Raw genomic sequence first — 88,860 nt, forward strand, 5'->3', positions numbered from 1 at the left:
GTCCAATTCAACAGATCGCGATATTGCAGGATTCTTCTGGAAGGACGATACATTGCTTTACTTAAAGGATAATGGTGGTGATGAAAACTACCATATTTATTCCACAACCTTTAATGGTGCAAAAGAACAGGATTTAACGCCGTATCCTAACGTAACAGTAGGGATACTAAGTGGACTTCAAGGCGTGAAAGATGAAATTCTTATTATGATGAATAAAGAGGATGCAACTGTTTTTGATGTATATAAGCTAAATATTAAGACGGGTGAAACAACGCATGTTGCTAAAAATCCTGGAAATATTACAAGCTGGTTAGCGGATCGTAATGGAGAAGTGCGTGTTGCTGTAGCCTCTGATGGTGTAGTAGGAACGATTCTTTATCGTGATTCTGAAAAAGATGAATTTAAACCATTTATTGAAATAGAAGCAGGCGATGAAGTCATGCCATTAGCTTTCTCAAAAGATAACCAATTTATTTATGCTATATCTAACAAAGGCAGAGATAAAATAGAGGCTGTGAAGTATGATTTAGAAGGTAATGAAGAAGTAATTATGTCCAATGAAGAGGTTGATGTTGCAGGCATATTATATAATGCTGAGCAAGATAAAGTATTATATGGTGCATATATTACGGATAAGCCTCATTATCAGTTCTTTGATGAAAATTTTGAACAGCTCTTCCGTAAAATTCAAAACAAGCTTGGTGTTCATGAGAGTGAATTAGGTATCAATGATTACAATAAAGAAATGACAAAATTTATTGTAAGTGTTTCAAGTGATACAGTCTATGGAAAGTACTATTACTATGACTCAACAACCGATGAGCTAACAGAGCTAGCAACATTAAGCCCTTGGCTAAATTCTGAGGAATTGGCTGAGATGCATCCGATTTCGTATAAGAGTCGAGATGGCTTAACAATCAATGGCTATTTAACATTGCCGAAAAATAAAGAAGCTAAAGATTTACCATTAATTGTTAATCCACATGGTGGACCATGGGCTCGTGATATGTGGGGCTTTAATCCAGAGGTGCAGCTATTAGCAAATCGTGGCTATGCTGTGCTACAAGTGAATTTCCGTTCTTCAACTGGCTATGGCAAGGAATTCCTACAGGCTGGGAATAAGCAATGGGGTTTAAAAATTCAGGATGATATTACAGATGGCGTACAATGGGTAATTGACCAAGGTATTGCAGACCCTGAGCGTATTGGTATTTATGGTGCATCCTTTGGTGGCTATGCAACATTAGCTGGTATTACGTATACACCAGATTTATATGCCGCAGCAGTGGATTACGTTGGTGTATCGAATATCTTTACACTACTAGATACAATTCCACCATATTGGGAAACAATGCGTAATATGTTTTATGAGCGCGTAGGTCATCCAGAGGAAGATAAGGAATTATTAACAGCAGTATCACCTGTTTTCCATGCGGATCAAATTAAAACGCCATTATTTGTTGCACAAGGCGCAAATGACCCACGTGTGAATAAAGCAGAATCCGATCAAATTGTGGAAGCTTTACGTGCTAGAGGTGTAGATGTAGAGTATATGTTAAAAGATAATGAAGGACATGGCTTTGCAAATGAAGAAAACAGAATTGAATTTTACAATGCCATGGTAAAATTCCTTGATACACATTTAAAATAATTTAAAAACAAGGCATTGCTGTGTCGTTTATTCGCACACAATGCCTTGCCTTTTATAATAGAGGTCGCATATTTTTGTAGCGGCTTTTATTGCGCTCTAATAATGACAGACAATAGGCTAACTCGTTAATCCCCCCTTCAATCAGATGTTCCTCCACTTGAGAAATACTTAAGCGAATAAGATGATCCTGCTGGTAGGCTGGTAAAAACATTCTAGAGGCATCGTCCATCCATATATTTTTTTCATGTAATAAATGGACAACCTGCTTAGCGCTGATATGGTCTGGCAGCATAATCGAAAGATAAAAGCCAGAAGTAGGCTTTGTAAAATGGATATGGTTAGGTAGCAATGCTTCACAAGCTGTCTGTAGGGCATTCATTTTTCTGCTATATAGCTCTTTTATTGTTTTAATATGACTATCAAACATACCGCTTTTTAAATAAATATCTAATGCTCCCTGTGAAAGCACGGAGCTATTAAAGTCGGCACTGAATTTATAGCGTGAAAAATCATGAATCATTAAAGCTGGAAGTACAACTGCACCTACTCGTAAGCCTGGCAAAAATACTTTTGAAAAGCTTTTAATATAAATCACTCGACCAGAAGGATTAAAAGAGAATAATGGGTCTGCTTTCATGTTTGGATCTAAATCACCTAAAAAATCATCCTCCACAATATACACATCATATTTTTCTGCAAGCTCTACAATGCGTTTTTTCTCCTCATTTGTATAACTATGACCAAGCGGATTTTGAAATCTCGGTACAATATAGAAAAATTTTATATCATTGTTGCGAAAAATATATTCAAGCTGCTCTAAATCAATGCCCTCCATTGTTAAATCAATACCAAGCGTAGTAACTTGCTGAAGACGAACGGCTTCAATAAAGCCAAAATAGGTAGGCTGCTCAACGAGTATATTATGTTTGCCGTTTGGAAAGGGCATTGACGCTAATAAATGGAGTGCCTGTTGAGAGCCTGATACAATAAAAAGTCGCTCTGGACTTGTAAAGACCTGTAAGCTTTGCAAATACTTTGCTAATTGAACACGAAGAGCATAAAGCCCTTGTTGATCGTTGTAACTAAATAATTCTTCCTTATAGATGTCAATGGCTTGGTTCATGCAGTGCTGAAATTCTATATATGGCATAATACGTTTATCTGGCCCAGCAGACAAAAAATCAATGATTTGTTGTGGTGCACTTGGCTGTGTAGCCTGATGAACAACATAGTAGCCACTTTTAGGGACAGAAAAAATAATATGCTCCTTTTCTAGCTCATTATAGGCTCGTAGTACTGTATTTTTACTGCACGAAAATTGCTGAGATAATTGTCTTACGGATGGCAGCTTGCTACCTGTAGTAAGTATGCCCTTTGTGAGCTGTGCTTTAATGTCCTTAATAATTTCTAAATATTTAGTCTGCAATACAAGCTCTCTCCTTTATCTGTACCAGGACAGTTGATAGAAAATTCTATTTATTTTCGATATAGCTCCTTTTACTATTGAGTATACCAGGGACAGATGGCATGAAAAATAGGAGGTTTGGAATAATGCAGAAACAAAAAACAGAAAAAGTGGGATTACTGTTAGGGTTATTAGGGGTTATTTGCTTTAGTTTAACTTTGCCAGCAACAAGTGTAGCTGTACCATATTTTGGGGCAACTATCGTAGGCTTAGGAAGAGTTGTCATAGCGGCAATTATTGTGGCGATTGTTTTACTGATAAGAAAGGAAAAGCTACCTACTGCTCGTCAATTTAAAAGCTTATTGCTTGTATCCTTTGGGGCAGTGTTAGGATTTCCATTATTGACCTCGTGGGCAATGATAAGCTTACCGGTTTCTCATGGCGCTGTAGAATTAGCGCTTTTACCTTTGGCAACAGCAGGCTTTGCTATAATAAGAGCAGGAGAGAAGCCTTCCTTAAAGTTTTGGCTTTCAAGTATTGCTGGTGCGATAGCAGTTATCATTTATGCGGTTTATCTTGGGCTAGGGCAATTACATATAGCGGATTTAGCGTTATTAGCAGCAGTGGTAATATTAGGGCTTAGCTATGCAGAGGGCGGGCAATTGGCGAAGGAATTAGGAAGCTGGCAAGTTATTGCTTGGGCTATTTTAATTGCTGCACCATTTTTTATAATTCCAGTTGTTTTAAATTTCACAGCAGTGATGTTACATGCTCCTGTAACAGCATGGCTAAGCTTGCTCTATTTAGCTGTTGTCAGTCAATTTTTAGCATATGTAGCATGGTATAGCGGCATGGCATTAGGTGGCATTGCAAGAGTAAGTCAAATTCAATATTTACAGCCATTTCTAATGATTCTTTTTGCTACATTATTTTTACATGAATCTATCACTTGGTTTACGATTATTGTAGCCATCATTGTGGTGATAACAGTAATCATTGGCAAAAATGCAGTGATTACAAAAAAGTAGTCTAGTGCTCAATACGTAAAGAAGGCAGCTTTTCCTTTATGCTGTAAAACCTGATTAGCCATTTCGCTTTATAATAGAAGAAGGGGGTGCTAGCAATGCTGGTGAAGTTTTTTAGTCGGGCAAATTGTCCGCTATGTGTAGACGGTTTACGCACATTAAAGCTTGTACAGGAGGATATACCATTCGATATTGAGATCATTGATATTGAAGCAGATGATCATATACATGAAAAATATATGCTGATGATTCCTGTAGTTGAAAAGGGTGGTCAAATTATTCAGTATGGCAACTTAGATTATGCTACATTAATGGAACATTTCAGTGAAAGATAACTTGTTAATTTGGCACGGTTATTCGCTATAAGCTATACAATTCACAAATTGTTCAATGAAAGCGTTTTGAATTTGAACAGTTTGTGAAGACCTTCACATTGGGCTTCCTTTTCTAAAAAATCGGCGTAGAATAGGAATCAAGCAAGAAGTTGTTATAAAACAGTCGGTGAAAATTATTATAGATTTTGGAAGTTGTTATATTACAAAAACAATGTTGAAGGGAGATTTTACAATGTGGGTTATTACAGTATTTGAGAAGCAGGATGTTCGTATTTTTGAATTTGCAAATAAAGGTGAAGCAACAAAAGCGTTAGAAGGATTTAAGAAAAACGCAATTTTATCTTTTACAAAATAAGAATGTATAAGCCTCGTAGCGATGACCAACGTTACGGGGCTTTTTTCTTTGGATACTACTTGCTCTTTTACATAAAGCATATTATAATAGCTATATAAGTGGGACATAATTTTAAACGGTGGGACTAAAAACAACCCACTGTTATAAAAGGGAGTAGATAAATATGTTAACTGTTCCTGAGGCACAGCAAAGACTACTTCCTGAAATGTATCCGCTTCTGCAATCTAGATACCGAATTTTACAAACCGTTCAGCTTATGCAACCCATCGGACGACGCACACTTGCGGATTCATTAAAAATGACAGAGCGAGAAATACGCAAAGAAACAGATATTTTACGTGAACAAGGGTTATTAGATTCACAAAAATCGGGTATGGTATGTACAGATGATGGTGAGATTGTAATTGAAAAGTTAAGAGCAATTGTTTATGAATGGTCAGGTCTGACACAGCTTGCTAAACAGCTTGAGGCTCATTTTGGCATACAGCGTGTAGTTGTTGTGCCAGGTGATTATAATGCAGACGATACGATATTGACCTTGCTTGGTAAAGAAGCGGCATTGCAATTTATGTCAACAGCTTTTAAAGGGCAAGTAGTAGCCGTCACAGGTGGAAAATCAGTGGCATCTCTTGCACAATTTTTACACCCATTAGAAAAAACAAAAGATATGACATTTGTTGCTGCACGTGGAGGCATCGGACATGAAATGCAAATGCAAGCAAATACACTTGTTGCAACATTTGCTATGCAGATGGAGGCGCAGTATCGCACCTTATTTTTACCTGAGTATTTAAGTGAGCAAGCTTATCAAGCAATGCTAACAGAGCCGATGATAACAGAAATGATGGCATTTTATGAGCAGGCAGACTGTGTGATTCATGGGATTGGCTCCGCAGAGGAGATGGCGATTCGCCGTAATTCTTCTCCTGAAGATTTACGAATTTTAGTGGAGAAGGGTGCTGTCAGTGAGGCTTTTGGCTATTATTTTAATGCCAAAGGAGAGGTCGTGCATCGTATACGTACAATTGGCATTCAGCTTGAGCAGGTGAAAAAAAGTCAGCAGGTTATTGCAGTAGCAGCAGGAAAACAAAAGGTCAATGCTATGCTTTCATATTTTAAGGTAGCACCAAAGCAAACAATATTTATCACAGATGAGGCAGCTGCAAAAGCTATTGCTGCTCGTTTATCATCTAGTGAAAATAATGATTTTGAATAACTTATATAAACATAGGTCACTCGACTTCAAAAAGTGCTACAGCGCTTTTTGAATGAGCATAAATTTAATGTTTCTATTTTTTAGAAACATACATTACACATTATTGGAGGAATTAACAATGGCATTAAAATTAGCGATTAATGGATTTGGACGTATTGGACGCTTAGTATTTCGTGAGGCAATGGAGCATGATGAAATTGAAGTAGTAGCTGTCAACGATTTAACAGATGCTGGTCAACTTGCACATCTATTGAAATATGATTCAGTCCACGGTATCTATGATGCTGAAGTCAATGCAGATGAAGATTCTTTCGTAGTAAATGGCAAGCGCGTAAAAGTATATGCTGAAAAAGATCCAGCACAACTACCTTGGGGTGAACTAGACGTAGATGTAGTGCTTGAATGTACTGGTCGTTTCCGTTCAATGGAAGAAGTAGGCAAACATGTTGAAGCAGGTGCTAAAAAAGCGATTCTTTCTGCACCAGCTAAAGGCGCAATGCCTACATTTGTAATGGGTGTAAACCATACAGACTACAACCCAGCAACTGATGATGTGATTTCAAATGCTTCTTGTACAACAAACTGTCTTGCACCAGTAGCAAAAGTATTAGATGAAAAATTTGGCATTGAGCGTGGTATGATGACAACAATTCACTCTTATACAAATGACCAACGAATCCTAGACTTCCCACACTCAGACCCACGTCGTGCACGTGCTGGTGCGGTATCTATGATTCCAACAACAACAGGTGCAGCTGTAGCTGTTTCAAAAGTATTACCACAATTAAAAGGTAAATTAGATGGCTTCTCTATGCGTGTCCCAACACCTAACGTTTCATGTGTAGACTTAGTTGTAGAGCTAAAAGCAGATGTATCGAAGGAAACGATTAATGCAGCATTAAAAGAAGCTTCTGAAAATGAATTAAAAGGTATTCTTGGCTACAATGAGCTACCGTTAGTATCAATTGATTACAATGGTAACCATCACTCATCAACTGTAGATGGTCTTTCTACAATGGTATTAGAAAATAAAATGGTAAAAGTTCTTGCTTGGTATGATAATGAAATTGGTTACTCTACTCGCTTAATGGACTTAGCTTTATACATTGCAGAGCAAGGTTTCAACAATAAATAAGCATCACATTTGAACAATTTACGTAATAAGTGTGACACAATACTACTTTTATAGACAAAAAGTATAGCCTTTATAATATCTAATCGATATAATATACAAGGGTAAAGGGAGTAAGGGAATTTACCCTTACTCCCTTTTTAGTAATTACAAGACATCGTACGTAACTTTTGCTACTATAAGAGCAAGTATAAGGGTTCATAATCAAAAATTGGAGATAAGCAACACCTCTAGACGATGTACCAAAATACCTTGATGAAATACTAACAAGCTTTGAAGGGAGTTTCTTCATGTTAAATAAGAAGACAATGACAGATATTGATGTAAAAGGTAAACGTGTTTTTGTGCGTGTAGATTTTAATGTACCAATGGCAGATGGTGCTATTACAGATGAAACACGTATTCGTGCAGCTATTCCAACAATCGAATATTTAGTAGAGCAAGGTGCTAAAGTTATTTTAGCTTCACACTTAGGTCGTCCGAAAGGTGAAGTAAAAGAGGATATGCGTTTAACAGCAGTTGGTATTCGCCTAGCTGAGTTAATTGGCAAGCCTGTGACAAAGCTGGATGAGTCGATTGGAGAAAAGGTAGAGCAAGCTGTTGCCACTATGCAAAATGGCGATATTGTGTTGCTTGAAAACGTGCGCTTCCACGCAGGTGAGGAGAAAAATGACCCAGCATTAGCGCAGCAATTTGCACAGCTAGCTGATATTTATGTCAACGATGCTTTTGGTGCAGCTCATCGTGCACATGCTTCTACTGAAGGAATCGCTAAACATATTCCAGCAGTATCTGGATTCCTAATGCAAAAGGAATTAGATGTACTTGGCAAAGCATTGTCAAACCCTGAGCGTCCATTTACGGCTATTATTGGTGGCGCCAAAGTAAAAGATAAAATTGGTGTTATTGAAAGTCTGTTAGAAAAAGTAGATCACTTAATTATTGGTGGTGGCCTATCTTATACGTTCATTAAGGCACAGGGCTATGATATTGGTAAATCTTTATTAGAGGAAGATAAAATCGAGCTAGCTAAATCCTTTATTGATAAAGCAAAAGCAAAAGGCGTGCAATTACATATGCCAATTGATGCTGTTGTAGCAAATGAATTTTCGCAAGATGCTGAAACACAAGTTGTTGATATTGATGCAATTCCAGCTGATTGGATGGGACTTGATATTGGACCCAAAACAGCAGCTCGCTATGCGGACATTATTCAAAACTCCAAGTTAATTATTTGGAATGGACCAATGGGTGTCTTTGAAATGGATAAATTTGCAAGTGGTACAAAAACAGTTGCTGATGCAATGGCAGCAACTGCAGGCTATACAGTAATCGGTGGTGGTGATTCAGCCGCTGCTGTTGAAAAATTTGCAGTAGCAGATAAAATGGATCACATTTCTACAGGTGGCGGTGCTTCCCTAGAATTAATGGAAGGCAAAGAGCTTCCAGGGATTGTAGCACTAAACGATAAATAAGCTAATCGGAGGCAAAATGATGCGTAAACCAATTATTGCAGGTAACTGGAAAATGTTTAAAACATTTGAAGAGGCTATTCAGTTTGTAGATGCAGTACAGGATAAACTTCCTTCTAATGATAAAGTGGACGCTGTTGTTTGCGCACCAGCTCTTTACCTACCTACACTTGTGCAAGTTGCTAGTGAGTCAGAGCTAGCGATTGGTGCACAAACAATGCATTATGAAAATGAGGGTGCTTTTACTGGTGAAATTAGCCCAACACAGCTTGCAAGTGTAGCAGTGGACTATGTTATTTTAGGGCATTCAGAACGCCGTGAATACTACAATGAAACAGATGATGCTATTAATAAAAAGGTAGCAGCAGCACTTGCACATAATATCGTACCGATTATTTGCTGTGGTGAAACGCTAGAGGAACGTGAAGCAGGCACAACAGAGCAAAAGGTTGCGGGTCAAATTAAAGCGGCACTTGCTGGATTTGAAGCACAGCAGGTAGAGCATATGGTCATTGCCTATGAACCAATTTGGGCAATTGGCACTGGTAAAACTGCTACGGCAGACGATGCCAATCAAGTATGTGGAGCGATTCGAGCAGTAATCGAAGAGCTATATAATGCTGAAACGGCGAATGCTGTGCGCATTCAATACGGCGGCAGTGTGAAGCCTGACAACATTCAGGAGCTTTTAACAAAAGAGCATATTGATGGTGCTCTAGTTGGTGGAGCAAGCTTACAACCAGAATCTTATTTAACATTATTGGAGGCGGCAGCAAATGCCTAAAAAGCCAGTAGCATTAATTATTTTAGATGGCTTTGCATTTCGAGATGAAACATTTGGAAATGCAGTAGCACAGGCGCATAAGCCAAATTTTGATCGATATTGGAATGAGTTCCCACATACAACATTAACAGCTGCGGGTGAGGCGGTTGGACTACCTGAAGGACAAATGGGTAATTCAGAGGTAGGACACTTAAATATCGGTGCCGGACGTATTGTTTATCAAAGCTTAACACGCTTAAATAAGTCGATTCGCGAAGGCGACTTCTTTACAAATCAAGCATTTTTAGACGCAATCGCACATGTTAAGGCACATCAATCAAAGCTGCATATTATGGGGCTGCTATCAGATGGTGGTGTTCATAGTCATTATGAGCATATGTTTGCACTGTTAAGGCTTGCTAAGCAGCAGGGCGTAGAGGATGTTTTTGTACATGGCTTCTTAGATGGTCGTGATGTTGGGCCAACAACAGCTATCGGCTATATAGAGGAAACAGAAAAACAAATGGCTGACATTGGTGTTGGTCAATTTGCGTCTATTCATGGGCGCTATTATGCAATGGATCGCGATAAACGCTGGGATCGCGTGGCACTTACGTATAATGTGCTTGTGGATGGTGTTGGGCAAACGGCAGATAGTGCTAAAAGCGGTGTAGCTGAATCGTATGAACGTGAAGCAACAGATGAATTTGTCATTCCATTTAGCATTCAAGAGCATGGTGAGCCAGTAGCAACGATTGGTGATAATGATGCAGTCATTTTCTTTAATTTCCGTCCTGATCGTGCGATACAGCTATCCACAGTGCTTACAAATCCACAATTTGATGGCTTTGTGTTATCAGCTAACCATCCAAAAAATCTAAAATTTGTATCCTTCACGCATTATAGTGATGAAGTCAATGCACAGGTTGCCTATGAAAATGACAACCTAAAAAATACAATTGGTGAAGTGTTAGCCACAAACGGTAAAACACAGCTACGCATTGCCGAAACAGAAAAATATCCACATGTAACATTCTTTATGAGTGGTGGTCGTGAGGATAAATTCCCAGGTGAAGAGCGTATTTTAATTGCCTCACCAAAGGTTGCCACATATGACTTAAAGCCTGAGATGTCTGCGTACGAGGTGACAGAAGCCTTGCTTGCAGAAATTGCGGCTGATAAATTCGATGGTATTATACTTAACTTTGCTAACCCTGATATGGTGGGGCATAGTGGTATGCTAGAGCCGACGATTAAAGCCATTGAAGCAGTCGATGAATGTTTAGGAAAAGTAGTAGATGCACTCCTTGCAAAAGGTGGCGCAGCTATTATTACAGCTGACCATGGTAACTCTGATGAAGTATTAACATTAGCAGGGGAGCCAATGACAGCTCATACAACAAATCCTGTACCAGTAATTGTGACAAAAGCAAATAGTATGTTAAGAAATGGTGGTATTTTAGCCGATTTGGCGCCAACCATGTTAGAATTATTACAGGTGTCACAGCCTATTGAAATGACAGGACAATCATTAATTGAGAAAGAGGAGAATTAATTATGCCATTTATTACACAAGTTTATGCGCGCGAAGTTTTAGACTCACGTGGGAATCCAACAGTAGAGGTTGAAGTATTTACAGAATCAGGCGCTTTTGGTCGCGCTATCGTACCATCAGGTGCATCAACAGGTGAATACGAAGCGGTAGAATTACGCGATGGTGACAAATCTCGTTACCTAGGCAAAGGTGTATTAAAAGCAGTTGAAAATGTCAATACAACGATTGCACAAGAACTAGAAGGAAATTACTCTGTTCTTGATCAAGTTGTTATTGACAAAGCTTTAATCGAGCTAGATGGCACAGAAAATAAAGGTAAGCTAGGTGCTAACGCAATTTTAGGTGTATCAATGGCAGTTGCACATGCTGCGGCAGATTATTTAGATGTACCTCTTTATCAATATCTTGGTGGGTTTAACTCTAAGCAATTACCAGTACCAATGATGAACATCTTAAATGGTGGCGCACATGCAGATAATAATGTAGATATCCAAGAATTTATGGTGATGCCTGTAGGTGCAGAATCTTTCCGCCATGCATTACGCATTGGTGCTGAAATTTTCCATAACTTAAAAGCTGTTCTAAAAGAAAAAGGCTATAATACAGCAGTTGGCGATGAAGGTGGTTTCGCACCAAACCTTGGCTCTAACGAAGAAGCAATCACAGTTATTTTAGAAGCAATTGAAAAAGCTGGCTATAAACCAGGCGAGGAAGTAAAACTTGCAATGGACGTAGCATCTTCTGAGCTATTCAATAAAGAAGATGGCAAATACCACTTAGATGGTGAAGGTGTTGTCAAAACATCTGAAGAAATGGTTGATTGGTATGAAGAATTAACAAATAAATACCCAATTATTTCAATTGAAGATGGCTTAGATGAAAATGACTGGGCTGGACATAAACTATTAACAGAGCGTATCGGTAGCCGCGTACAATTAGTAGGCGACGATCTATTTGTAACAAATACAAAAAAATTAGCAGCAGGTATTGAGCAGGGTGTAGGGAACTCTATCCTTATTAAAGTAAACCAAATCGGTACATTAACAGAAACATTTGAAGCAATTGAAATGGCGAAACGTGCTGGCTATACAGCTGTTATCTCTCACCGCTCTGGTGAATCAGAGGATGCAACAATTGCTGATATTGCAGTTGCAACAAATGCTGGACAAATTAAAACAGGTGCGCCATCTCGTACAGACCGTGTTGCAAAATACAACCAACTTCTTCGCATTGAAGATCAGCTTGGTGTAACAGCTGAGTACCTTGGTTTAAGCTCATTCTATAACTTGAAGTAATCATTTATTTGCATGAAAAATAGCTTGAACCTTGTCATATACGTCACTTTAGCAAGGTTTGAGCTATGTTATACACTTAAGTGAATTTAGCAATACAAGTGTATTGTTTCAACCTCTGATTTATAAGTGTGATAAACACTTGTAGATTGGGGGTTTTTCATGCTCATTAAAGATTTGTTGAAAGAATTTACATTCGAATTACAGATTAAAAATTATTCAAGCAGAACAACAAAAACTTATAAATACAATTCACTTCATTCAATATCTGAACGAGTTTCATAAGGTGAATGAAATTGAAGACGTTTCAACAGTTCCTGTAAAAAAATATATTCAACATCAATTAAATCTTGGTAAAAAGGCGACGTAACACTGTAATTAAATAGTTGAGGCTGTTTTATACATATTTGGTGGCAGAAGAGTATGTCACGTTCAACATCATGGCACGCACAAAATTGTTGAAAGAAGATAAAACTGTTATATCTACATTTACTGACCAAGAAATTGCGAAAATAATTGAAGCATACGATTTTAAAACGTATTTGAACGCACGAAACAAAGTAATTATCGCCATACAGCCATTAGATGTTCGGAATTAATAAATTTAGAGGTGGATTGGGTGCAAGATACGACATTGTAAATATTTGGTAAATTTGTTAAATGGCGATATGTGCCAATTAGTTTAATGCTTCGGAAATATATGATTCGTTACGAACGTATTTGTGAAGGATATTTGAGCAGTTTAGGCAGACCTGCTCACAATAACAATTATTTTTTAGCTCACAGTGGTAGACCGCTGACCACAGCCCAAATTGAAGTAATTGTACGAGAAGCAGGAGAAAAAGCAAAAGTACGACCAGATATTCGTTGTTCACCGCATACACTGCGTCATTATGCAATACAAGCAAATTTACGCAATGGACTGGATTTATGTAGTTGCTTGAGAATTGCTGGGCACGACAACATTCAAACGACCAACTTGGCAAAGGTAGTGAGGAACTGTCTACCTTTGAGGTTATATTGCAGTCATAAAGTTGAGTTTATGGCAAATTTGCCAGTAAGTATTATTGGAGAAAGTTCGGAACATTGCTCCGACACTTAAACGAAGCCATTATTGACTTGGTTAACATGGGATATACATTGTATATACCATTATCTACGAACAGTGTTCGTACTATAGTTTTTCATTGAACCTTGTTTCAATATTCTGTTATTATTATCCTAATTATATAATGATATAAATTACTATGAGGAGTTAATAACATGAAAAGAAAAACAAAGTCTGCAATTGTTATCATTGCAGTATTGGTCACTTTTGGAGGAATTTTTGGTTACTTCAAATTTACTGAACAAAAGGAGAAACCTACGCCAGAAAAAGCAACTGTAACTGTTGAGAATGATGGAGTAGCGCTTGAAGATAAAAAAATTACAAAAGAGGAATTGCTTTATCCTGACAATTTAGTAGAAAGCAAAGTAAACGAAATTATCCATAGCATGTCTCACCAAAAAGTTGAAGCTAGTGTAAAATGGGGTCATGAGCAAATAACGCAAGAAAAAATTGACCGATTGTTGGCTGTATGTAAAATGAACGATTATAAATTTAACGAACTTTACATTCCAATATTGGAAAGATGGTCGAAAGGTGATTTTTCTCATGCTGTAGAAGATCATAACGCAATTTGGGAGATGCAAGGTGGCGAAGATTCAAGAAATTCAGGGAGAGCAACTCGTTTAATGACTCCTGCTGAAGAGAAAGCTTATATTGAAAACAATTTAAAATTTGATTTATATGATGGCACTCATTAATGACACTATTTTTTTATTTGTCCGCTATTTTTCAATTTGTTATTATAATATTTATTACCAAAATTAACCAATTTCTAAGATGCAAAAAAATTATCGGTGGAGGTTCGTATGAACGAAGAAAAACGACTAACGGACAAAGAATTACATCATTTGAGCATTGCTTTAAATGCGAAGGCATATGGAATGAAAAATATCTACAAAAAGAGTTTGACGATTGGATTGATAAAACGAGAACACGATTTGAACCACACCATGGGGAACAAACGTAATGATAAATTCCAAGTTTTTGCATTTATTGAGACTCCTGAGTTCATCGCTGACTTAATAGAATTGACCACAAATAAATCACAAGATCAATAACATCACCAATCGTCACTGTTTAACCATAGTGACGATTTTTATTTTGGGTTAATATTCCCATTATTATGTTGAAAAAATGACAATGACGTATGCTGTATGTAAGGAAGTAAATACATATGATTATATATAAAACAGTTAAAGTACGAGAATTATATATTGAAAGCGCAATTGCTGAATTTGAAGCATTATTAAATGAGCAAGCAAATGATGGGTGAGAACTACATAGTTTAACTCCTCAAGTAGACAAAGATATTGTTTACAACAATGTTGCCATTTTCTCAAAAAAAGTAGAAGATAAATTACAGGCGTCCTTCCGAGGATGTTTTTATTTATCAATGATAAACAATCGTGAAAAGAAATCTGTTTTTAATTTTTCAGATAGTTGTTATAATGTGAATTAACACATACATGGATTGAATTATTAAAATTCGATAGTATGTGAACAATGCAATATCACAACTTTATAGTTCAGAGAAATGCTAATATATCAAGGTTCGTGCTCAGGTGCTCCATCACGTACAGACCGTATTGCAAAATACAACCAACTTCTTCGAATTAAAGATCAGCTTGGTGTAACAGCAGAATACCTTGGTTTACAATCGTTCTATAACCTTCGATAATAAATAATTGATGGAAATTGCCTCAAAGCTTTTGGGGCAATTTTTTATTAGGAAAATATTAACGTTTCCTTTATTTATTCGAGTATAATGAAAAAAAACAGAAGGAGATTGGCTATGGATATTATTCAATCATTAAAGGAAACTTTACCGATTTTTCATGAAATTTTTAACAAGGAAATAGCGTTAACTATCAATAGTGCGAAGGAAAGAAAGGTTCTCTTTGTATTAGAGGGAACAAAAGTGAAAACTCATTTACAGGTCGGCACAATTATTGAGGATACACCTGATTTCCGAAGTGTTACGAAAGGCGAAATTTTAAAACGGGATATTCCAAAAGAGTATTTTGGCGTTCCAATGCATACAGAGCTATATCCTGTTCGTGAAAATGGTAAAGTTGTTGCGGTCTTAAGCTTGCTCTTTCCAAACGATGCGCAGGAAAAAGTAGAAAGCTTTATGGACAACCTGCAAGCTACGATTCAAGAGCTACAATTAAAAGTACATACCATTGCGGCACATTCAGAAGAATTATCCGCAACAAGCGAAACCATTACTGAAAAATCTCGCCATGCCTTAGAAAACTCTTCACGCTCTAATGAGATTACAGATTTTATTAAAACCATTTCAAGACAAACGAACTTACTTGGCTTAAATGCCTCAATAGAAGCGGCTCGTGCAGGGCAATACGGAGCAGGGTTTAATATTGTTGCACAGGAGGTTCGCAAGCTTTCAAATGAAACAGCCACAGCGACAGAGCAAATTGAAACCTCTCTTAAAACTATTACAAGTAATGTACAGGCACTGATGGAAAGTATGGAGCAAATTGAATCAGCCTCCAATGAGCAGGCTGAGCTTGTCCAACAATTTAGTGAAGCGATTGAAACATTAAGTGAAATAAGTGGACAGATGGAACATTATATTAAAAACATATTACGTTAGATCAAAAAGAGGAACTCCGCTCAAAAATAAAGAGCAAGTGATCAAAAAAGCGTATCTGAACATCACATTTCAGATACGCCCTTATTTTTAGTTGATTGCTTGTAAAAGCTTTTTCGATACGTAAAACTCAGTGCCATTATAGACATTGATTGTGTCAAATGTCAGCGTTTTAGCCGTATTTGTGGAAGCTTGCTCATAGCTCATTGTATTTTTATTAACAGGAATTTTGACTGTAATATCTGCTTTTTGTGCAACAAATACTGGATTTTCTTTATCAGATAAATCGATTTTTGTTGTAAAGCCTTTTTCCGTTAAAGCCTTTGTTGCTGGTACATATAGCTCATTTGTTAATGTGTTTAAGTCAAAGTCCATAAATTGTGCCATAGCATGAGCTAAATCAGTGTTTTCTACTAGCCCTGTTATTTTAGAAGGTCCGAATGAATATAAGAACACATCATCGCCAGTATGTCCACCTGTTGTAAAGCCAATGTTTGCACGGTTTGCTAGCATTTTCACCATTGCATTGCCAAGGTTTTCAGCAGATTGTAATGTAGCTAGCTCGTCCTCTGTTAATGCATCTAATCCATAAAGTGCTGCCACTTCTACTAAATTAGAACGATCCTCTTTTAATTGGCTTAGTGCACCTTCAACAGTCATTTTAGCCTTTTTCAACGGATCAATATAGGCAGACACTGGGATGCTTGAATACGTTCCTGACGTGTTAGCGTTCCCCATTGTAATCCCGCTATTGCCATGGTCTGTTACAGCAATAACAAGTGTGTTGCCATCTTCCTTCGCAAAATCAACTGCTTCCTTGACAGCATCATCGAACGATAAAATATCACTAATCATACCAATTGTATCGTTGGCATGTGCTGCCCAGTCGACTTTGCTGCCTTCAACAAATAGGAAGAAGCCATCCTCATCCTTTTTCAGTGTATTAATGGCTTTACTTGTCATTTCAGCCAATGTCGGCTCAGAAGGTCTTGTTGTTGTACGGTCAAAGTCATAGGCAAGGTCGCTTGGTGCAAAGCTACCCCAAATTTTAGAAGCATTTGTATTTAATAATTCATCACGTGTTTGGACAAAATGATAGTTCTTTTGCTTTAATACATTTAGTAAGTTTTCGCCATCTTTACGAGCGTTTTTCACTGAGCCTAACTTAAACGAAGACGCCGAATCATCTAATTCACCAGGCACTAATGAATCGAAGCCACCACCTAAAACAACATCAATGTTTTGATAAACTTGTTGCTCAGCGATATTATCATATTGGCTTCTATTTGTCGCATGTGCTGAAAAACCTGCTGGCGTTGCATGCTGAATTTCGGAAGTAGAGATTAAGCCAGTTGCTTTCCCTTGCTGCTTCGCCCCTTCTAATACATTTGCAACAGGTCTAAAAGCATCCTCTTGTGCAATTTGCTCCAATCCAGGTGAATTCACTACGGACGGTAATACACCCACATATTTATCATTTGATTTATGGCCAGTTGCTAATGCTGTAGCAGCAGGCGCAGAGTCTGTAATCGCTGATTCTGCAGAGTATGTACGCACAGCACCTGATAAAATTTCATCCATTGCTAAGCCTTCACCTTTATACCAACGAGAAAGCGTTACAGCATTATTACTACTGCCATCCATTACAAGCATAATAACATTTGTTGGCTTCTCAACCTCAGCAGCCTGTGCCTCCTGCTGTGGAATGCTAACCGCGGTTAAAGTTACTGCACTTGCTAAAAACAATGAAGTCCATTTTTTTGTGTATTTCATGATTTTCCTCCTTTAAGTAAATTCATCTGTAAGTGTAAAGGAGGAATGTAAAGCTATCGTTAAAGCATTGTTAATAAAAGGTGGTAATATTGTAAACAAGCATACTACAATGCTTGTTGATGTATGGAGCCATCTAGCGTTTCATAGTATAAAATACCGCCATCAATATATAGGTTAAGCACTTCATCTTCGTATAAGATTTCCTCTGAACCATCCTCCACATTAATTTTTGTTAAATAACCAGCATTATCATAATCGCTGCAATAAAGCGCCGCATCCTCAACTGCTAAATAATAGCAGGCTGTTTCTGTAATCTGTCTGCGTTCATTTGTAGCTAAATCATATGCGTAAACCATGCTATCATTCATACTATTATAATAAATCACATTATCTACTGTATCGGCATACCACATATCGTGCATAAAGTCATAGGCATTGCTAGTAGCTGCAAAATAATTTTCAGTAGCCCATAAATGATCTTGACGAAGCTTGTCATCATTTACTAAAAAATATTCATAGGAAATTGTGTAAGGCTCATCAGGAGCGATGTCATTCCAAGTAGTATCAAGGTGATACCAATTGCTATCAACACTCACTAAATTCCAAGCATGTAGCTGATCTTCGCTATAGCCATAAACATATTTCGCATCAATATCAGATGCCAAAAGCAAACGATACGCAAGTAATGCATAAGCCTGACATACTGCAGTTTGCTCATTGATTAATTCAAAAACCATTTGCCCCTCAGTCGAGCCTTCTTCTGTATAAGTAGCCAGCTCTACAATATAATCATTAATAACTTTAACGCGCTCAAAATCGGTCATATTTTTTGTAATATGCTGCTTGGCAAAGGCTTCAACATATTGATCGACCTTTTGCTCCTTCTTTGCATCTGTTAAATAGTCAATAGATAGCTCGACTAGGTAGCCATTATTTGTTTCCCATGCTGTCCATTCATAGTCAAGAAAATAACCAGCTGTATATGGGTTCACAAAGGTAAGCAGGCCATTTAAGTCATTGAGCTGTACTTCAAAATCATCAAAATGAAGCTTTCCTGTATAATGAACTTCAAAGTGCTGTTCAAATTTTGCTACTTGCTTCTCTACTTTTTGAGTAAACTGCAATAAGGCAGGGTCATCTTTAAATAATGTAGTTGAAAATAAATCGGAGGGTGAAAAGGTGGCAGATAATGCTTTACTGTCGGGCTTTTTAGTATCCTCATTTGCCGTATCCTCCTCAAATGTTGCTGAGCCATCCTCTTCTGTCAACAGCACATTTAGTGCCTTTGAACATCCTGCTAGCGATATCAGCATACAGCAAATGAAAAACATAGCCATTATTTTTTTAGTCATCGTTTAAATCCTCCAAATAAATGTAATTATTTCCATTATAATTGGATTTTTGCAGGATTTATATCCACATTTAGTAGCAAAAATCGACAAGCAGCATTGTCTAAAGTGAAAAAATTCCTAAAGCTAGGTTTGTCATGGGAATTATTTTTTGTTATAATATAATTTGTTGTGATGTTTCAAAGTTCGGGAGGTGCAGTGAATGCATACAGTAGTGTTAGTTTCATTAGTAATCGTATCATTAGCATTGATTGTTGTTGTACTACTTCAATCTAGTAAAAGTGCAGGCTTATCAGGTGCCATCTCGGGTGGAGCTGAGCAACTATTTGGAAAGCAAAAAGCACGTGGTATGGATTTAATCCTTCACCGTGCCACAATTGTGTTAGCTATCATATTCTTTATTTTAGCAATCGCTATTACGAAAATCTAATAGTTGAAAATAGATCGCCTAACCGACTTGGTTGGGCGTTTTCTTTTATCCTGGTTCAGCAAATTCTTTTGGTATCGCAAGCGGCAGATGCTTTATGTACCGAAAGCATTAGCGACAGGTACAATTACGCTGGGGCGTAATTTATGAATGGAAAATTCTCTCTTGATTATCAATGAAAAGCCAAGTGCCATTTGCTCAAGTATAAATAAGATGGCTATACTGAGGATAGAGTGAATGATTGAGGATAAAGGGGTGCTTACAATGAAAAAATCACTATCACAGCCATTTTTCTTTCAAGCTGGACCACGTGCTGTTTTATTATTACATGGCTTTACAGGTAGCTCTGCAGATGTACGTATGCTTGGTAGGTTTTTAGAGAAAAAAGGGTATACTACATTAGCACCTCATTATAAAGGTCACGGTGTGGAACCAGAAGAGCTTATCACAACAGGGCCAGCAGATTGGTGGCAGGATGTCGTAGCCGCCTATCAACAGTTACAAGATGCTGGTTATGAGGAAATTGCCGTTGCGGGTTTATCATTAGGCGGCGTGATGGCATTAAATGTGGCATTAAATCATCCAGTAATAGGCATTGTAACAATGTGCGCTCCTATGACAATGCGGACAACGGATGTAATGTTTGAAGGTGTGCTAAAATACGCGAGAGATTACAAAAAATTTCAAGGTAAACAAGAGCAACAGATTGAAGAAGAGGTTGCGCTAATTGCAGAAAAAGGCATGCCATCATTACAGGAGCTACGCGAATTGATTGCGCGTACACGTCAAGAAATTGATATGATTTATGCGCCTATTTTAGTTGTGCAATCAACAAATGATGAAGTAATAGAAATAGAATCTGCCAATATTATATATAATCAAACGGAGTCACTTGAAAAGCATATCAAGTGGTATGAAAACTCCAAGCATGTTATTACATTAGACCAAGAAAAAGATCAATTACATGAAGATATTTATCACTTTTTAGAAGGCCTAAATTGGGCACAATAATTATAGAGGATTTTTGAATGAAGGAGGGAAATAATTATGAAAGATACATTACAAAGTCGATTACTCGATTTTTTTAGTCAAGAGGATTATCAGCCATTAACAGTTGGTGAAATCGAGGAAGAGTTTGGATTTGAGGATGCTGAGGAATTTAAGGAGCTTGTGAAAACACTTGTCCGCATGGAAGGGCAGGGCTTAGTTGTTCGTTCGCGCTCCAATCGCTATGGTCTACCAGAACGCATGAATTTACTAAGAGGTAAATTCATTGGTCATGCGAAGGGCTTTGGCTTTGTTACACCTGATATTGAGGGCATGGATGATGTATTTATTCCACCTCATGAAACAAATGGTGCGATTAATGGCGATATAGTGTTAATTCGTGTTTTAAAGGAATCGTTTGGGGATCGTCGTGAAGGAACTGTTACAAAGGTTGTAGAGCGTGGTCAAACAAGCTTTGTTGGTACATTCCAAGCAAATAGGGGCTTTGGCTTTGTTGTCTTGGACGATAAAAAGCTACCAATGGATATTTTTATTGCCAAGGGTGATACATTAGGAGCTGTCGATGGGCATAAGGTTGTCGTGGAGATTGCGACATGGCCTGAGGATTTAAAATCTGCTACAGGCTATATTACAAAAATTTTAGGGCATAAAAATGACCCTGGAGTAGATATTTTATCTATTTTATATAAGCACGATATTCCACCTGAGTTTCCAGATGAGGTCATTGCTGCTGCACAGCGAGTGCCAGATGAGATTACTGAGGCTGATTTAGTAGGTCGTCGTGATTTACGACATGAAACAATTGTAACGATTGATGGTGCAGATGCAAAGGACTTGGATGATGCAGTAACCGTAACAAAAAATGTAGATGGCACGTATAAGCTTGGCGTACATATTGCAGATGTTAGCTATTATGTTACGCAAGGCTCTGTCATTGATATTGAGGCATATGACCGTGCAACAAGTGTGTATTTAACAGACCGTGTCATTCCAATGATTCCACACCGTTTATCAAATGGTATTTGCTCATTAAATCCACAGGTTGACCGTTTAACATTATCCTGTGAAATGATCATTGATGCGAATGGCAATGTCATTGCCCATGAAATTTTCCAAAGTGTGATTAAAACAACAGAGCGTATGACCTATAGCGATGTGTATAAAATTTTAGAGGAGCAAGATGAAGAGCTAATTGAACGCTATCAGCCACTTGTGCCGATGTTTAAGCATATGGCAGAGCTATCCAAAATTTTACGCCATAAACGTGAAATGCGAGGAGCGATTGATTTTGACTTTAAAGAATCGAAGGTCATTGTCAATGAAGAAGGCTGGCCAGTGGATATTGAATTACGTGAACGCACAGTCGCAGAGAAATTAATTGAAGACTTTATGCTTGCTGCCAATGAAACAGTAGCGGAGCACTTCCACTGGATGAATGTACCGTTTCTATACCGTATTCACGAGGACCCGAAACCAGAAAAACTCCAGCGTTTCTTTGAATTTGTGACGAATTTCGGTATTTTAATTAAAGGTACAGGTAATACGGTGCATCCTAAGGCATTGCAGGATGTCTTAAAAGCAATTGAAGGCATGCCAGAGGAGCCTGTTATTTCAACAATGCTATTGCGCTCCATGCAGCAGGCAAAATATTACCCAGAAAGTCTTGGTCACTTTGGTCTATCAACGGATTTCTATACACATTTCACATCACCAATTCGTCGTTATCCAGATTTAATTGTGCATCGTTTAATTCGCACGTATTTAATTAATCAAGATACGTCGAGAGAAACACTTGCACAATGGAGTATGGCAATGGATGAAATTGCTGACCATACATCAGAGCGCGAGCGTCGTGCTGTAGATGCAGAGCGCGATACAGATGCGTTGAAAAAGGCACAATATATGTCCGATAAAATTGGTGAGGAATTTGAAGGTATTGTGTCATCCATTACAAACTTCGGTATTTTTGTAGAGCTACCAAATACGATTGAAGGGCTTGTTCATATTAGCAATATGACAGATGATTATTATCATTTTGATGACCGTCAAATGATTATGATTGGAGAGCGTACCAATCGTCAATTCCGCATTGGTGATGAGGTTACAGTTCGCGTTGCCAATGTTATTATTGAAGAGTCATCCATTGACTTTGAAATCGTTGGAATGGTAACTTCATATGGACGAACACGTAAAGCAGCACCAACTGTTATCCATGCACGTAAAAATTATAATGACCATAAGGATGGACGCACTAGTCGCAGAGGTAGTCGAAAAGAGGAAGAAAAGAGTGGCCGCAGCTCAAAACGTGGTGAGCGCCATGAAAGTGACCGTGACCCACGTGGACGTCGCAAAGATGGTTCAAGCCCAGGCACTAAAAAACGTGTCAAACAAAAGCAAAAATTTTATGAAGGCATTGCGAAAAAAAGCAAAAAGAAAAAATCTAAACGTAAATAAGCATAGGTGAAAGTAGCCATAGCAACTGGCACTTTCGCTTATACATAACCTTTTAAGTAGAGGGTGAATCAGATGGCAAAAGGTACTGGAAAAGTATTAGCACAAAATAAAAAAGCAAGTCATGACTACTTTATTGAGGACACAATCGAAGCGGGTATGGTGCTAACAGGCACAGAAATTAAATCCATTCGTGCAGGCAAAGTGCAGCTAAAAGACTCCTTTGTTCGTATCCGTAATGGCGAGGCATGGATTAGCAATATGCACATTAGCCCATTCGACCAAGGCAACCGTTTTAATCATGACCCACTGCGTGTCCGCAAGCTATTGCTTCATAAAAAGCAAATTGGCGAGCTAGTTGGGGCTGTAAAGCGTGATGGCTACACAATTGTCCCACTAAAAATGTATATTAAGGACGGCTATGCCAAGCTATTAATCGGTGTCGGCAAAGGGAAAAAGGACTACGACAAACGCGATGATATGCGTAAAAAAGAAGCAAAACGTGAAATGGAACGCGCCTTTAAGGAGCGTCACCGTTAATAAGGTCAATGAGAAAGCAAGTATCAAGCTTTCTCATTGGCCTTTTTCTGCTTTTTTGGTCTAATAACACAAAAAAATTAAAATATACGACGCTTTTTTATCTTACTAGACATATGTTTAGAAAATTCAAACTACTAAAATGGTAGTACATAAATAACTATAGCTGAGGTGAGTCCTATTAATAACATTGCAATCGAGAAAATTACAGAAATTATTGGTGAAAAATATGTTAAAAGCTCCACTGCACAGCTTTTAGCCTATTCATATGATGCAACAGCCAACTTTCAGCGTTTACCAGAGCTTGTGATTTCCCCACAAAGCACGGAGGAGATCACAGAGGTATTAAAAATATGTAATAACTATAACGTGCCGATTATTCCACGAGGCTCAGGGACTAATCTTGCAGCAGGAACAGTGCCTTATGATGGTGGTGTTGTTATTTTATTTAATCGAATGAATCAAATTTTAAATTTCGATAAAGAAAATTTAACGATTACAGTGCAGCCCGGTATTATTTCGGAAAATCTTTGCCAATTTGTTGAAGCACATGGCTTATTTTACCCACCTGATCCAAGCTCCATGAAAATATCAACAATTGGGGGCAATGTTAGTGAAAACTCAGGTGGTTTACGTGGTTTAAAATATGGTGTTACAAAAGATTATGTCAAAGGTCTACAGGTTGTGCTACCGAATGGAGATATTTTAGAAACAGGTGGTAAGCTCGCCAAGGATGTAGCAGGCTATGATTTAACATCATTATTTGTTGGCGCAGAGGGAACATTAGGTGTTGTGACAGCGATTACACTAAAGCTTATCCCATTGCCATCCTATAAAATGACCAGCATTGCATACTTTCAATCATTAGAGGATGCAGCGCGCACGGTTTCTAATATTATTGCAAGCAAAATTATTCCTGTGACATTAGAGTTTCTTGATAAGAAAACAATTATTGCTGTTGAGCAATTTATGAAAATCGGTCTTTCAACAGATGTGGAGGCAATGCTATTGCTTGAGCAAGATGGAGAGAAGCATCAAGTTGAGCAGGATATTCATGAAATGGTAAGAATCGCTAAGGAGCATGGCGCTCTCTTTACACAAATTGCACAGGATGAACAGGAGGCGGAGCAAATTAAAACAGCAAGGCGTGTTGCCCTATCAGCCTTAGCCAAATTAAAGCCGACTGTTATTTTAGAAGATGCAACAGTGCCACGCTCAGAGCTTGCAAAAATGGTCAAGAAAATCAATGATATTTCCGAAAAGCATCGTGTGAATATTGCTACATTTGGTCATGCAGGTGATGGTAATCTGCATCCTACTTGTCTAACAGACTTGCGGGACGAGGAGGAGATGCACCGTGTAGAGGTGGCATTTGAGGAAATTTTTGAAGCGGCATTGGAGTTAGGTGGCACAATTACAGGTGAGCATGGTGTAGGTGAAATGAAAGCGCCTTATTTAGAATGGAAAATTGGCTCTGTTGGCATTGCTGTCATGAAAAATATTAAGCAAGCATTTGATCCAAACAATATTATGAATCCTGGCAAACTATTCGCAAAAGAAACAAAGAAAAGGGTGGTGGTACATGGTGGTAACTAGCGTACAGCAACAAATGCAACAATCTTTCCAAACACATGTTGATGAAAATTTATTGCTTGACTGTATGAGATGTGGTTTTTGTTTATCAAGCTGTCCAACATATCTTCATATGGAGCAGGATGAGGCACAATCGCCAAGAGGGCGCATTGCTTTAATGAAGGCGGTGCGTGATGGACTTGTACCATTTGATGCCTCTATTGAACACTCATTTGATTTATGTCTTGGCTGTCGTGCGTGTGAACCAGCATGTCCAGCAGGGGTACAGTATGGAGCTTTAATTGAGCAAACTCGTGAAGCTGTACAGGAGGTAAAGCGATCATCCTTTGTTGAAAAAACAACGCGCAATATTGTATTTGATCGACTTTTTGTGGAGCAAAAAAATATGGAGCGTGCAGTCAGCCTATTGCATCTTTATCAAAAAACAGGATTGCAAAAGGTAGTTCGAAAAATTGGTTTTTTAAATTTATTCCCAAAGCATTTAAAAACAATGGAGGCATCCTTGCCAGCAGTTGCCAAAAAGGTACAGCCATTAAAGCAGGCAAAGAGCGCTACAATGAAGGTAGCTTTTTTCACAGGCTGCTTAATGGATACGCTTTATAGGGAAACAAATGATAAAACAGTATCGTTGCTACGCATGCTTGGTGTTGAGGTTGTTATTCCCGATCAACAAAGCTGCTGTGGTGCTTTGCATGGACATAGTGGTGAGCTGAAGCGTGGCAAGCAAAATCTAATTCATAATGTCGAGTTATTCGATTCAGATGATTATACCTATATTGTCAATAATGCAGGTGGCTGTGGTGCTTTTTTAAAGGAATATGAAAAGCATCTATCTAGTGATAAGCGCTATCATGAAAAAGCGATTCGATTTTCTGAGAAAACGATTGATATTTCCAGTTTACTTGTTAAGGCTGGCTTGTTGGAGTATTTAGCGACATTGCCACAGCAAGTCAAGAAAACCGTTGTGACCTATCAGGATTCCTGCCATTTACGCAATGTCAATAAAGTATTTAATGAGCCAAGAATGATTTTACAAGCATTACCAAATGTTCAGTTTAAGGAGCTACCAAGTGCTAATACATGCTGTGGATCAGCAGGTATTTATAATTTACTGCAACCTGCATTAGCAGGAGAGATTTTAACTACAAAAATGACAACGATTAAGGCACTAGAGCCAGCAGTTGTTGTGACAGCCAATCCAGGATGTTTACTGCAAATTCAAGCAGGTATTCATAAGGAACAATTGGGGAGTAGTATACAAGCCGCACATATTGTTGATTTTCTCTACAATAGCATAGCAAACTATAGTAAAATATCTTAAATATACTAAATTTTCAGTATAATAAGGATGTTAGACTTCTATGGGGGTGGCATAATGTTTGATTTACAAATTATTGGAACAAAAATTGTAAGGGAGCTTGGTGAGCTAATTGATCAAAAAGTTGTTGTAATTGATCATAATGGCTTTATTATCGCTAGCACAGATATGTCTAGGATGAACCAATTTCATGAGGGTGCGTTACTTGCCATGAAAAGCAAAGAGGTTATGCATATGACAAAGGAGCTATCAGCGCAATTAAAAGGTGTACTGGAAGGAATGGTGATGCCCTTAATTATTGAGGATACGCCAATTGGTGTTATTGGCGTTACTGGACAGCCTGAGGAAATTGAAAAATACGGAAAACTTGTGCAAAAAATTACACAGTTTTTTGTTGAGGATTTTTTAATGCACCGTAAAAAAGAGCGAGAAACAAAAATGTTTGAGCTATTTTTACTGGATTTATTAAATGGACAGGTTCATCAAGCACTATTGGAGCAACGAGCAGAAATGTTAAATATTGATACAGCACTTTACAATCGCGTTATTATTATTCAATTGAATAGGCGAATTGATGAAAAGGGGGTGGATTATTTGCGTGCAATTCAAATAATCCATCCTCAATTACATATTTTTCAATGGAGCTTCGATAAATTAGTGCTGCTTGTGCCAAAGGTGACACGCATGCATTTAGAGGAAACACTTTATTCATTTAATCGTAAGCTTAGCAAGTTATATGACAATGATATCTTTATAGGTGTCGGCAATTCGCATTCCTTTTTTAAGCTGAATGAATCATACAATGAGGCAAGTAATGCATTAACAGTTGCGATTGAAAATAAGCAAATTGTGTTTGAAGAGGATTTAAAATTAGAGCTGCTATTATCAGACCTGCAAGAACAAAAGGTAGATAATTTTATTGAGAGAACAATTGGTTCATTAATCGGGGAAGAAGAGCTTATTTATAATTTAGAAATATGGTTAAAAAGCAAAGGAGCATTGCAGGATATTGCTGATATGCTCCATATCCATAAAAATACATTAAAGTATCGCTTAAAAAAAATTGAGAAGCTTTTAAATATTGATATTAATAATAACGAAAATAAATTAGAGTTAATGATTGCCATTTTGCTGTATCGCAAAAAAAGAAGAGTAAGTTTATAAATCAATAATATTAGAGAACATAAAAAATGCTGGTTTTTGTAGAATTTTTATATGTTAAGAACAAAAATCGCTAGATTATTTTGTTTTTTTTATCCCCAAAGCATATATATTCCGATTTTTCGGAATTGTAGAATAATTATCAAGTCTAACATAAAGAGTAGGGGGATTAATTTATGAAGAAATTAGGAAAAGGGAGAAATCTTCTCCTTGTCATGTTGTTGATCGTTTCAACTGTACTAGCTGCCTGTGGGAATGGCGGAGGAGGAGCTGATGGTGAAGAAAAGTCATACAAATTAAAAATGTCTGTGACGGTATCGGACTCTTCAACTTGGTATGAGGCAGCTAAAAAATTAGCAGATGATATGGATAAAGAAACAGATGGCCGCATTAAAATCGAAGTTTTCACAAATGAACAATTATCCGGTGGCGATTCAGGTAAGGCTGTTGAAGGATTAGCAAAAGGTTCAATTGATTTAACATTTAACTCTACAATTATTTACTCTATTTTAGATCAACGCTTTGGTGTAACAAGTGCGCCGTTTTTATTAAAAGACCATGCTGAAGTAGATAAAGTCTTTAATGGTGAAGGTGGAGAAAAGCTGAAGGAGCTTTTAGCTGAAAAAGGTGTACACGCTTTAGGATATGGTGAAAACGGTTTCCGTCAAATTACAAACAGTAAACATGAAATTAAAGCACCAGAAGACTTAAATGGCTTAAAGATTCGTATTCCTGGTATTACTATGTATACAGATTTATATCGCTCACTAGGAACAGACCCAGCAACAATGACATTCTCTGAAGTATTTACAGCATTACAGCAAGGCACAATTGATGGTCAAGAAAATCCAATTGATGTGATTGCATCATCAAAGCTAGAGGAAGTGCAAGACTACTTAACATTATGGAACTACTCATATGACCCATTAGTGCTAGGGATGAACAAGAAGTTATATGATTCTTTAAGCGATGCAGATCGTGAGCTATTTGACCGTTTAGGCAAAGAGGCAGCTGCTTACCAAGTAAAGATTGCGCGTGAAAAGGAAGCAACACAAATTGAAGATTTAAAGGCAAAAGGTATGAATGTTTATACACCAACAGAGGAAGAATTAGCGGCATTTAAAGAAGCAGTTCAACCAATCTATGCCAAATATACAGATGTTTGGGGCGAAGATTTACTGAAAGCGTTTACGCCATAAGGGGGGATATGATGAAGTTTTTAGACTACTTTGAAGAGATTCTATTAAGTGTTACATTTGCAGCAATTACACTTATTACATTTATAAACATCGTTTCTCGAAATGCAGTCAATTTATCCCTTTCTTTTACAGAGGAAATTACAGTCAATTTGTTAGTATTACTAACATTTGTTGGTACAGCTTTAGGTGTGCGCAGGTATGCACACCTTGGTTTTACCCTATTATTTGACAAGGGGAATAAGCTGACAAAGAAAGTGATTGTCATTATTTCATCAGTAGCAAGTGGTGCATTGTTTGCTGTATTACTCTATTACGGAATCGATATGGTATTGTTCCAAATGCAAATTAATCAAACAACGCCAGCATTAGGAATGCCGCAATGGATTTTATCTTCAGCATTACCACTCGGCGCATTGCTTTGCTTAATTCGCACAGTACAGGCGATGATTGAGGAATTTAAAGCAGTGAGCAATGAAGGCAGTGGAACAAAGGGGGATGAGTTGATATGACAGCATTATTACTTTTTGGTTCATTTATAGTGCTTGTATTTTTAAGAGTACCTATCGCTGCCTCCTTAGCAGTATCTTCCATGGTTGTTCTATTTACGTCACAGGGCCTATCAGGATTTGAAGCATTAACAGATATTATGTATACAAGTGTTGCGAAATTTACATTATTAGCGATTCCGTTCTTTATTTTAGCGGGCGTCATTATGGATCATATCGGAATCTCTAAGCGCTTAATCGATTTTGCACAAACATTAGTAGGGCACCGCAAAGGTGGTATTGTACTTGTAACTGTCTTGGTAGCCATTTTCTTTGCCGCTATTTCAGGCTCTGGTCCAGCAACAGTTGCTGCCATTGGAGGAATTTTAATTCCTGCCATGGTGAAGAACGGCTATCGTAAAGAAACGGCTGGTGGCTTAGTAGCAAGTGCTGGTGCTATCGGGATTATTATTCCACCATCCATTGCCTTTATTATTTTCGCAGTGGTAGCAGGAGATCAAATCCCTATTACGATTAATCGCCTATTTATGGCAGGTGTTATTCCAGGAATTTTAGTTGGTATCGGTTTGTTTCTCGCTGGTATGTATGTTCGTAAGCGTGATATTAAAAAGGGTATTTTTAACGACTCTGTTGAAGCAACGATGCGAAAAAGTACAGGAAAAGAACGTTGGGATGCATTTGTTAAAGCGCTTCCGGGATTAATGATTCCCGTTATTATTTTAGGTGGTATTTATGGAGGATTTTTCACACCAACAGAGGCAGCGGTTATTGCTGTTGTTTATGGACTGATTGTTGGCTTGTTTATTCATCGTAAGGGCTACATAAAAATGATGTATCGTATTTTTATTGAATCAGCATTACAAACAGCCGTTGTGATGATTATTGTTAGTGCGGCCTCTGTTTTTGCTTATATTGTGACAACAGAACAAATTGCTTCTACAATTTCAGATGCGGTTTTAGGTTTGACAGATAATAAAATTATTATTCTATTACTAGTAAATATTATTTTATTAATTGCAGGTGCATTTATCGATGCGATTTCAGCATTTTATATTTTCGTACCAATTTTACTGCCAATCATGCTAATGCTTGGCGTAGACCCAACTGTATTTGGCGTATTTATGACAATTAACTTAGCAATCGGCTTATTTACACCACCTGTAGGGTTAAATTTATATGTTGCAGCAAGTATGTCAAAGACGAATATTATCCAAATTTCCAAGGGGGTTGTGCCATTTATTGTTGCCTCGATTATCGTTTTATTACTTGTGACGTATATACCAGCTTTATCAACATTTTTACCAGATTTATTAAATATTAAGTAGCAAAGGGGAACATGTTTATGACATTAAAGGATGATGTAGCAATTGTTACAGGAGCAGCAAGTGGTATTGGACAGGCAGTTGCTATCCAGCTTTCAAAGCAGGGGGTACATGTTGTATTAGTTGACTTAAATTCATGTGAGGACACAATTGAAAAACTAGCACATGATAGCTATTTAGAGTGCTTAGGTGATATTCGCGATGCAGAGTTTATTAAGGCAACTGTTAATCGTACTATTGAAAAATATGGAGAGATTCATATTTTAGTGAATAATGCTGGAACATGTAGCCGTAAAAATATCGAAACGATGACATTTGAGGATTGGTCACGTGATCTTGATACAAACTTAAAGGCGACATTTATGTTTACACAGGCATGTGTGTACCCTCATATGAAGGATGCGCAATATGGTCGCATTATTAATATTAGCTCAGTATCTGGTTTAAATGGTGGTGTAACATCTGGTGAGGATGGCACAGGTCGCTCAGGCCCAGCATATGCAGCATCAAAAGGTGGTGTTATTGCGCTAACAAAATGGGTGGCAAAAGAGCTTGGACCACTTAATATTACGTGTAACTCTGTAGCACCGGGGGCGACATTAACAGGGATTACAACAGGGGTTCCGTACAATTTAGATCAGCAGGTTATTAAACGTATTGGTACGCCTGATGATATTGCAAGCGCTGTGCTATATTTTGCATCTAGAGAGGCTGGTTATGCAACTGCTCAGGTGCTAAAGGTAGACGGGGGGATCAGTATTGGATAATGCGCGGTGGCAGGCTTTATACGACCGTCCTACAGATAGAATTATCGGAAGATTGAAGGCAGGAACAGATTTATTTGCTGGGATAAAGGAGGTCTGTCATCACTTTGGTGTGATGGGTGGGCAATTTCAATGTATGGGCTCTTTAAAGCATGCTACGTATGTCCAAGTACAACGAGGTGAAAAGGAAGGAACCATTGTTTATTCACCAAAGCGACAGACTACATCACCAGTAGAACTTATTTCTGGTTTAGGCTTTATTGGAATAGATATGGAAACAAATGATTTAGACATTCATTTCCATGGGTCCTTTGTAGATTGTGATCAAAATTTTTCGGGTGGTCACTTTCTTGAAGGAGAAAATGAAATTGCTATTACAGTAGAATTTATACTCTATCCATTAAAAGAGGCTATACCAAAAAGACGTAAAGATGACCAATTCCAAGTTCTAATTTTTCATTTTGAAGAGTAGGAGGAAGATTAATGAGTACAATCGGCCAATTAGCACTAAAATCCGCTCATGCGTATCCAGATAAAATAGCCGTTAAATTTAAAGACCGTTCTATTTCATATACACAATTAATCGAGCGTGCCTATGCACTAACAGCCTATTTTAAAAGTCTTAATCTGCAAAAGGGTGCACGTGTAGGTATTTTAATGTCAAATCGCTTAGAGCATATTGAGCTTGATGTAGCCGTTTCTCTATACGGTCTTATTAAAGTACCACTTAACTATCGCTTGCATCCAAAAGAGCATGATTATCAGGTGAAGGATTCAGGTATGAGCTTGATAATTGGGGAGCAATCACTAATCAATCAGCTACAAATTGATTTTCCCATTGTTTATTGCGGTGAGCAGTATGAACAAGTCATTGAACAATTTAAAGGACAAGCTTATGAAAATGAAGTAACTGAGAATGATACGATGGCAATAATGTATACTTCAGGCACAACAGGCAACCCAAAAGGCGTGATGCTGTCACACCGTAATATGGTAAGCGGGGCGCTTTCTTTAGCAATAGCATGTGAGGCAGATTATAAGGATGTTATCGGTCATGTTGCACCATTAACACATGGCGCAAACTTTTTAAGTCATGTCGCATGGCTCTATGGTTTAACACAGGTTGTATACGATAAGTTTGAGCCAGAGCAATTTGTTCATTTATTAGAGCAGGATGGTATTTCAATTATTTTCCTAGTCCCAACAATGGTTAATTTAATGATTCAGCATGAGCATTTCAACCCGCAAAAGCTGCATACGATTAAATCGATTAATATGGCAGGCTCACCAATTGCCGCTGCGAAGCTGCAGGAGGCACTTGACAAAGTAGGAACAAAATTTGTAGAAACATATGGTCAGGTGGAAGGACCCATGTGTATTTCTATGATGCCACGTGAGGATTTGCCATCTCGTCTTGATTCATGTGGCAGAATTGGGCCATTTGTCGATGTGAAAATCGTTGATGATGAGGGCAATGAATGCCCAGTGGGAGAGATTGGTGAAATTATTGCCAAAGGTCCACTTATTATGCAGGGTTACTGGAACAATGAAAAAGCAACGTCAGAAACATTGCGTGATGGCTGGCTTCATACAGGCGACTTAGGCAGGCTAGATAAGCATGGCTATTTATATATCGTTGATCGTAAAAAAGAGGTTATCATTTCGGGCGGTGTCAATATTTATCCTCGTGAAGTAGAGGAAGTTTTAAATAAGCATGACTTTATTAAAGAAACATGTGTGATTGGCATTCCAGATGACAAATGGGGCGAATCTATCGTTGCATATGTAGTGCCAAATGGACGTGGAGAAATTGATAAGGATGAATTAATCACGCTTTGTCAAAACCATTTAGCAAGCTTTAAAAAGCCGAAGGAAATCCATGTTGTTGAGGCACTGCCAAAAAGCTCCTATGGGAAAATTTTAAAACGTGAGCTTGTTAAACAGCATACGGAGGTGACGCAATGACAGTATATGTGCATAGTGTAAGCATGACGAAGTTTGGCAACAGCGAAAATACTTCATTAAAAGACTTAATGCTCACTGCTAGCCGAGAGGCACTCGATGAAGCAAGAGATATCAAGATTGATGCAGTTTTTGTCGGCAATTACATGGGAGGTAGCTTAGTCAATCAAGAAATTTTAGGGGCAATTGTAGCAAATGATTTAGGGCTTGGGCATATTCCAACAGCGAAATTAGAGGGTGCCTGTGCATCAGGAGGCATTGCTTTACGCCAAGGGGTTTTAAGCATTTTAAGCGGTGAATATGAAAGCGTTTTAGTTGTTGGTGTTGAGAAAATGAAGCATGCACCGACAGCCACTGTTACGCAATTTATTAACTCTGCAATGGATCAAACAACAAATGAGCGTTATGCTGGTCTCACATTCCCAGGATTTTTTGGTGTAGTTGCCAATCGCTATTTCTATGAAACAGGTGCAAATAAATCTCATTTAGCGAAAGTAGCCCTAAAGAACCGTGAAAATGCGTTGCACAACCCACTTGCACAATTCCAAAAGCCAGCAACGCTTGAGGAAATTATCAATGCGCGCATTATTACAGACCCACTTGGCTTATTTGATTGCTCACCAATTACAGATGGTGCAGCAGCAGTTGTGTTATCGCGCAAGCCATCAGATATTAAAATATTAGCTTCCGCACAGGCTTCTGGTCCAACAATGATGCAGGATGCCATTGATTTATTATCATTACCAGCAATACGTATATCAGGACAGCAAGCCTATGAAAAAGCAGGTGTTGGTCCTGACGATATTGATGTTGTTGAAATTCATGATTGCTTCTCCATGACTGAAATGCTTGCTATTGAAGAGCTTGGCTTTTTCCCGAAATTAGAAGGCTGGCTAGCCATTGAGCAAGGGAAAACACGCGTAAACGGAGAAAAGCCTGTCAATACAAGTGGAGGTCTTTTATCAAGAGGACATCCAATTGGTGCAACAGGTGTAGCACAATTTTATCAGCTAGTACATCAACTGCGTGGAGATGCTCCAAATCAGCTAGAAAAGCAGCCACGATTAGCTCTTGCACAAAATTTAGGTGGCACTGGCTCCTATTCAGTTGTCCATATTTTAGAAAGAGTATAATAGCTCAAGCTCGCGCATCGGTTATACCGTATTAACAGGCTGTAAGACCCTCATTTTTAGCTTAAGTGGGGGGACGGGCAGTCTGTAAAGCCCGATTGAGGTCAACACGATGTTGGTCACACAAGCGTTTTCACAGGATGTGAAGTTGTTAGCTTGTGTTCCTCTATCACTAATCAGTAGAGATGAGAAAAACACCCACTGACTGAAGTTTTACTTTATAAACATAGGCAAGCACTTTGTTACATGGAAGGAGAGAAGGCGATTCTGTGCCGAATACTAATGAGGGTTTATGAATGCTGTGGTGTTGAGTCGGTTACAAAAAAAGTATATTGTAGCATCTGTCGTCAAGAAATCAAAAACGAACGAGAAGTTCCAGACGAGGGGACAGTTTATAGCTATACTGTTATTCATATTGCTCCTGCTGAATACGCTGAGCTAGCACCGTATGTTGTGGCATTAGTACAGCTTAAAGATTCTAAAGCAAAGCTAACAGTGCGTATTTATGGAGATGTTCAAATTGGCGATCCTGTTCAGCTCGATCAAATTGTAGATGGAACGTACATTTATAAAAAAAGCAATGCTGCTTAATAAGTAGGCTGTTGGAAAAGATCAAACTTTCCCAACAGCCTACTTTCTTATGAAAGATTTGTGATAAGGTATAGGCTAGATAACGTATTTCTAAAAATATCTCCTTGCAAAGATTAATCGATTTTTCAGCAGATAACGTTCTCCTTTGGCGTGAATAAAACATGAGGTGATGACTTGGCAAATACAAAAGTATATTCTATTTTAATATTCGTCATGTTCCTATGGGGCATGAATGTGACATGGCTAAAAGTAATTGTTTCCAATGGTGATCCATTAACAATACAAACAGCCCGTATTTTTCTAGCGGGTATTGTGATTTTTATTATTTTAAAGCTAACGAAACAGCAGTTATATGTAAAGAACATGCCATTTAAGTACATATTAATCGGTTGCTTTTTTGGTGTTATTTGTCACCATGCTTTTCTAGCATATGGTATTGTTCGAACAACTGCTATGAAAACAGCTATTATTAGCGGCTTGAGCCCACTATTCACAGCTCTTATTGCGGTTGTATTTAAAGATACCGTAATGACAAAAACAAAATTAATCGGCTTTATGCTTGGAGGCATCGGCGTACTCTTTGCTGTTGTAGATGATCTAACAGAGCTAACAAATCTACAGCTAGGTGACTTTCTTGTCTTTATGTCGTTCTTTTTACAGGCTTTTAGCTTTATCGCCATTCGTCGAGCAACTACAACTATTTCACCTATGCTAACGACAGGCTGGATGCTACTAATTGGCTCATCCATATTATTAATTTTCACATTAGTAACAAACATCCAAAGCTACACAGCCTTTGTATCCTTTAGTCCACTCCTATGGCTTATATTCTTTCTATCAGCGGTTCTAGCCACATCAGTTGGACACACACTATATAACCTATGCATAAAGCATATCGGTGCAGCAGAATCAGCCATTTTCGTTAACTTCAATACAATCTTTGCATTAATAGGCGCAGCACTATTTTTACACGAAGTCATCACACTACAGCAATTTATCGGCAGCCTAATTATTATCGCAGGCGTCATCATCGGCACAAGCAACCTAGAAGAAAAGCTCCTCCAAAGAAAACACCGCCACGATCAAAGCTAGTAGACAGGTGAAACAGTACCCGTATCTGTGCAGAGGGTTTTAAGGATTTTATGAGTATTATTTGGCGTTTTTTGCGGTGGGGTTTAGGTCTTTTTTGGTGATCTTTGATAGTTTAATGATTCAAGACGTCAGCAACTTAAACGAGAAGATGATGGAGGAAATTCTGCTGTTTTTATGAGGAAATATTAAATTTTAATTAGTGAGATTATTAAAGGTATTGGTAATTTAGTAGAGGTGGCGGAATTTTCGCGGAAAATATTGAGGGTTTATTTCATAGGTGAGGTTCTATAATAGTTTGGTCATTAAAGGTATTGGCAGGGAAATAGCAGAATTTTAATGGTATTTCAATATGATTATGGAAGATATTGCGCTGTTTACTTATCTAAGGTAGAGAGGTATCAGCTATATAGAAGGAAAATTTATTATAATGAAAAGCGGCAGCATGCTAGGTAATAGCTTAATTTCACAGTAATTGTTTGCCTTATTATGATGATTTCAAGCATGTTCAGCGTCTATACTTGATGATTTGAATACTTTATATTATAATAATGCTACATGCCAGTGAGCATCTAACTATTGGATGCTTATTTTACAACCTGCACCAAGCAGTGTTGACCGTATACAGTGAGAACTGGATTATATCCGGGGACGTTACGGATTCGACAGGGATGGTTCAAGCTTTGGTCGCGCGTCGGAGGGCTCGGCTCCGTCATCAACGACAGTTATATAATAACTGGCAAACAACAAAACTTAGCTTTCGCAGCGTAAGCTCTTAAGCGCTCTGCCTCTCTATCGCCCATGTAGAGAACGTGGGGCCCAACTTTAGTGGGATACGGTCGATGGTGCCACCTGAGTCATCGGCAAGAGATTTCCAGGTTAGCGTACAGGACGCCTGTTTGTCGGCATAATGCTACGTGAATCGTAAGTAGGCAAACTACACGCGTAGAAGCTGAAGTATTGGAGTCTTTGGACGCGGGTTCGACTCCCGCCGTCTCCATCATCAATACCCAAACATAACGATTATTTTGTAGAATGTTCGTTCGTATACAAAAGTAGGGTTGGTAAAATTGGGAAGCAAAATAAAAAGGACAAAGAGGATTAATTTCCTCTTTGTCCTTTTTATTTTATTTAGTTATGCATTAACGACTTCAAGTTCAAACATATTAATTTGCTCATCTTGCTTTACTACTTCTTTCGCATGATCTTTGTTTTCAACATAGTCGGTAATTGCATTTGCTACATACTCAGCCATTTTAACTGGAACTGCATTTCCAATCATTTGTTCTAAGTTTGTTTTTGAAATACTTAAGAAGTCAAAATCCTTCGGGAAAGTTTGAACATAACTTCTTTCTATTGTAGTTAATGGACGAACTTCCGCAGCAGGTGCTGTATCGTTGTGATGACCCGGATAACCTGAAGGAACTGGTCTATTAACTCCACGGATTGTAGGCGAAGGTTCGTCTATACTAAATACTCCTCTACGATTATAATTTCGAGGATGTCTATAATAATGTTCAAGATTTAAACTATCCCCAAAGTAATCACGTAGTGTCATTGGCTTTTTAGTTAAATTCTTTTCTAAAAAAGGTAAAAATAAATCGTCTATTCCACCTAGTTCACCAAATAAGAAAAAGCGTTTTCTTTTTTGTGGAACACCACATAAACTTGCATCTAATATCTTTGATGATAATCCATATCCTGCATTTTTAAAGATTTCAACTGCTCTTTTATATACATCATATTTTTTAATTTGATCTACATTTTCCATTAAAAAATACTTAGGTTTTACATTTACTACTATATTTGCAAAATCTGTTGTTAAGTTTGCATTATCTTTGGCAATTCGATTGCCAGAAGAAGAGTAGTCCTGACAAGGTGGTCCACCGATAATAATGTCTGGATTTAATTGTTTAAAAACACTATAATCTTCTACTTGTGATAAGTCTAAATTAACGCAAGAGTGGTTAAAGTTTGCATTATAAACTTCAACTGCTTCGTCCCAATTTTCAAATGCAGATATTATTTCGAAACCCGCATTTTGGAAGCCTAAAGACATACCTCCACAACCTGAGAATAGGTCTACTACTTTCAAAAAATCACTCCTCTTGTTCGAAAATATCCGATGCGTAATAAATCGCTGCATCAAAACGGCGTTCAGGACTTAATAGCAACTGCCCATCGTTAAGAATAATATTTCCGATTTCCTCCCTTGTAATCCTCGGATTTAATAATTCATCGCAAGCCATATATGGGTTAGTTTTACTTCCATTAACTGCAAAGGCTTTATCTGTTTGAGAATTAAAAGGCATAGTGTAAATTTCACTACTATTTATTTTATCACGGATTGTGTATTGATGTAACAAGTAAAGCAACCAAACAAGAGAACGTGAATATCTATCTATGCCTTTTTTACTAGTATTTATGGAATTTATAAAAAGTCTAGTGACTGCAAAATCAGACCATACAAATAAATCTAGACAATTATCAGCAAGAGCGGAAGACTTACCATTGGTCTTCCATATTGGGTTTAAAATTAATGGAGATTGTTTGTCAATATTTTCTGTAAGTATATCGTTAAGAACATTTATCATCGTTGGTAGCAAAGGTAAAATGGTCTTTTCGTCTTTCCAGTCGCTAATAACACTTGTTACTGGATTGAGAATAGCGGCTAAATCTTTCTTTTTATTTTCATAAAGTTCTATTAAATTTACGGCTAAGTGAACTATTGTGACGGATCTTACAACTATTTCGCAACCGAATTTATCTTCAGTTTTGTTAAAAGTAGCACTGTCAGGTAAAGTTGTTAATTTCACTTCGTGATGGGAAAAGTAAGTATCCTCCAAGACATCAGTTGGAATACTTTTGATTACTAAGTCGCTTCTTAATAATGTTTCATCATATTTGTTGTGTGGCTTATAAATACCTTCGAACTCAAAGTACACATCACTAATTTCTAAACCCGCTGGTATTTTAAACAACTCAGACACTTTTATGTAGTCCTTGTATACAACATATTGACTATCCATTTTTAGATAAACAGGCTTTACTTCTTTTTTGCCCATATAGCAAGCAAGTGCTGCGGGAAAACTGCTGTTAAATTGATTTTTACCCCAATTATCTTTGGATGAAAAATCTCTATTCGAATTCTTTAAGCCGAATAAACTGGCTTTTCTTTCTTCTGTCATCATGTATCCTCCTATTAATAGATTCCAAATATAAGGGTACATGAAGTTGACGATTGGTTCCATAGTATTAGTAAATAAAATAACAAAAAGGACAAAGTGAGTTAATTTCCCCTAAGTCCTTTTTGTTTTATTCTCAATTATTTGTATATTCCTCTATAAACTCTCTTGTAATTTTATCTATTTTGTTTTTTAATTCACGTTCCTCTTCCGATCTTTCGTAGAAGTAAGTTTTAAACAAACGGCTCTTCTTGAATGCAGCCTTTGCAAAAACCTCTGCATCACTGTAGTAATCACTTTCACGTAACAAATTTAGAAACTGATCAAATTGTCTTTTAGTTGCATATAGTTGTAGATATTCTTCAATGACTTTCATTACGAATTCTTTTGTATATTTTTTATTTAACATGTGATTTTCCCCTTTCGGTCTAGCCAAGTTCAGCCAGACAGAGTAGTGTGTGCTACTCTAAATATTCCTACTAGTCATTTCAAGATGTCTATTTACTTTCCTTTTTTTATTTCAAAAATAAAAAAGTTTTTTCTTGTAGATGAAATAGATTCACGTTTTACTTAAAAAAAGGAAAAGGAAGGAATGAGCGAAATGATAGAAACACAAAAGAATATGTATTATAAGGCTTTTAGTAATGGTGGGCTAATGTTTGTTATGCAAGGGTACAACAGACAACATTTAAATATGCAAAAGAAACACGATAATACGTTCGTATTAAAAATTGAAAGATTTATTGATTTTAGCACAGTTCGAACACTTATTTTTTGCGGTAGAAATTTTGTTCGAATTAGTGGAAATATTTTTATGGATGATAATTTTTGCTATAAAATTCTGCTAGAAAACCAATTTACCGTTTACAGTGGATTAAATGTAGCATTTTTGAAGATCGTAGAGGCCGAATATCCAGCAAGGTTCTTTAAAAAGGGGGCTATATAGTATGATTCCAGTTGCTGAGGATACTATTTTTAAAAGCATTGTTGTGGATAAGTTTGTGGGTAATGGAAGAGTTCTTTTTTTAACTCCTAAATATAAGGCCATAGGTAAACTTTCGTTGGAAGAAACTCTTTTGATTTACATTGTAGATCCTTTTGAAGTTGATAATGTAGACATGATTGCTTTGGACGGATTTGTACTAAAGAGGAGAATGGGGAATGTGTTCTATAATTCCAAAGGGGAGTTTATCTATGTTACACTTGATAAGTTAATCGCCATAGAGGAAAACAAGGTTTGTTTACTTAATTTCCACAAAGTGGCTCAATAAAAAAAGACTTATTCCTGCATTTTTTCGCTAGGAGTAAGTCTTTTTTTATCAGCAAGTTTGTTGAATTGCTTCTATTTTTTGTTCAACAATTTTATTTAAAAGTGTTTCTTTTTCTTCATTTGTCATGCTTGTTGGCAGGAAATCTTTAAAGTTGTCTGGTGTCATATAGCCTTCCCAAAACATATTACACACTGTAAGTGTAACTTGTCTTTTTTCGGCAATTTCTTTTTCAACTGGCTTAACTACTTTTAGAATACTACTCATGTTCGCCACCTACTTTAACTTTTTGGTGAACAAATTTTCCGTATGCTGTTTCAGTGTATTTATTAAATCCATCTTGTGTCTTTTCCATCAGATGGGTATTTTCTTCTGTAACGGCCTCCTCTAGTACTAACTTAAAAGGCTTTTGATTTAAACTTTCTTGATAGTCTAACTCTTCTTTAATCGCTTTTTCAGAAGCAAGTCTTTTAAGTTCTGCTTCGATTTCGTGCTTAGTAATTGCTGCTTTTAAAAGAAGTTCTCTGTCTTTTTCCTTAGACTCTAGATCTATTTCTTCTTGTTGGTAAGTATCAATAATATCCATTGCTTGTTGCATTGTTAAGTCCTGAACTATTTCGTCTTCACCGAATTCTTTCTTAATCTGAATGTCATACAATTTTGCAGTATTTAAATCTACATTTACTTCGATAAGCCCCATGATTGTTTTAAACTTATTATTTTCTTTTAACATATAATTTGCCCCTTTCGTGTTGCCTGTTGCAACAATGCAGTGTGTGCTGCATTTTCTTAATACTTGTAATTTCAATACTTTAAAACAAAAACCTTTTTTTATTTCGAAAATCTTATTGAAAGTAATAATATTATTTGTTATAATATATAGTTTTTCTTTTCTGTCAAAAAACCTTTTTTATTTTAAAAATTTTTAAAAAAGATTTTAGAACTTTAAAACTTAATACTTTCAAGAACATTTCTTTTTTCAAAGTAAAAACCCTCTTTTTGAGAACTGAATTTCTTTACTACTTTTGAGAACTTTTTTCTTTTTAAAATAAAAGATCTTTTTAGTTGCTTTAAAGGAGTTGTTTTGGTTAAAGAAAAGAGTTTCTTCCTATTAAAAGAACTAAGGGTTTAGAATTGGGTTTTTAACTTTGAAAAAAAGAAAGTTCTAGAAAGTAGATGAGCCTAAAGATCTTTTAAAATAGTTATTGTAGTTTTGGAGCAAAAAGTTCTCTTTGGAATCTAAAACTCCACTATCGTCTTCGCATCAGATGATTTATTATATTTATTAGATTTATTATATATGATGGGGTAACTTTTTCTTCTGAAAAACAGCATTTTTTGGAATCTAAGATTCCATTCTTGGAGTATAAGATTCCGTTTTTGGAATAAAAAATTCCACCTCGATTTTTAAGGGTAATAAAAAATTCCGTTTTGGAAGAAAAAATTCCAAATAAAAAAAGGAATATTTATTCTGAAGAAGAAATGATATACATAAGCATATTATTTCGAAAGGGGGAGTTTATATGCAATTAGTAAAAACATACAAACAATTTACAGACTTATATTCAATCTTAGGGTGGGAGGTTATCCTAAAAGGATCGGATTGGGCTGTACTAAGTCTTTTAGTGAGATTAGAGCAAGCCATAGCATTAAAGAAGAACCTCGTTAAAGGGCAAATAGACTGGAATCAGAAGGCGTTTGACTTTTACATAACTGATCAACATATCGCAGATCTAACAGGGCTACATATAAAGTCGATTGGGAAGATAATTTCAAATTTAGAGGAGTTAGGATTAATTAGTGCAAAGTATAGAGTTAATTCTAAAAAGGCTACAGAATATACTATTGTTAAACCTGTTCCACTTCCTGCTGAAATTATTATTCCTAAATTCTGGACAGAGGTTATTTTCACAGAAGGTCGCGCAGAACAATTAGTTCGGGAGTACGTTGACTTTGTAAATGGAGGACAGAATAGCAAGGAAAAAGTAGAACTTGAAAAAAGACTACTAGAGGCAGGTTATCCATACTCTACTGTCGCTGAGGTATTAGCATTAGATAGTTTCCTAATCGTTGCTAATGGGCTTCTAAATGGCTTAAAATGCAACTCTAAAGAAGGTATAGATACTAAGGAAGAAGAAGAGGTAGAGCCTACTATAAAGGCTTTTAAAGAGTTCTTAGACAGTAATAGTTTAGATTTCAATGGATATAAATCGTTTGCAAAAAAAGACGAAAATGAACAGGAAGTAATCCTTGAAATATTAAGTAAATCGAATCTAGAAAAGGTTCAAAATTTAGGAGGTTTTATTTATGCCCTATGTACAGAAGACCTTGCGAAATTAAACGAAAGACTTGTGCAAGTAAAATCATTCAAGGGAGTTGTTAAGAAAGAAAAAAAAGAAGAAGCAACTGATAGAGATTACTACAACAAATTCTTTGAATAAAAAAAAGACCTACAGCAAGTACTGACTTCTGTAGGTCTTTTTTTTATGTATGATGATGAAAAACGGATGTTTTCCGCCATCCGTCTTTCCATTGTATTTTACTATCAAAACAGAAAGGAGGTGTTTAATATGACACCAAAAACAACCACTCTAGAAAGGTTTATAAACCCTATTACTATAGACAGTTATCCATAAAGTACCTTTAATATTAAATTCCTAGATTTAACTATTAAGTTATACATAAAATAACGAAAGCCTGTTCTATGCCTCCGACCACCCTGTCCTAAGTGATAATTATATGTTACCACCGAATGTAAAAGATATCCAGAATAAAGTTTAAAAAAATAATAAATAAAAAAGGTATTACTATGTAAATGAATAAATTATATATTATAACAAAATTATTTATAAAAGTAAATATTTTTTCGTATAGAAAAAGGTATTACATTAGTTAAATCGAAAAGTTAGTTATTAATATATGTAGCACACACTACATTATTTGCGAACAGCAAATCGAAAGGGGATATTAATATGAACAATGTAAAAGAGCCAATCATCAAAAGAGTGATTGTTGACTACAAAGAGTTGACAGAAAAGGAGATTGTAGAATCCATGAACGCTATTAGAAAACCGTTCTCAGAAGAAGAGGTCGGACGTGCTAATAACTTTGACAATATTGATCCAGCAATTGTAAGAATTAGAATCGAAGAAGTTTTCAATATATTCAACATTGGTGAAGAATATCATTCTCAGAGAGTTGAAAATGGTCAATTTTTCATCGAGTGTAACTTAACTATTTGCGGAAAAGTATTCAAAGGAATAGGAAGTGTTCTTATTCAAACTAATAAAAATACTGGTCAGACAATATTTGATAAGAATACTGTTAAATCTGCTTCTTCAACTGCATTTAAAGATGCTGCTAAAAGATTAGGTGTCCCTTTAACTTCTGGACATTTGAAATATTACAAATCGCAACAGCCTCCTTATAGAGGAAGCGATATCCGTAATAACAGTTATAACAATACAAATTATAATGATCAACAACCTATTTACAATCAACCAGAACCAAATTTTGAACAAATGAACAATCAAGACCCATTCATCAATCCAAACTTTGAACAAATGAATGGTCAGCAAAATATAGTTCAAATGCCAAATCAAAACAGTCAAAACAACCCTGTTCCTTGTTCGGATTGTGGGTATGCGATTACGAGTCAAAATGTAATTCAAAAATCAACTAAGATTCACGGAAAGGCATTGTGCTGGAACTGTCAACAAAAGAAAAAAGCAAACTAAATAATTAATGAAAAGAGACCTGATAAATTCTTCAAGTCTTTTTTCATTTCACTTCCTCAAAAAGAAGGTATTCGTTCTCATATCTTCAACTGTAGATATAGGAGGTGTTAAATATGGGAGCAATAAAGAGCAAAAAGACAATAGTTAATGATATTAAATTCGACTCCTCTTCTGAGGCAGCCTTTTATAAGAAATTAATCAAAATGAAAGAGGAAGGAATTATTAAGGATTTTAAAATGCAAATTTCCTTTCAAATATTAGATCCATTTACACACGGAGTAGAGGAAAGACAGGGTAGGCGTTATATTTGCGATTTTATAATAACAACAATGCAAGACGAGGAAATAGTTGTGGATATAAAAACACCAGCATCAGATACATATGCTTTTAAATTGAAGGAAGATATGTTCCTTAAAAAATTTAAGGATTCTAATTTCTGGATTATATATGCATATCAGCGAAAACTAAATAGAGTTTCCTACTTTGAATTTAAGTTAGAAAGGAAACACGGCCTTGCTGAAAATAATTTATTTAAACAGGAAAAATATAAAAAAAGGAAGTCTAAAAAAAAGGAAATTGACGAGTAAAGAATAACAGTAAATTAGGAGGTGTTAGTTATGGAAGGAAAGTTAATTGAAAAAATTCTAACAGATTGTCGAACGGATGTTCTTGAACCGATACTTGACGAACTACTAGCAGATAAGATAAAAAATAAATTTACTTATAAAGATTTAGATCAACTGCTGTACGAATACCAACTGTTAGTAGAGCAAAGGTTGGCAGAGTAGCAGGACTAGCCTCAGAGTGGGAAAGGAGGAATGATTGTGAGAACAATTAAACTTATTAAATATGCTCAGTTTTTAGGGTTAAAGGTGATAAACGAAGAGGTACTAGGATTATGGTGCTTTGATAATGAAGAATATATAGTCTCCAAGAATGAGAATATAAGAATGCTCACTCAATATGTTTTAAGAGCAGGTCTAGTTCAAGACACTAACTATGGAGAACTTTGTGACTATCCTAGAATGTGGATAACTGTTGAAAAATGCAATTTTGAAGAGCAGTTGTCAATAGTAACTAAATTTTCAACAATAGATCCTAAGATTAAGACTTATCTAAGTTATTAATATGCTCGGCTCGGCAAAATGAGCAGGTAGGTGGAAGAGGAGGTGTATGTGTATGTATATGACTACTTTAAAATACTTGGGTTTATTTTGTTCATTAAACCTTGTTTATCTAAAGGCTGTAGAAGGAGATTGGTATTTAACTACCTCATGGATAGCCATATCTTTATATTATTTAAGATTAATAGTGCAAGAATAGAAATGGAAGGAGGAAATAAAAATGAGTAATTGGAAAGTTCCATTTGATCAAAATGGTGATTTATTAAGATATGACAAATGGGATTCTTATGAAAAGAAAGATAACTTCGAGTTCGAAGTATCTACTGCTGAGTTCATAGGATTTGAAAGAGGAAGAAGTTCTGCAATTAGTTTATGGAGACTAGACGGGCGAGAGTATCCTATGTTTCTAACAGACTTAAAAGACTTGTTGCTAAAAGTAAGAATTGAAGAAGGTTTTATAAGTAGTCCTTTTAATTTAATATTTACATTCTCAAAAAAAGGCTCTAATTTAGGTGTAAAACTTTCAGAAAATAACTTTATAAATTAATAATACAAAAATAGAAAGGGGAGATTTATATGTTAACAAAAGAAGAATTGTTTAACTTAATATATGACAACAAAAAATACAAGCAGTGGGTGGTTATAGCGGTAAGGAAGGCTTGTTTAACCAACAAAAGTAACTTATCCTTTAACTTTTTGGAAGAGGATATGGTTTCAGAAGTTCAATTCCGATTAATTAAATTCTATTTAGAGAATAAAAATGAGAGTCTAAAAACGAGTCATTTTTACACAAAAGCCTATGATTTTTCACGTGATATTCTTCGAGAATTTTCTAGAAAAAGTAAGCATTTAAAAGATAAAGATGTAACTATTACACACGAAGATATGAATGACGAAAAAAACACAAATAAATTGAAATATATACAGGAGGTAGATTTATTCCTTCCTAATGGACTTTCGGTCAGACAGCAAATTATCTGCAGAATGTTAGCATCAGGATATGCAAGAATTGAAATCGCTGAAAGATTGAAGGTAAATAAAAGCACAATTACACGCGAAATAGAAAAACTAAAAGTATCATTGCGATAAATAAAAAGGTTTTAACTTTTTTAGAAAAATAATTCTAATTTAGTTAAAAACTTTTTTATTTTCTACGCAACAGAACATATGTTCTTGTCGGGGTATATAGTGTAAGGAATAAAGATAAAATCATGTAAATTGAACCCCTTTCGATTGATGGTATTACTCCTTATAGATGAAAATCAAAACGTTACAAATATACCACTTGCGAGAGTGTTGGCTTTCCTTCATTCTTGCAAGTTCTCGTACTGCTGGTGCTTAAGACAGGTTCAATCCCTGCGAGTACGACCAAAGAAAAAACACCTCCTAAAGGTATAAATTAGCAAGAAGTCCGTGCTGAAAGGTTCGGACTTCTTGCATGAAAAAGATAAAACGATTGTGGAAATGAAATGAAATGAAAGGAAGGGATAGAGGATGTTAAATTTAAAAATTGAAGATAAGAAATATTTATTAAAGGTAGAATTGGCTCCAGAGGTGACAGGTGACGAAGTATTAATAAAAGATAGAGTTTGGGGAAGTTTTGCTGCTTTATATAAAAAGCAGATTGAAACAGGTTATGGGATTTTAGAATATAGATACATGGTTTACATTTCGAGATTAAATAAAACTGCCAATCTTGTTGACTTAGAAGATTTAATTTCATTAGATTTTTCAGAGTATAAAACTTACTCTAAAGAAACTTTAAACGAATTATTCGAAGAGGTGTTTTATACCCCTTCTTTAGAAAAAGAATATAAGAAGTTAGTAAAAGACACTGTTCGATTCAGTAAGCATATCGAAATTGACAAGCATTTGGCAGAGCAAATTGCAGAGGAATTAGCAGGAGAACAGGTATGCGATTATGAGGAAAGTTCTCATTCTTACAAAATCAATCTTGATTTAGGTGAATGGCTTATTTATGAGAATAATTTTGAAGAGGATACTCCTTCTATTGATATGTCTAGACTTAGAAACTATTGGTTAATGGAACAGATTCGCAGAAGAGAATTAGCAGAACTACAAGAGTATTATAAGACTAATTTTCCGTATAGCAATGGGGGGTTTTTGCTTGATTAATCTAATAAAAGTTGAATATAAAAAAGGAAAAGAAAAGGCAGTAATTATGGCTGAACGAGTAGGAATTAATGTTACTTTAAAACTATTTTCTACTGACATTTTTAAGAGAACTAAACAAGAATTTATGCTTGCTGTTCCATTTAAAGATTACGAAAACGAACTAGAAGGTATTGGAAATATGCTTGTTGAAAAAGGGTATTCCTTCAAGAATGCCAATGGGCGATTTGAACCACCTGAGAGTGATCCAAATGAATGAAGATATTAAAAAACTTTTAGAGCAACTAGATCAAGATACCATAAATCGTATAAATGAGTTTTTTGAAGAAAGTAGTACACAGAGGATAATAAAAGAAGTCGTCTTTCGATTTACTGAAAATGACAAAGAAGATGTTCTGCAGGAAGTTCAAGAATCTCTTTTTAAGTACATAGTAAAAAGGTCTATTTGGGATAATGGATATTTAAATTTATTATCTACAGAAGAGTCTTATCTAAGAAAAGCAATTCAGTTCTCAACATATTCCAAAAAGAATACTAAAAAATACAAGCAAACCTTTGTGGAAATACCTTATGAGTTTAAAAGCGAGGTGGCTAATGGTGAAAAACACAGAAAAAATAAGCCAGTTCTGCAGAGGAATAGTTAGCAATTCAGAACGAATAGAAGATAGTCAGTTTCTTCTTATTCTTGACGAAGAACTTAAAGAAGTAAACTTACGAGATCAAGAGATTTTAATATTTGAACTCGTTACAATCGAAAAATTATCTTACGAAGAAGTTGCTGCACAATTAAATTTATCTGAAAAGAGAATCAGAAATGTTTATTCTGAGGCTAAAAAGAAGATAAAAAAAGCAATAACAAACTGCATATAACGGGAAGATTTAAAAGAACTAATGTATTTAATAGGTGTAACATTTCTGATTAAATATTTCTTCATTTTTAAATCCTCTAGTGTCTTCCATAAAAAAAGAAGACAAAAAAAGACACTGTATTTATTTATAGTGTCTTTTTTTATGTATGCAGAAAGAAGGTGATTTTACATGCAAAAAAAACAAACAAAAAGAAAGGTTTATGACTATAAAGTTTTACCACGAATTAAGGAAATTAGAGGTTGGGTTACAGAAGGATTAACTCAAAAGCAAATAGCCTCTAATTTAGGTATTTCACAAAGTAGTTTTTATAATATTTTAAACGAATATCCAGACTTTAGAAAGGCATTAGATATGTGGAGTCAACCTGCAAATATTGAACTAGAGAACAGTATGATGAAATCTGCAAAAGGCTTTTACTACACAGAAAAGAAAGAGTACTTTGACGCAGACGGAGAGTTAGTCAATTTTATTGTAGATACTAAGTTTTCTAAACCAGATACCCAAATGCAGAAGTTCTTGGCTTTAAATAGAATGTCAGAATTTTATCGTGAAAAGATTGAGTTTGAAAACAACTCTGATACTGAATTTGTTGTTCGTATTTTTGATGAAAATGAGAACGAAGTTGATTTATTAAATTCAGAAGAGGAAGAAGAATGAAGAAGAACGGACAGATAAATTTAAATTTACATACTAGTATATTTAATAAAAAGTATCTTCCTTTTCTTGCTAGTCAAAAATATTTAAATGTTATTTACGGTGGCAGTGGATCAGGAAAGTCTGTATTTATGGCAGATAATATCATCATCAGAAGTGTTAATAAGAAAAACTTAAGAACTCTTGTAATCCGAAAAATTAAAGAAACGATACGAGAATCAGTTTTTGCTGAAATTGTCGATAGACTTGAGTTTTTTGGAATAAAGCATTTAGTAAAAATAAATAAAACGAATATGAAGATTGAGTTCCCAAATGGCTCTACGATTATATTTAGAGGTATTAGTGATTCTGAGGCTCTAAAAGGTATTTCTAAGATTGATTTAATTTGGCTAGAAGAAACAACGGAAATGCTTGAGAGTGACTTTGAACAAATGGTTAAGCGTCTTCGTGGTACAAGTATTGAGAATGGAAGAATATATGAAAAGAAGTTCCAAATATTTATAACTTTCAACCCAATTGATGAAACACACTGGTTAAAGAAAAGGTTCTTTGATAAGAAGCCAGAAGATGCACTTGTCGTACATAGTACATATCTAGATAACAGATTTGTTGGTAAGGATTATAAGAAACGACTCGAAGAAGGGCGAAGGCATAACGAAAACGACTACAATATTTATGCTCTTGGTCAGTGGGGTGCTGTTGGATCTGTTATTTACAGAAACTATGTAAAGATACGAAAAGACGAAATACCACCTAATCACGACTTTAGCCGTGTTGTTTGTGGTTTAGACTTTGGAGTTAATGACCCTAACGCTTTTTTAATCATAGGGATTAAAGAGAACGATGTTTATATATTAGAGGAGTTAGTCGTTAACGAAATAACAAATAAAGAATTGATCGAGATTATAAATGAAAAATTCCCTTATGTAAGAGGAAATAGAATTCCTGTAATTGCCGATTCTGCGATGCCCGGATACATTATGGAGTTTGCCCGTGCAGGATTTAATGTAATTCCTACTAAAAAAGGTGCTCATTCTGTTACAGAAGGAATCGACAATGTAAAACGTAGAAAGATTTTCATTGCTGATCACTGTGAGACTTTCTATAAGGAAATTGTTTCTTACAAGTACATTGTAAATAAAGAAGGGCAATCTCTGAATAAACCAAAAGACGGAAATGATCACTGCATGGACTCTTTACGTTATGCAGTGTATGAATATGTAAAGATTTTCGACATCATGGACGAATTAATAAATCCAGTAAACGGGCGAGTTGTAATTAACGGAATTAAACGTGGCCGTGGAAACTGGTGAGGAAAAGGAGGAATGAAAAATGACAAATAACTACGAATATGAAACTCCTATTATGGTAATGCGAAACTTAGATCAGGAGAATATGCCATATACTCAAAAAGAAATAAATGCTCTTGTAAAGTCCTCTAGTGCTTCACTTGGATCTAAATTAAATATTGCATATGAAAAATATGAAAACATTTACAAAGGACAATTAAAAGAAGCATTTACAACAGGATATAGTTTAGAAGATAAAAACCGTTTTATTAATGTGAATTTAGTAAAACCTGCAGTTCGAGAACTATCAAATTTATTCGTATCTTCTAACCCATCTTTTGCTGTTCAGTCAGACGATGCACAGGAGTGGCTAGATAAGTATTTAAAAGACAATAAGTTATACAGTAATCTGTTCGACATTGTTGTTTCAATGCTAGTTCTAGGCGGTGTAGTTATTAAAACGGGAATGAGACCAAAAGATAATGGTGAAATTGATATTTTTACAGAATATGTTCACCCAAAACACTTAGAGGTAATCCAAAATCCTTGGGATATTTCAAAACCTAAAGGGTATAGATTAACTTACAATGTTGGTTTTGACGGTGTAGAGTATAGACGAATTGAGGAGTATAAGGATAATTTATATACTTATTACAATTTGGAAAGAAAAGACGGACAGGCTGAATTTGAACTTGTTGAGTTTGAAGAAATAAAACACAATGCTGGCATGTTGATTCACTATGTACCATTTAACAGAGATCCTTTCAGTTTTTTTGGTAAGTCTATTATTGCTGACGTTGAGGATTTACTAAAAGAGGTGTGTAATCGTTTTACATATTTAAAGCGTGTTCTTGATATTTTTGCTTCACCTAAAATAATTGTTCCTCCTAGTATTTTTGCACAAATGCAAAAGACAATGGGGATATCAGTTAAAGTAGACGGTTATGGCTCAGAATATATGTCAGTTGAGTCAATAATGGGTCAACATGATATATACTGCCACAACCCTGCAATTGACGGTGAGAACCCTCCTGAGTACCTTACATGGGACGCTAATACAGAAGCAGCCTTTAACTTCTTATTTACTAATATTTCAGCAATGGCATTAATTATGGGTGTGCCAGAACATGTTCTTTCAATCAAAGACGGCAGCGTTTATCCAGAGTCTGGTAAGGCTATTTCTTTACGATATATTCCTTCATTAATAATTGTTAAGAATATCCAAAACCTTTTATCAGATGCATTGGAATTGTCTTTCTATTCTGCTCAAAAATTGGCTTATTACTACGGTTTAATTGCGTTTGAGGCAGAATGGGTTAATACAACATTTAGCAATGCATTCCCATTAGATGCTGAGGACGTTGCAATCGAGATTACTAAACAACAAGCAGGACTTCAAAGTGAGGAAACAACAAGAAAGAAAATAAATAATACTAACAGCAGACAGGATGCAGAAGAAGTAGAACGAATTAAAGAAGAAAAGGCTGAAAAAGAATCTAGTCATAGTCACGATAAGACACCTGAGCCTTTTAATTTAACTGATCTACTAGAAATGAATAAAAAAGAAGAGGAAACTAAAGAAGGTGAAGAATAATGAGTCAAAAACCTTATTCTTTAGCAGAGTATAACAGAAGAAGTAAACAAGCCGAGGATATTCACCAAAGTCTAGTGAAGGCTTATGAGACTTCTAGAATATATATTCAGATGCAGTTAATGCAATCTGCAAGTTTCGATATTGAAAATACAGACAAGTTAAGGACTCGTAATGAACAACTCCTTTTAAATATTAATAATGCACTAGATAAGTTAAAGGAATATGAGAATCAAAACCTACCTCAATTATTGCTAGAACGTCATAGTTTAGGTAAGTATTGGGCCTTATTCAATCTTCAACAGAGTGGTATTGTCCTTCCTGATACCTCACAACGGTTCACTAAGATAGATGAATATGCTATCAGTAATGTTGTTAACCAAACTATGCAAAGTATGGAAGCAGCACGTGCAGGTGTGATTTCCAATGCTACATATAATATGCAAACTACTCTGAATGAAGCCGTTCTTAGAAACCTAATAACAGGTAAGTCTTTAAAAGATAGCGGTCCAGAATTGGCTGAATTATTGAAGGCTAAAGGAATTGATTCTATAACTAAGAAAAACGGAGTTCAAATGGACTTAGTTGAATATGCTAAATCTAAACTTCATCAAGGTGTAATGGTTGCCCACAACAAGGGTACAGAGGCGATGCTACTTGACGAAGAAATTTACTTTGTAACTTACACAACTCATAAAACGGAATGCGAAACCTGTAAAAAGGAAGTGTTTAGTGGTGGTAAGAAGGTTGTTTATTCCATTCACCCAGATATTACAGAGTTAGAAGACGGTAGAAAAGTTAAGTATTTAGGAAACACAAAAGGAGGAAGTGGACAGATACATTTTAAATGTAGGCACGTTCTAGTTCCTTTCGTGGTGGAGTTTGAAGATCCTGATAATTTTGCAACAACTGGAAAAGATGAAAAAGAAGAGGAATAATCCTCTTCTTTTTTGTTTTTAACGGGAAGCATCTTTGCCTTTCTTATATTTAATGTAAGAGGTGATAACTATGGAGGAAATTAAAAATGAAGAAGTTGAAACAACAGAAGAAGTAGCAATAAAAGAGGAAGTTGAGACTACTACTAATCCTGTTGAAACTGAGGAAGTTAAAACTGAGACTGAAAAAGTTAAAGAAGAAACTCCTAACGAAGATAAAGTTCTTATCGGAAATCTAAGTCAAGAACTTGATTCATTGAAATCTTTATTAAATGGTCAAGAACTTTCTTCAGTTCTAGAAGAACTTGAAACTTTAAAACAGTATAAAACAGGCAAAGAGGAAGAAGAAAAAAAGGTTCAATTTGATAAGGACATTAAGGAAGCATTAAATGGAAGGGAATTACTTGAGGCATATAAAGGTCAAGTTGAATTTTCGACTGACAAGGAAAAGATAAAAGAACAAGTAAACTCTGTTTATGCAAAAATGATGAACGACTTAAAAGAAAAGAATCTTCTTTCTACCATTGGTGGTCAAGGCTCCAATCCAGCACCTACTAAAAAACAAGGTTCAGGATTGTTAGATTTTGCTAAGGAATTATTAGGTTAATACCTAAAGGAAAGGAAGGGATTATATAATGCATACACTATTACATAGTGCAGGATTGCAAACGGATCAACGCCTGTCCGAAATATATGGCGCGATTGCTAAAGGATCTCCTTTAACGGCTCGTTTCTTGTTCCAACCTATTAAAGGTGCAAGTATTACATTTAGTCGTAAAGACGGTTTAATGGGTGCAGGTACACGTTATATTGGTCAAGAACCAGAACAAACTAAATTTAATTACAAACCAGTAACAGAAAAGACTTCTATTTTCTATGCAGATTTCCGATACGACAAAAATGAATTAAGCCGCATGGTTAACCCGGAGGCTTTCTTAAAATCTGCTTTAGAAGACCAAGCGGCTTCTATTTCACGTGCATTTGCGGATGAAGTGTTAAATGGTACTGGTGACGATTCAGGACTGAAGGGTGCTAAGTACCGTGTTGATCAAGAATTATTATTTACTGCAATAGAAGGTAAGATTAATATTGCTCAATTACAAATGGCTCAATTAGCATTACAACCTGCTAATGTGGCTGACGTTGTAATTTTAGTATCAGACCAAACTTATGTGCAATTGGTTGATCTATTGGCTTCTAAGCACCTTTTAGAGCGTAGTAAAGATCAGTTCGAAAACAACATTGTTTCATTTAACGGTTCTGAAATTATTCGTATGAGTACATTCCAAAAGCAAGTTGATAATGGTAATGGTACATTCTCTACAATTACTGTAAATCCATTACCGTTTAATGAAACTGTTGTAGTAAATGAAAGTACAACTTTAGAAAATACAGGCTCTATCTACTTAATGAACCTTGCACCACACCGTTTCAACGGTATTGAAGGTGAAGCAGGTATTACAACTGAACCTTATACAGTTGGTGCTATTTATAAAGGTGTACATATGAGTTGGGACGCAGGTATTGCAGAATACTCTGCTCGTTCTGTTGCTCGTATTCAAGGATTAACTAGTCCGTTTTAACAAAAAAGTGAAGGGTGGGAGTAAATCCTTCTTCTTCACTTTTTTGTTTACAAAAAGGTTCATAAAGAAAGGAGTGATTTTATGAACACTTATATAGTTAGGCTATTCAACAAATCAAGTGACACTGTTTTAGGTATGAAGTTTGAAGAAGGAATGGCAGAAACAACAGATAAGGAATTAGTCGAAAGATTTAAACGATACGGCTATTCAGTAGAAATAAAAACTCCTGCGAAACGAAAAAGAGGTGTTGCTAAATGACAGTAATTAGAGATTACGACTTAGTTCCTTTAGAAACTGCTGATAATTTCGTTCAGGACGTCCTAGACCCTTCTTTTAGCAATTGGTTTAACTTCACAGTAGAAGAAAGACATAAAGCCCTTAAATCGGCTTGGAGGACTATTTTTAGAAGTGTTGTCTTTAAGTACACTATACAGGCTAAAAAATACAAAGATTCAGCAGTTTTTGAAGCCGTTATTATTCAAGCCTATCACGTATTAACTGATATGGAAGCCCAACTAGCAATTATAAATAAACGAAATGGAGTAACAAGCCTTTCAGCAGGTGACTATTCTGCTTCTTATGATACTTCTTCTATCCGTTCAATATATCCTGATGCTTACGAAACTTTACTACCTGTTATCGTTCTTATGGGGAGGTTTTAATATGTACAATCTTTTTAAAGAACCAATTAAAGCATACCCTGCTGTAAGAAATGCTAAAGGTCAAAAAGTTCCTATTTACGAAAAAGAGCATATTGAATATGGATATCTTACATATGAAAACAATTGGGATATTGACGGGAACAACCAAGAGCAATATACAATCTATGCATATTTGCACTGTTCAGCAGATTCTCCAATTGATGAATCATGGAGGATTTTCTATGACGACAATATGTACACTTGCTGGAGAGTGTATTTCGTAAGACACCCTTATAGTTTACGAATTATAAAGAAGATCGTGTACTTTGGCTAGACGAGCATCAATGGGTGTCAACATTGACCTTAGCGGTCAAAAGGAACTAGTAAGGAATAGTAAGGATTTAAGGAAAAAGTTAAAAAAGGAAATTGAAAAGACTTTAAGAAAAGCCAGTTTTAAACTGCTTGCTGATGCAGTTAATAAAGCACCTATTTACCAAGGTGAAATGGATGAAAACGGTGATTTATTAAAGGACGAGGAAGGAAAAGTAATAAAAACACATGACGGTGGTCAGTTGAGGGCTTCTGGAACTATCGTTAAAAACAATAAAACTATCATTGCTACTTCTGACGAGAATGGTTCTGTTACCTTTGGAGGATCTAGTCCTTCTAGTTCTAGCAAGATAGAGAGTGAAATTATACTTGATATTGGGTTTAATACACCATATTCAGAACCTCAACACGATAATAACTATCGACATATAGACGGTCAAATGGAGTACTTAGAGCAGCCATTTAGGGAGTTAAAACCAAAGATAGTGGAAGAAGTAGGAAAAACAGCAAGAAAGACGATTCACAAGGCAACACGTGGAAATCAAACAAATTAAAAGGAGGAGTTGGAAATGAAATATCGAGAACTTAATATTCCTGCAGAGGAACTTGAAATTAATAGCGGAATCTTTCCTTCTGTTCCTTTTATTTTGCGATACTACTTGGCCGAAGAAGGAATTGAAGAATTGATGAATATCCAAATAGATTCTGCAAATACAGAATCTATGATATTTCTATATGAATCTGGATCTAATCCGGGTCCACGAACTGCTAGGTATATTCGATATCCAGTTGTAACTGTAAAGATTAAATACTACAACCATACGGAAGATAGAGATCCACGTGAAGTTGCTGATATGGTTGTAGATTCGTTAGATAGTATTAGAAACATTAGATATAAAAACTACTTAATAAAAAACTGCTTTGTTGAAAGTGAACTTGAGTTTTTTGAGCAACAAGATACGGCACTAGTCTATAAAACAATTTACTATGTAACTTTAATTGACTTAAAAAAACAGGCAGAAGCGAACGGATATAACTACATTCCTTCTGAATTAGAGTTAAAAGAGCAAGAAAATGGCTCAGAAAGTGGAGTCGATTTACCTGAAAATGCTAAATCTACGCATTTTATGGGTGAAAATGAAAGGAGCGAATTGTAAATGATTAATGAAGAAAAAAGTATATTAAACGAGGCATACAGCGTGTTTAGTGGAACAATGACAGGTTCGGTAGCCACTCTAGGTGCAAAATTGGGAACAACATCGGAAGATGGATTAACAATATCCTTTGAATTTGGAGATTTTGAGGTAGAAAACGGTGAAAATCTAACTACCATTGGTTTCACACGTAGACCAAAGTATGCACTAGCAGAAATAGCATTAATGGAGTTTGATCGTACTGCACTTGAAACTGCATTACCAATGATAGACGTAGTTGGTAATGGGTATTCTTTAAAAAGCGGTGCTTATAAACTTCACGAACTAACAGAGTGTTTTATTTTTGCTCCAAGTGAAGATCCTGACAATAAAAGCCGTTGGATAATCTTCCCTAAAGCAGTTAACGTAGGTTCTCCTTCATTCGAATTTGGACCAGAAGTTGTAACTGTAATCGGGTTAGAACTTAGAACATTCCAGAATGCATCTAAGTATCATGTTTTATTCGGAAATACAGGAAATGTCGGGGTTTAACATAGTAAACCCTATATATAAATAAAAGGAAGGAAGGATTAGGATTTTTATTCTTTCCTTCCTTTTATTTTGTATTTATTCGTTAACTAAAAAAAAGGAGGAAATGAAAATGAATAACAATGTAGCATTTTTAAAAGCAAAAAAGGTTGATTATATCAATGTAAATGGTGATTATGATTCGGTAATTGTAAAGCGTGTTTCGGTTTTTACAATCCTTAATCAGATTTCAGAATTAGTGCGTGATCCAGAAGTTGGTGAGGAAGTAATAGGTAAATTAACGGCAGGAGAATTAGATACAGAGTCAGCAATTGACGCACTTGTGTATATCATTCCTAAAGTTCCTTCCTTATTAAATCCTTATTTAACAGAGGAATTTGATTATGAGAATGTGGCTGATTTTGACGGATTAAAAGATATCCTTTTAGCAATCTATGGTGTGAACATGAGTCCTAACTTGGCGCAAATAAAAAAGTTCATGGGGGGATTCAAGAAGAAGGAAAAGAACAAGACGAAGGATTCGATCTAGAAAAATTACTAATGGAAATCAGTAATTTCTTTTTAAACAAAGGAGTTCCCCCGTCTGTTTGGCAACATGATTTTTCCTTTGCTGAAATTATAGAGCAGATGGAATTAGAGCGTAGAAGTAAAACAATTTCAGACGCTAATGATTTCATGTTGGCTATTGCTCCTATGCAAGCACTAAGTAAGGAAGGTTCAAAAAATATCAAGAAAATATTTAAAGAGTTTGAGCGTGAACAAAGTAAATATGATCTTAGTAAAGGAAAGGAAAAGAAAACAAATATTAAAGAACAAGAAGAAGCATTTAGAAATAAACTTCTTGCTCTTAAACAACAGAAGGGAGGTTAGATATAAATGGCAAGTAAATTTGGATTAGGTTCTATTATTGCTCGTATTGGAGCGGATTCTAGTGAGTTCGAAACAGTAATGGATTCAGTTGAAGATCAAATTAAAAATCTTCAAGGGGCATTCTCTAAAGCAGACTTTACAATGGGAGGCGCTGCTGTTGCTCTAGGTGGAATTGCTAAAGGTGGAGCAGGGGCAATTGCTAGTGTTGTAAAAGCCGCTGCCGAAATGGAAGATTCCATGAATAGAGTTCAAGCACAGACTGGCTTGCCTGATAATATGGTTCAAGGATTCAAAGACGACATGAGGGAATTGTTCGTTGACGGATTAGGTGAAACATATGACGAAGTTGGCAAAGGTTTAGTATTAGCAGAACGCTTATTTAAGGATGACGATAAGAAGCAAATAGCAAGAAGAATATTGGAAATATCAAAAATCTTTGAAGTTGGCTCGGACGAAGTTGCGAGTACTCTTTCCAAAATGACAGTGGGATTCCAAGTTCCTTTCGAGGAAGCAGCAGACGGTCTTGTTAAGGCTTTACAAGCCTCTGGTGGTTCGTTTAATGAAACATTAGGAGCATTTGAGGAGTATTCGGAAGACTTCCATAATAGCGGATTCGATATTGGTGATGCAATTGCAGAAATGGAATACGGAATCAAAGAAGGTGGTTCATTTAACCTCGATAAAGTAGGAGATTCAGTTCGTGAAGTAATGGATAGAAGTAAGGATCTAACTGACGACTTCCTTGATATGATTCGTCATTTATATTCAGAAGAAATTGATAGTGGCTCAATGTCTGTTGAAGGAATTATCAATAATTTAAAAGCAAGGGATAAAGGAACAATGAAACAATATCAAGACATTATGATGCGTATTGGAAACGTTGGTGACTCCTTTGTAAAACGTAATTTCATGGAAATAGCAGGAGGAAGTATTTCGACTGACGTTGGTGAAATGTTCTTTAATAATTATGAAAAAAGGATAGGAAAGTTCGTAGAAACGACAGGAACGGCTGATAAGGCTTGGAAGGACTTTACCGAAGGCTCTTTTGAACACTCTTCATTAAAACTAAAAAACTCATGGACGGATTTGAAGGCTACTATTGGTCAGGAACTCCTTCCTACTGTAATTAAAATCATGGAAGGATTAACAAAGGCAATTAATACAGCAAACACTTTCCTAAAAGAGAATCCGGGCTTTGCTAAGTTTCTTGCTTGGTCTTTAGTTATAGGAACAGTTCTTTCAAGCATTGCTTCTGCAATTCTTAGTTTAATGGTTGTCGTTAAAGCAGTTCAAGTTATCCTTTCTAAGTTTGGTACTTCTTTAGGATCTCTTTTAAAGCCGATAGGAAACTTCTTTAAAGGTCTTTGGGCTAATGTTGCCAACTTCTTTAAAGGAGTAGGAGGCTTCTTTAAATGGATATGGAGCGGTCTTAAAAGTTTAGGGAAATTCATTTCTAGATTTATTAATCCTATCGTTGGAATTGTAATGCTTGTATTATCTGTTCTTAAAGGTGCTTACTGGCTTATCGAAAAGATATTTGGTAAGGATTGGGCAAACATATTTGCAGAAATGGGTACTCCTATGACACTCCTACAAGACGGCTTTCATTCTCTTCTTAATTTCCTTGTTTCATTACTTCCTAAATCAGTTCAAGGATTTGCTCAGAAAGTGGCAGATATTATAAGTTGGTTGACTAAATTGATTGCACTACCTGCTCAAATGCTTCAAAACCTCATTAAAGGTGAAACAATTAATCCATTTAAGATAATGGCTAAATACACTGATGGGTTGAAGAATGGAAATGCTACTGGTGACGTTTATAATTTTGCATTTAATGGTTTAGTAGATAAGCATAATGCTCAAGCAACTGGTAAAGGTTTAGCAAAAGGATTAAAAACTGCTAACGGAGGGACGTTTTAATGAAAGGAGGAATTGATGATGAGTTACTACCTACCAAGTGATGAAGTACTATTCTATTTGGAAAATACAGATGGAACAGGACGAATAAATTTTATAGGAACATATGACGATTGGAATCCGCGCTCTTGGGAAGGAAACTTTGCAGTTAAAATTCCTTTAGATGGAAATATAGAAAATGCATTATTTGAATCCTATGGAATGGTTAGTCGAATTTCAATTGAGGCTATTATCCTTCATGAAGACCTTCCTTTATTCCTTTCCTCTGTACATAAGAAGCGTAGATTTAAGGACCCTCATGGACGTTATGACGTTATGGTTGAACGTGCGGAAGCGGTGAAAGGAAAGCAGGTTTCAGACTTAGATACGATAGGATTAACATGCATTGTAATTAAAAAATTATAAGGAAAGGAGGATAAGGAAATGAATTATTATTTAGGACCAGATAGGACTGTTGAAATTAAACTAGTCGCAAGAGGTGGACGAGTTATCGAAGATCGCTATATTGAAAGTCTTGACTATACAGGAGCATATGGAGAACCTCAAACCTGTAATATTCAATTAATTTCACATTTAGATAAATTCAACTACTTGAAAGACCCTAACTTTAAGGGGATTTTAAATAAAAGAGGTGAGATTATTGAGATTTCAATAGTAACAAAGGGAAGTAATCCGAAAGAAGACTTTTTAATGAAAGGAATTGTTAATGCTTGGGGCATGACCGCTGAAACAGGAGACTACACACTCGTTCGTGTTGAAATGACAGATAGAAATACGGATATAAATAGTTCTATTTTTCGTGGGGCAGATGTTTCTGCAACGGGAAATATTTATGACAATGCTGCTGAATTAAAATCTACACAAGATAGAGATCTAGAAAATTTAAACAATGTATTAGGAAAAATAAAGGAGAATGATCCTTCCTTTAATTTCAATGTAGGAACACCTCAATTGGACTTAGATTATGGAACAACAGATAAGCCAGATGGTTGGGGTGGATCTGGGAATACTCCTCCTCAAAATAACACAACAACTCCTGTATATGGAGATTGGGAGTTGGTTTTAAATGGAAGTAGAAAACTGTTTGAAACAAAAAATAATTCATATACAAAAATGGCAATGACTAAAAATGGCTACCTAGTCGTTTTAAATCGTTATAAAGACTCTACTGGTACTCTAACTTCATTTTGGGGTATTCGAATTATTGATATGAATGAAAGGAAGGAAGTAACAAATCAATTAGGATTTGGTGGTAAGGCTCTAGATCTGAAAGACAGTAGTGACGATGTAAATATTATTGGTGATTTAAAGGCTGATCGTGCAATGGTTGTTGCAGTGGGTCACTGGGGTCGTGATGCAAAAATGATCATGATAGATCTAGAAGATAAGTCTATTAGGCAGTTTAAGATGAAAAATCAAAATGGTGACGAGGTTAATCGAATAGGTTATTCAGATTCCGTATCTTCAACAAGTCGTTATTATTTTGAAAATAACACTTTAATGTACTGCTATTCGATTAACAGAGTCTTATTTCTAGATTGTTGGGATTTGCGAGGAACTACGGCTACTTATTTCTATGGAAAATCATTTTCAACAGGTGATGGTTGGGAAACTTTTAGGTATATGGTAAGTGGGAATTATGTCTATATGAATATTTACTTTGTAGACAGAAGTGTTATGGGTTGGCATTACTATCATCAAAGATATGTCTTTAAATACAGTGATGGATTGAATATGAAAGAGGAAGATACAAGCCTTGTATTTAAAGAACTTCTTCAAGGAACTAAAACGGAAGACGGTGGAATGTATTTAACTAACAGTGATTCTATATTTAATTTTGGATACTCAATGGCAATTAGGAGCGGAAGTTACGATATATTTGACTCCTTAAACCTTACAATTGAAAAGAATATTCCAGTAACAAGGTTATATGACGTATATACCATGTCAACAGCAGGTCAATTCTTTTACTCTAAAGGGTATGTATATTTCATCCCCAATTATGCTGAATACGGGACAGATGTTAATGATAGAAGAAAAAGAGGTTACAATGAGATTGTTCGCTTTAGAGTTAAGTATAAACATGACACTGTGACTGAAAATGGAGGCGAAGCAATAAAAAACTGGTTAGACGAAAGCAACAATCCAATCTACAAGGATTTCGAAAACAGTTCTTCCACTCCTTCTATTCCTAAAACTCCTAACACTCCTTCCTATGATGATTATTTCAAGGACGCTTATAGGGATTCTGAACAAGTAGTTCCTTCCTTTTCAAATGCAGGATTGACAAATGGAGACTTGCTTAAAGATTTGGCAGATAGTACAGGAATGCAAATGCATAGTGTAGGAAATGTGCTGATTTTTGAGACTCCTAAAGTAAAGCCTATTCCCGATTTTGAACTAAGTACTTCATTCTCTGCCGAACAAATTGAACATTTAAAGTCTGCTACTGTTTATAATTCGGTCAAGATAATATATGGCCGTGGTTCTAAAAGTGGAGTTGTACAGGTATTTAGGGATGAAAATGTATATGCAGGAGAATCCGCTTCTACGTACGAACAAATACGACCAGAAATGGATAAGGCACAGGCTGATGCATATGCCAGAAGTATTTTAAAGAACGGTATTAAGGAAGAGTTAATATTCAGTTATCCTTACGTTCCGGGGTTGAAGCCCGGTCATACTGTTTTATTAACAAGTCAACGACTTTTAGGTGGAAGTTACAAGGGAGTTTGTACGAGTGTAACTATAAATATAAGTAAAGGAAACGGTGCTTCGGCTACCTATACACTTACGGATTATTCTTAATCCTTTCCTTCCTTTATTTGTTTTAAGATTGGTCCACTTACGGACAGGCAGGTTGGTGGAAAGAGGAGGTTTTAATTTTGGAGGAATATGTTTATATAAAGGAAATACAAAAGGAAATAACAAGCATGATAGAAAAAGAATATAGACGACAACAAATGAAAGGAACGAATCGTTATATTTATGATGGTGAAAAGAATGTAGACGTGCTACAAGAGTTATATGTTATTAAATCTGTAATCCAGAAGATCATGAGTAATTATAAACCTAATGTAGTTGCAGAAAAGGAAAATGAAGAAATAAAAAACACAATAAAACAGGCTGTTATTGATGATCTTAATAGCAGAATTAATGCTATTGACACTAGTATAGAGACTATAAAAGCAACATATGCAAAGAAAACAGATTTAGATATGTATGCAAAAAAAACTGAACTAGATAAGTATCTTTTGAAAAGTGAGTACAATACAGGTAGTAATATTGTCGGTTCCGATTTAACTAAAATTAAAAAGGAACTCGATTCTGTTAATCTAAATCTTTCACGTGAAATCCTATATAGAGTTGTTAATAATGCTCAAAATGGACAACTTGATCCAGTTTGGAGCGGCCTTGAAGGTCTATATTATGATGATTTTTATGACGAAGATACAAGTCAGTATGTACTGACAAACTGCTCAGTTGTTAATGGAGTTATTAAGTCTGATGGAGTTCAGTTTTCTAATGTTAATAATTTAAAAAATGAGAATAAGCCAATATTTGAAAATATTAATGGTATCACATATAAGTATGATTTTGTTGGAAGTTGGTTGAATTCATATATTGAAAAAACAAGAAAAGACACTAATGCTCAAGAATATATTTCAAGCAAGACTTTGTATGAAATTTTTTCATTCTTAGAAAGCAACTCATCCCATGACTTTAGGCATTATTGGCGTAGTGATTATTTTGATATAAAAAATGACCTTCTTCTTATACAGTACTACAATCGTGATGGTATTTATTTTGTGAAATATCATATTCCTTCAGATACTTACTCTGTAGATAAACATGAGAATTTTAATGAATTTATGCACGAAATATGGGAGTATGAAATATTTTCATTAATTCCAGATGACGATCCATTAAAAGCAGATTATTTCTTCAGTGCTTTAATTTCGATAGATAAGTTATCCGAATTAGCAGTAAATTCTGTCCTTTCACCTGATGGTAAATTTCTTTACTTCTTGACTTTACTACCAATTGGTTATGAACCTCAAAATGATTATACAGGAGGTCCTGCAATGGCTGTTAAGCAAGTGTTACTCAAGAAGGAAATTACAACAGGGTCTACTGTAATAGTTACTGAAAGTCACGATGAAATGCATAGTCTTGCACTTGGTCTTGATGGCAGCATGCTTTACACAGGCATTAGCGACATTGTATATGTTGACGATAAAATACTTATCACTCAAGGTTATATAAAAAATGTATTAACAAATGAAACAATAAGAAAAGGTTACTTTAAGGATAAAAAAATATATATATCATCAGATAATTATTATGTTGAAAATAATAATAACTATCTTGTTATAAGTAAACTCAACTTAAGTATAACAACTCAACAAAGTTCACCTGTTGGTTTTTCTATAAAGATAAACAAAAGCATTATTGCAAAAACTCTCCATGTAATCTTGGCTGCTAACAAGTCCTATGTAAGTAATTCTAGCCTTATTGTAAATGGTCAAAAGCATTTACTAGACAAAAGGATTGAACTAGATAAGGTAAATCAAATTAGTAATCTTGAAATAGTTTTTGACGATTCTGATTTAGAAATATTTGGACTGCTAGTTGGGTATGCAACTTAATATAGGGAGGTGCTATAAGTGAAACATATTTTAATAAGTAAGCCGATTGAACAGGAAAATTTAGAACTAAAAGAAGAATTAAAAACAGTTAAAGCAGAATTAACTGAAATAAAAGACCTTCTTTTGATTTTAGTAAACAAGGAGAGTTCAGACTCCACTACCATTGGTAGTTAATTTCTGAAGTAGAAGGCGGTGAATATTAGATGGAAGTATTAACTTCTGTATGGAGCAAGTTAATTAGTTTATTAAGTAACATTTTTATATGGTATTACGGGTTAATTGTTAGTTTATTGGGGATTTCCTTCACAAGTGATATAGCAGAGTTTTATGTAGTTATGGGTACAACAATTGTTTTAGCGGTGCTATTTGATTTTATATTTGCAGTTACTTGTGCTTGGTTAAATAAAAATGTAGTTATAAGAAGTAGAAGAATTCGTAACACATTCGGAAAACTAGTCGCCATGATCATTCCTTTTGTTTTTATTTCCTTCCTATCCTTAACTTCAAATTCCTTTTCAGATTTGAGTTTCCTACATACTATTTTAAACGGAATAATTATATTTTATGTTGTGGTTGTTGTTTTGTGCGAATTGATTTCAATTTTAGAAACAAGTGCAGATATGGGATTTCCTCATGCGAAAGTTATCAAAAACAAAATATTGAGGATTTATGAAAATTATATAGAAAAGGAGGATGAGGAAAATGAAGATCAATAAAGATTATATGCTAACAGATAATGAAGCATTGCAGGTTACAGGTGGAAAAGGAAATACGAAAAAATATCTTACAATCCACGAAACAGGAAATCTAAATGCAAGTTCGATAAATCATGCGAAGTTGCAAAAAAGACTTGGCATGAAGCGAAGTAAAGCAAGTTGGCATTATAGCGTTGATGACAAAGAAATCCACCAAAATTTTGAACATACTTGGAAGTGTTGGCATACAGGTACAACAGCAGGAAATGACACAAGTATTGGAATCGAAATTTGTTGGGTAAAAGATTTTGATAGTGCAGTTAAGTTAGCCGCGCAACTAGCAGCAAAGATATTAAAGGACGAAAACATTCCTTTAAGCAACATGAGGCAACATTATCATTGGAGTAAGAAAAACTGTCCTGAAAGAATTAGGAGCGGAAAGTATGGGTGGACTTGGGACAAGTTTGTGGCTTTGGTTAAATCCTATTTAAATCCAACAGTGCAGAAGAAAGAGGAAGTAAAGCAACCTACGGTAGTTAAGAAAACAACATATGTACAAGTTGTTGCAGACAATCTTTGGACTTATAATACGGCAAATTGGAATGATAAATACATTTCCTACAAGAAAGGTACTACATTTACAGTAGTAAGCACACACACAGTAGCAGGTGCAAAAATGTACAAACTAAAGAGTGGAAAATATATAACGGCAAGTAGCAAATATGTCAAAGTTTTTACTAAGTGATAAGTCTAATTATGTTTTATTAATAACACTTCATAACATTTAATAATAAAAAATAATTGTTATTAATAAAGCATAATTACCAACAAATGAGCATAAAAGGAGGTAATTGTTATGCAAGATTTACTGATAATCTTTATTGTTTTCCTCTTATTCCTAATCTCTTTCATTCTTGTTTATAAGTACAGTAAGAGTAAGAAGTTTAAGGAAATAGCATTTAATGCAGTTGTAGATACCGCTTCTGATACATTGCAAGAGTTGCTGAAAGTAGTTAAATCAAGGATTGATGAAAAGACTTCTGAGCAGGAAAAGGTTGATATTGATAAGGTTTTAGTCGAAATTGGTGTTGAGTATCGTCAACGATTGGTTAAGGCAGGATTAGACAAAGAACTTATTGAGCAGTTGTTATTAGATTTAATTAACAAATCTATTAAAAATAAGTAGTCCTTATTACCTATCTATTTCACCAGAAATAAGTTATTTTATTCGCCCAGAAATAAATCCCTATAAAGGAATAATAGAAAGAAGAAAAAAATAAAAAATAGAATAAAATAGGATAAAGGAGATTAAATTCTTCTTTAAATTATTAAGGCCATAAAATAGAGTAATACAGGCTATTTTGGACGACTTTAGCCGTTTTTAATAAACAGACATAAAAAAGACTATAAAAGAGTTAATCCTCTAATTATAGTCTTTTTTTGATATTAAGATAATTTAAAATCTCTTGCTTTTTGAACACTTTCGAAGGCTTTACCCAATGGTTCTGTATCATAACCGTGTTGATTGCATACTGTTTCAATATCTTGTAATGCTCCTTCAATCTTATTTAAAAGAACCTTTACTCTGTTTTCCGCTTCATTTGTCATATTTATTTCCTCCTAATCCTATTCCTTTTCTTTTAATTATAAAGGAAGGAAGGATTGGCGCCAATTAATAAAAGACCTCCTATTTAAAGGAAGTCTTTTATCTTTACCATATAGATACTGCATGACTATAAGCACTAAAGAATATTTGGCTTAATTCCTTGATCGTTTGCTTATGTGCTAACTTATAGTCCTTTTCTTTGTGTTCTATTTTTTGTAGTGTACATACTACATTTTCAAAACTGATTCTTAAATCTGTAATTGTATCTAAAAAGCCATTTGGCAATCCTTCCTCTTCTGCAATTTGGTTTAACTCTTCAATGCTTTCCATGATAGTTGTTAAACTAGTAAGAAATACATTGTAAACTCCTGCGGGTATAACATTTCTAGAATATCTTAGTGCGAACTCAACTCTTTCTTTTGCTGATTCTACTTCTACTGTCTTTTGTTCCATTGGTAATTCTACTTCGATTCCATTTTCATTAGTTCCGTATTTTTGTCCTGTGTACTTTCTTGTTAACATTTGTCAACAACTCCTTTTCGTCTTTAGTTTGTTTTGTTTTACATATATACATTTCAAGACAAAAATAATAAATACTCTTTTTTGTTTCTATTTATTTTATAGGTAGTTTGGTTTATTTTTAACCACCAATGGTTAGTAAAAATAATTATATAGTCCTACTAAATTAATAAAGGAAACCACCTATCGCTGGTTAACTGTTTATACAGGTCATAACGCGAAAGGGGTTGATCTTATGACATTTGTACAAGAAAGAAGTAAAAAGAATATATTTGAAAAAGAGGTGTTTGATTTAATATACCAAGTAGTAAATAATTGTAATTTAGACTTAGAGATTGTTACGGGTGCAGTTTCTGATTCAGATAAAGATAATGAAGTGGAAATTACAGAAGAGGAGCATTGGGAGGCTAAAACAAAGTCTGATCTATTAATTAAAGCAAACTTTAAGGTTTTGGGTATGAAAGAATCCTTATGGGCTCCAATCTCATTGAAATATGCAGGAAATTATGAAACAAAGGTTGCTAATAGATTTAAGAAGGCTATAACTTATCAGAATGTGCTGAATGGCAATCCTAACGATTTTCTAGTAGCAGACACACATCAGTTAAAATTGGCTATAAACGAAGGTTCACTAGGTTTAACTTTATTTAAAGACTACTTTGATAATAAAGTATATATCTATTCAAATACTCGACTTATAGCAAGTATTGCTTCTGAATGCTTTATAGATTCCGAAGGTGGGATTCTTAATTTCAAGAAGTTTAAAATGGGTGATATTTTTCATAGTAAGATCAATAAAGAGGAAGGCGAATTTAAACGAAAAAATATTATTAGAAAAGTATCTACTGCTTGTTCTACTACAAAACTAGCATTAGAAGCAGTTATTAAAGAAATTGAAAAGAAAGTTGAAAAAGAAAAAAAGAGAATTATTGCATTAAGAAGTGACCCTCGATTTGCAGAATATGAAAATCTAATAAGAGACTACACTTCAAGAAATCCAGTTGTTGCTTGTCGTACTTTTGAAAGAATTTCTTCAACAAATCTTTCGATTTGCACGAATGTTTATTTTGAAAGCAATCTTCCAGAAATGCTTTTGAAGAAAGAGCAAGTTGACGAAATTATAATAAAAGACAATCTACTAACGAAAGAGTATTTTGATATGTTTGTTGCAGGATTTGATATAAGACAGATAATTAGTTATGCTATAAACTATAAATCAATCGAATCTTACAACAAGCATATTGAACTTAGAAAGAAACTATACATGAAAGCAGACGGACAAATACAAGATAGAATAGCAGTTGTAAGTCCTTCCTGTAAGAAGTGTCCTAATGCTCCTTGGAGACCTACTATTTGGACTAAGTTTATATTTGGTTATAAAATATTTTTAAGATAATTATAAGGAAGGATTGACGGTCTTGCTATTAGACTATCAATCCTTTTTTATATCCTTTATAATTTCCTTATAATCCTATTATAAATGGAGGTTATTTCCTGTGAATAAATGTAAACGCGCGGTAGGATATGTACGTGTAAGCAGTAGCAGACAGGCAGAGGAAGGACATAGTCTCAATCATCAGCATCAGAAAATTATACAGTATGCAAACGATTATGAGTTTGAACTTGAAGATGTTTATGAAGACGCTGGAATAAGTGGGTATTCCGACAATAAACTAATAGAATACGAACAAGGAAACACAAGAATAAATTTAAAAAGAAAAGGCATGATACAACTTTTACATGCTATAAAACACCTAAAAATTGATTATATTTTAGTTACAAAATCTGACCGTTTAGGGCGTGATTCAAACGAAAGAGCCTTCCTAAAAAGGTTATGTGTAAAGTATAATGTAGAAATAATTTATATAGATCAACCCGGTTTCCGTGGGGCATCTGACGACCCAATGGAGCAACTGATAGACGCTATATTCCAAGCGTTGGACCAGTTTTATAGCATGAATTTAAGTATGGAAGTAAGGAAGATACACGAAGATTTAGCACGAAAAGGCCTATATACTGGCGGTAAAGTTCCTATTGGTTATAAACTTAAAGAAGTAAAAATAACAGAAAAGAAATCTGAAAAATATTATATAGTTGACGAAGAAACAGCACCTACAATTAGGCTTATTTTCAAGATGTATTTAGACGGTTATGGTTATACAGCGATAGCGAATCACCTAAACGAAATTAAAGCACCGGGCATTGCATTTTGGAAACATGCGAATATCATGACGATTTTGAAAAACGAAAACTACTACACGCGAGTATGGAATAAGTCTCAATCATTCCAAAAAGCAGGAACAGTTAAGCCGAAAGAGGAATGGATTTTCGCTAAAGAGGGCGAGCATGAAACTATAATTTCGGAAGAAGATTTTATTAGAGTTCAAGAAATAATAAAGTCAAAAACAAAGAACACAAATAGAGGAAATAACCTAAACGAAGATAGAGACTACCGTGGAAAGGGTAAATACCTTTTAACGGGCTTTATCAAGTGTGGAAATTGTGGGAAGACTTATACAGCGAATAGAACAACAAGCAAGCGTAGCGGAACTGTTAATTACTATTTCACTTGTCCTTCAAACAACAGCCTTCCACGCGGAAGTAAGTGTTCAAACAACCTAAATATGGCAAAACTGGACTTCATGGTATGGCAAGAATTATGTAAATATCTATCAACAGATTCATTGATTGACGAAATTGACAAGTATCTGGCAACAAAAAATGAGGAAAACCGTGTCTTAAATCAAAAACTTTATGGATACCAAAAAGAAATAAAAGCATTAAAAAAAGAACACGATAATATTTTTAAATGGATAGGTAAATTAGATCCAGACGAAGATGAAGAACTTTTTGAAGAGTATAATGAAAAACTATCTAAAAACAGAAAAGCAAGAAAAGAACTTGAGTATTTGATTGAAGATTATGGAGAACCGTTGCAAGAAGACATGAAGTTTCCTAGAAATATTAAGCAAATTAAAGGCGAATGGCTATTTGAAGAGATTTATTACAACCACTTAAAATTCGAGGTTATGGTTTCAATTTTTGAGCAATTAATAGACCATATTAAGGCAACGAAAATAAATGACAAAGAAACACAAATTGATATATACTTTAAATTTAATCATCCTTCAGTTCATCAGTTGGTAGATTTTAGAGCAGCATTAAATAAGAAGAAACTCATAACGAAGACAAGAACAAAAGAGGAAAAAGAGGCGGTTACAAGTAAAATTATCGGGTTTATATCTGATTTGTATTTGGGTATTGCTAACAGAGTGCCGTCTCCATACATACGATTTCATAGGAAATCAATGAAGGTCAAAACACTTGATATATAAGGGTTTTGGCCTTTTTCTTTTATCATTGAATTTCATCTAATAGCATTCAGACGTAGTTAAAAACGTAGTTAATTTATTTCTAAATATCGAGAGGAAGTATGTTAAATGACAGTTATTAAAGACGGGATTATAGTTTTAGAAGATTTAAAAGAATTTATTGATAAGGGGAAATACATAGTGGTTGTAGATAGTTGTATATTGCTAGATTTTTATAGATACAACTCAAAAACAGCTCAAGAGATTTTGAATAATTTAGAGTATTTAGGCGATAAAGTTTGGATTCCTCATCAAGTGTATATTGAATTTAAACGGAATTTTGCTAGCATTTTGGGCCCTAATCATAATAAATATAAAAATATCCCAAAGAGTATCGCCTCTAATGTAAAGGATTTTGAAAATAAGCTTAATAGATTGATTAAAGCTTACGATAAATATAATTTTCCTAAGGTTAATGAGCTCGGGGAAAAAATAAAACAGCATTTGATTAGTATTGAGAACGAAGCAAATCAATATAAAGAAGAAATAAAAACTGAAATGGAATTGATGAGTGAGTTATTAAGGACCAATAAAATATTAGAGTATGTAGAAAACTTAAAGAATCAAGGTCAGGTAGGGATTCCATTTTCACCTACACGAATTTTATCAATAGTTGATGAAGGTCGAAAGCGCTTTGACTTAAATATCCCACCTGGCTATAAAGATATAAATAAAAGTGAAATAGTAAAAGAGGATTTAAAAGTAGTGGATCCTCTAGCTCCGTTTGGAGATTTAATAGTATGGAAAGCGCTTATTGCCAAGGCAAAAGTAGATAAAGTTAATGTAATATTTACAACTTCGGATAGTAAACCTGATTGGTGGGAACTAGACAGTAATAAAAATATATTGTCACCAAGAGAAGAATTAATAGCTGAGTTTATTGAAGAAACTGAAGGTGAAGTTGAATTTTTAATGCTCCCAATGAAAGAATTTATAAATAAGTTTTCATTGATTAGTAACATTTCATCACTATATTCTAATGTTGAACTTAGCGCGAATGAAATCTTACAGGAAAGATTATGGGAATCTGGTGAAGAAATAAAAGATATTTTAATCGATAATGCCTATCATGCTCATCTTGGAAATATAGAAGATGTAGAAGATTTTGAAATAGTAAGTGTGAAAATAGAAGATACTGATGTTGAGTTTGATGATGAAAAAGTAAATCTTACCACACAATTTCAGATTGAAGCATCGGGTTATTTTATTGAATACATTAACAGGGATTATTCTGAATCTACACAGATAACTATGAATTTAAAAGGAAATTATTCGGTAGAAATCGAGTTAGATATAGAAAATCAAGACTATACTATTGATGATTGGGAAATAAGTGATTTAATTATCTCAAGCTCCAAAATTCATTATGAGGAAGATTATTCTGATTTACAGCCGTGGGAATACTGTTCGGTTTGTTTGAAAAATTCGGGGGAACATGAATTGCACCCTGATGAAAGAATTTGCAATAGTTGTTCTCAAAATAGTAACTATATGTTATGTACAAATTGTGGGACTTTTTATAGGCATGAAGATTATGATGGAGATGGACAATATTGTGGTAGATGCCAACATTAAATATGAAAATAGTGAGAGGTGTAATATACCTCTCACTATTGTTATTAAAGCATATAAGATTCAAACTTCTGTATAGCATCCTCTTTCGCATTTGCAGTGACATGCGCATACACATCCATCGTCGTTTTTATATCCGAATGACCTAAACGATCTTGTACAGATTTAATTGTCGCACCTGCTTCAAATAATAACGAACAGTGCGTATGTCTAAATTTGTGTGTAGAGATGTAAGGCAGGTCTGTATTACGCAAAACGGATTTGACCCAGTCATTTGTTTTAGTTGGCTGAATGAAACTATTTTGCGTGTTGCTAAACACAAGCTGGTCTTTTGCTAATGTATTATATCCGAGCATTAAAAAAGCTTGCTTCTGCTTTTTTCTCCATTCTTTTAGAATTACCATTGTGGCCTCATCCATTTTAATTTTGCGGCTTACACCTGTTTTTGTTGATTTAACATAAAGCTTTTGTGATACACCTTGAGAAATCGCTTTATTAATATCTATTTCAAGGTTATCAAAATCAATATCTTCCCATGTTAATGCCAATGCTTCACCTTTACGCATTCCTGAATAAGAGAGTAAACGGAAAAATGCATATACTTTATAATTAGGATGTCTCTCAGCATAAGTTAAAAACTCTTGTAACTGTTCTTTTGTATAGAAAAGATTTTTATCATGTGTAGATGTACGCTTTTTACTTTTATGTGGAAGGTCGACTAAATCAAATGGATTTTTATCGATATAGCCACGCTGCATTGCAAAGCGCATCACCAACGAAGCATAACTTTTCACTTTATCCCCATTCACAAGCTTATCCATCCATTCATCTACATGACGTTGGCAAATATCGATATTAATTTTATCGATTTTGTAGTCAGCCATTGCAGGTAGGATGTGATTTTTAAAAATATTACGTGTTTTTACAAATGTACTTTCCTCAACAGTTTTCTCGTAACGTTTGATCCATAAATCGTATACTTCACGATACGTTTCAGCTTGGATTTTTTTATATTGTCCATTTGCAATTTCTAGTTTCAAGCGCGCTAATGCTAGCTCGGCTTCCTTTTTCGTTTTAAAATTACTACGTGTTGTCCGCATTTCCTTGCCTGTTAGCGGATCTTTTCCAATGTAAATTTGAAAGCGATAACGTTTTGTACCGCTTTTTAATGTGTAGCTTTCAATTGTTCCCGCTTTCTTTTTTGCCATATTCTCATACCTCCATCGTACTGAAGACAATCGTTTGAGAAGTTAAAGGCAAATCAGCTTTTTGGTTCTTTATAATGAGGAAACAATATATATAACATAGCTAATGCACGTGCAGCTTCATCAGCTGTTAGTTCATATCCATTAAATACTGGTTTGATATTTTCAGCTTTTAGCGAAATATTGGTCTGCTCTAAAAGAACCTTTAAATCTGTTGCCGCTTTTAACAGCTCAGTAGACGATTGTCTTTCTGCATCCGTTTGGTGTGCAAGATAAAGTTCAATTAGGTCATTGTGGCCTGCGATTTTTAATAAATCGAAATAAGATACGTCCACTGCTTCCGCTATTTTTCCTAATAGCTCTTTGGAAGCGCTCCTTGAACCAGCTTCTATTTGCGATAAATACGGTTGAGAAATCCCAATTTTTGTAGCAAGTTCTTGAATAGTAAGACCTTTGCTTTTACGCAACTGCTTCAAAGAAATGCCCAAATCACGTTTGTTCAAATTAATCACCTCAAATAATAAATAACACAAAATATAACCGTTTGCAATTATTCTATATATATATTGCTAACTGAAATGATTTGTGTTAAATTTTATTCGAATATTGTAGAAACGGAGGTGATAATATGGAATTCGTTAATGAGAATATTAACTTAAAAGAGATTGTGGAAATGATGTTATCTGAAGTGTTAAAGGAAAACCAACTATCTCACAAAGAATGGTATTCGTTAAAGGAGGCAGCAAAATATTTAGGTGTGTCTATTAACACTTTAGCGAAATTCCGAGAAAAGGGATTAAAAGTATGTGAGATAGAAGGTGTTAAACGTGTGTCAAAAAGTGAGATGGATCGCTTTATGAATGAAAATAGTTTTTAAAGCGCTAGTATGAAGTGCCTGTTAAATATAAAATTGTGAAATCAGGAGCTAACTTAATTTAGCCCTTACATTAATGCATAATCAAATCATTATAAGGAATATAAATATAACGGTAATTATTCAAGTTAAAATTCGTAAATGGTGAAGTATTTGGATTATTATAGAACGCAATTAAATCTGTTAAATCAACATATGGAGAGGCGGAAGAATATTTATCAGCTTTAATGGAGTCAATAAATTTTTCAATCAATATAGCAGGTATCTCGATAAGAAATAATCCTGTTTTGTCATCAATTTCGCCATCAAAACGAATGTTAATTGAATCCTTTGTTAAGCAATCGGCTTGTTGTGAAGCAAGACCATTAATTTCGTTCAACAAATTCTTTCGATATAAAAGCATCTCTCGATCGGATGCGATGTTAAGCAAATAAGGATTATAGCGTTCATCGATAGTTTTTACAAATTCTGCTGAACTTAATGCACTTAATCGCCAATGTTCTTGAATATCATTTTTAGCATGGATTTGTGCAGCCGAGCGTCCGAACAGTTCTTTTGTAGGTATGCTTAGTGTTGTGGATGAGAAGTACCGTTGTTTAAAAATATTTTGTACATTGTCATAGATAAAGAGCCCATGCTTTAAAGGGTTAATAAATGTGGTCATAATGACACCTCCAGTTAATATGATGACAGATGGCCCTGTCTTTCAGCAAGATATGATTTTATATTTTTAGTTTTGTATTTTTATACTGTATTATTTGTTTTAGAAGATATAGATTTGAATATACATGCAATATATGCCATATAATGTATGTAATGCATTTCAAGAGATTATTTATTCTGAAAACAGTTGTATGATAGAAATTATAATCCTATATAGGTGAAAAAATTATAAAAAATTGCGAGAGGGGGTACCTACCTTTCGAAGTAATGCTACTTTGACGTTAGTTGCCCCCAGGGTAAAATATACGTTCTACAGTTGAGTGAAAATAATATAAAAGAAAACACGTATACGCCGATTTAATGGGCTTGTATACGTGTTTCTTTGTTGTAATTATGCAAAGATTTTAATGTGAAAGATTTGTTTAGCTGCGAGAGCATCAGCTAGTTATTTGGACCGTTTAACCATTGTAAAAATGATTGCTTTGGAATTTTAATGAGTGGGCCAACACGAACGGTGTGGAAGGCACCTGATTTGGCTAGTTCGTATGCTTTTATTTTGCTAATGCTTAAAATTTCTTGTATGTCTTTCACTGTGAGGACATCCGAATAGTTTTGTAATTTCATACATATCACCTCCAAACAGCTTGATTCCTTCGGCTTTACGATTAATGCTATGCTTTAATTATAAAAGTATAGTAATTAAAACACGAATTCAATCAGCGGGCAGGAGCAGCAATAATATCTGAATAAAAAGGGTTGTAATTAATAATGTGATAGCAGGTGTAGTATCAATGGAATTTGCTTAATATACCGCAAGAATGCGCAAAATTTTAAGGTATATTTCTATATTCATTAACAGTAACAGTAGTTCTACGCTTGCTATCTTTAATTTCATACGTATGATATTCATCTGATTCTAAGAGATTGTGTTTCTCTATAAAATCATCTGCCATCTCATTATGAAGAATAAGAGGTTTTTCAAGATTATTAGATTTAAAAGCTTTATTGTTATTATTGCTTATGAGTGTAGCGAACTCATTTAAAATATAGGTGTAAGGAAGAACGTCTAATTGTACCGAATCTCCCCAAAGTTCTGTTAGACGTTGATCTGTAAAATGTGCTCTTGTATTTGTTAGCACATGCAAGCATGATCGTTCATCATCATTTTGTAGTATTGCTAAATATTTAGGACGAATTTTTATCCCAAAGGATGATAAGTATTCTAATTGATGTGATGAAGCAGATGATTCGATAGCAGATAAAAAACGTAGCAATTTAGGTTTTAAAGTTGATAATTTCTGTTTGTCCACATTTAGTACAAGCTTATCAACAAGGTATTCTTTAACAAAGTTCGTTAAAATGAGACGTTGTAGCTGCAAACTTTCATCTTCGAATGTAAAGTTTGAAATGTTGCTTGAGCTGACATAATCGTATACATAAGTAATGGTATTGCAGTGTACTAATTTTGTTTTATGCGTAGACATAATCATGTCCTCCTTCATTTACATATTGAATGCTTTCAAATTTCTCTAGTAAAGCAAGTTCCAAATCTTCATTTTCCGATTCAGCAAAGCTTTCTAATTCATCAATTGTTGCATCTGTTAAAAGAGCAGTGAAAGTGAAGCCGTAGGAACTTTTATACTCCGATAAGATTTTGCCATTTCGCTGTAAAAGGAAGTCGAGTATTTTACGGCTTTTAAATGTCAAAACAGTAGGTCGCTCTAAATAACGACCACCTAAAAAGCGTTTCTTTCCAGCAGGTAGCCGATCATCATGAATGCCTTTTGTTAAGTAAGATGCAATTTTAGGAGCATCTAATGCTGATCCATATGATTGCTCGTAATGGAGATTACCATGCTTCCATTTAGACTTGAGCAGCTCTCGAAATTCTTTTGGTATACGGCAAAGTATATGAAAATGTACATTACCATTACGTTGAAATTCAATTGCACCTACATATCGTAAGTCAACATGAGCAAGTTCTTTACAGCGTTTTAGACTTTTCCAAAACGAATAAAACTTATCACGGCATGTTGCATAGTCTTTTGTATTGAAGTTGCATTTGCTACTAAATGCTAATGTAAGCATACAGAAGCCATGATGAAAGTTTGCATGAACGATACCTTGAAACGTACGTTTACTATTGGCGATTGAACAGCGTTTTACATCTTCTGATGGAGTTGTATTTATAGTAGCGTGTTCCTTCTTTTTACGCCCACCTTTTTTAGCATAAGGCATAGGTGAAACATAACGTTCAACAGTTGTTGTTATAGCAGGTGTATGTGTAATCGTTATTTGTAAATCTCTTAACATATGATTTCTCCTCCAAAATGAATGAAAGTAAAAGTGTATTAAACCCTTGCTATATAAGGGTTTATGACAGATTTCATAAAAGAAAAATGTCCACAAACAATTACTATTAAAAATTACGATCATAAGGTGGAGTAAGGCCTGTACTCGTTAAAATTAAGGTTAAATAATATCGTACGATTACCTATAATTCTAAATAATTGCAGGAGATTTTGCACATCGCTTAATGAGGTGTGAGAGGCTATAAAAAGTAATGTGAGAAGATAGGTCGTAGGGGGGCATACTAAATCCTTAATATAACTCGAATTTCCTTCAGTTAACTCAAGATTGAGTGTAATCTGTGTTTCAATTGCTTCAAGGCAATCGTATAAATCATATTCATGAACAATTGTTACAAGATGCTTTCTATTTTTATTAAATGTCACTTAGGTATGCGGTCTTTTATTTTGAAGTCAATTATTTTCCTCATAGAACTCATAGAAGTAGATAAATATAATGTGTTATGACCTTTTTTTACAATAAATAAGTTAATATATTCCTATTTATGTCTAAGTCCTTTAAACTAGATATATAAGCTAGTGCGGAGGGATTACAATTGACAATTACTACAGCATATCAAAGCCAATATTATGCCTATGAGTTAACGAAACAAAATGCATCCGATTCAGTAGGGCGTTTGAGTCAATCTTTAATTAGTGCAACGGTTGACCTAAATCCACACCAAGTGGAGGCAGCTTTATTTGCATTTAGAGCACCTTTAGAAAGAGGCGCCCTATTAGCAGACGAAGTAGGCTTAGGAAAAACAATTGAAGCAGGGTTAGTTTTAAGTCAGCTATGGGCGGAGCGTAAAAGACAAATTCTCATTATTGTGCCGCCACCACTAAGGAAGCAATGGAACAGGGAACTAATTGAAAAGTTTTATATCCCATCGATTATATTAGAAAGCAAAAATTATAATCAACTTGTTAAAGAAGGAATGGTAAATCCTTTTTCTCAAAAAGATCAAGTAGTAATTGTATCGCATACATATGCTCGAAATAAGGCGCAGGATATTCAACGTATTCCTTGGGATTTAATCGTCATTGACGAGGCGCATCGCCTACGAAATGTATATAAAAAATCAAACAAAGTAGGTCGTGTTATACGAGAAGCAACGTCTGGCTTTCCGAAGCTCTTATTAACTGCTACACCGCTTCAAAATTCATTGATGGAGCTATATGGTTTAATGAGCTTTATAGACCCGTATTTGTTTGGGGATGAAACAACTTTTAGAAAACAATTCGGAAGCGGTTCAAGAGAGATTTCAATATCGAACTTAGAAGATTTAAAAGAACGGATCGCTCCTGTTTGTCACAGAACACTTCGACGACAAGTAGTGGAATATGTACCTTATACAAAACGAATCCCATTATTACAAGAGTTTGAGTCGAGCGAAAAAGAGTGGGAATTATATGAGAAGGTATCTGATTACTTACAAGAAGATGACATTGTTGCGTTACCGAGAAGTCAACGCAGCTTAATGACATTAGTTGTCAGAAAAATTCTAGCATCTTCATCTTTTGCAATTTCAGATACATTGCAATCATTAATTAAGCGATTAGATAGCATAATTGAAGGCGAAAATTTGCAAGTTACTCATGATTTCGTCGATGACATTGATGAAATTGAAGATACAGTCGAGGAATGGGAAGATGAAGAAGCAACGGAAGATGAAATAGTAGATTCAAATCTTGCGACAAGAGCTAAAAAGGAACGAGAAAGATTAGTTTCATATTATGAGCTTGCACAATCTATTACGGAAAATGCAAAAGGGCAAGCATTATTAACAGCTTTATCTACAGGTTTTAGTACGTTAAATGATTTAGGAGCTAATGAAAAGGCTGTTATCTTTACTGAATCAAGAAGAACACAAAAATATTTGAAGGAAATGCTTGAGCAGAATGGATATGAAGGAAAAGTTGTTATATTCAATGGCACGAATAATAGCGATGACATAAAAGAAATTTATGCTAAATGGTTAGAGAAACATCAGCATGATGATCAAATTACAGGCTCTAGGCAAGTGGATACGAGAGCAGCCATCGTAGAGTATTTTAAAGAAGAAGGCTCTATTATGATTGCAACAGAATCCGCAGCTGAAGGAATTAACCTTCAGTTTTGTAGCTTAGTCGTCAATTATGATTTGCCATGGAATCCGCAGCGAATTGAACAACGTATCGGGCGCTGTCATCGTTATGGACAAAAGCACGATGTAGTTGTTATTAATTTTTTAAACGGCAAAAATGCAGCTGATAAACGAGTATATGAGCTCCTTTCAGATAAATTTAGTTTATTTAACGGTGTGTTCGGTTCATCAGATGAAGTGTTAGGTTCCTTAGAATCAGGTGTAGATTTTGAAAAACGCATACAGCAAATTTATCAAACATGCCGTACATCAGAAGAAATCCAGCAAGCATTTAATGAATTACAGCAAGAGCTTGATGGACAAATTCAAGAAAAGATGATGGAGACAAGAAAAAGCCTTTTAGAAAACTTTGATGATGAAGTACGTGATAAACTGCGCAACCAATATGAGCAGACATCCATTCAAATGAGTAAAATGGAGCGCTATCTTTGGGGAATGTCTTTATACGAAGGAAGAAATGTTGCTAAGTTTGATCAGCCTTCATTGAGTTTTGAAATGAATGAGACAAAGGAAAAATACCAGCTCATTTCACAAGCGAAAAAGCTAGATAATGAAAAAAAATCTGTTCATTATTATAGATTAGGACATCCGATTGCTGAAAAATGGCTTACTCAAGCAAAGAATAGAGAGCTACCTATTAAAGAAATTACCTTTAACTATTCAGCGTATGAAGGAAAGGTGAGCATTCTTTCACCATTAGTAGGGCAAACAGGTTGGTTATCATTGGATGTGTTAAAGGTGCAGTCTTCAGAATTAGAGGAGCATCTAGTATTTTCAGCGGTTGATGAAGACGGTAATCAAATAGATCAAGAAAGCTGCGAAAAGTTGTTTGAATTACCTGCTGATGAGCATGAAGTGACAACTATTTCTACACCAATGCAAAATACATTACAGTTGATTTATAAGCATCAAAAGGAAGCTATTTTAAATGAGATACAAGAAAAAGCAACTATTTATTTAGACCGTGAACTTGAAAAACTCGATAAGTGGTCAAAAGATTTAAAAGGTAAGCTTGAAATCGATTTAAAGGAAATCGACATTGAAATAGCACAGCTGCAAAAAGAAGCTCGACTAACAAGAATGGTTCGTGAAAAGCTTGAGATGAATAAGCTTGTTCAAGAAAAAGAGCGTAAACGAAACGAAATGCGTAGAAATCTTTATGATGAACAAGATGAAATTGATCGACAAAAACAACGACTATTTATTGACATGGAAAGTCGACTAGAGCAGAAGATTAGCGAGCAGAATTTGTTTATAATAAAATGGAGTGTTATCTAAAGACTAAGAGGTGAACGGAATGAGTAATAAAACGAAGCTGGAGCTAACGTGGATTGGGAAAGATAACCCACCGAAGCTAGAACCACGTATTTTAATTGAAGACCCTGAACTATCTTATCGTGCTGAAGCAAAAGTAACAGATAATGATATTTTTGATAATCGTTTAATTTTTGGTGATAATTTATTGGCACTAAGAGCGTTAGAAGATGAATTTACTGGGAAGATTAAATGTATTTATATTGATCCTCCTTATAATACAGGAAATGCATTTGAGCATTATGATGATGGGTTAGAGCATAGTATATGGTTATCTTTAATGCGTCAAAGAATTGAACTTTTTTACAGTCTTCTTCATGAAGAAGGTAGCTTATTTATCCATCTTGATGATTCGGAAGTAGATTATTGTAAAGTTATACTAGATGAAATATTCGGAAGAGCTAATTTCGTTAATAGAATAACTATTGAGGCTAGATCTCCATCTGCTTTTAGTACCGTAAATCCAGGTGTTTTTAAAGCTAGTGAATATATACTGTGGTATTGCAAAGATAAGTCGGAATTTCAATCTAAGACCATGCGAATTGAAAAAGAAAATATTGATAAAGCATATAATAAATTCTTACTTAATAAAGAAAAAAGCCGTGATGAATGGAAGTTAATTAGTCTTAACCAAGCTTTTTTAGAATCATGGAATGAAGATAGAATAAAGCATATAAAGGAGTTCGTTAATGATAATTACGAGTTTTTTAAAGAGAAATCTAATAAAGAAATTCAATTGTTATTTGAAGAACAGTTTACCTATGCTCAAATGCTAAAACTAAGCAATGTAAAAAGTCAGTTCTCAAAGAAAGCTAAACAATTTAATTTAGAAGAATTTTCTCAATGGGCATATCTGTATCTATTAGAGAGAGTGAGTGCTCCATACAAAGAGAATGATTATAAAAATTTCGTGTTATTAAATGCGGAGTTTGTTTGTAGAGAGGCCGAAATCGATGATGATGGCGCAGGTAAGCAAACTGTAGACTTAAAGAATGAATCATTAAATGAGATAGGGAAATTTTTCACTTTAGAAAGAGAGGGTTATGATACTCAGGTAATAAGAAATGGTAAGCAAATTATTTTCTATAATAAAAATGTTGAGAGTATTGAAGGTAAATTAACTCCAACGAAGTTGCTAACTAACATTTGGTCAGATATATCTTGGGAAGGTATCGCAAAAGAAGGCGATGTAAAGTTTAAAAAAGGTAAGAAACCAGAGAAACTAATTCAGAGATGTATAGAATTAGCTACAAGTGCTACTGACAGTGAGAATTGGGTATTAGATTCTTTTGGAGGATCAGGTACGACTGCGGCAGTTGCCCATAAAATAGGGCGTAAATGGGTAATGGTAGAGTTAGGAGAACATTGTCATACGCATATTATTCCTCGATTGAAGAAAGTTATTAATGGAACAGATCAAGCTGGCATTAGTAAGTCAGTCAATTGGAAAGGTGGTGGCGGCTTTAAATATTATCGTTTAGCGCCGAGCCTTTTAGAAAAAGATAAGTTTGGTAATTGGATTATTAGTAAAAATTATAATCCAGCAATGTTAGCAGAGGCGATGTGTAAGCATAAAGGTTTCACGTATGCACCTGATGAACAAGTTTATTGGAAACAAGGCTATTCAACTGAAAATGATTATATTTACACAACGACGCAATTTATCACGCCTGATGTAGCAGATAATATTCAAGAGCAAATGAAGGAAGAAGAAACGTTATTAATTTGCTGTAAGGCTTTTACTGCGAATCCTGATAATTATCCAAACATAACGTTTGTTAAAATTCCGACAACGATTCTAAAAAACTGTGAGTATGGCAGAGATGACTATAGCTTAAATGTAGATAGTTTTATGGAAAATGAAAATAAAGAGCAATTGTCGTTCTTTGTTGAGGAGGAGTCCAATGAATAAACATGTGAAAAATATTTCTGCACGACTGAGTTTAAGAACACCGCAGAAAGATTCATTAGAAATATTAGCGGATATTATCGATATGCTTGAATTAAAAAAGCATGAGGAAGCATCATTAAAGCTTGAACTTGAAAAAGTTCAAGCAAGCTACCCATCCGTTTCAGATTTTGAGCGTGACTTCCCGTCCCTGTGCTTCGCATTAGCAACAGGGGTGGGGAAAACTCGCTTAATGGGTGCGTTTATTTCGTACTTATACATACAAAAAGGCATGAAGAACTTCTTTGTACTTGCGCCGAACTTAACGATTTACAACAAGTTGATCCAAGACTTTACACCTGGTACACCTAAGTATGTATTTAAAGGTATTGCAGAAATCGCAGCGAATGAGCCACGTATTATTACAGGGGACAACTATGATTCAGGGAAAATGTATGTGAAAAACAGCTTATTTAAAGAAGATGAGATTCACATAAATATTTTCAATATTTCTAAAATAAATGCAGAAGTGCGTGGTGGGAAAGCTCCTCGTATTAAACGATTAAGTGAATATATTGGCGAAAGTTATTTTGAATATTTATCTTCACTACCCGATTTAGTTCTTTTAATGGATGAATCTCATCGTTATAGAGCGACGGCTGGTGTAAATGTGTTAAATGAATTAAAGCCAGTAATTGGATTGGAGTTAACCGCTACACCACAAGTAGAATCAAGCACAAGGTCAATTCCTTTTGAAAATGTAATTTATAGCTATCCATTACATAAAGCGATGGAAGATGGTTATGTAAAAGAGCCAACAGTTGCTACAAGAGAAAACTTTAATGCCTCTGATTATACACAGGAACAATTAGAGCAACTTAAGTTAGCAGATGGTGTTCGTATTCATGAGGAAACAAAAACTGAACTTGATTTATACAGTCGTCAAACGGGGCAGCCATTAGTAAAACCTTTCGTCCTTGTAGTTGCTCAAGACACAGACCATGCAGAAGAACTACTAAAATATATTGAATCAGATGAATTTTACGCTGGTCAATATAAAGGAAAGGTTATAACAGTACACTCTAATCAGCGTGGTGAAGAAAAGGATGAAACAATTGCAGAATTAATGGCACTTGAAGATCCAAACTCTACAACTGAAATTGTTATTCATGTAAATATGCTAAAAGAGGGCTGGGATGTAACAAATTTATATACAATTATTCCATTACGTGCAGCTAACTCAAAGACGCTTGTAGAACAATCAATTGGACGTGGATTACGTTTACCTTATGGAAGGAGAACGGAGAATGAAGCGGTAGATAGATTGACGATTGTAGCGCATGACCGCTTCCAAGATATAATTGATGAGGCAAACAATCCGAATTCTGTTATTCGAAAAGGTGTTATTATTGGTAAAGATGTTGCCGTAGAGAAAAAAGAAGCGGTTACAATTACGACAAAAATAGAAGAAACGATTCAACAGGAAGTACAAGCTGAAGTTGATAAAATAATCGAGAATAAACCTGAAGCGAAAGAAACGTTCACGACTAATCGCGTTAACGACATCGTTCAAGCGACTCAGAAGGCAATGAAAAAATTTGAATACCTGCCGAGTTCTAAAGACCTTCAAAAGCCTGAAGTACAGGCAGCAATTGTAAAAGAAGTGAAGGAAGATCTCAATACACAAGAATTAGATTTATTCCCAGAAGAAACAGAAAAATTTGTAGCACACGTAGTTGCAACCTCTGTTAATAACCATGTTCAGCATAGTATTGACATCCCAAGAGTTATTATTCAACCAGTAGGTGATGTGACATGGGGATATAAAGAGTTTCAGTTAGACGTAAAAAATATACATCTTCAGTCTACTGAAGGTAAAATAGTCATTCAAAACTTAAGAACGAGTGAACGTTCAACTTTAAATACAAGTGGAATGATTTATAAACAAGAGAACTTAGCAGACTATATTATTGAGCAACTAATGAATTATTCGGACATCTCATACGATGATCATGCAGAATTACTTTACAACTTAGTTGGTCAATTAATCAAACATCTCCAATCGTATTTGGCAGATGATGAGGCTGTTGAAAACGTTCTTGCTTATAATTCAAAACAATTAGCAAGCCATATTCACGAACAAATGCAGGAATATTACTATCAAACTTCAGAAAACGAGTACGATGTGAAGATTAGTAAGGGATATGAACAACTAGGTAATGTGCATTACACAATGGTTGTTAAAGATGGTGAACGTAACTTCAGAAACCCTGTTGAAGATAAAAGTAAAATTAGAAGTATGGTATTCAGCGGCTTTTCAAAGAGCCTGTACCGAGTTCAAAAATTCGACTCAGATAGTGAACGTAAATTTGCTGTAATCTGTGAAAATGATCCTAAGGTGCTGAAATGGTTTAAACCAATGTCAGGGCAATTGAAAATTTACTACGGCCGTGGTGAAACGTATCACCCAGACTTCGTAGTAGAAACAGATGAATTGAAATTTATTTGTGAAATTAAAGCTGAATCGGATATGCAGGACGAAATTGTTCTAGAGAAGGCAAAAGCTGTTACAGCATGGTGTGAACACGCATCTAAGCATGAATTAGAGCATGACGGAAAAGAGTGGGTATACTTGCTTATTCCTCATACGAACTTGAATGAAAATATGACGGTTGATGGGTTGAAGAATAAATATTACCGTCAGTACAAGTGATTTAACAAACTATAGCACCTTAGTGATCTTTTAAACATACTTAATAAGATTATACTGAGGTGCTTTTGTGTATTAATTATGTGTGTAATTCACGAAGAGGAAGTGGCTTGCATGAGTAAAATTAGAATTAATGAGATTTATATAGCAAATTATCGATCTTTTGGAAACAAAGCACAAACAATTACTTTTCCGAATGAGAACTACAAAAGACCTGTTGCAATAGTTGGTTATAATAATGCAGGTAAAACAAATTTATTAAATGCCATTTTAATTGGCCTAACTGCTAAATATGTTGGAAAAGAAACATTTTGTGTTGATGATTTTCATAACCGTGACTTGTTGAAAAAAATTTCTATAAATTCGACGCTTGAGGGTAGTGCTGAAAAAACTTCAAGCGGCAATGAAGTTAAATTGGATGGGGAATTATTTTTAGAATTAGAAGTTGACGAAACGGAAATATTAAACGCAAAAATGAATAGTGATAATAAAAAAATATCGGGTGCAGCAAAATATTATAAAATATTTTATGTTAATTTTCATGAAATAAAAAAGGAACTTTCTATAAAGAAAAGTAGCTGGGGAAATTTAACGTCTTTTTTAGCGAAATTTATTAAAAGTTCAATAACTTCCGATCCAGACATTATAAATAAAAGAACATTATTTAACGGAAAAATGAGATCCTTATCTGATGAAATGATTAGTGAATCATTTTTATACGATTTCATAGATAATATAAAGACGAATTATGAAAAGAATTTAAGGGATAATTCATGTTTAATAGAATTCGGATTACCAGAGTACGATGACCTTTTCCTAGAAATGATATTTAAAGTAGGAATTAATGGGGATAGAGAAAATTTAATTCCGATAGAACATTTTGGGGACGGTTATATCTCAATGTTTGTTATGTCTATCATTCAAACAATTGCCGAAACAAATACCGATGATAGATGTGTATTTATATTTGAAGAACCAGAGAGCTTTTTACACGAAAACCATCAAGAATATTTTTATAAAAAAGTTTTATGTGAACTAACAGAAAAAGGACATCAAGTTATTTACACTACTCATTCCCATAAAATGATTGATATTTTTGATACAAGAGGTTTGGTACGTTTAGAGTTTGATGAGGATTTAAAACAATCAGTGGTAGCTTTTAATGATTATAACGGTGATTTTGATGAAGATATTAAAGAAGTTTTTACATTAGAGGAAATTGCCGATTATAACAATTACATAAAAAGTATCGAACCAAATTTAAATAAGATAATTTTCAGTAAAAAGGTACTTTTAGTTGAAGGGCCGAATGATTTGATGGTATATAGGCAACTGATTAAAAAAAGAGTCTTTAATCTAACTGGTGATGAAAAATATGCCGAAACATATTTGAATTATAAAAACATCGCTATCATACCACATCATGGTAAAGCAACAGCGATAATTTTAGCAGAGCTGTGTAAGCATTTAGGGGTTGATTATTTCTTGATAAATGATTTTGATTTGCCAGAGGGGTTATTAGAAAAAATCAATTTTTCGAGTGTCAAGGAACTTCAAGAAAGTATCTTTTATAAAGAAGAACTGGAGCTAATTACAATAAACAGTTTAACAACAGGTAAGCCATACGACCTTAAGACTAAAAGATCTATGATTACTAATAACTATAATTTAATTCAGGCTGCTGGTGGGAAAAATAAGATTCATTTTAATATGCCTAAATTAGAGGCTGTAATTGGTTACACAAGTAATGATAAGAATAGTATTGGCATTTGGAATGAGGTTAATAAGGATGATTTTGATGATAAAGGACTGTTCACACCACATTTGCTTGAATTTTTAGAGTTAGATCAATTAAAATGACCCCCTTCATTGTCATTAAGAAGTTGACAAAACTGTAGCTGCTACTGTTATGCAAAGAAGTGTGGAGCAAGCTAGGGAACTATTGGTGAAGATGCATAATGAGTTTAATCTGCAATCGAAAAAGGTTCGGGGACAAGATATACAGTACAATCTTAATTGGGACAAATTTGGGGACAATGCAAATTTAAAAAGTCCTTTAAAATAAGGGTTTGCTTTGAATTGGGGACAAAACTTGGGACATTAAATGTATTAGAAATCCTATAATAGCGAGCTTTAGGTAGGAATAGGCGCAAAACTTGGGACAAAATTGAGACAATAAATCATTTCACCTGTAAGAATGAGCTTTACTTAATTATTGGGACAAATTTTGCGACAAAATAGGGACAATTAAAAATGGACCTTAATATAGTAAATTGGATATGTTATAACAAAGATAGTATGTGTAAGAAAATTCCCGTTCAGGTTATCTTTGTTTTTATTGTAAAGACCATTTCATGATTCGTAGGAGGTAAACTTATGGAACAAGAAGAATATGATCGAGTTATCAAATTAGCTGAAGCTGTTGTAAAAGAAAAATATCCTGATATGTTGCAGTGGCGACCTACGCATTTTCATGGTGTGGCATACACGCTGCTCTTAGAAATGAAAGCATATGACCTTACACTTATTTCAGATGAGCATATAAAAAAATTGATGAAGATTGATTTGGATGAGCTGAAGAAGTCGTTGGAGTGAATAGATAATATAGAAAAGGAATAAGTGTTCTTGTTTTTTATTTAAAAGGGTTTTAAGTGATATGATAGAATATGTAGTTAGTGAACAAATATCGTGAGAGGAGGAAAGTAGTTGAGTGAATACGCTAAAATTTTTCGTAAGTATAATGAGGATTCTACGCTAGAGGTTTCAATGGATTTATATAATCCAGATGAAAAAAAATACAAGGATTTAATAATAGAAAAAAAGCACAATGGTTTTAAACAGGTCATCATTAATTCAGAAATAATGATTGAAATTATTAAAGAATCTCTTGTTAAAAATGGTTTAGTACAAGTGATTTCTTTTACGGATAATACGGATGAAGAAATAATCGATGATGTAAACCGTCTTTTATGGAAAATTAGAGAAAATAAAGTATACTTTGAAGAATTGAAAAAATTACTTTCTTGGGCACTCGATAAAAATTCTATTGATATTAAAGAAACTATTATATATTTTGGACAACAACAGTACAATATACGTTCAAATGGACTTATTATAGGCAAAGAAAAAGAAGATTTTTTTAAGGAAATTATAGAGCCAGTGATAAGAAGGTATTTATAATGAACTTAAAAGAAAAGCTGAAAAAAGAAGCAAAGCCGTATTTGAAAAATATCTTTGTAATAATTGTAGTAAGTGTCTTATTATCGAAAAAAATATCTTTAGCAAAAGTAATAGGTATCACTAGCGTCGCATAAATTTTAACTGAATTTTCTGTTTTCTTTTCGTTCCTTTTATGAAGAAAAACGAAGACACTTAAGCAGAGGTAGTAGT

General features: G+C 35.0%; 92 protein-coding genes, 1 other RNA gene and 1 pseudogene (1 of these 94 cut by a window edge). 78 read left to right on the forward strand and 16 right to left on the reverse strand.

The genetic code is table 11. The annotated features are described in order from the left end of the window. On the forward strand, positions 1-1,651 hold the 3' portion of the coding sequence (locus tag ACIQVU_RS07650; protein WP_402894659.1) for a S9 family peptidase. It extends 623 nt beyond the left edge of the window; 1,651 of the gene's 2,274 nt are visible here — the last part of the coding sequence; its start codon lies off the left edge, out of view; the stop codon is at positions 1,649-1,651. Between the two features lie 52 nt (positions 1,652-1,703). On the opposite strand, the gene ACIQVU_RS07655 is transcribed toward ACIQVU_RS07650, so the two are convergent. Continuing rightward, a complete protein-coding gene (locus ACIQVU_RS07655; protein WP_402894662.1) occupies positions 1,704-3,077 on the reverse strand; it encodes an aminotransferase-like domain-containing protein in 1,374 nt (457 codons plus the stop codon). Positions 3,078-3,202: 125 nt separating this feature from the next. Between ACIQVU_RS07655 and ACIQVU_RS07660 the strand changes: the two genes are divergently transcribed. From ACIQVU_RS07660 to ACIQVU_RS07725, 14 genes and pseudogenes are all read left to right on the forward strand, one after another. Beyond that, positions 3,203-4,084: a DMT family transporter gene (locus ACIQVU_RS07660; protein ID WP_340807333.1), complete on the forward strand. Its 882-nt coding sequence runs from the start codon at positions 3,203-3,205 to the stop codon at positions 4,082-4,084. 95 nt (positions 4,085-4,179) lie between these two features. Further along, the gene (locus tag ACIQVU_RS07665; RefSeq protein ID WP_340807331.1) at positions 4,180-4,416 is read left to right on the forward strand and encodes a glutaredoxin family protein; all 237 of its coding nucleotides are present in this window, start codon (positions 4,180-4,182) and stop codon (positions 4,414-4,416) included. A gap of 232 nt (positions 4,417-4,648) precedes the next feature. Beyond that, positions 4,649-4,771, forward strand: coding sequence for a hypothetical protein (locus ACIQVU_RS07670; protein ID WP_340807330.1), 123 nt, complete (start codon positions 4,649-4,651; stop codon positions 4,769-4,771). Positions 4,772-4,934: 163 nt separating this feature from the next. Continuing rightward, a complete protein-coding gene (locus tag ACIQVU_RS07675) occupies positions 4,935-5,987 on the forward strand; it encodes a sugar-binding transcriptional regulator (RefSeq protein WP_340807329.1) in 1,053 nt (350 codons plus the stop codon). Between the two features lie 118 nt (positions 5,988-6,105). Then, the gene (gene gap, locus ACIQVU_RS07680) at positions 6,106-7,122 is read left to right on the forward strand and encodes a type I glyceraldehyde-3-phosphate dehydrogenase (protein ID WP_340807328.1); all 1,017 of its coding nucleotides are present in this window, start codon (positions 6,106-6,108) and stop codon (positions 7,120-7,122) included. A 287-nt stretch (positions 7,123-7,409) separates the two neighbouring features. Continuing rightward, positions 7,410-8,594, forward strand: a complete 1,185-nt coding sequence (locus ACIQVU_RS07685) for a phosphoglycerate kinase (RefSeq protein ID WP_340807326.1) — start codon at positions 7,410-7,412, stop codon at positions 8,592-8,594. Positions 8,595-8,613: 19 nt separating this feature from the next. Continuing rightward, positions 8,614-9,375, forward strand: coding sequence for a triose-phosphate isomerase (tpiA, locus tag ACIQVU_RS07690; RefSeq protein WP_340808614.1), 762 nt, complete (start codon positions 8,614-8,616; stop codon positions 9,373-9,375). Next, a complete protein-coding gene (gene gpmI, locus ACIQVU_RS07695; protein ID WP_340807325.1) occupies positions 9,368-10,909 on the forward strand; it encodes a 2,3-bisphosphoglycerate-independent phosphoglycerate mutase in 1,542 nt (513 codons plus the stop codon). The genes tpiA and gpmI overlap by 8 nt, the downstream gene beginning before the upstream one ends. A 2-nt stretch (positions 10,910-10,911) precedes the next feature. Then, the gene (gene eno / locus ACIQVU_RS07700; RefSeq protein WP_340807324.1) at positions 10,912-12,204 is read left to right on the forward strand and encodes a phosphopyruvate hydratase; all 1,293 of its coding nucleotides are present in this window, start codon (positions 10,912-10,914) and stop codon (positions 12,202-12,204) included. A gap of 697 nt (positions 12,205-12,901) precedes the next feature. Further along, positions 12,902-13,303: a tyrosine-type recombinase/integrase gene (locus ACIQVU_RS07705; RefSeq protein WP_402894833.1), complete on the forward strand. Its 402-nt coding sequence runs from the start codon at positions 12,902-12,904 to the stop codon at positions 13,301-13,303. Between the two features lie 161 nt (positions 13,304-13,464). Next, the gene (locus ACIQVU_RS07710; protein WP_402894670.1) at positions 13,465-14,007 is read left to right on the forward strand and encodes a DUF6241 domain-containing protein; all 543 of its coding nucleotides are present in this window, start codon (positions 13,465-13,467) and stop codon (positions 14,005-14,007) included. 108 nt (positions 14,008-14,115) lie between these two features. Beyond that, complete coding sequence (locus ACIQVU_RS07715) at positions 14,116-14,367, forward strand: hypothetical protein (protein ID WP_340807320.1); 252 nt, start codon at positions 14,116-14,118, stop codon at positions 14,365-14,367. A 500-nt stretch (positions 14,368-14,867) separates the two neighbouring features. Next, positions 14,868-14,987, forward strand: a pseudogene (locus tag ACIQVU_RS07720) (hypothetical protein); the annotation flags it as partial. A gap of 114 nt (positions 14,988-15,101) precedes the next feature. Next, a complete protein-coding gene (locus ACIQVU_RS07725; RefSeq protein ID WP_340807318.1) occupies positions 15,102-15,923 on the forward strand; it encodes a methyl-accepting chemotaxis protein in 822 nt (273 codons plus the stop codon). A gap of 87 nt (positions 15,924-16,010) precedes the next feature. Here the strand turns inward: ACIQVU_RS07725 and ACIQVU_RS07730 are convergent, their stop codons facing one another. Beyond that, positions 16,011-17,693 carry an alkaline phosphatase gene (locus tag ACIQVU_RS07730; protein ID WP_340807317.1) on the reverse strand — a complete coding sequence of 561 codons (1,683 nt, stop codon included), beginning with the start codon at positions 17,691-17,693 and terminating at the stop codon, positions 16,011-16,013. Positions 17,694-17,797: 104 nt separating this feature from the next. After that, entirely contained in the window at positions 17,798-19,045 is a 1,248-nt protein-coding gene (locus tag ACIQVU_RS07735; RefSeq protein WP_340807316.1) for a transglutaminase domain-containing protein, read from the reverse strand. A 199-nt stretch (positions 19,046-19,244) separates the two neighbouring features. On the opposite strand from ACIQVU_RS07735, the gene secG reads away from it, so the two are divergent. From secG to ssrA, 17 genes are all read left to right on the forward strand, one after another. Continuing rightward, positions 19,245-19,472, forward strand: coding sequence for a preprotein translocase subunit SecG (gene secG / locus ACIQVU_RS07740; RefSeq protein WP_340807314.1), 228 nt, complete (start codon positions 19,245-19,247; stop codon positions 19,470-19,472). 261 nt (positions 19,473-19,733) lie between these two features. Next, the gene (locus ACIQVU_RS07745) at positions 19,734-20,480 is read left to right on the forward strand and encodes an alpha/beta hydrolase (RefSeq protein ID WP_340807313.1); all 747 of its coding nucleotides are present in this window, start codon (positions 19,734-19,736) and stop codon (positions 20,478-20,480) included. A gap of 36 nt (positions 20,481-20,516) precedes the next feature. Beyond that, on the forward strand, positions 20,517-22,931 hold the full coding sequence (gene rnr / locus ACIQVU_RS07750; RefSeq protein ID WP_402894676.1) for a ribonuclease R: 2,415 nt from the start codon (positions 20,517-20,519) through the stop codon (positions 22,929-22,931). A 72-nt stretch (positions 22,932-23,003) separates the two neighbouring features. Further along, complete coding sequence (smpB, locus tag ACIQVU_RS07755) at positions 23,004-23,468, forward strand: SsrA-binding protein SmpB (protein ID WP_402894678.1); 465 nt, start codon at positions 23,004-23,006, stop codon at positions 23,466-23,468. 177 nt (positions 23,469-23,645) lie between these two features. Further along, on the forward strand, positions 23,646-25,061 hold the full coding sequence (locus tag ACIQVU_RS07760) for an FAD-linked oxidase C-terminal domain-containing protein (protein WP_402894836.1): 1,416 nt from the start codon (positions 23,646-23,648) through the stop codon (positions 25,059-25,061). After that, positions 25,048-26,379 (forward strand): (Fe-S)-binding protein, encoded by a 1,332-nt coding sequence (locus ACIQVU_RS07765; protein WP_340807308.1) that lies wholly within the window; start codon positions 25,048-25,050, stop codon positions 26,377-26,379. Before ACIQVU_RS07760 ends, ACIQVU_RS07765 begins: the two co-directional genes overlap by 14 nt. A 54-nt stretch (positions 26,380-26,433) precedes the next feature. Continuing rightward, complete coding sequence (locus ACIQVU_RS07770) at positions 26,434-27,540, forward strand: CdaR family transcriptional regulator (protein WP_340807307.1); 1,107 nt, start codon at positions 26,434-26,436, stop codon at positions 27,538-27,540. A gap of 173 nt (positions 27,541-27,713) precedes the next feature. Continuing rightward, complete coding sequence (locus tag ACIQVU_RS07775) at positions 27,714-28,736, forward strand: DctP family TRAP transporter solute-binding subunit (RefSeq protein ID WP_402894681.1); 1,023 nt, start codon at positions 27,714-27,716, stop codon at positions 28,734-28,736. 11 nt (positions 28,737-28,747) lie between these two features. Then, positions 28,748-29,245, forward strand: a complete 498-nt coding sequence (locus ACIQVU_RS07780; RefSeq protein WP_402894684.1) for a TRAP transporter small permease — start codon at positions 28,748-28,750, stop codon at positions 29,243-29,245. After that, a complete protein-coding gene (locus tag ACIQVU_RS07785) occupies positions 29,242-30,567 on the forward strand; it encodes a TRAP transporter large permease (RefSeq protein WP_340807304.1) in 1,326 nt (441 codons plus the stop codon). Before ACIQVU_RS07780 ends, ACIQVU_RS07785 begins: the two co-directional genes overlap by 4 nt. Before the next feature lie 17 nt (positions 30,568-30,584). Continuing rightward, positions 30,585-31,331: an SDR family NAD(P)-dependent oxidoreductase gene (locus tag ACIQVU_RS07790; RefSeq protein WP_340807303.1), complete on the forward strand. Its 747-nt coding sequence runs from the start codon at positions 30,585-30,587 to the stop codon at positions 31,329-31,331. Continuing rightward, positions 31,324-31,800: a PPC domain-containing DNA-binding protein gene (locus tag ACIQVU_RS07795; protein ID WP_340807302.1), complete on the forward strand. Its 477-nt coding sequence runs from the start codon at positions 31,324-31,326 to the stop codon at positions 31,798-31,800. The genes ACIQVU_RS07790 and ACIQVU_RS07795 overlap by 8 nt, the downstream gene beginning before the upstream one ends. 11 nt (positions 31,801-31,811) lie before the next feature. Further along, positions 31,812-33,293, forward strand: a complete 1,482-nt coding sequence (locus ACIQVU_RS07800; protein WP_340807300.1) for a class I adenylate-forming enzyme family protein — start codon at positions 31,812-31,814, stop codon at positions 33,291-33,293. Next, positions 33,290-34,423, forward strand: coding sequence for a thiolase C-terminal domain-containing protein (locus ACIQVU_RS07805; RefSeq protein ID WP_340807299.1), 1,134 nt, complete (start codon positions 33,290-33,292; stop codon positions 34,421-34,423). The genes ACIQVU_RS07800 and ACIQVU_RS07805 overlap by 4 nt, the downstream gene beginning before the upstream one ends. A 279-nt stretch (positions 34,424-34,702) precedes the next feature. Continuing rightward, positions 34,703-35,011 (forward strand): Zn-ribbon domain-containing OB-fold protein, encoded by a 309-nt coding sequence (locus tag ACIQVU_RS07810; RefSeq protein WP_340807297.1) that lies wholly within the window; start codon positions 34,703-34,705, stop codon positions 35,009-35,011. 174 nt (positions 35,012-35,185) lie between these two features. Then, positions 35,186-36,103 (forward strand): DMT family transporter, encoded by a 918-nt coding sequence (locus tag ACIQVU_RS07815; protein WP_340807295.1) that lies wholly within the window; start codon positions 35,186-35,188, stop codon positions 36,101-36,103. A 644-nt stretch (positions 36,104-36,747) separates the two neighbouring features. Continuing rightward, positions 36,748-37,103: a transfer-messenger RNA gene (ssrA, locus tag ACIQVU_RS07820) on the forward strand. A gap of 132 nt (positions 37,104-37,235) precedes the next feature. On the opposite strand, the gene ACIQVU_RS07825 is transcribed toward ssrA, so the two are convergent. From ACIQVU_RS07825 to ACIQVU_RS07835, 3 genes are all read right to left on the reverse strand, one after another. Continuing rightward, positions 37,236-38,195, reverse strand: a complete 960-nt coding sequence (locus ACIQVU_RS07825) for a DNA cytosine methyltransferase (RefSeq protein WP_402894690.1) — start codon at positions 38,193-38,195, stop codon at positions 37,236-37,238. A 4-nt stretch (positions 38,196-38,199) separates the two neighbouring features. Further along, positions 38,200-39,288: a HindVP family restriction endonuclease gene (locus ACIQVU_RS07830; RefSeq protein ID WP_402894692.1), complete on the reverse strand. Its 1,089-nt coding sequence runs from the start codon at positions 39,286-39,288 to the stop codon at positions 38,200-38,202. Between the two features lie 133 nt (positions 39,289-39,421). Continuing rightward, positions 39,422-39,694, reverse strand: a complete 273-nt coding sequence (locus ACIQVU_RS07835; protein WP_402894695.1) for a hypothetical protein — start codon at positions 39,692-39,694, stop codon at positions 39,422-39,424. Between the two features lie 183 nt (positions 39,695-39,877). Between ACIQVU_RS07835 and ACIQVU_RS07840 the strand changes: the two genes are divergently transcribed. Next, entirely contained in the window at positions 39,878-40,231 is a 354-nt protein-coding gene (locus ACIQVU_RS07840) for a hypothetical protein (protein ID WP_402894698.1), read from the forward strand. Position 40,232: 1 nt separating this feature from the next. Further along, positions 40,233-40,556, forward strand: coding sequence for a hypothetical protein (locus ACIQVU_RS07845; protein WP_402894701.1), 324 nt, complete (start codon positions 40,233-40,235; stop codon positions 40,554-40,556). 48 nt (positions 40,557-40,604) lie between these two features. Here the strand turns inward: ACIQVU_RS07845 and ACIQVU_RS07850 are convergent, their stop codons facing one another. Then, a complete protein-coding gene (locus ACIQVU_RS07850; RefSeq protein WP_402894703.1) occupies positions 40,605-40,820 on the reverse strand; it encodes a hypothetical protein in 216 nt (71 codons plus the stop codon). Beyond that, positions 40,813-41,286: a hypothetical protein gene (locus ACIQVU_RS07855; RefSeq protein ID WP_402894705.1), complete on the reverse strand. Its 474-nt coding sequence runs from the start codon at positions 41,284-41,286 to the stop codon at positions 40,813-40,815. Before ACIQVU_RS07855 ends, ACIQVU_RS07850 begins: the two co-directional genes overlap by 8 nt. A 790-nt stretch (positions 41,287-42,076) precedes the next feature. Between ACIQVU_RS07855 and ACIQVU_RS07860 the strand changes: the two genes are divergently transcribed. The 33 genes from ACIQVU_RS07860 (at position 42,077) to ACIQVU_RS08020 (ending at position 66,439) form a co-directional block, all read left to right on the forward strand. Then, positions 42,077-42,994, forward strand: a complete 918-nt coding sequence (locus ACIQVU_RS07860) for a hypothetical protein (RefSeq protein WP_402894706.1) — start codon at positions 42,077-42,079, stop codon at positions 42,992-42,994. Positions 42,995-43,525: 531 nt separating this feature from the next. Beyond that, positions 43,526-44,290, forward strand: a complete 765-nt coding sequence (locus ACIQVU_RS07865) for a hypothetical protein (RefSeq protein WP_402894708.1) — start codon at positions 43,526-43,528, stop codon at positions 44,288-44,290. 113 nt (positions 44,291-44,403) lie between these two features. Further along, the gene (locus ACIQVU_RS07870) at positions 44,404-44,877 is read left to right on the forward strand and encodes a DUF1064 domain-containing protein (RefSeq protein ID WP_402894711.1); all 474 of its coding nucleotides are present in this window, start codon (positions 44,404-44,406) and stop codon (positions 44,875-44,877) included. A gap of 30 nt (positions 44,878-44,907) precedes the next feature. Next, a complete protein-coding gene (locus ACIQVU_RS07875; RefSeq protein ID WP_402894713.1) occupies positions 44,908-45,078 on the forward strand; it encodes a hypothetical protein in 171 nt (56 codons plus the stop codon). Positions 45,079-45,114: 36 nt separating this feature from the next. Further along, positions 45,115-45,417 (forward strand): hypothetical protein, encoded by a 303-nt coding sequence (locus tag ACIQVU_RS07880; RefSeq protein WP_402894716.1) that lies wholly within the window; start codon positions 45,115-45,117, stop codon positions 45,415-45,417. Positions 45,418-45,634: 217 nt separating this feature from the next. Continuing rightward, positions 45,635-45,961 carry a hypothetical protein gene (locus ACIQVU_RS07885; RefSeq protein ID WP_342533364.1) on the forward strand — a complete coding sequence of 109 codons (327 nt, stop codon included), beginning with the start codon at positions 45,635-45,637 and terminating at the stop codon, positions 45,959-45,961. A 29-nt stretch (positions 45,962-45,990) separates the two neighbouring features. Further along, positions 45,991-46,503, forward strand: a complete 513-nt coding sequence (locus ACIQVU_RS07890) for a hypothetical protein (protein WP_342533363.1) — start codon at positions 45,991-45,993, stop codon at positions 46,501-46,503. 405 nt (positions 46,504-46,908) lie between these two features. Further along, positions 46,909-47,550 (forward strand): hypothetical protein, encoded by a 642-nt coding sequence (locus ACIQVU_RS07895; RefSeq protein WP_402894719.1) that lies wholly within the window; start codon positions 46,909-46,911, stop codon positions 47,548-47,550. Beyond that, positions 47,543-47,806 (forward strand): hypothetical protein, encoded by a 264-nt coding sequence (locus ACIQVU_RS07900; protein ID WP_402894722.1) that lies wholly within the window; start codon positions 47,543-47,545, stop codon positions 47,804-47,806. Before ACIQVU_RS07895 ends, ACIQVU_RS07900 begins: the two co-directional genes overlap by 8 nt. Beyond that, a complete protein-coding gene (locus tag ACIQVU_RS07905; protein ID WP_402894725.1) occupies positions 47,799-48,191 on the forward strand; it encodes a hypothetical protein in 393 nt (130 codons plus the stop codon). Before ACIQVU_RS07900 ends, ACIQVU_RS07905 begins: the two co-directional genes overlap by 8 nt. After that, the gene (locus tag ACIQVU_RS07910; protein ID WP_402894726.1) at positions 48,145-48,417 is read left to right on the forward strand and encodes a sigma factor-like helix-turn-helix DNA-binding protein; all 273 of its coding nucleotides are present in this window, start codon (positions 48,145-48,147) and stop codon (positions 48,415-48,417) included. Before ACIQVU_RS07905 ends, ACIQVU_RS07910 begins: the two co-directional genes overlap by 47 nt. 168 nt (positions 48,418-48,585) lie before the next feature. Then, on the forward strand, positions 48,586-49,074 hold the full coding sequence (locus ACIQVU_RS07915; protein WP_342533358.1) for a hypothetical protein: 489 nt from the start codon (positions 48,586-48,588) through the stop codon (positions 49,072-49,074). Then, a complete protein-coding gene (locus ACIQVU_RS07920) occupies positions 49,071-50,384 on the forward strand; it encodes a PBSX family phage terminase large subunit (RefSeq protein WP_342533357.1) in 1,314 nt (437 codons plus the stop codon). Before ACIQVU_RS07915 ends, ACIQVU_RS07920 begins: the two co-directional genes overlap by 4 nt. A 19-nt stretch (positions 50,385-50,403) precedes the next feature. Then, positions 50,404-51,954, forward strand: coding sequence for a phage portal protein (locus ACIQVU_RS07925; RefSeq protein ID WP_402894730.1), 1,551 nt, complete (start codon positions 50,404-50,406; stop codon positions 51,952-51,954). Further along, positions 51,954-52,889, forward strand: a complete 936-nt coding sequence (locus tag ACIQVU_RS07930; protein WP_402894733.1) for a phage minor capsid protein — start codon at positions 51,954-51,956, stop codon at positions 52,887-52,889. Before ACIQVU_RS07925 ends, ACIQVU_RS07930 begins: the two co-directional genes overlap by 1 nt. A gap of 70 nt (positions 52,890-52,959) precedes the next feature. Further along, positions 52,960-53,493 (forward strand): hypothetical protein, encoded by a 534-nt coding sequence (locus ACIQVU_RS07935; RefSeq protein ID WP_402894735.1) that lies wholly within the window; start codon positions 52,960-52,962, stop codon positions 53,491-53,493. A 28-nt stretch (positions 53,494-53,521) separates the two neighbouring features. Then, positions 53,522-54,469: a hypothetical protein gene (locus ACIQVU_RS07940; RefSeq protein ID WP_402894738.1), complete on the forward strand. Its 948-nt coding sequence runs from the start codon at positions 53,522-53,524 to the stop codon at positions 54,467-54,469. 81 nt (positions 54,470-54,550) lie between these two features. Further along, positions 54,551-54,727 (forward strand): hypothetical protein, encoded by a 177-nt coding sequence (locus tag ACIQVU_RS07945; RefSeq protein WP_402894740.1) that lies wholly within the window; start codon positions 54,551-54,553, stop codon positions 54,725-54,727. Next, on the forward strand, positions 54,724-55,131 hold the full coding sequence (locus ACIQVU_RS07950; protein ID WP_402894743.1) for a hypothetical protein: 408 nt from the start codon (positions 54,724-54,726) through the stop codon (positions 55,129-55,131). The genes ACIQVU_RS07945 and ACIQVU_RS07950 overlap by 4 nt, the downstream gene beginning before the upstream one ends. A gap of 1 nt (position 55,132) precedes the next feature. After that, entirely contained in the window at positions 55,133-55,444 is a 312-nt protein-coding gene (locus tag ACIQVU_RS07955; RefSeq protein ID WP_342533350.1) for a hypothetical protein, read from the forward strand. Continuing rightward, entirely contained in the window at positions 55,437-55,994 is a 558-nt protein-coding gene (locus tag ACIQVU_RS07960; protein WP_402894746.1) for a hypothetical protein, read from the forward strand. The genes ACIQVU_RS07955 and ACIQVU_RS07960 overlap by 8 nt, the downstream gene beginning before the upstream one ends. Before the next feature lie 15 nt (positions 55,995-56,009). Continuing rightward, positions 56,010-56,597, forward strand: a complete 588-nt coding sequence (locus ACIQVU_RS07965; protein WP_402894748.1) for a hypothetical protein — start codon at positions 56,010-56,012, stop codon at positions 56,595-56,597. Beyond that, positions 56,598-57,125 carry a hypothetical protein gene (locus ACIQVU_RS07970; protein WP_402894751.1) on the forward strand — a complete coding sequence of 176 codons (528 nt, stop codon included), beginning with the start codon at positions 56,598-56,600 and terminating at the stop codon, positions 57,123-57,125. It abuts the gene before it with no gap. 109 nt (positions 57,126-57,234) lie between these two features. Further along, complete coding sequence (locus tag ACIQVU_RS07975) at positions 57,235-57,651, forward strand: hypothetical protein (RefSeq protein ID WP_402894754.1); 417 nt, start codon at positions 57,235-57,237, stop codon at positions 57,649-57,651. Between the two features lie 11 nt (positions 57,652-57,662). Further along, on the forward strand, positions 57,663-57,992 hold the full coding sequence (locus ACIQVU_RS07980; RefSeq protein ID WP_402894757.1) for a hypothetical protein: 330 nt from the start codon (positions 57,663-57,665) through the stop codon (positions 57,990-57,992). A gap of 6 nt (positions 57,993-57,998) precedes the next feature. Continuing rightward, the gene (locus ACIQVU_RS07985; protein ID WP_402894760.1) at positions 57,999-59,912 is read left to right on the forward strand and encodes a phage tail tape measure protein; all 1,914 of its coding nucleotides are present in this window, start codon (positions 57,999-58,001) and stop codon (positions 59,910-59,912) included. Positions 59,913-59,930: 18 nt separating this feature from the next. Beyond that, positions 59,931-60,314 (forward strand): hypothetical protein, encoded by a 384-nt coding sequence (locus tag ACIQVU_RS07990; RefSeq protein WP_402894763.1) that lies wholly within the window; start codon positions 59,931-59,933, stop codon positions 60,312-60,314. An 18-nt stretch (positions 60,315-60,332) separates the two neighbouring features. Beyond that, complete coding sequence (locus ACIQVU_RS07995) at positions 60,333-62,717, forward strand: hypothetical protein (protein WP_402894766.1); 2,385 nt, start codon at positions 60,333-60,335, stop codon at positions 62,715-62,717. 77 nt (positions 62,718-62,794) lie between these two features. Then, positions 62,795-64,558: a hypothetical protein gene (locus ACIQVU_RS08000; RefSeq protein WP_402894769.1), complete on the forward strand. Its 1,764-nt coding sequence runs from the start codon at positions 62,795-62,797 to the stop codon at positions 64,556-64,558. 18 nt (positions 64,559-64,576) lie between these two features. Next, on the forward strand, positions 64,577-64,732 hold the full coding sequence (locus tag ACIQVU_RS08005) for a hypothetical protein (RefSeq protein WP_402894771.1): 156 nt from the start codon (positions 64,577-64,579) through the stop codon (positions 64,730-64,732). A 29-nt stretch (positions 64,733-64,761) separates the two neighbouring features. Further along, positions 64,762-65,274 (forward strand): phage holin family protein, encoded by a 513-nt coding sequence (locus ACIQVU_RS08010; RefSeq protein ID WP_402894773.1) that lies wholly within the window; start codon positions 64,762-64,764, stop codon positions 65,272-65,274. After that, positions 65,261-65,998, forward strand: a complete 738-nt coding sequence (locus ACIQVU_RS08015) for an N-acetylmuramoyl-L-alanine amidase (protein WP_402894776.1) — start codon at positions 65,261-65,263, stop codon at positions 65,996-65,998. Before ACIQVU_RS08010 ends, ACIQVU_RS08015 begins: the two co-directional genes overlap by 14 nt. Before the next feature lie 111 nt (positions 65,999-66,109). Continuing rightward, positions 66,110-66,439 carry a hypothetical protein gene (locus ACIQVU_RS08020; RefSeq protein ID WP_402894778.1) on the forward strand — a complete coding sequence of 110 codons (330 nt, stop codon included), beginning with the start codon at positions 66,110-66,112 and terminating at the stop codon, positions 66,437-66,439. A 260-nt stretch (positions 66,440-66,699) separates the two neighbouring features. Here the strand turns inward: ACIQVU_RS08020 and ACIQVU_RS08025 are convergent, their stop codons facing one another. Both ACIQVU_RS08025 and ACIQVU_RS08030 read right to left on the reverse strand, forming a co-directional pair. After that, positions 66,700-66,861 (reverse strand): hypothetical protein, encoded by a 162-nt coding sequence (locus ACIQVU_RS08025; protein ID WP_402894780.1) that lies wholly within the window; start codon positions 66,859-66,861, stop codon positions 66,700-66,702. Positions 66,862-66,964: 103 nt separating this feature from the next. Beyond that, positions 66,965-67,381, reverse strand: coding sequence for a hypothetical protein (locus ACIQVU_RS08030; RefSeq protein ID WP_402894783.1), 417 nt, complete (start codon positions 67,379-67,381; stop codon positions 66,965-66,967). A 232-nt stretch (positions 67,382-67,613) separates the two neighbouring features. Between ACIQVU_RS08030 and ACIQVU_RS08035 the strand changes: the two genes are divergently transcribed. The 3 genes from ACIQVU_RS08035 to ACIQVU_RS08045 all read left to right on the forward strand — a co-directional run bounded on the left by ACIQVU_RS08035 (position 67,614) and on the right by ACIQVU_RS08045 (position 72,324). Next, entirely contained in the window at positions 67,614-68,774 is a 1,161-nt protein-coding gene (locus ACIQVU_RS08035; RefSeq protein ID WP_402894785.1) for a hypothetical protein, read from the forward strand. Between the two features lie 100 nt (positions 68,775-68,874). Then, positions 68,875-70,713: a recombinase family protein gene (locus ACIQVU_RS08040; RefSeq protein WP_402894788.1), complete on the forward strand. Its 1,839-nt coding sequence runs from the start codon at positions 68,875-68,877 to the stop codon at positions 70,711-70,713. Positions 70,714-70,818: 105 nt separating this feature from the next. Beyond that, positions 70,819-72,324 (forward strand): PIN-like domain-containing protein, encoded by a 1,506-nt coding sequence (locus tag ACIQVU_RS08045; protein ID WP_402894791.1) that lies wholly within the window; start codon positions 70,819-70,821, stop codon positions 72,322-72,324. A 44-nt stretch (positions 72,325-72,368) separates the two neighbouring features. On the opposite strand, the gene ACIQVU_RS08050 is transcribed toward ACIQVU_RS08045, so the two are convergent. Together ACIQVU_RS08050 and ACIQVU_RS08055 are read right to left on the reverse strand one after the other, a co-directional pair. Next, positions 72,369-73,529, reverse strand: coding sequence for a site-specific integrase (locus tag ACIQVU_RS08050; protein ID WP_402894793.1), 1,161 nt, complete (start codon positions 73,527-73,529; stop codon positions 72,369-72,371). A gap of 53 nt (positions 73,530-73,582) precedes the next feature. Further along, a complete protein-coding gene (locus ACIQVU_RS08055; RefSeq protein ID WP_402894796.1) occupies positions 73,583-74,029 on the reverse strand; it encodes a helix-turn-helix domain-containing protein in 447 nt (148 codons plus the stop codon). A gap of 125 nt (positions 74,030-74,154) precedes the next feature. On the opposite strand from ACIQVU_RS08055, the gene ACIQVU_RS08060 reads away from it, so the two are divergent. Then, positions 74,155-74,403 (forward strand): helix-turn-helix domain-containing protein, encoded by a 249-nt coding sequence (locus tag ACIQVU_RS08060; protein ID WP_402894799.1) that lies wholly within the window; start codon positions 74,155-74,157, stop codon positions 74,401-74,403. Between the two features lie 70 nt (positions 74,404-74,473). On the opposite strand, the gene ACIQVU_RS08065 is transcribed toward ACIQVU_RS08060, so the two are convergent. From ACIQVU_RS08065 to ACIQVU_RS08080, 4 genes are all read right to left on the reverse strand, one after another. Next, positions 74,474-75,064, reverse strand: coding sequence for a hypothetical protein (locus ACIQVU_RS08065; RefSeq protein WP_402894802.1), 591 nt, complete (start codon positions 75,062-75,064; stop codon positions 74,474-74,476). A 440-nt stretch (positions 75,065-75,504) separates the two neighbouring features. Next, positions 75,505-75,687, reverse strand: coding sequence for a helix-turn-helix domain-containing protein (locus ACIQVU_RS08070; protein WP_402894805.1), 183 nt, complete (start codon positions 75,685-75,687; stop codon positions 75,505-75,507). Positions 75,688-75,893: 206 nt separating this feature from the next. After that, positions 75,894-76,547, reverse strand: a complete 654-nt coding sequence (locus tag ACIQVU_RS08075) for a hypothetical protein (protein ID WP_402894808.1) — start codon at positions 76,545-76,547, stop codon at positions 75,894-75,896. Continuing rightward, on the reverse strand, positions 76,534-77,376 hold the full coding sequence (locus ACIQVU_RS08080; protein WP_402894811.1) for a rolling circle replication-associated protein: 843 nt from the start codon (positions 77,374-77,376) through the stop codon (positions 76,534-76,536). The genes ACIQVU_RS08075 and ACIQVU_RS08080 overlap by 14 nt, the downstream gene beginning before the upstream one ends. 592 nt (positions 77,377-77,968) lie before the next feature. Here ACIQVU_RS08080 and ACIQVU_RS08085 point away from each other — a divergent pair. The 7 genes from ACIQVU_RS08085 to ACIQVU_RS08115 all read left to right on the forward strand — a co-directional run bounded on the left by ACIQVU_RS08085 (position 77,969) and on the right by ACIQVU_RS08115 (position 88,784). Further along, on the forward strand, positions 77,969-80,836 hold the full coding sequence (locus ACIQVU_RS08085) for an SNF2-related protein (protein ID WP_402894814.1): 2,868 nt from the start codon (positions 77,969-77,971) through the stop codon (positions 80,834-80,836). Between the two features lie 19 nt (positions 80,837-80,855). Further along, positions 80,856-82,784, forward strand: a complete 1,929-nt coding sequence (locus ACIQVU_RS08090; protein ID WP_402894817.1) for a site-specific DNA-methyltransferase — start codon at positions 80,856-80,858, stop codon at positions 82,782-82,784. Continuing rightward, a complete protein-coding gene (locus ACIQVU_RS08095; protein WP_402894820.1) occupies positions 82,777-85,473 on the forward strand; it encodes a DEAD/DEAH box helicase family protein in 2,697 nt (898 codons plus the stop codon). Before ACIQVU_RS08090 ends, ACIQVU_RS08095 begins: the two co-directional genes overlap by 8 nt. 111 nt (positions 85,474-85,584) lie before the next feature. Then, entirely contained in the window at positions 85,585-87,330 is a 1,746-nt protein-coding gene (locus ACIQVU_RS08100; RefSeq protein ID WP_402894822.1) for an ATP-dependent nuclease, read from the forward strand. Between the two features lie 516 nt (positions 87,331-87,846). Next, complete coding sequence (locus tag ACIQVU_RS08105) at positions 87,847-88,065, forward strand: hypothetical protein (RefSeq protein WP_402894824.1); 219 nt, start codon at positions 87,847-87,849, stop codon at positions 88,063-88,065. 111 nt (positions 88,066-88,176) lie between these two features. Next, positions 88,177-88,650, forward strand: coding sequence for a hypothetical protein (locus tag ACIQVU_RS08110; RefSeq protein WP_402894827.1), 474 nt, complete (start codon positions 88,177-88,179; stop codon positions 88,648-88,650). Beyond that, positions 88,650-88,784, forward strand: coding sequence for a hypothetical protein (locus ACIQVU_RS08115; protein WP_402894829.1), 135 nt, complete (start codon positions 88,650-88,652; stop codon positions 88,782-88,784). The genes ACIQVU_RS08110 and ACIQVU_RS08115 overlap by 1 nt, the downstream gene beginning before the upstream one ends. Positions 88,785-88,860 lie beyond the last annotated feature (76 nt).

It is taken from the genome of Lysinibacillus sp. NPDC098008 (assembly GCF_044760715.1).
Lineage (GTDB): Bacteria > Bacillota > Bacilli > Bacillales_A > Planococcaceae > Lysinibacillus.

What these genes read in the sequence shown, in the direction of transcription:
- ACIQVU_RS07660 (WP_340807333.1), top strand. Translation starts at nt 3,203, where the DNA reads ATGCAGAAACAAAAAACAGAAAAAGTGGGATTACTGTTAGGGTTATTA.
- ACIQVU_RS07665 (WP_340807331.1), top strand. Translation starts at nt 4,180, where the DNA reads ATGCTGGTGAAGTTTTTTAGTCGGGCAAATTGTCCGCTATGTGTAGAC.
- ACIQVU_RS07670 (WP_340807330.1), top strand. Translation starts at nt 4,649, where the DNA reads ATGTGGGTTATTACAGTATTTGAGAAGCAGGATGTTCGTATTTTTGAA.
- ACIQVU_RS07675 (WP_340807329.1), top strand. Translation starts at nt 4,935, where the DNA reads ATGTTAACTGTTCCTGAGGCACAGCAAAGACTACTTCCTGAAATGTAT.
- gap (WP_340807328.1), top strand. Translation starts at nt 6,106, where the DNA reads ATGGCATTAAAATTAGCGATTAATGGATTTGGACGTATTGGACGCTTA.
- ACIQVU_RS07685 (WP_340807326.1), top strand. Translation starts at nt 7,410, where the DNA reads ATGTTAAATAAGAAGACAATGACAGATATTGATGTAAAAGGTAAACGT.
- tpiA (WP_340808614.1), top strand. Translation starts at nt 8,614, where the DNA reads ATGCGTAAACCAATTATTGCAGGTAACTGGAAAATGTTTAAAACATTT.
- gpmI (WP_340807325.1), top strand. Translation starts at nt 9,368, where the DNA reads ATGCCTAAAAAGCCAGTAGCATTAATTATTTTAGATGGCTTTGCATTT.
- eno (WP_340807324.1), top strand. Translation starts at nt 10,912, where the DNA reads ATGCCATTTATTACACAAGTTTATGCGCGCGAAGTTTTAGACTCACGT.
- ACIQVU_RS07705 (WP_402894833.1), top strand. Translation starts at nt 12,902, where the DNA reads ATGATTCGTTACGAACGTATTTGTGAAGGATATTTGAGCAGTTTAGGC.
- ACIQVU_RS07710 (WP_402894670.1), top strand. Translation starts at nt 13,465, where the DNA reads ATGAAAAGAAAAACAAAGTCTGCAATTGTTATCATTGCAGTATTGGTC.
- ACIQVU_RS07715 (WP_340807320.1), top strand. Translation starts at nt 14,116, where the DNA reads ATGAACGAAGAAAAACGACTAACGGACAAAGAATTACATCATTTGAGC.
- ACIQVU_RS07725 (WP_340807318.1), top strand. Translation starts at nt 15,102, where the DNA reads ATGGATATTATTCAATCATTAAAGGAAACTTTACCGATTTTTCATGAA.
- ACIQVU_RS07730 (WP_340807317.1), bottom strand. Translation starts at nt 17,693, where the DNA reads ATGAAATACACAAAAAAATGGACTTCATTGTTTTTAGCAAGTGCAGTA.
- ACIQVU_RS07735 (WP_340807316.1), bottom strand. Translation starts at nt 19,045, where the DNA reads ATGACTAAAAAAATAATGGCTATGTTTTTCATTTGCTGTATGCTGATA.
- secG (WP_340807314.1), top strand. Translation starts at nt 19,245, where the DNA reads ATGCATACAGTAGTGTTAGTTTCATTAGTAATCGTATCATTAGCATTG.
- ACIQVU_RS07745 (WP_340807313.1), top strand. Translation starts at nt 19,734, where the DNA reads ATGAAAAAATCACTATCACAGCCATTTTTCTTTCAAGCTGGACCACGT.
- rnr (WP_402894676.1), top strand. Translation starts at nt 20,517, where the DNA reads ATGAAAGATACATTACAAAGTCGATTACTCGATTTTTTTAGTCAAGAG.
- smpB (WP_402894678.1), top strand. Translation starts at nt 23,004, where the DNA reads ATGGCAAAAGGTACTGGAAAAGTATTAGCACAAAATAAAAAAGCAAGT.
- ACIQVU_RS07765 (WP_340807308.1), top strand. Translation starts at nt 25,048, where the DNA reads ATGGTGGTAACTAGCGTACAGCAACAAATGCAACAATCTTTCCAAACA.
- ACIQVU_RS07770 (WP_340807307.1), top strand. Translation starts at nt 26,434, where the DNA reads ATGTTTGATTTACAAATTATTGGAACAAAAATTGTAAGGGAGCTTGGT.
- ACIQVU_RS07775 (WP_402894681.1), top strand. Translation starts at nt 27,714, where the DNA reads ATGAAGAAATTAGGAAAAGGGAGAAATCTTCTCCTTGTCATGTTGTTG.
- ACIQVU_RS07780 (WP_402894684.1), top strand. Translation starts at nt 28,748, where the DNA reads ATGAAGTTTTTAGACTACTTTGAAGAGATTCTATTAAGTGTTACATTT.
- ACIQVU_RS07785 (WP_340807304.1), top strand. Translation starts at nt 29,242, where the DNA reads ATGACAGCATTATTACTTTTTGGTTCATTTATAGTGCTTGTATTTTTA.
- ACIQVU_RS07790 (WP_340807303.1), top strand. Translation starts at nt 30,585, where the DNA reads ATGACATTAAAGGATGATGTAGCAATTGTTACAGGAGCAGCAAGTGGT.
- ACIQVU_RS07800 (WP_340807300.1), top strand. Translation starts at nt 31,812, where the DNA reads ATGAGTACAATCGGCCAATTAGCACTAAAATCCGCTCATGCGTATCCA.
- ACIQVU_RS07805 (WP_340807299.1), top strand. Translation starts at nt 33,290, where the DNA reads ATGACAGTATATGTGCATAGTGTAAGCATGACGAAGTTTGGCAACAGC.
- ACIQVU_RS07810 (WP_340807297.1), top strand. Translation starts at nt 34,703, where the DNA reads ATGAGGGTTTATGAATGCTGTGGTGTTGAGTCGGTTACAAAAAAAGTA.
- ACIQVU_RS07830 (WP_402894692.1), bottom strand. Translation starts at nt 39,288, where the DNA reads ATGACAGAAGAAAGAAAAGCCAGTTTATTCGGCTTAAAGAATTCGAAT.
- ACIQVU_RS07835 (WP_402894695.1), bottom strand. Translation starts at nt 39,694, where the DNA reads ATGTTAAATAAAAAATATACAAAAGAATTCGTAATGAAAGTCATTGAA.
- ACIQVU_RS07840 (WP_402894698.1), top strand. Translation starts at nt 39,878, where the DNA reads ATGAGCGAAATGATAGAAACACAAAAGAATATGTATTATAAGGCTTTT.
- ACIQVU_RS07845 (WP_402894701.1), top strand. Translation starts at nt 40,233, where the DNA reads ATGATTCCAGTTGCTGAGGATACTATTTTTAAAAGCATTGTTGTGGAT.
- ACIQVU_RS07850 (WP_402894703.1), bottom strand. Translation starts at nt 40,820, where the DNA reads ATGAGTAGTATTCTAAAAGTAGTTAAGCCAGTTGAAAAAGAAATTGCC.
- ACIQVU_RS07855 (WP_402894705.1), bottom strand. Translation starts at nt 41,286, where the DNA reads ATGTTAAAAGAAAATAATAAGTTTAAAACAATCATGGGGCTTATCGAA.
- ACIQVU_RS07860 (WP_402894706.1), top strand. Translation starts at nt 42,077, where the DNA reads ATGCAATTAGTAAAAACATACAAACAATTTACAGACTTATATTCAATC.
- ACIQVU_RS07865 (WP_402894708.1), top strand. Translation starts at nt 43,526, where the DNA reads ATGAACAATGTAAAAGAGCCAATCATCAAAAGAGTGATTGTTGACTAC.
- ACIQVU_RS07870 (WP_402894711.1), top strand. Translation starts at nt 44,404, where the DNA reads ATGGGAGCAATAAAGAGCAAAAAGACAATAGTTAATGATATTAAATTC.
- ACIQVU_RS07875 (WP_402894713.1), top strand. Translation starts at nt 44,908, where the DNA reads ATGGAAGGAAAGTTAATTGAAAAAATTCTAACAGATTGTCGAACGGAT.
- ACIQVU_RS07885 (WP_342533364.1), top strand. Translation starts at nt 45,635, where the DNA reads ATGAGTAATTGGAAAGTTCCATTTGATCAAAATGGTGATTTATTAAGA.
- ACIQVU_RS07890 (WP_342533363.1), top strand. Translation starts at nt 45,991, where the DNA reads ATGTTAACAAAAGAAGAATTGTTTAACTTAATATATGACAACAAAAAA.
- ACIQVU_RS07895 (WP_402894719.1), top strand. Translation starts at nt 46,909, where the DNA reads ATGTTAAATTTAAAAATTGAAGATAAGAAATATTTATTAAAGGTAGAA.
- ACIQVU_RS07905 (WP_402894725.1), top strand. Translation starts at nt 47,799, where the DNA reads ATGAATGAAGATATTAAAAAACTTTTAGAGCAACTAGATCAAGATACC.
- ACIQVU_RS07915 (WP_342533358.1), top strand. Translation starts at nt 48,586, where the DNA reads ATGCAAAAAAAACAAACAAAAAGAAAGGTTTATGACTATAAAGTTTTA.
- ACIQVU_RS07920 (WP_342533357.1), top strand. Translation starts at nt 49,071, where the DNA reads ATGAAGAAGAACGGACAGATAAATTTAAATTTACATACTAGTATATTT.
- ACIQVU_RS07925 (WP_402894730.1), top strand. Translation starts at nt 50,404, where the DNA reads ATGACAAATAACTACGAATATGAAACTCCTATTATGGTAATGCGAAAC.
- ACIQVU_RS07930 (WP_402894733.1), top strand. Translation starts at nt 51,954, where the DNA reads ATGAGTCAAAAACCTTATTCTTTAGCAGAGTATAACAGAAGAAGTAAA.
- ACIQVU_RS07935 (WP_402894735.1), top strand. Translation starts at nt 52,960, where the DNA reads ATGGAGGAAATTAAAAATGAAGAAGTTGAAACAACAGAAGAAGTAGCA.
- ACIQVU_RS07940 (WP_402894738.1), top strand. Translation starts at nt 53,522, where the DNA reads ATGCATACACTATTACATAGTGCAGGATTGCAAACGGATCAACGCCTG.
- ACIQVU_RS07945 (WP_402894740.1), top strand. Translation starts at nt 54,551, where the DNA reads ATGAACACTTATATAGTTAGGCTATTCAACAAATCAAGTGACACTGTT.
- ACIQVU_RS07950 (WP_402894743.1), top strand. Translation starts at nt 54,724, where the DNA reads ATGACAGTAATTAGAGATTACGACTTAGTTCCTTTAGAAACTGCTGAT.
- ACIQVU_RS07955 (WP_342533350.1), top strand. Translation starts at nt 55,133, where the DNA reads ATGTACAATCTTTTTAAAGAACCAATTAAAGCATACCCTGCTGTAAGA.
- ACIQVU_RS07965 (WP_402894748.1), top strand. Translation starts at nt 56,010, where the DNA reads ATGAAATATCGAGAACTTAATATTCCTGCAGAGGAACTTGAAATTAAT.
- ACIQVU_RS07970 (WP_402894751.1), top strand. Translation starts at nt 56,598, where the DNA reads ATGATTAATGAAGAAAAAAGTATATTAAACGAGGCATACAGCGTGTTT.
- ACIQVU_RS07975 (WP_402894754.1), top strand. Translation starts at nt 57,235, where the DNA reads ATGAATAACAATGTAGCATTTTTAAAAGCAAAAAAGGTTGATTATATC.
- ACIQVU_RS07980 (WP_402894757.1), top strand. Translation starts at nt 57,663, where the DNA reads ATGGAAATCAGTAATTTCTTTTTAAACAAAGGAGTTCCCCCGTCTGTT.
- ACIQVU_RS07985 (WP_402894760.1), top strand. Translation starts at nt 57,999, where the DNA reads ATGGCAAGTAAATTTGGATTAGGTTCTATTATTGCTCGTATTGGAGCG.
- ACIQVU_RS07990 (WP_402894763.1), top strand. Translation starts at nt 59,931, where the DNA reads ATGAGTTACTACCTACCAAGTGATGAAGTACTATTCTATTTGGAAAAT.
- ACIQVU_RS07995 (WP_402894766.1), top strand. Translation starts at nt 60,333, where the DNA reads ATGAATTATTATTTAGGACCAGATAGGACTGTTGAAATTAAACTAGTC.
- ACIQVU_RS08010 (WP_402894773.1), top strand. Translation starts at nt 64,762, where the DNA reads ATGGAAGTATTAACTTCTGTATGGAGCAAGTTAATTAGTTTATTAAGT.
- ACIQVU_RS08015 (WP_402894776.1), top strand. Translation starts at nt 65,261, where the DNA reads ATGAAGATCAATAAAGATTATATGCTAACAGATAATGAAGCATTGCAG.
- ACIQVU_RS08020 (WP_402894778.1), top strand. Translation starts at nt 66,110, where the DNA reads ATGCAAGATTTACTGATAATCTTTATTGTTTTCCTCTTATTCCTAATC.
- ACIQVU_RS08025 (WP_402894780.1), bottom strand. Translation starts at nt 66,861, where the DNA reads ATGACAAATGAAGCGGAAAACAGAGTAAAGGTTCTTTTAAATAAGATT.
- ACIQVU_RS08030 (WP_402894783.1), bottom strand. Translation starts at nt 67,381, where the DNA reads ATGTTAACAAGAAAGTACACAGGACAAAAATACGGAACTAATGAAAAT.
- ACIQVU_RS08035 (WP_402894785.1), top strand. Translation starts at nt 67,614, where the DNA reads ATGACATTTGTACAAGAAAGAAGTAAAAAGAATATATTTGAAAAAGAG.
- ACIQVU_RS08045 (WP_402894791.1), top strand. Translation starts at nt 70,819, where the DNA reads ATGACAGTTATTAAAGACGGGATTATAGTTTTAGAAGATTTAAAAGAA.
- ACIQVU_RS08050 (WP_402894793.1), bottom strand. Translation starts at nt 73,529, where the DNA reads ATGGCAAAAAAGAAAGCGGGAACAATTGAAAGCTACACATTAAAAAGC.
- ACIQVU_RS08060 (WP_402894799.1), top strand. Translation starts at nt 74,155, where the DNA reads ATGGAATTCGTTAATGAGAATATTAACTTAAAAGAGATTGTGGAAATG.
- ACIQVU_RS08065 (WP_402894802.1), bottom strand. Translation starts at nt 75,064, where the DNA reads ATGACCACATTTATTAACCCTTTAAAGCATGGGCTCTTTATCTATGAC.
- ACIQVU_RS08070 (WP_402894805.1), bottom strand. Translation starts at nt 75,687, where the DNA reads ATGAAATTACAAAACTATTCGGATGTCCTCACAGTGAAAGACATACAA.
- ACIQVU_RS08075 (WP_402894808.1), bottom strand. Translation starts at nt 76,547, where the DNA reads ATGTCTACGCATAAAACAAAATTAGTACACTGCAATACCATTACTTAT.
- ACIQVU_RS08080 (WP_402894811.1), bottom strand. Translation starts at nt 77,376, where the DNA reads ATGTTAAGAGATTTACAAATAACGATTACACATACACCTGCTATAACA.
- ACIQVU_RS08090 (WP_402894817.1), top strand. Translation starts at nt 80,856, where the DNA reads ATGAGTAATAAAACGAAGCTGGAGCTAACGTGGATTGGGAAAGATAAC.
- ACIQVU_RS08095 (WP_402894820.1), top strand. Translation starts at nt 82,777, where the DNA reads ATGAATAAACATGTGAAAAATATTTCTGCACGACTGAGTTTAAGAACA.
- ACIQVU_RS08100 (WP_402894822.1), top strand. Translation starts at nt 85,585, where the DNA reads ATGAGTAAAATTAGAATTAATGAGATTTATATAGCAAATTATCGATCT.
- ACIQVU_RS08105 (WP_402894824.1), top strand. Translation starts at nt 87,847, where the DNA reads ATGGAACAAGAAGAATATGATCGAGTTATCAAATTAGCTGAAGCTGTT.
- ACIQVU_RS08115 (WP_402894829.1), top strand. Translation starts at nt 88,650, where the DNA reads ATGAACTTAAAAGAAAAGCTGAAAAAAGAAGCAAAGCCGTATTTGAAA.